Source organism: Agrobacterium vacciniicorymbosi (genome assembly GCF_040427045.1).
In the GTDB taxonomy this organism is placed as follows: domain Bacteria; phylum Pseudomonadota; class Alphaproteobacteria; order Rhizobiales; family Rhizobiaceae; genus Agrobacterium.
On record NZ_JBETMF010000014.1, the window covers coordinates 1 to 115343 of the forward strand.

Annotated in this window: 107 protein-coding genes and 1 riboswitch (1 of these 108 running past the window's edge); of the genes, 57 read left to right on the plus strand and 50 right to left on the minus strand. The window is 57.6% G+C overall.

The genetic code is table 11. The annotated features are described in order from the left end of the window. From ABUK73_RS19530 to ABUK73_RS19555, 6 genes are all read left to right on the plus strand, one after another. Positions 1 to 188 (plus strand): hypothetical protein (locus tag ABUK73_RS19530; protein WP_353578761.1); only part of this gene is annotated, 188 nt, incomplete at its 5' end. A 56-nt stretch (positions 189 to 244) separates the two neighbouring features. Next, entirely contained in the window at positions 245 to 1195 is a 951-nt protein-coding gene (locus tag ABUK73_RS19535) for a phosphoribosylaminoimidazolesuccinocarboxamide synthase (RefSeq protein WP_353578762.1), read from the plus strand. Between the two features lie 110 nt (positions 1196 to 1305). Further along, a complete protein-coding gene (locus ABUK73_RS19540; RefSeq protein ID WP_353578862.1) occupies positions 1306 to 1857 on the plus strand; it encodes a TetR/AcrR family transcriptional regulator in 552 nt (183 codons plus the stop codon). A gap of 153 nt (positions 1858 to 2010) precedes the next feature. Continuing rightward, entirely contained in the window at positions 2011 to 3213 is a 1203-nt protein-coding gene (locus tag ABUK73_RS19545) for an efflux RND transporter periplasmic adaptor subunit (protein ID WP_353578763.1), read from the plus strand. Positions 3214 to 3262: 49 nt separating this feature from the next. Next, positions 3263 to 6352: an efflux RND transporter permease subunit gene (locus ABUK73_RS19550; RefSeq protein ID WP_353578764.1), complete on the plus strand. Its 3090-nt coding sequence runs from the start codon at positions 3263 to 3265 to the stop codon at positions 6350 to 6352. A gap of 137 nt (positions 6353 to 6489) precedes the next feature. After that, positions 6490 to 7941, plus strand: coding sequence for an efflux transporter outer membrane subunit (locus tag ABUK73_RS19555; RefSeq protein ID WP_113086170.1), 1452 nt, complete (start codon positions 6490 to 6492; stop codon positions 7939 to 7941). A 143-nt stretch (positions 7942 to 8084) separates the two neighbouring features. On the opposite strand, the gene efp is transcribed toward ABUK73_RS19555, so the two are convergent. Continuing rightward, positions 8085 to 8654 (minus strand): elongation factor P, encoded by a 570-nt coding sequence (gene efp / locus ABUK73_RS19560; protein WP_113086169.1) that lies wholly within the window; start codon positions 8652 to 8654, stop codon positions 8085 to 8087. 249 nt (positions 8655 to 8903) lie between these two features. Here efp and epmA point away from each other — a divergent pair, with 249 nt between their 5' ends. The 3 genes from epmA (at position 8904) to ABUK73_RS19575 (ending at position 11591) form a co-directional block, all read left to right on the plus strand. Next, a complete protein-coding gene (epmA, locus tag ABUK73_RS19565) occupies positions 8904 to 9968 on the plus strand; it encodes an EF-P lysine aminoacylase EpmA (protein WP_353578765.1) in 1065 nt (354 codons plus the stop codon). Further along, entirely contained in the window at positions 9965 to 11017 is a 1053-nt protein-coding gene (locus ABUK73_RS19570; protein WP_353578766.1) for a lysine-2,3-aminomutase-like protein, read from the plus strand. Before epmA ends, ABUK73_RS19570 begins: the two co-directional genes overlap by 4 nt. A gap of 382 nt (positions 11018 to 11399) precedes the next feature. After that, entirely contained in the window at positions 11400 to 11591 is a 192-nt protein-coding gene (locus tag ABUK73_RS19575) for a hypothetical protein (RefSeq protein ID WP_113086193.1), read from the plus strand. A 125-nt stretch (positions 11592 to 11716) separates the two neighbouring features. Here ABUK73_RS19575 and ABUK73_RS19580 read toward each other — a convergent pair whose 3' ends face one another. After that, positions 11717 to 11953: an Lrp/AsnC ligand binding domain-containing protein gene (locus ABUK73_RS19580; protein ID WP_113086166.1), complete on the minus strand. Its 237-nt coding sequence runs from the start codon at positions 11951 to 11953 to the stop codon at positions 11717 to 11719. Positions 11954 to 12223: 270 nt separating this feature from the next. Here ABUK73_RS19580 and ABUK73_RS19585 point away from each other — a divergent pair, with 270 nt between their 5' ends. Beyond that, entirely contained in the window at positions 12224 to 13507 is a 1284-nt protein-coding gene (locus ABUK73_RS19585; protein WP_353578767.1) for an NAD(P)/FAD-dependent oxidoreductase, read from the plus strand. A 78-nt stretch (positions 13508 to 13585) separates the two neighbouring features. On the opposite strand, the gene ABUK73_RS19590 is transcribed toward ABUK73_RS19585, so the two are convergent. Further along, complete coding sequence (locus ABUK73_RS19590) at positions 13586 to 15268, minus strand: tetratricopeptide repeat protein (RefSeq protein WP_353578768.1); 1683 nt, start codon at positions 15266 to 15268, stop codon at positions 13586 to 13588. A gap of 261 nt (positions 15269 to 15529) precedes the next feature. On the opposite strand from ABUK73_RS19590, the gene modA reads away from it, so the two are divergent. The 3 genes from modA to modC all read left to right on the plus strand — a co-directional run bounded on the left by modA (position 15530) and on the right by modC (position 18168). Then, complete coding sequence (gene modA, locus ABUK73_RS19595; RefSeq protein WP_454892397.1) at positions 15530 to 16324, plus strand: molybdate ABC transporter substrate-binding protein; 795 nt, start codon at positions 15530 to 15532, stop codon at positions 16322 to 16324. A gap of 69 nt (positions 16325 to 16393) precedes the next feature. Further along, positions 16394 to 17095, plus strand: a complete 702-nt coding sequence (gene modB / locus ABUK73_RS19600) for a molybdate ABC transporter permease subunit (RefSeq protein ID WP_353578769.1) — start codon at positions 16394 to 16396, stop codon at positions 17093 to 17095. Continuing rightward, positions 17092 to 18168 carry a molybdenum ABC transporter ATP-binding protein gene (modC, locus tag ABUK73_RS19605; protein WP_353578770.1) on the plus strand — a complete coding sequence of 359 codons (1077 nt, stop codon included), beginning with the start codon at positions 17092 to 17094 and terminating at the stop codon, positions 18166 to 18168. Before modB ends, modC begins: the two co-directional genes overlap by 4 nt. Here modC and ABUK73_RS19610 read toward each other — a convergent pair. The 6 genes from ABUK73_RS19610 to thiC all read right to left on the minus strand — a co-directional run bounded on the left by ABUK73_RS19610 (position 18162) and on the right by thiC (position 23353). Continuing rightward, the gene (locus tag ABUK73_RS19610; RefSeq protein WP_353578771.1) at positions 18162 to 18530 is read right to left on the minus strand and encodes a winged helix-turn-helix domain-containing protein; all 369 of its coding nucleotides are present in this window, start codon (positions 18528 to 18530) and stop codon (positions 18162 to 18164) included. The genes modC and ABUK73_RS19610 overlap by 7 nt on opposite strands. Continuing rightward, a complete protein-coding gene (locus tag ABUK73_RS19615; protein WP_353578772.1) occupies positions 18527 to 19525 on the minus strand; it encodes a P1 family peptidase in 999 nt (332 codons plus the stop codon). Before ABUK73_RS19615 ends, ABUK73_RS19610 begins: the two co-directional genes overlap by 4 nt. A 64-nt stretch (positions 19526 to 19589) precedes the next feature. Next, positions 19590 to 20363, minus strand: coding sequence for a thiazole synthase (locus tag ABUK73_RS19620; RefSeq protein ID WP_353578773.1), 774 nt, complete (start codon positions 20361 to 20363; stop codon positions 19590 to 19592). A gap of 3 nt (positions 20364 to 20366) precedes the next feature. Beyond that, positions 20367 to 20564 carry a sulfur carrier protein ThiS gene (gene thiS, locus ABUK73_RS19625; RefSeq protein ID WP_353578774.1) on the minus strand — a complete coding sequence of 66 codons (198 nt, stop codon included), beginning with the start codon at positions 20562 to 20564 and terminating at the stop codon, positions 20367 to 20369. After that, a complete protein-coding gene (thiO, locus tag ABUK73_RS19630; protein ID WP_353578775.1) occupies positions 20533 to 21528 on the minus strand; it encodes a glycine oxidase ThiO in 996 nt (331 codons plus the stop codon). The genes thiS and thiO overlap by 32 nt, the downstream gene beginning before the upstream one ends. 1 nt (position 21529) lies before the next feature. Continuing rightward, positions 21530 to 23353, minus strand: coding sequence for a phosphomethylpyrimidine synthase ThiC (gene thiC, locus ABUK73_RS19635; protein ID WP_353578776.1), 1824 nt, complete (start codon positions 23351 to 23353; stop codon positions 21530 to 21532). A gap of 98 nt (positions 23354 to 23451) precedes the next feature. After that, a riboswitch (TPP riboswitch) is annotated at positions 23452 to 23563 on the minus strand. 169 nt (positions 23564 to 23732) lie between these two features. On the opposite strand from thiC, the gene ABUK73_RS19640 reads away from it, so the two are divergent. The 9 genes from ABUK73_RS19640 (at position 23733) to ABUK73_RS19680 (ending at position 35863) form a co-directional block, all read left to right on the plus strand. Further along, positions 23733 to 23984: an acyl carrier protein gene (locus tag ABUK73_RS19640; protein WP_353578777.1), complete on the plus strand. Its 252-nt coding sequence runs from the start codon at positions 23733 to 23735 to the stop codon at positions 23982 to 23984. Beyond that, complete coding sequence (locus ABUK73_RS19645; protein WP_353578778.1) at positions 23984 to 25165, plus strand: acyl-CoA dehydrogenase family protein; 1182 nt, start codon at positions 23984 to 23986, stop codon at positions 25163 to 25165. Before ABUK73_RS19640 ends, ABUK73_RS19645 begins: the two co-directional genes overlap by 1 nt. 23 nt (positions 25166 to 25188) lie before the next feature. Further along, a complete protein-coding gene (locus tag ABUK73_RS19650) occupies positions 25189 to 26097 on the plus strand; it encodes an amino acid--[acyl-carrier-protein] ligase (RefSeq protein ID WP_353578779.1) in 909 nt (302 codons plus the stop codon). A 7-nt stretch (positions 26098 to 26104) separates the two neighbouring features. After that, positions 26105 to 27091, plus strand: a complete 987-nt coding sequence (locus ABUK73_RS19655; protein ID WP_353578780.1) for a DUF1839 family protein — start codon at positions 26105 to 26107, stop codon at positions 27089 to 27091. Continuing rightward, positions 27088 to 29559, plus strand: a complete 2472-nt coding sequence (locus tag ABUK73_RS19660) for a glycoside hydrolase family 2 protein (protein WP_353578781.1) — start codon at positions 27088 to 27090, stop codon at positions 29557 to 29559. The genes ABUK73_RS19655 and ABUK73_RS19660 overlap by 4 nt, the downstream gene beginning before the upstream one ends. A 203-nt stretch (positions 29560 to 29762) precedes the next feature. Continuing rightward, the gene (locus tag ABUK73_RS19665) at positions 29763 to 32480 is read left to right on the plus strand and encodes an ABC transporter ATP-binding protein (RefSeq protein ID WP_353578782.1); all 2718 of its coding nucleotides are present in this window, start codon (positions 29763 to 29765) and stop codon (positions 32478 to 32480) included. A gap of 39 nt (positions 32481 to 32519) precedes the next feature. Next, positions 32520 to 32975 (plus strand): cyclic nucleotide-binding domain-containing protein, encoded by a 456-nt coding sequence (locus tag ABUK73_RS19670; protein ID WP_113086191.1) that lies wholly within the window; start codon positions 32520 to 32522, stop codon positions 32973 to 32975. A 351-nt stretch (positions 32976 to 33326) separates the two neighbouring features. Next, the gene (locus tag ABUK73_RS19675; protein ID WP_353578864.1) at positions 33327 to 34028 is read left to right on the plus strand and encodes an MBL fold metallo-hydrolase; all 702 of its coding nucleotides are present in this window, start codon (positions 33327 to 33329) and stop codon (positions 34026 to 34028) included. Between the two features lie 170 nt (positions 34029 to 34198). Then, complete coding sequence (locus tag ABUK73_RS19680; RefSeq protein ID WP_353578783.1) at positions 34199 to 35863, plus strand: adenylate/guanylate cyclase domain-containing protein; 1665 nt, start codon at positions 34199 to 34201, stop codon at positions 35861 to 35863. 267 nt (positions 35864 to 36130) lie between these two features. Here ABUK73_RS19680 and ABUK73_RS19685 read toward each other — a convergent pair whose 3' ends face one another. Then, positions 36131 to 36613 (minus strand): class I SAM-dependent methyltransferase, encoded by a 483-nt coding sequence (locus ABUK73_RS19685; protein ID WP_353578784.1) that lies wholly within the window; start codon positions 36611 to 36613, stop codon positions 36131 to 36133. Between the two features lie 13 nt (positions 36614 to 36626). Next, positions 36627 to 37967 carry a nucleotide sugar dehydrogenase gene (locus ABUK73_RS19690; protein WP_353578785.1) on the minus strand — a complete coding sequence of 447 codons (1341 nt, stop codon included), beginning with the start codon at positions 37965 to 37967 and terminating at the stop codon, positions 36627 to 36629. Positions 37968 to 38092: 125 nt separating this feature from the next. Here ABUK73_RS19690 and ABUK73_RS19695 point away from each other — a divergent pair, with 125 nt between their 5' ends. Further along, complete coding sequence (locus tag ABUK73_RS19695; RefSeq protein ID WP_353578786.1) at positions 38093 to 39190, plus strand: glycosyltransferase family 4 protein; 1098 nt, start codon at positions 38093 to 38095, stop codon at positions 39188 to 39190. Next, positions 39187 to 39921, plus strand: a complete 735-nt coding sequence (locus ABUK73_RS19700) for a polysaccharide deacetylase family protein (protein ID WP_353578787.1) — start codon at positions 39187 to 39189, stop codon at positions 39919 to 39921. Before ABUK73_RS19695 ends, ABUK73_RS19700 begins: the two co-directional genes overlap by 4 nt. Here ABUK73_RS19700 and ABUK73_RS19705 read toward each other — a convergent pair. Further along, positions 39913 to 40872 carry a glycosyltransferase family 32 protein gene (locus ABUK73_RS19705; protein ID WP_353578788.1) on the minus strand — a complete coding sequence of 320 codons (960 nt, stop codon included), beginning with the start codon at positions 40870 to 40872 and terminating at the stop codon, positions 39913 to 39915. The genes ABUK73_RS19700 and ABUK73_RS19705 overlap by 9 nt on opposite strands. A 199-nt stretch (positions 40873 to 41071) precedes the next feature. On the opposite strand from ABUK73_RS19705, the gene ABUK73_RS19710 reads away from it, so the two are divergent. From ABUK73_RS19710 to ABUK73_RS19740, 7 genes are all read left to right on the plus strand, one after another. Beyond that, positions 41072 to 42964: an ABC transporter ATP-binding protein gene (locus tag ABUK73_RS19710; protein ID WP_353578789.1), complete on the plus strand. Its 1893-nt coding sequence runs from the start codon at positions 41072 to 41074 to the stop codon at positions 42962 to 42964. Beyond that, complete coding sequence (locus ABUK73_RS19715; protein WP_353578790.1) at positions 42961 to 44862, plus strand: ABC transporter substrate-binding protein; 1902 nt, start codon at positions 42961 to 42963, stop codon at positions 44860 to 44862. Before ABUK73_RS19710 ends, ABUK73_RS19715 begins: the two co-directional genes overlap by 4 nt. Before the next feature lies 1 nt (position 44863). Then, on the plus strand, positions 44864 to 45862 hold the full coding sequence (locus ABUK73_RS19720; RefSeq protein WP_113086143.1) for an ABC transporter permease: 999 nt from the start codon (positions 44864 to 44866) through the stop codon (positions 45860 to 45862). Further along, complete coding sequence (locus tag ABUK73_RS19725; protein ID WP_353578791.1) at positions 45859 to 47034, plus strand: ABC transporter permease; 1176 nt, start codon at positions 45859 to 45861, stop codon at positions 47032 to 47034. Before ABUK73_RS19720 ends, ABUK73_RS19725 begins: the two co-directional genes overlap by 4 nt. 70 nt (positions 47035 to 47104) lie before the next feature. Continuing rightward, positions 47105 to 48313: a glycosyltransferase family protein gene (locus ABUK73_RS19730; protein WP_353578792.1), complete on the plus strand. Its 1209-nt coding sequence runs from the start codon at positions 47105 to 47107 to the stop codon at positions 48311 to 48313. 44 nt (positions 48314 to 48357) lie between these two features. Beyond that, positions 48358 to 49584: a glycosyltransferase gene (locus ABUK73_RS19735; RefSeq protein ID WP_454892398.1), complete on the plus strand. Its 1227-nt coding sequence runs from the start codon at positions 48358 to 48360 to the stop codon at positions 49582 to 49584. Next, positions 49566 to 50732 carry a glycosyltransferase family protein gene (locus ABUK73_RS19740; RefSeq protein ID WP_353578794.1) on the plus strand — a complete coding sequence of 389 codons (1167 nt, stop codon included), beginning with the start codon at positions 49566 to 49568 and terminating at the stop codon, positions 50730 to 50732. Before ABUK73_RS19735 ends, ABUK73_RS19740 begins: the two co-directional genes overlap by 19 nt. Positions 50733 to 50742: 10 nt before the next feature. On the opposite strand, the gene ABUK73_RS19745 is transcribed toward ABUK73_RS19740, so the two are convergent. Continuing rightward, positions 50743 to 51975 carry an FAD-dependent oxidoreductase gene (locus ABUK73_RS19745; RefSeq protein WP_353578795.1) on the minus strand — a complete coding sequence of 411 codons (1233 nt, stop codon included), beginning with the start codon at positions 51973 to 51975 and terminating at the stop codon, positions 50743 to 50745. Positions 51976 to 51996: 21 nt separating this feature from the next. Continuing rightward, positions 51997 to 52689 (minus strand): phosphatase PAP2 family protein, encoded by a 693-nt coding sequence (locus tag ABUK73_RS19750; RefSeq protein WP_353578796.1) that lies wholly within the window; start codon positions 52687 to 52689, stop codon positions 51997 to 51999. A gap of 132 nt (positions 52690 to 52821) precedes the next feature. Between ABUK73_RS19750 and dxr the strand changes: the two genes are divergently transcribed. Then, a complete protein-coding gene (gene dxr / locus ABUK73_RS19755; protein WP_353578797.1) occupies positions 52822 to 54021 on the plus strand; it encodes a 1-deoxy-D-xylulose-5-phosphate reductoisomerase in 1200 nt (399 codons plus the stop codon). A gap of 65 nt (positions 54022 to 54086) precedes the next feature. Here dxr and ABUK73_RS19760 read toward each other — a convergent pair whose 3' ends face one another. The 11 genes from ABUK73_RS19760 to ABUK73_RS19810 form a co-directional block, all read right to left on the minus strand. Next, on the minus strand, positions 54087 to 55742 hold the full coding sequence (locus ABUK73_RS19760) for an OFA family MFS transporter (RefSeq protein WP_353578798.1): 1656 nt from the start codon (positions 55740 to 55742) through the stop codon (positions 54087 to 54089). A gap of 356 nt (positions 55743 to 56098) precedes the next feature. Beyond that, entirely contained in the window at positions 56099 to 58120 is a 2022-nt protein-coding gene (locus tag ABUK73_RS19765) for a sensor histidine kinase (protein ID WP_353578799.1), read from the minus strand. After that, positions 58113 to 59498, minus strand: coding sequence for a sigma-54-dependent transcriptional regulator (locus ABUK73_RS19770; protein WP_353578800.1), 1386 nt, complete (start codon positions 59496 to 59498; stop codon positions 58113 to 58115). The genes ABUK73_RS19765 and ABUK73_RS19770 overlap by 8 nt, the downstream gene beginning before the upstream one ends. 144 nt (positions 59499 to 59642) lie before the next feature. Then, positions 59643 to 60476: a formate dehydrogenase accessory sulfurtransferase FdhD gene (gene fdhD, locus ABUK73_RS19775; RefSeq protein ID WP_353578801.1), complete on the minus strand. Its 834-nt coding sequence runs from the start codon at positions 60474 to 60476 to the stop codon at positions 59643 to 59645. Positions 60477 to 60724: 248 nt separating this feature from the next. Next, complete coding sequence (locus ABUK73_RS19780) at positions 60725 to 61135, minus strand: F0F1 ATP synthase subunit epsilon (protein WP_353578802.1); 411 nt, start codon at positions 61133 to 61135, stop codon at positions 60725 to 60727. 72 nt (positions 61136 to 61207) lie between these two features. Continuing rightward, positions 61208 to 62665, minus strand: a complete 1458-nt coding sequence (atpD, locus tag ABUK73_RS19785) for a F0F1 ATP synthase subunit beta (protein WP_062452903.1) — start codon at positions 62663 to 62665, stop codon at positions 61208 to 61210. Between the two features lie 24 nt (positions 62666 to 62689). Beyond that, positions 62690 to 63568, minus strand: coding sequence for a F0F1 ATP synthase subunit gamma (locus ABUK73_RS19790; protein ID WP_353578803.1), 879 nt, complete (start codon positions 63566 to 63568; stop codon positions 62690 to 62692). 28 nt (positions 63569 to 63596) lie between these two features. Next, positions 63597 to 65126, minus strand: coding sequence for a F0F1 ATP synthase subunit alpha (gene atpA / locus ABUK73_RS19795; RefSeq protein WP_045230844.1), 1530 nt, complete (start codon positions 65124 to 65126; stop codon positions 63597 to 63599). Continuing rightward, positions 65126 to 65692, minus strand: coding sequence for a F0F1 ATP synthase subunit delta (locus ABUK73_RS19800; protein WP_353578804.1), 567 nt, complete (start codon positions 65690 to 65692; stop codon positions 65126 to 65128). The genes atpA and ABUK73_RS19800 overlap by 1 nt, the downstream gene beginning before the upstream one ends. 260 nt (positions 65693 to 65952) lie before the next feature. Then, positions 65953 to 66339: an AGROH133_08824 family phage infection protein gene (locus ABUK73_RS19805; protein ID WP_353578805.1), complete on the minus strand. Its 387-nt coding sequence runs from the start codon at positions 66337 to 66339 to the stop codon at positions 65953 to 65955. A gap of 65 nt (positions 66340 to 66404) precedes the next feature. Beyond that, complete coding sequence (locus ABUK73_RS19810; RefSeq protein WP_353578806.1) at positions 66405 to 68636, minus strand: primosomal protein N'; 2232 nt, start codon at positions 68634 to 68636, stop codon at positions 66405 to 66407. A gap of 130 nt (positions 68637 to 68766) precedes the next feature. Here ABUK73_RS19810 and ABUK73_RS19815 point away from each other — a divergent pair, with 130 nt between their 5' ends. The 3 genes from ABUK73_RS19815 (at position 68767) to ABUK73_RS19825 (ending at position 73105) form a co-directional block, all read left to right on the plus strand. Then, a complete protein-coding gene (locus ABUK73_RS19815) occupies positions 68767 to 69741 on the plus strand; it encodes a tyrosine recombinase XerC (RefSeq protein ID WP_353578807.1) in 975 nt (324 codons plus the stop codon). A gap of 171 nt (positions 69742 to 69912) precedes the next feature. Then, a complete protein-coding gene (locus tag ABUK73_RS19820) occupies positions 69913 to 70965 on the plus strand; it encodes a TraB/GumN family protein (protein ID WP_454892400.1) in 1053 nt (350 codons plus the stop codon). A 145-nt stretch (positions 70966 to 71110) separates the two neighbouring features. Then, on the plus strand, positions 71111 to 73105 hold the full coding sequence (locus tag ABUK73_RS19825; protein WP_353578809.1) for a BCCT family transporter: 1995 nt from the start codon (positions 71111 to 71113) through the stop codon (positions 73103 to 73105). A gap of 71 nt (positions 73106 to 73176) precedes the next feature. Here ABUK73_RS19825 and lpdA read toward each other — a convergent pair whose 3' ends face one another. The 15 genes from lpdA to sdhC form a co-directional block, all read right to left on the minus strand. Beyond that, entirely contained in the window at positions 73177 to 74583 is a 1407-nt protein-coding gene (gene lpdA / locus ABUK73_RS19830; RefSeq protein WP_353578810.1) for a dihydrolipoyl dehydrogenase, read from the minus strand. A 9-nt stretch (positions 74584 to 74592) separates the two neighbouring features. Continuing rightward, the gene (locus ABUK73_RS19835; protein ID WP_353578811.1) at positions 74593 to 75726 is read right to left on the minus strand and encodes a DUF4241 domain-containing protein; all 1134 of its coding nucleotides are present in this window, start codon (positions 75724 to 75726) and stop codon (positions 74593 to 74595) included. 103 nt (positions 75727 to 75829) lie between these two features. Further along, positions 75830 to 76471, minus strand: a complete 642-nt coding sequence (locus ABUK73_RS19840) for a LysE family translocator (RefSeq protein WP_353578812.1) — start codon at positions 76469 to 76471, stop codon at positions 75830 to 75832. 9 nt (positions 76472 to 76480) lie between these two features. Next, the gene (locus tag ABUK73_RS19845; RefSeq protein ID WP_353578813.1) at positions 76481 to 76894 is read right to left on the minus strand and encodes an MAPEG family protein; all 414 of its coding nucleotides are present in this window, start codon (positions 76892 to 76894) and stop codon (positions 76481 to 76483) included. Positions 76895 to 76963: 69 nt separating this feature from the next. Continuing rightward, complete coding sequence (gene odhB, locus ABUK73_RS19850; RefSeq protein WP_353578814.1) at positions 76964 to 78202, minus strand: 2-oxoglutarate dehydrogenase complex dihydrolipoyllysine-residue succinyltransferase; 1239 nt, start codon at positions 78200 to 78202, stop codon at positions 76964 to 76966. Between the two features lie 56 nt (positions 78203 to 78258). Beyond that, positions 78259 to 81255, minus strand: coding sequence for a 2-oxoglutarate dehydrogenase E1 component (locus ABUK73_RS19855; protein ID WP_113086122.1), 2997 nt, complete (start codon positions 81253 to 81255; stop codon positions 78259 to 78261). A 174-nt stretch (positions 81256 to 81429) separates the two neighbouring features. Further along, the gene (sucD, locus tag ABUK73_RS19860; protein WP_353578815.1) at positions 81430 to 82332 is read right to left on the minus strand and encodes a succinate--CoA ligase subunit alpha; all 903 of its coding nucleotides are present in this window, start codon (positions 82330 to 82332) and stop codon (positions 81430 to 81432) included. A 202-nt stretch (positions 82333 to 82534) separates the two neighbouring features. Then, the gene (gene sucC / locus ABUK73_RS19865; protein ID WP_353578816.1) at positions 82535 to 83731 is read right to left on the minus strand and encodes an ADP-forming succinate--CoA ligase subunit beta; all 1197 of its coding nucleotides are present in this window, start codon (positions 83729 to 83731) and stop codon (positions 82535 to 82537) included. Between the two features lie 130 nt (positions 83732 to 83861). Then, the gene (mdh, locus tag ABUK73_RS19870) at positions 83862 to 84824 is read right to left on the minus strand and encodes a malate dehydrogenase (protein WP_045230854.1); all 963 of its coding nucleotides are present in this window, start codon (positions 84822 to 84824) and stop codon (positions 83862 to 83864) included. A 180-nt stretch (positions 84825 to 85004) separates the two neighbouring features. Further along, positions 85005 to 86168: a cell division protein ZapE gene (zapE, locus tag ABUK73_RS19875; protein WP_353578817.1), complete on the minus strand. Its 1164-nt coding sequence runs from the start codon at positions 86166 to 86168 to the stop codon at positions 85005 to 85007. 49 nt (positions 86169 to 86217) lie between these two features. Next, positions 86218 to 86754 carry a protease inhibitor Inh/omp19 family protein gene (locus ABUK73_RS19880; protein WP_353578818.1) on the minus strand — a complete coding sequence of 179 codons (537 nt, stop codon included), beginning with the start codon at positions 86752 to 86754 and terminating at the stop codon, positions 86218 to 86220. Positions 86755 to 86956: 202 nt separating this feature from the next. Beyond that, complete coding sequence (locus ABUK73_RS19885) at positions 86957 to 87736, minus strand: succinate dehydrogenase iron-sulfur subunit (protein WP_113086118.1); 780 nt, start codon at positions 87734 to 87736, stop codon at positions 86957 to 86959. A 17-nt stretch (positions 87737 to 87753) separates the two neighbouring features. Continuing rightward, on the minus strand, positions 87754 to 89598 hold the full coding sequence (gene sdhA, locus ABUK73_RS19890) for a succinate dehydrogenase flavoprotein subunit (protein WP_353578819.1): 1845 nt from the start codon (positions 89596 to 89598) through the stop codon (positions 87754 to 87756). A 6-nt stretch (positions 89599 to 89604) separates the two neighbouring features. Next, positions 89605 to 89985, minus strand: a complete 381-nt coding sequence (gene sdhD / locus ABUK73_RS19895; protein ID WP_113086116.1) for a succinate dehydrogenase, hydrophobic membrane anchor protein — start codon at positions 89983 to 89985, stop codon at positions 89605 to 89607. 12 nt (positions 89986 to 89997) lie between these two features. Next, positions 89998 to 90390 carry a succinate dehydrogenase, cytochrome b556 subunit gene (sdhC, locus tag ABUK73_RS19900; protein WP_353578820.1) on the minus strand — a complete coding sequence of 131 codons (393 nt, stop codon included), beginning with the start codon at positions 90388 to 90390 and terminating at the stop codon, positions 89998 to 90000. Between the two features lie 301 nt (positions 90391 to 90691). Between sdhC and ABUK73_RS19905 the strand changes: the two genes are divergently transcribed. Beyond that, entirely contained in the window at positions 90692 to 91057 is a 366-nt protein-coding gene (locus ABUK73_RS19905; RefSeq protein ID WP_353578821.1) for a hypothetical protein, read from the plus strand. A gap of 7 nt (positions 91058 to 91064) precedes the next feature. Here the strand turns inward: ABUK73_RS19905 and ABUK73_RS19910 are convergent, their stop codons facing one another. Genes ABUK73_RS19910 through tsaD form a run of 5 tightly spaced genes read right to left on the minus strand, consistent with a single transcriptional unit; the run spans position 91065 to position 94563 of the window. After that, a complete protein-coding gene (locus tag ABUK73_RS19910; protein WP_353578822.1) occupies positions 91065 to 91709 on the minus strand; it encodes a class I SAM-dependent methyltransferase in 645 nt (214 codons plus the stop codon). A 5-nt stretch (positions 91710 to 91714) separates the two neighbouring features. Then, positions 91715 to 92158: an EVE domain-containing protein gene (locus ABUK73_RS19915; RefSeq protein ID WP_113086114.1), complete on the minus strand. Its 444-nt coding sequence runs from the start codon at positions 92156 to 92158 to the stop codon at positions 91715 to 91717. 5 nt (positions 92159 to 92163) lie between these two features. Then, entirely contained in the window at positions 92164 to 92457 is a 294-nt protein-coding gene (locus tag ABUK73_RS19920; protein WP_062452925.1) for a YciI-like protein, read from the minus strand. A gap of 22 nt (positions 92458 to 92479) precedes the next feature. Next, entirely contained in the window at positions 92480 to 93469 is a 990-nt protein-coding gene (locus ABUK73_RS19925; protein WP_353578823.1) for an NAD(P)H-dependent glycerol-3-phosphate dehydrogenase, read from the minus strand. Further along, positions 93466 to 94563, minus strand: a complete 1098-nt coding sequence (gene tsaD / locus ABUK73_RS19930) for a tRNA (adenosine(37)-N6)-threonylcarbamoyltransferase complex transferase subunit TsaD (protein ID WP_353578824.1) — start codon at positions 94561 to 94563, stop codon at positions 93466 to 93468. Before tsaD ends, ABUK73_RS19925 begins: the two co-directional genes overlap by 4 nt. Positions 94564 to 94635: 72 nt before the next feature. Between tsaD and hemC the strand changes: the two genes are divergently transcribed. The 6 genes from hemC (at position 94636) to ABUK73_RS19960 (ending at position 100563) form a co-directional block, all read left to right on the plus strand. Further along, on the plus strand, positions 94636 to 95565 hold the full coding sequence (gene hemC / locus ABUK73_RS19935) for a hydroxymethylbilane synthase (protein ID WP_353578825.1): 930 nt from the start codon (positions 94636 to 94638) through the stop codon (positions 95563 to 95565). A gap of 2 nt (positions 95566 to 95567) precedes the next feature. Then, a complete protein-coding gene (locus ABUK73_RS19940; RefSeq protein WP_353578826.1) occupies positions 95568 to 96299 on the plus strand; it encodes a uroporphyrinogen-III synthase in 732 nt (243 codons plus the stop codon). A gap of 72 nt (positions 96300 to 96371) precedes the next feature. Then, positions 96372 to 97736 carry a COG4223 family protein gene (locus ABUK73_RS19945; protein WP_353578827.1) on the plus strand — a complete coding sequence of 455 codons (1365 nt, stop codon included), beginning with the start codon at positions 96372 to 96374 and terminating at the stop codon, positions 97734 to 97736. Between the two features lie 3 nt (positions 97737 to 97739). Beyond that, positions 97740 to 99332: a heme biosynthesis protein HemY gene (locus ABUK73_RS19950; RefSeq protein WP_353578828.1), complete on the plus strand. Its 1593-nt coding sequence runs from the start codon at positions 97740 to 97742 to the stop codon at positions 99330 to 99332. Between the two features lie 18 nt (positions 99333 to 99350). Next, positions 99351 to 99842 (plus strand): tellurite resistance TerB family protein, encoded by a 492-nt coding sequence (locus ABUK73_RS19955; RefSeq protein ID WP_353578829.1) that lies wholly within the window; start codon positions 99351 to 99353, stop codon positions 99840 to 99842. After that, positions 99832 to 100563 (plus strand): glutamine amidotransferase, encoded by a 732-nt coding sequence (locus tag ABUK73_RS19960; RefSeq protein ID WP_353578830.1) that lies wholly within the window; start codon positions 99832 to 99834, stop codon positions 100561 to 100563. Before ABUK73_RS19955 ends, ABUK73_RS19960 begins: the two co-directional genes overlap by 11 nt. A 5-nt stretch (positions 100564 to 100568) precedes the next feature. Here ABUK73_RS19960 and ABUK73_RS19965 read toward each other — a convergent pair whose 3' ends face one another. Further along, the gene (locus ABUK73_RS19965) at positions 100569 to 101000 is read right to left on the minus strand and encodes a FliM/FliN family flagellar motor switch protein (RefSeq protein WP_113086106.1); all 432 of its coding nucleotides are present in this window, start codon (positions 100998 to 101000) and stop codon (positions 100569 to 100571) included. A gap of 413 nt (positions 101001 to 101413) precedes the next feature. Here ABUK73_RS19965 and ABUK73_RS19970 point away from each other — a divergent pair, with 413 nt between their 5' ends. Beyond that, entirely contained in the window at positions 101414 to 101704 is a 291-nt protein-coding gene (locus ABUK73_RS19970) for a YggT family protein (protein ID WP_113086105.1), read from the plus strand. Positions 101705 to 101787: 83 nt separating this feature from the next. Here the strand turns inward: ABUK73_RS19970 and ppa are convergent, their stop codons facing one another. Both ppa and ABUK73_RS19980 read right to left on the minus strand, forming a co-directional pair. Beyond that, positions 101788 to 102321 carry an inorganic diphosphatase gene (ppa, locus tag ABUK73_RS19975; protein ID WP_113086104.1) on the minus strand — a complete coding sequence of 178 codons (534 nt, stop codon included), beginning with the start codon at positions 102319 to 102321 and terminating at the stop codon, positions 101788 to 101790. Between the two features lie 296 nt (positions 102322 to 102617). After that, complete coding sequence (locus tag ABUK73_RS19980; protein WP_113086103.1) at positions 102618 to 102854, minus strand: hypothetical protein; 237 nt, start codon at positions 102852 to 102854, stop codon at positions 102618 to 102620. Positions 102855 to 102965: 111 nt separating this feature from the next. On the opposite strand from ABUK73_RS19980, the gene ABUK73_RS19985 reads away from it, so the two are divergent. Further along, positions 102966 to 103877: an HpcH/HpaI aldolase/citrate lyase family protein gene (locus ABUK73_RS19985; protein WP_353578831.1), complete on the plus strand. Its 912-nt coding sequence runs from the start codon at positions 102966 to 102968 to the stop codon at positions 103875 to 103877. Next, on the plus strand, positions 103874 to 104080 hold the full coding sequence (locus ABUK73_RS19990; RefSeq protein WP_062452936.1) for a DUF1737 domain-containing protein: 207 nt from the start codon (positions 103874 to 103876) through the stop codon (positions 104078 to 104080). The genes ABUK73_RS19985 and ABUK73_RS19990 overlap by 4 nt, the downstream gene beginning before the upstream one ends. A 27-nt stretch (positions 104081 to 104107) precedes the next feature. Here the strand turns inward: ABUK73_RS19990 and ABUK73_RS19995 are convergent, their stop codons facing one another. Then, positions 104108 to 104548: a metallopeptidase family protein gene (locus ABUK73_RS19995; protein ID WP_113086101.1), complete on the minus strand. Its 441-nt coding sequence runs from the start codon at positions 104546 to 104548 to the stop codon at positions 104108 to 104110. Positions 104549 to 104876: 328 nt separating this feature from the next. Here ABUK73_RS19995 and rplU point away from each other — a divergent pair, with 328 nt between their 5' ends. The 10 genes from rplU (at position 104877) to rlmH (ending at position 112290) form a co-directional block, all read left to right on the plus strand. Continuing rightward, complete coding sequence (gene rplU, locus ABUK73_RS20000; RefSeq protein ID WP_353578832.1) at positions 104877 to 105191, plus strand: 50S ribosomal protein L21; 315 nt, start codon at positions 104877 to 104879, stop codon at positions 105189 to 105191. 40 nt (positions 105192 to 105231) lie between these two features. Then, entirely contained in the window at positions 105232 to 105501 is a 270-nt protein-coding gene (rpmA, locus tag ABUK73_RS20005) for a 50S ribosomal protein L27 (protein ID WP_062452938.1), read from the plus strand. Positions 105502 to 105630: 129 nt separating this feature from the next. Further along, positions 105631 to 106263 (plus strand): GNAT family N-acetyltransferase, encoded by a 633-nt coding sequence (locus tag ABUK73_RS20010; protein ID WP_062452939.1) that lies wholly within the window; start codon positions 105631 to 105633, stop codon positions 106261 to 106263. After that, a complete protein-coding gene (locus tag ABUK73_RS20015; RefSeq protein WP_353578833.1) occupies positions 106260 to 106850 on the plus strand; it encodes a GNAT family N-acetyltransferase in 591 nt (196 codons plus the stop codon). Before ABUK73_RS20010 ends, ABUK73_RS20015 begins: the two co-directional genes overlap by 4 nt. 180 nt (positions 106851 to 107030) lie before the next feature. Then, on the plus strand, positions 107031 to 108098 hold the full coding sequence (obgE, locus tag ABUK73_RS20020) for a GTPase ObgE (protein ID WP_062452941.1): 1068 nt from the start codon (positions 107031 to 107033) through the stop codon (positions 108096 to 108098). Further along, positions 108095 to 109264 carry a glutamate 5-kinase gene (gene proB / locus ABUK73_RS20025; RefSeq protein WP_353578834.1) on the plus strand — a complete coding sequence of 390 codons (1170 nt, stop codon included), beginning with the start codon at positions 108095 to 108097 and terminating at the stop codon, positions 109262 to 109264. The genes obgE and proB overlap by 4 nt, the downstream gene beginning before the upstream one ends. Further along, on the plus strand, positions 109257 to 110543 hold the full coding sequence (locus tag ABUK73_RS20030) for a glutamate-5-semialdehyde dehydrogenase (RefSeq protein WP_353578835.1): 1287 nt from the start codon (positions 109257 to 109259) through the stop codon (positions 110541 to 110543). The genes proB and ABUK73_RS20030 overlap by 8 nt, the downstream gene beginning before the upstream one ends. A gap of 42 nt (positions 110544 to 110585) precedes the next feature. Continuing rightward, positions 110586 to 111170, plus strand: a complete 585-nt coding sequence (locus tag ABUK73_RS20035; protein WP_113086181.1) for a nicotinate-nucleotide adenylyltransferase — start codon at positions 110586 to 110588, stop codon at positions 111168 to 111170. A 49-nt stretch (positions 111171 to 111219) separates the two neighbouring features. Next, positions 111220 to 111705 (plus strand): ribosome silencing factor, encoded by a 486-nt coding sequence (rsfS, locus tag ABUK73_RS20040; RefSeq protein ID WP_353578836.1) that lies wholly within the window; start codon positions 111220 to 111222, stop codon positions 111703 to 111705. A gap of 102 nt (positions 111706 to 111807) precedes the next feature. Beyond that, on the plus strand, positions 111808 to 112290 hold the full coding sequence (gene rlmH, locus ABUK73_RS20045) for a 23S rRNA (pseudouridine(1915)-N(3))-methyltransferase RlmH (protein ID WP_353578837.1): 483 nt from the start codon (positions 111808 to 111810) through the stop codon (positions 112288 to 112290). Here the strand turns inward: rlmH and ABUK73_RS20050 are convergent. Beyond that, positions 112287 to 112700 (minus strand): hypothetical protein, encoded by a 414-nt coding sequence (locus ABUK73_RS20050; protein WP_353578838.1) that lies wholly within the window; start codon positions 112698 to 112700, stop codon positions 112287 to 112289. The genes rlmH and ABUK73_RS20050 overlap by 4 nt on opposite strands. A gap of 202 nt (positions 112701 to 112902) precedes the next feature. Here ABUK73_RS20050 and ABUK73_RS20055 point away from each other — a divergent pair, with 202 nt between their 5' ends. Next, complete coding sequence (locus ABUK73_RS20055; protein WP_353578839.1) at positions 112903 to 114309, plus strand: murein hydrolase activator EnvC family protein; 1407 nt, start codon at positions 112903 to 112905, stop codon at positions 114307 to 114309. Next, positions 114299 to 115343: the 5' portion of a S41 family peptidase gene (locus ABUK73_RS20060; RefSeq protein ID WP_113086094.1), read on the plus strand. The gene runs 284 nt beyond the window's last position; 1045 of the gene's 1329 nt are visible here — the first part of the coding sequence; it begins with the start codon at positions 114299 to 114301; its stop codon lies beyond the right edge, outside the window. Before ABUK73_RS20055 ends, ABUK73_RS20060 begins: the two co-directional genes overlap by 11 nt.

Sequence of the window (115343 nt, forward strand, 5' to 3'; positions counted from 1 at the left end):
CCTCGTCAGTGAGCGGACTTATAGAGGACACACCCGAAACAAGTCAACAGCACACCTGTAAAAAAATAGACATATTTCATAGCGCATTGGTTTCGTTGGGTAATTTTGATATTCAGCCTGTGGGCGGGTCTTTAAGCGCCCAAAAACGCCCATACTGGTCCTGCATTCTGAAACATGCGATAGGGTAAGCAGTCCCCCCGGCCATCCATGCCGGTCATTGCTATACTATAGGATTGGATATCCCGTGCGCATTCTTACAGAAGCCGTCATTCCCGAACTTCCAAAATATTATCGCGGCAAGGTGCGGGAGAATTATGATCTGCCCGATGGCAACCGTGTGATCATCTCCACGGACCGCCTCAGCGCCTTTGACCGCATATTGACCTGCATTCCCTATAAGGGCCAGGTTCTGACCCAGACGGCACATTACTGGTTCGAAAAGACCAGAGACATTTGCCCGAACCATGTCGTCTCTTATCCCGACCCGAATGTCGTCATTGGAAAACGTCTGGATATTCTGCCGGTCGAGATCGTGGTGCGTGGATATCTGGCCGGAACGACGGGTACGTCCATTCTCACTCTCTATAAGAAGGGTGAGCGCAACATGTATGGCGTGACCTTCCCGGATGGCCTGAAGGACAACCAGGTCCTGCCCGAGCCGATCATTACCCCCACCAGCAAGGAATTCGATGGCGGTCATGACGAACCATTGACCCCTGCAGAGATCGTGGAAAAGGGACTGCTGAGCGAAGAACAGTGGCAGACGCTGTCTGCCTATGCTCTTGCCCTCTTCAAGCGCGGACAGGAAATCTCTGCCGAGAGAGGCCTTATTCTGGTCGATACCAAATATGAGTTCGGCACCGACGAAAACGGCACCATCATCCTGGCCGACGAAATCCACACGCCTGACAGCAGCCGCTACTGGATAGCCGATAGCTATGAACAGGCCTTCCAGAACGGCACGCGCCCGCAGAGCTTCGACAAGGATTTCGTCCGGGCCTGGGTGGCGGAGCGCTGCGACCCTTATAAGGACGATATTCCCGAGATTCCTGATGACCTCGTGCTTCAGACGTCCAAAGTCTATATAGAAGCATTCGAGCGCATTACCGGGCAGACCTTCCAGCCGGATGATAGCGAAGCCTCGCCGCTTGAACGGGTGCGGAAGAATCTGGAGCCCTTTTTTCAGGGAGCGTAATATTGGCGAAAGCAAGCGGTCAGACATCACCGTCACGAACAGACGAAGCGACTGGGCGTAAAACCCGCCCTCGCCGTTCTGCCGAAGAGACGCGTCGCGATATTCTCGCCATGACCGAGCAGCTTTTTCGTGCGCGCGGCTTTGGTGCCGTTTCGATTGCGGATATTGCCGCAGCGCTCAGCATGTCACCCGCCAATGTCTTCAAGCATTTTCACTCCAAGAATGCCTTGGTGGATGCGATTTTTCTCCAGCAGATCCGGCTGCTGGAGCAGAAGCTCGATCCGCTGGATGCAAGCCACCCGCCGTTTGAACGACTGCGCCACCTTGCACGTAGCCTGATGGAAAACCATCGCCGCGACCTGAACGATAATCCTTATATTTTCGAAATGATTTTGATGACCGCCAAAAGAGAGCTTGCGTGCGGTCGCCATTATGAGAATGTCATCACCGGCCTCTTGGCCAATATTATCAGTGATGGAATTAAAGCGGGCATTTATGCCGAGACGGATGTGGAAAAGTCGGCTCTTACGGCGCTCTATGCTTTGACAGGCATATTGCACCCTGCGCTGATTGCCCATGAAGACATCGACATTTTAGCAACACGCTGCGATGAACTCACCCGACTGGTCGATGCTGCACTGCGAAACGGGATTGATAAGTGACGATAGCGACTATACGTCACTTGTCCTATTCTTCTTGAGCCTTGCGGCTATCCAGCCAGTCAGTTGAGCGAAAAACACGATACCATTCATGCCCTGATTTTTGCCTTGCACTGCGACGCTACTAAAATTTGCCCGTTGAACATGAGAAAAACAATGAAAAGACGTCTTACACCTCTAGTCACCACATTGCTCATGGCGGGCGTCATTGCAGGCTGCAGTGACAGCGGCGAAAACAAGCAGGCAGGCGCGCAGGGCGGTCAGCGACCGCCATCCCCTGTCAGCGTCATCACCATGAAGACGAGCGAGCATCCGCTGACCACCGTTCTGCCCGGACGCGCCAGCGCGTTCCAGACTGCGGATATCCGCCCGCGCGTCACCGGCATCATCCGCGAAATTCCGTTCAAGGAAGGCAGCGAAGTCAAGCAGGGCGACGTTCTCTATCAGGTCGATGACGACACCTATTTGGCGGAAGTCGCCCAGGCGCAGGCAAGCCTTGCCAAGGCAGAGGCAAGTATTCCCGGCGCGCAGGCCAATCTTTCCCGTTACGAGCGGCTGGTGAACAGCGGCGCGACGCAGATCGAATATGAAAACGCCAAGACGACGCTCGCACAGGCGCAGGCCGATGTCGCACAGGCAAAGGCGACACTGGAAACGGCAACGATCAATCTCGATCTCACCAAAATCCGTGCGCCTTTCGACGGCATTACCTCCTCGACCAATTTCAGCATCGGTAACGTCGTCACGGCCAACCAGACCTCGGCGCTGACCACGCTGCGCCGCATCGATCCGATTTACATCGACCTGATGGAATCCAGCACCAATCTTCAGCGTCTCAGAAGCGCGATTGCTTCGGGGCAGCTCGGCAAGCGTGACGCCACCGCCGGCATTCACCTGACGCTGGAAGACGGCACGGAATATGCGCAGAACGGTGTCGTCGATATGGCCGACATGGCCGTCAGCGAAACGACGGGTACCTATTCCATCCGCGCGCTGTTCCAGAATCCCAACGACGTCATCCTGCCTGGCATGTATGTCCGCGCGACTTTGACCATCGGCAGTGAAAAAGGCTTCCTGCTGCCGCAGCGTGCGGCATCGCGAAATGCCAGCGGTGAGTTGACCGCGAAATTCGTGACCGCCGAAAACAAGGTCGAGACGCGCATCTTCCCAAGCAGCAAGGAATCCCGCAATTCCTGGCTGGTAACGGAGAATGTCAAGGATGGCGACAAACTGATCATCGACGGTTTCCAGTGGATTACCGAAGGCGCGACCGTCGCACCTGTTGAAGCAACGATTGATGAACGCGGTCTGGTAAAGGCTCAAAAGCCCGCCGAACCGGCACAGCCGGCAGCGAAGTAAGCTCGTGTTTTTCCGCTCAAAATTTTGCAATATGTAAGGCGCAGTTCATATGGCCCACTTCTTCATAAGGCGCCCCGTTTTTGCGTGGGTCATTGCAATCGTCATCATGCTTGGCGGCGCGTTGGCCATCTCGACCCTGTCGATTTCGCAATATCCCGATATCGCACCGACCACCGTGCGCATCAGCGCCACATATAATGGTGCCAGCGCCGAGACGGTCGAGAAGTCGGTGACAACGGTTATCGAGGACGGGATGACCGGTCTCGATGACCTGACCTACATGACCTCGACATCCTCCACGGGCAGTGCGTCCGTGACGCTGACCTTCGGCAACAGCATCATGCCGGATATTGCCCAGGTTCAGGTGCAGAACAAATTGCAGCTGGTTCAATCGCAGCTGCCGGATGTGGTTCAGCAGCAGGGCGTCGATGTCAGCCGTTCGACATCCAGTATTCTGATGGTCGGCGCGCTGATTTCCACCGATGGAAAACGCAGTTCCGCCGATCTCGGCAACGTCTTTTCCAGCACGCTGGAAGATCAGGTCAAGCGCCTGGAAGGTGTCGGCTCCATCAACGTATTCGGTTCCGAATATGCCATGCGCATCTGGCTAGACCCGTTCAAGCTCAACAAATACCAGTTGACGACATCGGACGTGACAGGCGCCATCGAAAGCCAGAACACACAGGTTTCGGTCGGTTCGCTCGGTGCCCTGCCCGCCGTGGTCGGTCAGCAGCTTAGTGTTACCATCACTGCACAAAGCCAGTTGACGACGGTTGCGGATTTCGAATCCGTAATTCTGAAGGTGGAGAAGGACGGCGCAGCGGTTCGCCTGAGCGACGTTGCCCGCATCGAGATCGGCCAGGAAAGCTATGGCGGCGACTCGCGCTCCAACAGCCGACCATCGGCTGGTTTCGCCGTGAATCTCGCGACCGGCGCAAACGCGCTGGATACAGCCGCCCGCGTCAAGGGCGTGCTGACAGCGGCTGAAGGCTCTTTGCCGGAAGGCGTGAGCATTGAATATCCCTATGACACGACGCCATTCGTGACGCTGTCCATCGAGAAGGTGGTTCATACGCTGATCGAAGCGATCATTCTCGTTTTCGTCGTGCTTCTGGTCTTCCTCCAGAACCTTAGAGCCACATTCATTCCGATGATTGCGGTGCCTGTGGTTCTGTTGGGTACATTCGGAATTCTGGCTTTGACCGGATATTCCATCAATACGCTGACCATGTTCGCCATGGTTCTGGCCATCGGTCTTCTGGTGGATGACGCCATCGTCGTCGTTGAAAACGTCGAACGCATCATGTCCGAAGAAGGATTGTCGCCGCTGGAAGCGACCGAAAAGTCGATGGGTGAAATCACTGGCGCGATCGTGGGCATAGCCCTCGTTTTGACCGCCGTCTTCATTCCCATGGCGTTTTTCGGCGGTTCGACCGGCATTATCTATCGTCAGTTCTCGGTCACCATCGTTTCAGCCATGTTGCTTTCCGCTGTCGTCGCCATCGTTCTGACACCAGCGCTCTGCGCCACCATGCTGAAGCCGATCAATCACGAGAAAAAGCAGAGCGGTCCGGCGGCGTGGTTCAACCGCAATTTCAACCGCACGACAAACGGCTATGTTTCCAGCGTCGGATATCTACTGAACCGCCCGCTCCGCGTGACCATTCTGTTTCTGGTCGTCATCGGTGGCTGCGCATGGTTCTTCACGCGCCTTCCGACATCCTTCCTGCCGCAGGAAGACCAGGGCGTGTTGCTGACCATTGTCCAGACACCGACGGGTTCGACCATCGAGCGGACCAATGCCGTAGTGAAGCAGGTCGAGGCTTATTACCGGGAAAAAGAAGGCAACAATGTCGAATCGGTCTTCGGTGTTCTCGGCTTCAGCTTCACCGGCTCCGGCCAGAACAACGCCATGGTATTTACCAAGCTGAAGGACTTCTCCGTACGCACCGACGCTGCCAGCCATGCGGCAGCCATCGTCCAGCGCGCGCAAGGTGCCTTCTTCGGCCTCCGCGACGCGCAGGTCTTTGCCCTTCTGCCACCGGCCATTCAGGGTCTTGGCACCTCCAGCGGTTTTTCGATGTATCTCGTCGATAGCGGCAAGAACGGTACCGATGCGCTGACCGCGGCCTCCAAGGAACTGATCCGGCTGGCTGGCACTAACCCCAATCTCAGCTCGCTTCGCAGCAACAGCCGCGATGACGAATCGCAGATGAAGATCAATCTCGATCAGGAGAAGATGGGTGCCATGGGCGTCGATCTCGCATCGGTCAATCTGATGCTGTCGACCATCTTCGCAGGCCGTGACGTCAACGACTTCACGCTGAATGGTGAATTGCGCCCGGTCTATGTTCAGGGTGACGCACCGTATCGCATGCAGCCTGAAGACCTGAAATACTGGTACGCCAGAAACACCAACGGTGAAATGGTACCATTCTCGTCCTTCAGCGAAGTGTCGTGGATCAACGGTCCGCCGACGCTTGCACGCTATAACGGGACAAGCGCCATTTCCATGGAAGGTGCCGCCGGCCCCGGTGTCGCATCTGGTGATGCGATGAATGAAATGGAACGGCTGACGGCAAGTCTGCCCGGCGGCTATACGGTCGCGTGGCAGGGCATTTCCTATCAGGAAAGATTGTCCGGCTCGCAGGCACCGATGCTCTATGCGTTGTCGGTTCTGATCGTCTTCCTGTGCCTTGCAGCGCTGTATGAAAGCTGGTCCATCCCGTTTTCCGTCATCATGGCCGTGCCGGTGGGCGTGCTTGGCGCTTTGCTGGCTGCGCATTTCCTCGGCCAGTCCAACGACGTCTATTTCAAGGTGGGTCTGCTGACGACCATCGGTCTTGCGGCGAAGAACGCGATCCTGATCGTGGAATTCGCCAAGGAGCGACAGGAGCACGGATTGTCACTTCTGGATGCGACGCTCGAAGCTGCGAAGCTGAGATTGCGGCCGATTATCATGACATCTCTCGCCTTCATTCTAGGCGTCGTGCCTCTGGCGATCGCCAGCGGAGCGGGTTCTGCGGCGCAAAATGCGATCGGTATAGGCGTTCTGGGTGGTATGCTTTCTGCAACACTCCTCGGAATTTTCTTCATTCCATCGTTTTTCGTCATTATTCGACGCCTATCTAAACGTTAACAAACCAAAAATATGCTAGCAAAGCAGAAAGACGCTGATAGAAATGTTGCGATTATGAACCGCATTTTCTTCAGCACGCAGCTAGGCTCGTTTTGACTGAGGGTGCCGAGTGCGCCAAAATAAATTGGGATAACTTCATGCTGTCTATTCGCGCTACCATTCCTCTCACCATGCTTCTGCTTTCGGGTTGCGTTGTTGGCCCGGACCACAAGGCACCGGAAATTCAGCTTCCGAACAAATTTGCCGAAGGCGGAAAGGCCAGCAACGGCGACGTTGCGACCGTTGCGTGGTGGAACGCGTTTAATGACAGCCGCCTGAACGGATATGTATCGACCGGCCTTGCGCAGAACCTGACGGTTCTCCAGGCACTCGAGCGTATCAACCAGGCCGAGTCGCAGATCACCGTCGCAGGTGCTGGCGCTCTTCCGAGCCTCACCGGCTCTGCCAGCCACACGACGTCCCAGACCAAGGGCAGCTTCCCAAGCACCAACCGCAGCGTTCAGAACACCTCTAGCGGTGGCCTCGATGCGTCCTGGCTGCTCGACCTGTTCGGTCAGTATCGCCGCTCCAAGGAAAGCGCCGCCGCTTCGCTCGACGCCGCCTATTCCACGGCAGACGTTCAGCGCCTGACGCTGATCTCGTCGGTCGTTTCGGCGTATATCGACGTCCGTTATTATCAGGAACGTCTGGCCATTGCCCGTGAGAACCTCAAGTCTCGCCGCGAAACGCTGGATCTGACCAAGCTTCAGCTGGAAGCCGGTGCGGCATCCCGCCTTGACGTGGTTCAGTCCGAAGGTCTGGTCAACTCGACGCTTGCCGACATGCCGGGTCTGGAAACCAGCTTCCGCAAGGCAGCGCATCGCGTTGCCACACTGCTTGGCATGCCAGCATCGTCGCTGGTGGTCGAGTTGCAGCGCGGCTCACATCAGCCTGTCGCCCGCAAGACGCCGCTCACAGGTATTCCAGCCGATCTCATTCGCAACCGTCCTGACATTCGTGTGGCAGAGCGCAATCTCGCAGCCGCTGTTGCCGAAATCGGCGTTGCGGAATCGCGCCTCTATCCAAGCATCACGATCAGCGGCTCGATTTCGCCAAGCTATGTGAACCTGTCCAACAACGGTTCACGCGGAACGTCGAACTCCTGGTCTTTCGGCCCAAGCCTTGTTCTGCCGATCTTCGATGGTGGCAGCCTTCGCGCCAATGTCGATATCGCCAAGTCCTCTGCACGTGAACAGTATCTGGCTTGGAAATCGACCGTCCTCAACGGTATCGAGGAAGTTGAAAACGCGCTTGCTGCTGTAACCCGCGATAAGCAGACGGAAGATGCGCTGCGCAGAACCGTGAAGTCCTATCAGGAAGCTCTCTCGCTCGCGACTGCAAGCTACCGCGATGGTGCGTCTTCCCTGCTCGACGTTCTCGATGCGCAGCGTCAGGTCTCGACAGCCCAAGCCAACCTCGCAACGGCCGTTCAGCAAACCGCGCAGGATTACGTCTCTCTGAGCATCGCACTGGGTGGCGGTTACGCCGTGGGCGGCCCGACGACATCGTCGAACGCCGTCATGGCAGCCAACACGCCAAAGGGCATGTAAGAGCCGCCATCAGCGTCTCGATCCAATCAATCCCGCAACGACGTTGCGGGATTTTTTATGTCGTGCGTTTTTTCCATGTCGCTCAGACAGCAAAAAGCCCCGGATCGCTCCGAGGCTTTTTCAATAGAACGATGGTCGCGAAATCAGTTCTTCGCGCGCTCGACGTAAGAATTGTCTTCGGTAGCGATAACAACGCGGATGCCAGCGTCGACATGCGGCGGGACCATGGTGCGGATGCCGTTGGACAGGATCGCAGGCTTGTAGGAAGAAGACGCCGTCTGGCCCTTAACGACCGGTTCGGTTTCAACGATTTCCAGCGTGACATGGCGCGGCAGAACGACAGCAAGCGGCAGGCCTTCGTGGATGGACAGAACGCAGGTCATGCCTTCCTGAAGATAGGCCTTCTGGTCGCCCATGGTTTCGGAATCCACGACAACCTGGTCATAGTTTTCAGGGTTCATGAAGTGGAAGCCTTCGCCGTCCTCGTAGAGGAACTGGAAGTTCAGGTCTTCAACGAAGGCACGCTCGACCTGCTCGGTCGTGCGCCAGCGCTCCGATACCTTCACGCCATCCGAGATACGGCGCATATCAACCTGCGTAACAGGCGTGCCCTTGCCGGGGTGGAAGTTGTTGGCGCTGAGAACGACGTAAAGCTTGCTATCCACGTCGATAACATTGCCCTTGCGGACGGATGAGGCGATAACCTTGACCATAGGATTTCCTTGTAACTCAATGAAATGCGTCGTAAAGGACCGCGCGGCTGCACCGACCCGATGGACGTTATGTAAGTTTTCTGGGGCGCAACTATCCTAAATTTGCGGGAAATGCCAGCCTTCAACAGCATGGAACCGAAAACTGTGCGGCGGTTTTCGGATAATTCGATAAAAGACAGAAGCGGCAGCGACCCGAACCACATGTTTTCGTTCGTCGCGCCAACCAGTTGACCGTAGGAAACGCAGCAAATGGGCTCGACCCTCGACACAACGTCCGCATGGTGGACGCCCGATGTCCATCTGGATCGTCGCCCGTTTCTGCTGGGCCGAAACGCCATACAGGCGGCGATGCGCGGCTTTTTTGCAGCGCGCGATTTTTTAGAGGTCGATACAGCAACCCTGCAGATTTCTCCCGGCAACGAAGCCCATCTCCACGCCTTTGTGACAACGGGCATCACCACCAGCGGCGAACAGGCCCCGCTTTACCTGCACACCTCGCCGGAATTCGCCTGCAAGAAACTGCTAGCGGCGGGTGAAAAGCGCATCAACTGCTTTGCGCATGTCTATCGCAACCGCGAGCGCGGCCCCTTGCACCACCCGGAATTCACGATGCTGGAATGGTACCGCGTCGGCGAGCCCTACGAGACGCTGATGCAGGACAGCGCCGAATTGCTGGCTCTGGCAGCCGAAACGACGAAGACAAAAAACTTCACTTATCGCGGCCACAGCGTTGATCCCTTTCTCGAGCCGGAGAGGCTGAGCGTTGCCGAGGCATTCCAGCGCTACGGCAATATCGATCTTCTGGCGACCATCGACCAGAGCGGCGAAACCGATCGCGAGCATCTGGCCTCAAAACTGAAAGCAGCCGGTATCCGCGTGGCGGATGACGATAGCTGGGCGGATATGTTCAGCCGCGTCATCGTGGAACGCATCGAGCCGAAGCTTGGCTTCGGTCGGGCAACGATCCTCGATGAATATCCCACCAGCGAAGCGGCACTTGCCCGCCGCTCCCCCAGAGACAGCCGTGTTGCCGAACGCTTCGAGCTTTATGCCTGCGGCGTGGAACTGGCCAATGCCTTCGGTGAACTGACGGATGCCGCCGAACAACGCCGCCGTTTCGAAGCGGAAATGCGCGAGAAGCAACGCGTCTATGGCGAAACCTATCCGATAGACGAGGACTTTCTGGCGGCACTCGATATCATGCCCGCCGCCAGCGGTATTGCCCTTGGTTTTGATCGACTGGTGATGCTGGCAACCGGCGCACCGCGCATCGATCTCGTCATGTGGGCACCTGTCACGGGTTACGGCTCATGAGCGCCCGCAGCCTGAAATCGGCAGAAGACCTGCTTGAGGCAGGGCTGATCGACGCAGACGCTCTCGAGCGCCTGCGCCCGGTGGCCGAGCGTTACGCCGTTGCGGTCACGCCAACCGTCGCAAAGCTGATCGACACAGACGATGCGCAAGACCCCATCGCATTGCAGTTTATTCCGAGCGACGCTGAACTGATCCAAACGCCGGAAGAGCGTGAAGATCCGATCAGCGACGAGGCACACAGCCCCGTGCATGGCATCGTCCATCGCTACCCGGATCGGGTTCTGCTGAAAGCCGTGCATATCTGCCCGGTCTATTGCCGCTTCTGTTTCCGCCGAGAAATGGTCGGGCCGCAGGGCAATGGCACGATGAGCAATGAGGAACTGTTGGCAGCGCTCGCTTATATCCAGGCGCATGAGGAAATCTGGGAGGTCATTCTCACCGGTGGCGATCCGCTTGTGCTGTCCCCTCGTCGCCTGTCGGCAATCATGGAAGGCCTCAAGGCCATACCGCATGTCAAAATCGTGCGGTTCCACACCCGCGTACCGGTCGTTGATCCCGAACGGATCGACACGGAACTGGTGGACGCTTTGAAAGCCAGCGGCAAGGCCACCTATGTCGCACTCCACGCTAACCATCCGCGCGAATTGACGGATGAGGCGCGGGCGGCCTGCGCGCGGATGATCGATGCCGGGATCGCTATGGTCAGCCAGTCAGTGCTTCTCAAAGGCATCAACGACGATCCGCACATTCTGGGCGACCTCATGCGGGCATTCGTGGAAACGCGCATCAAGCCCTATTATCTGCACCACCCTGACCTTGCCCCCGGCACCAGCCACTTCCGGCTGGACATAGAAGAGGGGCAGCGAATCGTTGCCGCTTTGCGCGGGCATGTCTCGGGGCTTTGCCAGCCGACCTATGTGCTGGATATACCGGGCGGACATGGAAAAGCCGTCATCGGTCAGAATGCGGCGACGAAACAGCCCGAGGGTTGCTACTCGGTTTCCGATTTCAACGGCAGGGATCACCTCTACCCGCCATCTGCGGATTAAGCCGACGCGGGAAATTGCGGTTTTTCAGGGCATTTGACGCAACCGACCCAGGGAAACAAAAATTTCACAATTCCGCCCCCATCCTGTCATCATAAAGAAAAATATTCTACCTATATTGATAATCATTGATTACGCCGCAAATCCGGAGTATCAGTGATTCAACTGGAGAGCGATTCTCCGGTATTCCGGGTCAACACCAACGCAGGGAGAGTGTCATGTCTAAATCGAAACGCATTGCCGCGATCCTAGGTCTGCGGTTTGTGAGTGCCGGATACACAGCCATGTGTTCCCGCTGCTGTCGAATGTGACCTAACGGTCCACCCTTCTTTTAAATTCGATTCGACGAAATGCTGTGTCAGAAGCCACAGCGGGAGTATGTATGATGCAAAAGCAAGTTATTGAATTCGCAGGCGAACCTGTTGGAATCGTCGTACCGGACGAAAACCGTCTGAAGTTCATCGCCGTCAAGTTCCACGTTCACGATCTCGATGAACAGCGCTTCGACAGCGCCGACGATGTGCGTCTGGCGATCCGTAACCTCGTGCGTGACCGCAACGTCGCGGCTCTGGTTTGATCCGACGCTGGATGAATAACGGCGTTATGGCAATCAGACCAAGGGGTCTGGCGAAGATTGAAAAGCAAGAAAAAAGGCGTTGCTTCCATCAGGAACAACGCCTTTCGTATATCTAAAAACCGCTGTCAGAACGCGGTGAATGTCAGCGTCGTCAAGGACCGCACGATGCCGGGAATGCTGATGATGTTCTCGTTGATGAACTTGCCGATATCCTGCTCCGGCGAAACATAGATCTTCAGCAGAAGATCAAACTCCCCACTGGTCGAATAAAGCTCGGAAACCAGTTCCGTCTTGTAGATTGCATCGGCAACGTCATAGGTCTTGCCGGGCGTGCATTGAAGCTGAACGAAAATGGGCTTCATGATCTGTTTCCCGTCACGAATTGAAAGATGCACACATGGCAGACCGCCCTGCGCGCGTGCTGCACTATTGTCGCAGCCGGGCGTGTGTTTCAAGCCTGTTTGCGCATCTTGTGACAAGCAGCCACATTCCCGCCCGGCATGACATGATGACGAGATGTCGGTATTCACTTGCAAGGACCAAGGCTAATCTGTCTTGATAACAGATGAAAACGGCCGCCATCTCTTCACACATGGCGCAGCACATGCCGTCCACGTCCTTGGGTGACTTCGATGTATAATGATCCGCGCTCTCACGGCCTTTGGGAAAAAACCGCGCCGAAACCACCTGTCACCACATCGCTCGAAAGCCACGAGAAGGCCGATGTGGTCGTGGTGGGCGGCGGCTTTACCGGCCTGTCCGCAGCCCTGCATCTGGCACAGCGCGGCATCCGCGTCATCGTTGTGGAAGGCAAGGAGATCGGCTTCGGTGGTGCTGGCCGTAATGTCGGCCTGATCAATGGCGGCATGTGGGTCATGCCGAAGGAACTGCCCAACGTTCTCGGCCCCGTCTATGGCGAACGCCTTCTCGATCTTCTCGGCAACGCGCCGTTCCTCGTGCGCGAAATCATCGAAAAACACCAGATCGACTGCCAGCTTGAAAAGAACGGTACGCTGCATTGCGCCGTGGGTGATAAGGGGCTGGCCGAAATCCGTGAACGCTGCGCGCAATGGGCTGCACGCGGAGCCCCGGTTCGGGTTCTAGACGCACAGGAAACGGCCAACCGTATCGGCTCGTCCGCCTATAGCGGCGCCTTGCTGGATGAACGCGCAGGCACGCTGCAGCCGCTGGCCTATGTGCGTGGCCTCGCAAACGCGGCACAGACGGCGGGCGCTACGATTTACACCTCCAGCCCGGTCATCGACAGCCAGCCGGATGGTGATGGCTGGATGGTCAAGACCGCAAAAGGTTCGGTCCGCGCAGACTGGATCATCGTCGCGACGGAGGCCTACAGCACAGGGCCATGGAAGATCATGCGCGAAGAGCAGGTCTACCTGCCCTATTTCAATGTCGCGACCAAACCTCTTGGCGATAATGTACGCAAAACCATTTTGCCGAACCGCGAAGGTTGCTGGGACACGAACGAAATCCTCTCCTCCTTCCGCATGGACCAAGCGGGGCGCCTCGTCTTCGGCAGTGTCGGCGCATTGCGCAACACGGGTGCACGTGTTCACACCGCATGGGCAAAGCGCGCGATGAAGCGACTGTTTCCGCAGCTGGGTGATATCGAATTCGAATGTGAATGGTACGGCCAGATCGGCATGACCGACGATTCCGTGCCGCGCTTCCACAAATTCGCAAAAAACGTCGTCGGCTTCTGCGGCTACAACGGCCGCGGCATCGCGCCGGGAACGGTATTCGGCAAAACGCTTGCGGCCCATGTTGCAGGCGAGATCGCCGAAGACGCCCTGCCCCTGCCAGTCACGGATCCACAGGCCCGTAGCTTCCGCGCTGTGAAGGAAGCCTATTACGAGGCGGGCGCGCAAATCGCACATTTTGCGGGTGAGCGGTTTTGACAACAGAGTTTAGCGTTCGCTCTCTCGCCAGACGCAAGCAAAGCTCGATAAAGCGCATTTAACCGGACACCCCCAGCACTATTGCAATGTGTGCTTTTTGCTGATGCGGACAAGCATTTCATCGAGATCAGCCTGAGCGGACATCAAGTCTTTTTGCGAGCCGCTGCGTTCCGCCATATCGATCCGCCGCCTGAAAAAACCTTCCGCCTCATCAGCCCTCTCTATTCTGAAACTTGCAAGTGCCAGATCCCGAAGCGTTAGGAAAATCAGTTCTTTGTCTTCTAGTTTTTCTGCTAACTTGAGGTTTCGTTCATAAAGAGACACAACTTCTTCATGATTGTCCAAGGCGAATTCGTTCTGCGCGAGATTTGCCAAGGTTCTCACAAGTATTTTTTCGTCGGAGCCCTCCGTTTTTTCAACACGTTTCAAAAGTTCGCGATTCACCTGACGAGCTTCATCAAAATCGCCAGCTTCATGCAGGCAGTAACCGAGGTCGCCAGCAATAGCAAAATGTGCGATCCTCGAATCATCGAGATGAGCTCTGGAAACATTTTCCGCCTGGACCAATGAAGCAATAGCTGGTCGCCATGCTGCGATGCTAATAAAAAGACGGGCTTTCGCATGTAAGAGCGCTGCGTGTTCAAATGGCATGAGGAAAGGATTATGCTTTTCAATGCCCAGAGCCGCATCAATCCACTCGGCACAGCCGCGATCGCCAATCATCCATTGCGCGTAAGCGCCAATGAGTTTCATCTGACCTTCTATAACGGGTGTCAGTTGGCCAGTCTCCTTTAACATTCCTTCAAGCCGTTTGAGTTCATGCAAAAGCGCACGCACACGAAACCGTTTCTTGGGGTTAAATACCATCTGGCGGAACTCATCGATCCGCTCCAGAGGATTTTCCATGTCAGATAGCTGCTGTCCCATCTTTCCAAGAACGCGATCTATCTCCTCTTCACGGTTTAACCCGTCTTCGCCATGTGCACGCTCATAAAGTACGAGCGCCTTTTCCAAGTCGGGTTCCACCGAGCTGCCGTGCTCATAAGCCAGCGCCAGCAAAGCATTGGATGCAGGATGATGATGATTGGAACCTCGTTTAAGGAGTGAGACGGCCCGACCGTAATTTTGCGGCAGATCACCGCCGAAGTAATAAAAACAAGCGAGATTGTAACAACCATGCGGTTCATCCGCTTTTTCCGCTACCCGATACCAGTATAGTGCTCTCAGCAAACTTTGTTTGCAGCCTTCACCTTCACGGTATCGATAGCCTAGCGCGACGGCGGAGTTGGCATGACCATGCCGCACAGCTTTCTTGAACAGCAGAATTGCCTTGCGTTTGTCGGCGCTGAGGTTGCCTTGTCCCCGCCAATAAAAATGTCCAAGATTGTTCATGGCAGCGGCGCACCCGGCTCCAACTGATCTTTCGTAATATTCTCTAGCCCTTTCCATATCCACTTCAAGCACGCCGTCGCCGTGCTCATACATGCTGCCAATATTGTTAAGAGCATCGCCTTGACCGCCTTCGGCGGCCTGATAATACCATTTCAGCGCAAGTTCCCGATCTTGCTGCATACAATTATAGCCTTGGTCGTAGATGTCACCCAGAACGAAGGCCGCGTCGGCATCTCCAGCCTCCGCCAAAGATTCAAGTGTCTCAACCGACTGATCGTAGAGTTCGGCATAGCTACGCGTTTTCGTCTTCCATTTGACTGTCCGTTCGAACACTGCATCCGCAATCCGAGCAAGAGTTTTTGAAATCATTCGCGATATTCTCCCTGAATCTGCTTCATGCACAAGCGGATCACAACTTCCGAGCGATTATTTTATATTTGGTCATGCAGCACTCAACGGCAAGGGGCAGCGCTGTAATCTCGTTGTCCTATTACCGGTGACCAGTTTCAGGCAGAAAGCTGAAATCACATATTGTCTTCGCAGAAATCGATATATTCTTGAAAATATAATGCTTGACCTCTATGACCGATATATCGATTGGGATATTTCGAGTGAGAAGGGTTGAGGAGTATGGGAATGTTTCGCCGCACGATTATGACAACAATATTGGCGGTCTTTGCGGGCGCAGGGCTTGTCGCATCCGGGATGTCATTTCCCGCATTCGCCCAAGACAAGGTCACCATCTTTGCCGCCGCCAGCATGAAGAATGCGCTTGATGCGGCCAATGCGGAATGGGCCAAGGAAACCAGCAATGAGGCCACGGTGTCCTATGCCGCTAGCTCGGCGCTGGCCAAACAGATCGAGGCGGGAGCACCTGCCGATCTCTTCATCTCGGCAGACCTTGCATGGATGGACTATGTCGCGGGCAAAAAGCTGATCAAGGAAGACACGCGCACCAACCTGCTGGGCAACCGTCTGGTGCTGGTGGCCCCTGCCGATAAGGCGACGCCGGTCGACATCAAACAGGGCTTCGACCTTGCAAAGCTGGTGGGTGATGGAAAGCTGGCCATGGGTGCGGTCGATAGCGTTCCGGCCGGAAAATACGGCAAGGCCGCACTTGAAAAGCTTGGCGTCTGGTCTTCCGTGGAAGGCAAGGTTGCGGGTGCGGAAAGCGTTCGTGCAGCGCTGGTTCTCGTGTCTCGCGGCGAGGCCCCTTATGGCATCGTCTACCAGACCGATGCTGCCGCAGACCCGGGCGTGAAGATCGTCGGCACCTTCCCGCAGGATAGCCACGATCCGATCATCTATCCGGTTGCCATCCTGTCGGAATCCAAAAGCCCGGCAGCGGCGGCCTATCTCGAATTCCTGAAATCGGCCAAGGCCGCCCCCTTCTTTGAAAAGCAGGGCTTTACCATTCTGAAGTAAGATCGGCTTTTACGATCCTCATGGCTCCGGCAATCGTCGGGGCCATCACCTTTTGACGGGAATGGCGTATTGGACTGGCTCACCCTCAGCGCGGAAGAATGGACGGCGATACGCCTGAGCATCTGGGTGTCCAGCATCGCCATGTTCGCGAGCCTTCCCTTCGGCATATTGATCGCGATGGCGCTGGCGCGCGGCCAGTTCTGGGGCAAATCGCTGCTCAACGGCATCGTGCACCTGCCGCTCATCCTGCCTCCCGTTGTCACCGGCTTCATTCTTCTCGTCACTTTCGGACGCCGTGGCGTCATCGGCCAGTTTCTCGACCAGTATTTCGGCATCGTCTTTTCCTTTCGCTGGACGGGTGCGGCACTGGCCTGCGCCATCATGGCTTTTCCGCTCATGGTGCGCTCCATTCGCCTTTCGATCGAGACCGTGGATCGCAAGCTGGAGGAAGCGGCGGGCACGCTGGGCGCTAGCCCGCTCTGGGTGTTCCTCACCGTCACCCTGCCGCTCACCCTGCCCGGCATTATCGCAGGCATGATCCTCGCATTTGCCAAGGCCATGGGAGAGTTTGGCGCGACCATTACCTTCGTCTCCAACATTCCCGGCGAGACACAGACCCTGTCAGCGGCCATCTACACCTTCACCCAGGTTCCCGGTGGTGATGCGGGCGCGATGCGGCTGACACTGGTTGCCATCGCTATCTCCATGGTCGCTCTGCTGGCCTCGGAATATCTGGCGCGCATCGTCGGCAAAAGGGTGAATGCGGAATGACGCTGACGCTCACTGTCAAACACAGGCTGGGTGCCTTCACGCTGGACGCGGACCTTACCGCTGGTAAAGGCGTAACCGCGCTGTTCGGACGTTCCGGTTCTGGCAAAACATCCGTCATCCGCATCATCGCAGGGTTGACGAAGCCCAATCATGGGACTTTGACGCTTGATGGATCGGCGCTGGCCGACAGCAACAGACGCCTCTTCACACCCTGCCACAAACGCCGCTTCGGCACTGTGTTTCAGGAAGCGCGCCTGTTTCCGCATCTCACCGTCGAGCAGAACCTGCATTATGGTCGCTGGTTCTCTGGTAAAACGGGCGCACAGACGGAAAGCACAAAAATCATCGAGATGCTCGGCATCGGAGACCTGCTGAAGCGCCGCCCGGAAAAACTGTCCGGGGGCGAAAAGCAACGCGTGGCGATTGGCCGCGCGCTTCTGTCATCGCCGCGCCTGCTGTTGATGGATGAGCCGCTGGCCGCACTTGATGAGGCGCGCAAAGCAGAAATCATTCCCTATCTGGAGCGGCTACGCGACGAGACAAAAATTCCGATCATCTATGTCAGCCATTCCGTCAGCGAAGTGTCGCGTCTTGCAGACCAGATCGTGGTCATGAAGGATGGCAGAGTCGAGGTTTCAGGCCCGGCAGCGGAAATCCTCTCACGCCCTGCTTTTACTGCACAGCTGGAGCGCCGGGAGATCGGCAGCATCCTATCCGGTCGGGTGGAAGGTTTTGATTCCGCACATGGTCTTGCCACGATCAGGCTTAGCAAGGTGGCCTTGCAAGTTCCCGCACCATCGGCGGTGACCGGACACCGCGTTCGCGTCCACATTCCGGCCCGTGACGTGATGCTGGCGACGGTGAAACCCGAGGGTCTGAGCGCGCTCAACATTCTGGAAGGCCGTATCGCGGAGATCGCGCTGTCAGAGGATGGGATGGCGATGGTGCAGGTTGATTGCGGTGGCGATATCATCGCCTCGCGCATCACCAAGCTGTCGGTCGAACGGCTGGCGCTAGAGCCGGGAAAGCCGATCTTTGCCATCATCAAATCCGCAGCACTCGATCCTTACTGATCGGACTGCCGGTTCGCTTCCAGCCAGTCGATGTCGGCTCTCAGTGTATCGTTCAGACGCTGCTGCATACCGCGATAGCGTTCCAGCAGTTCCTGCCCGAATGCGGTCAAGCTTGCCCCGCCGCCTTGACTGCCGCCGCGCTGGGATTCGATCACCGGTTCCTTGAACATGTGGTTTAGCGCATCTACCAGCAGCCATGCGCGGCGATAGGACATATCCATGGCCCGCCCGGCAGCGGAAATGGAGCCGGTAGAGGCAATCAATTCCATCAGTTGGATTTTTCCCCGCCCAAGCCTATCGCTCGGGGGAAAGTCGATCCGCAGAACCGTTTTCAGCGGCAATTTCTCGGTTCGATCACTCATTTGGCACCTGCTCCGAAATGATCCCGCCAGGATTTTTGTGCGCCCTCATGGGGCAAAGCCGTGGCTTCATAAACGCCGCGTGCAATGGCGCGGCTGACGACCAAGCCCGCAAGATGGCAAAGTTCGGCAAAGTCACTCGCGGCATTCATCGGTTTCTGAGAGGTCGCAGCGGCAAACATGGTATCGCCATCGCTGGCGAGATGTGACGGCAGAATGGCCCGGGCAAGCCCACCATGCGCCATGATCGAAAGCCGATGCGCCTGCGCTTTCGTCATTACGGCATCGGTCACCACTGCGCCGATCGTCGTTGCCGTCAGCGTCACACCCTTGATGCGCATGGCCGTGTCGGCAGGAGAAAACTGCGGCGGTAAGCCAAGCCCGCCGAATTCATCGTCACGCTCGAAGGGGGCAGCCCAGAAATGCTGGCTTGTTCCTACAGTTGCGGAGCCCATGGCGTTAACCGCGACAATCGCCGCAACCTTATGACCGCCCGACGTCAAGGCACTGGCAGAACCAAGCCCACCCTTGAGCGTCGCCGTGGTAGCGCCTGTGCCAGCACCAACGCTGCCAAGCGCGAAGGGCTGGCGAGTTGCGGCCTTGAAAGCGTCATATCCCATCTCGCGATAGGGTGAATGCAGGCCCCAATCCTTGTTGCCGCCATTCAGCAGATCCATGAGGATCGCCTGCGGCACGATGGGAACGCGGGTCGAACCGACAGCAAGACCGCGCCCGATCTCGCGAAGCCCAGATTGCACACCGCCTGCCGCATCCAAACCGAAGGCCGAACCGCCCGACAGCACCAGGGCATCGACCGCCTCCACCGTCATCGACGGATCGAGCAGCGCCGTATCCCGCCCGCCCGGCGCACCGCCAAGAACGAAGCCGGAGGCGATGGCCGGTTGGTCAAAAACGATGGCAGTGACGCCCGATCCGAGTTGGAGATCGGTGGCATGGCCGACGGCCACACCATCGATATCGGTCAGCAGATTGTGCATGTCTGGGTACCTCTTGAGGCTCTTGCCTGCCGGTATCCCGCCCTCACCTCATCTTGTCAACGGCTCAGGAAAACACCGCCGTGCCAATCACAGGCGTGGATGGCACCGCCATGTCGCGCGGCTCCAGCATGCCCGAGAGATAGGCCTCGCGCCCAGCCGCCACCGCTTTTGCGAACGCGCCAGCCATGATGACCGGATTGCCCGCACCGGCCACCGCCGTATTGAGCAGCACGGCATCGTAACCCAGTTCCATAACGGTCGCGGCATGCGAAGGCCGTCCAAGCCCGGCATCGACAATCATCGGCACATCCTGGAAATGGGCGCGCATGGAGCGCAGAGCAGTAATGTTCAGCGGCCCAATGGCGCTGCCGATGGGCGCGCACCAGGGCATCAGAACCTTGCAACCCGCATCCACCAGTTTTTCCGCCACCACCAGATCATCGGTCGTATAGGGAAACACCTCGAAACCGTCATCGCTCAGAATGCGGGCCGCCTCCACCAGAGCAAAGACATCCGGCTGCAGCGTATCGTGGTTACCGATCACCTCTAGCTTGATCCAGTTGGTTCTGAAAACCTCCCGCGCCATCTTGGCCGTCAGCACCGCTTCCTTGGCCGTGTGGCAACCGGCGGTGTTGGGCAAAATATGCCGGTCAAGCTCACGGATCAGCTCGAAAAACTGCCCGCCCTGCCTGCCACCCGCCGTTTCGCGTCGCAGAGAGATGGTGAGAATATCGGTCTTGCTGGCCCGCACCGCATCCGCCAGCACGGCGGGCGAAGGGTAACGAGCAGTGCCGAGCAGCAGCCGCGATCCGACTTCGCGTCCATAGAGTTTCAACATCGCCTATCCTCCCTGCATGGGTGAAAGAACTTCGATCCTGTCGAATTCCTTCAGCTTAAAATCATCGCGATCCTGCGCATGGACGAGATCGCCGTTGACCGCTGTCGCCAGCCAGTCGCCTTCGTAGTCCAGCGCGGTCAGCAGGTGCGAAAGCCGGTCGGTGGCAAGGTCATGCTCTTGCCCGTTGACGCGAATCTTCATGGGAAACCTCCTTTGACATTACGATTTCGGCGGACTGCTGCGCCATGGCTGGCGACAGCAGGAAGCCGTGCCGATGGGCGCCATTGATGAACAGCGTGCCGCCATCTTCCCGAATGCTGGGCAGATTATCGGTAAATGCGGGACGGATACCGGTGCCCGTCTCGATGATCTGCGCCTCCCCGAAAGCGGGGTGTAGCGCATAGGCCGCATTCAGCAGTTCCATCATCGAACGGGCGGTGATCGGTCCCGCATCATCTGTTTCGATCATCGTCGCCCCTACCATGAAGCGCCCCGCTTCCCGCGGCACGATGTACAGCGGAATGCGCGGATGAAGCAGTCGCACGGGACGGGAAAGCGTCACCTCACCGGTCGAGAGGTAAAGCATTTCCCCACGCACGCCGCGAAGGCCGGTAAGCTTGCCGGTCTGCGCCGCGCCGGTGCAATCAATGATGTGATCGAATTCACGTTTATCCACTGCCTCGCCGCCGAAGTGAAAGCGGACACCCATCGAAACCAGACGCTCATAGAGTGCCGAGAGCGCCCGTCGCGGATCGAGATGCCCCTCGCCTTCGAAGAACAAGCCGGTACGGAAACGTCCGGCGAGATCGGGCTCTAGTGCCGAAATCTCATCCTCATCCAACCAGCGATAGCCTGATGTGCGAGAAGCAAAGCGTGAAAGTTCTGCCTTGTCCCGCGCCGGAGCCACGACCAATGTGCCTTTGCGTTTCACCAGCCCCGGCGTCGCCTCGTCCCACCAGTCGAGCGCCGATTGGCCTAATGTCAGCACGGTTTCCTCGGCGCTTTCGCGTTCACACCAAGGTGCCAGCATGCCGCCCGCATACCAGGACGCACCGCGCCCCGGCTGGTTGGCGAGATCGCAAACCACGACCTCCATTCCGTGGCGGGCAAGTTCAAGAGCAGCCGTAAGACCGGCAACGCCTGCTCCCTTGATGAGAATGCGCATCTCATTCCCCCGCAACCGGCTTTTCCAGCGGCATATAGAGATCACCGCCCTGCTGGAATTTCTGCGCCATGGCTTCCAGACCTTCCTTCTGCGCCTCGGCGCGGATATCGTGCGAAATGCGCATGGAGCAGAATTTCGGCCCGCACATGGAGCAGAAATGCGCGACCTTATGCGCCTCCTTCGGCAAGGTCTCATCATGGAAAGACCGTGCCGTTTCCGGGTCTAGCGACAGGTTGAACTGGTCTTCCCAGCGGAACTCGAAGCGGGCGCGCGACAGCGCATTGTCGCGGATTTGCGCCGCCGGATGCCCCTTGGCGAGATCGGCGGCGTGGGCAGCGATCTTGTAGGTGATGACGCCGACCTTCACGTCATTGCGATCCGGCAGGCCCAGATGTTCCTTCGGCGTGACATAACAAAGCATGGCCGTGCCGAACCAGCCGATCATCGCCGCACCAATGCCTGACGTGATGTGGTCGTAGCCCGGCGCGATATCCGTTGTCAGCGGCCCAAGCGTATAGAAGGGCGCTTCGCCGCAAACCTTCAGCTGCTTGTCCATGTTTTCCTTGATCTTGTGCATCGGCACATGGCCAGGGCCTTCGATCATGACCTGACAATCTTTGGCCCAGGCAATCTGCGTTAGCTCACCCAGCGTTTCCAACTCGGCAAATTGCGCCGCATCATTGGCATCGGCAATCGAGCCAGGGCGAAGACCATCGCCCAGCGAGAAGGACACATCGTAAGCGCGGCAGATGTCGCAAATCTCCTCGAAATGCTCGTAGAGAAAGGATTCCTTGTGGTGATGCAGGCACCACTTGGCCATGATCGAGCCGCCACGCGAGACGATGCCGGTGACGCGATTGACGGTGAGGGGAATGTAATGCAGCCGGACGCCGGCATGGATGGTGAAGTAATCGACGCCCTGTTCGGCCTGCTCGATCAATGTATCGCGAAACACCTCCCAGGTCAGGTCTTCGGCAATGCCATTGACCTTTTCCAGCGCCTGATAAAGCGGCACGGTTCCGATCGGCACCGGCGAATTGCGGATGATCCATTCGCGGATATTGTGAATGTTGCGACCGGTGGACAGGTCCATGACCGTATCGCCACCCCAACGGATAGCCCAGACCATCTTGTCGACCTCATCCGCCATGGAGGAGGTCACCGCCGAGTTGCCAATATTGGCGTTGATCTTGACGAGGAAATTGCGACCGATGATCATCGGCTCTGCCTCGGGGTGGTTGATGTTGGCTGGGATGATCGCCCTGCCCGCAGCAACCTCCTGGCGCACAAATTCAGCCGTGACGAAATCTGGAATATTCGCGCCAAAACTTTCGCCATCCAGCACCAGCTTTTCCTTGGCAGCTTCACGGCCAAGGTTTTCGCGGATGGCGATGAACTCCATTTCCGGCGTGATGATACCGGCGCGGGCATAGGCAAGCTGCGTTACCGCCTTGCCATCCTTCGCTTTCAGCGGCTGGTGGCGCAGCGGAAATTCCGGCGTCAGGCGCTCGCCCGTCGCAAAACCATTATCCTCCGGTTTGACATGGCGGCCATCGTAAGCCTCCACATCGCCCCGCGCGACAACCCAGTCGTGACGCAAACGCGGAAGTCCGCCTTCGATGCTGACCGCATGGGAAGGGTCGGTATAGGGACCGGAGGAATCATATACCGTAACCGGCGGTTCGCCCGCCGTGGGATGCACGGCGATTTCGCGCATGGGGACGCGGATGTGAGGGTGGATGATGCCCGGCTTGTAGACCTTGGTCGAAGCGGGCAGCGGACCTGTGGTAACGACAGGGGAGAGATTTTTAGCGGCAATGTTCATCGTGAGGCTCCAAAGCAAAAACAGTGGAGACCCAGTTCGAGCATGAAGACGAAAAACCACGGGACCAATAGCGATTGATTCGGCAAGGCCGAACTGCTGTTCCCGCGTTTGCACCGTCCCTACGCCAGTATGAACTGGATCAGGTTCAACGGGTCACTGCGCGCTCTAGCAGTATCTCAGCCCCTTGCCGGGACCCCCCTGGTGAATGCCTCAATCAAAAACCTGACATGGAGTTTTGTCAAGTTGGCATCTGCGGTATGTTTCCTAAGGGCGGAAAGTCACCACAAATTAACCTCGCCATTTATTGGAATTTTATTTTTTCGCGATTAACTCCAAGAATGCGTTATGATGACGCTCTATCTGAGGGAGACTATTGAGAATGAATTCAACAATTCGTGAAATACTGTCGAAATTCGGCCAGCTCCCTGTGCCTGTCGATACAATTGCTGACGAAGATGATCTTTATGCAGCCGGACTTTCTTCTTTCGCATCAGTACAATTGATGCTGGGCATTGAAGATGCTTTCGATATCGAATTTCCCGACAGCATGCTCAACCGCAAGTCTTTCGCCAGCATCAAGGCCATCGAAGACACGGTAAAAGCCATTCTCGACGGCAAAGAGGCGGCATAATGAACGTGTCCGTCGCCCCACCGGATTCGACGCTGGCTGCACGCGCAACGCGTGTCGCCTCCATCGCCGCGCAGCATGCGGACGATGTGGACGCAGCAGCACGTTTTCCGAAAGAGGCGGTGGACGCCCTTCGGGCTGAGCGCCTGCTCGGCATTCAGATTCCCGTTCATCTGGGCGGCGAAAGCGCCGATCTCAGGCAGATCGCCGATATATGCTGCATTCTCGGCCAGTCCTGCTCCGCAACCGCGATGATCTTTGCCATGCACCAGATCAAGGCCTCAAGCCTTGTGGAACATGGCGAGGAAAGCGCGTGGCACACAAGTTTCATGCGGCGTCTGGCTGCCGAACAATTGCTGATCGGCTCGGCCACGACTGAAGGCGGCATTGGCGGAAACCTGCGCAACTCGATTTGCGCCATCCATGTGGATGGCGAAAGCTGCACGCTGGAAAAGGACGCGACCGTCATTTCTTACGGCAGCGAAGCGGATGCCATTCTCATCACCTCTCGCGCGCATGCCGATGCAGCGCCTGCCGATCAGGTGATGACGGTGTTTCTGAAAGACCAGTACAGCCTTGAGAAGACCCATGTCTGGAACACGCTGGGCATGCGTGGCACCTGCTCCGACGGTTTCCTGTTCAAGGGCAAAGCGCCGTCTGAACAAATCTTTCCCAAGCCTTTTGCGGAAATCGCGGCGCAATCCATGCTGGCGACCTCGCATCTTTTGTGGAGCGGCGTCTGGTACGGCATTGCAGCCGACGCCGTTTTACGGGCGCAGGCTTTCGTGCGCGCAGCGGCGCGCAAATCCCCCGGCGTGCCCCCTCCCGGTGCCATCCGTCTGGCGGAAGTGTCCAACAAGCTCCAGATCGTCAAATCCAACGTCATTGCCGGTCTGAAGGCCTATGAGGACACCAAGTCCGATCCCGACAAGCTGATGTCCATGGGCTTTGCCATCGCCATGAACAACGTCAAGATTTGTTCGTCGGAAACCATTCTGGAAATCATCAATCACGCCATGCTGATCTGCGGCATCATGGGCTACAAAAACGGTACGCCCTACAGCCTCGGACGGCATCTGCGCGATGCGCATTCGGCGCAGCTGATGATCTCCAACGACAGAATTCTCAGCAACTCCGCCAATCTCCTGCTCGTGCAGAAGCAGGACACAAGTCTTTCGATATAACTCTGGCCTTTCAGGATAAAACCATGGACATGCAAACTACGTTTTTGGATCGCCTGTTCGACAAGGGCCTTCTGATCGATACCGGCGTCGATGGCCTTTATGGCCGCAGCGGCCAGTTCGAAGACGTGATCGTCGCCTTCGAGCGCCTGATCGACAAGGTTGGCGGCGGTGACAAAGCGGAAGCTATCCGCTTCCCGCCCGGCATCAACCGCGCCTATTTCGAAAAAAGCGGCTATATGAAAAGCTTCCCGCAACTGGCTGGCACAGTTCATTCCTTCTGCGGCTGCGAGCTGGATCACGTCAGCCTGCTGAAAAGCATGGATGAGGGTGCCGACTGGACGAAAGACCAGAAGATCACCGATATCGTGCTGACGCCGGCGGCCTGCTACCCGCTTTATCCGACCATCGCAAAGCGCGGCAACCTGTCTGACAATGGCGGTCTCTACGACATCCAATCCTATTGCTTCCGCCATGAACCATCCAAAGACCCGGCACGGCAGCAGCTGTTCCGCATGCGCGAATATGTGCGCATGGGCACGGAAAGCGACGTCACGGAATTCCGCCAGCTGTGGATGGATCGCGGCGTGGAAATGATGGAAAAGATTGGTCTCGATGTGAAGATCGATATCGCCAACGACCCGTTCTTCGGGCGCGCGGGAAAGATGCTGGCCAACAACCAGCGCGACCAGAACCTGAAATTCGAGCTGCTGATTCCGGTAACATCCACGACCAACCAGACGGCCTGCATGAGCTTCAACTATCATCAGGATGCATTCGGAGCCAAATGGGGCCTCAACCTTGCGGATGGCGCGGTCGCGCATACTGCCTGCGTCGGCTTCGGGCTGGAGCGCATCGCGCTGGCGCTGTTCGCAAAACACGGACTGGATGTGGAAGCATGGCCGCAGTCTGTGCGGGATACGCTTTGGGGCTGAGGACGGCATGACGAGTATTTTTCCGGCCTTGAGCGCTGACACCTATGTTCAACATTCGCTTCATTCATTGGAGCGCATGTGGCCGGAAACCAATTGCTATGTCGATCTGTGGATCGAGCTTCTGGCTGCGAGCAATCTGCCGCCGGAAGCCATGCTCGGCTTTACGTTGACCCAGGATTTCGAGGGCGACCAGTTCACCTTCTTCAAGGTACCGCTGGAAGATCTTGAGGCGCTTTATGGCATCCGTGTCACCGAACTGGCGATTTTCGACATGCTCGAAAGCCATATCGAAACGCAGCTGCAGCGCGGCCGCATCTGCCTGATCGAGATGGACAGTTTCTACATGCCGGATACGCACGGCACCGCCTATCGCAAAGAACACGGCAAGACCACCGTCGCCATCAACCGCATGGATATGGAAACCCGCAGGCTGGAATATTTCCACAATGCCGGTTACTTCGCGCTGGAAGGCGACGATTTCTCCGGCATTTTCCAGCACCATCTGACGGAAGACGATCTTCCTTTTCTGCCCTACACGGAATTTGCCAAATTTCCCGAAAAGCCTATTGGCGACAAGGAAAGGCTGAGAGCGGCGAGCCGGCTTCTGCTTCAGCATTTCGAGAGACGACCGAAGAGCAACCCGATCAGGGCTTTCGCTCAAGTCTTTCCAAAGCAGGTGGAAGCAGTGGCCGACCGGCCCTTCGGCTTTTTCCATAAATACGCCTTCAACACGCTTCGCCAGCTCGGTGCCAATTTCGAACTCGCCGCCAGCCATCTGGAATGGCTGGGTGGCGAGCAGCGCTTTGGGCAGGCACCGGCCCACGCGCTTCGCATTTCGGAAGTGGCAAAAACCGTACAATTCCAGCTTGCCCGTGCCATTGCGCGCCGCAAGTTCGATACGCTGGCGACTGTGCTCGACCCGGCCATCGCAGCCTGGGACGAGATGATGGCGGAACTGGAGAGCAGGCTCAGCAACACAAGCGAGGCGGCGTGACGGCAGCATCCGTTTTCCACGCTGCGAATGGCCAGTCGCTCAGCGAGGGATGGACTTTAACGCTGACGGAACCCGATGCCTATCTGACGCCGGTCGATATTCCCATCGATGCCGAAGAGATGACGGCACCCGTTCCCGGCACTGTCGCACAAGCGCTGGAAACGCTCGGAAAATTTGATCGACTCAACCCCAAACCCTTGAACACACAGGACGCATGGTACCGGCTGACGCTGGTGTCTGATGTCGTCGGTCCCGCCAGATTGCGCTTTGAGGGGCTGGCGACGATTGCGGAGGTTTTTCTCAATGGAGAACTTCTGGCCCATTCCACCAGCATGTTCGAAGCGCTGGATATCCCTTTCGATCAGACCGGCGCGGATGAACTCGCCATCTGTTTTCGCGCCCTTGCGCCCCGTCTAGAACGACCCGGCCCACGGGCACGCTGGCGTCCGCAGATGATGAATTCGCAGGGCCTGCGGCTGGTCAGAACGACGGCGCTTGGCCACATGCCTGGCTGGTGCCCGGAGGTTCATGCTGTTGGCCCATGGCGTCCTATCCGCCTGATCCGCGAGAGCGAGCGCGTTTTCGACGTGCTGTCATCTCGATCGGAGCTTGAGGCCGATGGAACCGGAACTCTGCATTTGGCTGTCCGCTTGCAACGAGATGTGTCGGCGGTCGAGATACATTGCGCAGGCCACTCCGGAAGGATGGAAGCGAAAGGCGATTGCACCTTTGAAGGTCAGTTGCGATTGGCGGACATCGCGCCTTGGTGGCCCGCTACGCATGGCACACCTGTTCTTCACGACGTCTCACTTCGCATCGAAGGGCAGACATATCCTCTCGGCAAGACCGGGTTTCGCCGCATCGAGATCGACAACGGCGCGGATGGCAAAGGCTTTGGCCTGAACATCAACGGTGAGCCGATTTTCTGCCGGGGTGCGGTCTGGACCAATGCCGATATCGTGCGGCTGCCCGGCACCACCGGAGATTACGAGCCCTGGCTTCGATTGGCAGCCGAGGCCGGCATGAACATGATCCGCATTGGCGGCACGATGGCTTACGAGACACCGGACTTCTTCCAGCTTTGCGACCAGTTGGGCCTTATGGTCTGGCAGGACATGATGCTGGCGAATTTCGATTATCCGGCTAAGGATGAGGCATTCCTTGCCCATATCGAGGCGGAAATCTCGCAGCTTCTCAAGAATACCGCGCTCTCCCCATCGCTGACCGTGCTGTGCGGCGGTAGCGAAATGTACCAGCAGGGCGCGATGCTGGGGCTTTCCGAACAGTTCTGGAAAGGTCCGCTGACAGAAGAAATCCTGCCCGCACATGTCTGGCGGATCCGGCCTGATATCGCCTATGTCCCCAACTCCCCTTTCGGTGGGGCCCTGCCCTTTGTTCCGAACGAGAAAGTCGGCCACTACTACGGTGTCGGCGCCTATTGCAGACCGCTGGAGGATGCGCGCCGCGCCGATCTGCGCTTTGCCGGAGAATGCCTCGCCTTCGCCAATGTCCCGCAGCAACGCACGCTGGACAAGTACTTGCCTGCAAAGCCAGTGCACGACCCGCAGTGGAAAGCCCGCGTGCCCCGGGACCGTGGCGCGTCATGGGATTTCGAAGATGTGCGAGATCACTATCTCAAGCTGCTCTACGAGGTGGAGCCATCCACCCTGCGCCGCGAGGATGGTGAGCGATATCTCGACCTTTCGCGCGCTGTCAGCGCTGAAGTCATGGAAGCGACATTCGCGGAATGGCGCCGCAGCGGATCGTCCTGTCAGGGCGCTCTGGTCTGGACATTGCAGGATTTGCTGCCCGGCCCTGGCTGGGGCGTGGTCGATGCGACGGGAGAACCGAAGGCCGCCTATTATGGGCTGAAGCGCGCCTTCCGCCCGCTACAGATCACGCTTCTCGATGAAGGAACGAACGGCCTCGATATCCATCTCATCAACGAAGGCCCTAACGATGTGGACGCCGTGGTCGAGATCACCTGCTTGCGGGATGGTCTCCAGCCTGTCGTGACCGGCAAACGTGCGATCAACCTCGCAGCACGTGAGAAGCAAAAAATCGCGGCTACGGATTTGTTCGGCGCATTTTTCGATACGACCTATGCCTATCGTTTCGGCCCACCCTCTCACGATGTGACGGTTGCGCGGCTGATCGATCAGCAAACCGGCGCGCTATTGGTAGGTGCGTTTCATTTTCCGAATGGACGCAAGGCAGCCATGCATCCCGCCACAGTTCACGCCGAAGTGTCGCGCGAGGGCGCTCGCTGGATCGCGCATCTCACCACCGATCGTTTTGCACAGTCCGTGCACGTTGCGGCGGAAGGCTTTCGGCCAGCCGAGGACTGGTTTCACTTAGCCCCCGGTGAGGGCCGCCGAATAGAGCTTATACCCCTGGACCAGCAGTCGGCAGATGCGCCAAAGGGCGAAATTCGCGCGCTTGGCAGCAGCCGTGTATTTCGTTTCTGAAGAAATGCGCTATAAGGCTCGTATTCAGCCGAATTCGTGACTAAATGGACCACGCCGATCCTGGGCGTCATGTTCCGTTTCGTTCACCGCAGCACGCATACTCTCTCCATTTTCGAAACGACATCTGCCTGCATTCAAGAGCGGCTTTGACGCAATCGAAAACATCAATTACCTTCCAGTCTGGCAAGGCACAGAAGTCCTACATGGAAAAAAGTTTAACCCGCTATATCTGGAATCACACACGGCGGCAGCAGCTTTTCATTCTGCTGATCGTCGCGTTTTCGATGATCCCATACTTCCTCGCCTTTGACCTGCCCAAACAGATCGTCAACGGCCCGATCCAGGGGGATGGTTTCGAGGGCGTGAACTCCACGCAGCTCTTCATGCATCTGACGCTCGATCTGCCCTATATGGGGAAGATCACGCTGTTTCCGGGCATCGAACTGACCCGCCTTGGCATGTTGATGGGGCTGAGCCTGACCTTTCTGGCACTCGTCATCATCAACGGTCTCTTCAAATACTACATCAACACCTATAAGGGCCGCCTCGGCGAGCGTCTCCTGCGCCGCATTCGCTTCCAGCTGATCGACCGTATTCTGCTGTTTCCCCCGTCCCACTTCAAACGTGTGAAAGGCGCGGAAATCTCCAGCATGATCAAGGATGAGGTCGAGCCGCTGGGTGGCTTTACCGGTGACGCCTTCGTCCAGCCCGCCCTTCTGGGCGGACAGGCGCTGTCGGCGCTTTTCTTCATTCTCGTGCAGAATTTCTGGCTTGGCCTGATTGCCGCCTTCATGGCCGCCATTCAGGTCGGCATCATCCCCAAAATGCGCCGTCGCCTGATCGAACTCGGCAGACAGCGCCAGCTGAGCGCCCGGCAACTGGCAGGCCGTATCGGTGAAATGGTCGATGGCATCGGCACGATCCACGCCTATGACACCTCCAATTACGAGAGAGCGGACGCCGCCCACCGGCTCGGCGAAATCTTCAAGATTCGCTACGATCTCTACCAATGGAAGTTCATCGTCAAATTCATCAATAACTTTCTGGCGCAGCTGACACCCTTTTTCTTCTACGCGCTGGGCGGTTATCTGACGCTGCGCGGCAGCCTCGATGTCGGTCAGCTCGTGGCCGTCATCAACGCTTACAAGGAACTTCCCGGCCCGCTGAAGGAACTGATCGACTGGGATCAGGCCCGTCAGGACGTTCAGGTCAAATACGAGCAGGTTTTCGAGCAGTTCGATTCACCCACCATGATCGACTCGAAAATTCAGGCCCTTTCGCCGGAAGCGGCAGAGGCCATCACTGGCCCTATCGTTGTCGCCGGGCTGTCGCTGGACGACGATAGCGGCACGCGTCTTCTCGATCAGGCATCCTTGACCATTAATCCGGGTGAAAGCATCGCAATCGTCGGCGGCTCGGGGGCAGAAGCGCTGGCAGATGCGCTGGGGCGTACCCTGTGGCCAACCTCAGGCAAGATTACGTTCGGGGATACCGACCTTCACGAATTGCCGGAATCCGTCACCGGACGGCGCATCTCCTATGTATCTGCCGACACCTATTTCTTCCATGACAGCCTCAAGGAAAACCTCGTTTACGGCCTGAAACACGCCCCTTTGAAGCCGCGTGAGTATGAAGGTGCCGAACTCGAACATCGCAAATGGGAAATCCGCGAGGCCAAGCTCGCGCAAAATCCCGATATCGATATCAACAGCGACTGGATCGATTACGGATCCAGCCCCGCCGGAAGCGATGAAGAGGGAAAATTCCTGAAAGCCATGCTGTCGGTCCTCGATACGGTTCAACTATCGCAGGATGTTCTGGATTTTGCGCTGCGCTCATCCATCGATCCCCTGACCGATCTGCATCTCGCAGCGCGGATCGTGGAATTGCGTCAGGCGCTGCGCGTGGAGCTAGACAAGGAAAATCTCAGTGGCCTGATCGTGCCGTTTGAGCCCAACAGCTACAATGCCGAGGCGACGGTCGGCGAAAACATCATGTTCGGCACGATGCGCGATTCCGCGACCGGCAGTAGCATGATCATCAACAGTGACTATTTCCGCTCTTTGATGCGCGGCACCGGCCTGTCCGAAACCCTGTTCGCCATGGGTTATACGATTGCCGAAAACGTCGTTGAAATCTTCAGCGACCTGCCGCCCGACCACCCGTTCTTCCAGCAGCTCACCTTCATGACGGCGGACGATATTCCCGGCTATCAGCAGATGCTGCAACGCCTTCAGGGCAAGGGATACACGGATGCGACCGAGGCGGAGCGGCGCGCCATGTTGCGGCTCAGCTTCTTCTACATCGAACCGCGCCAGCGCTTCGGCCTTCTGACGCAGGAGGTGATGGATAAGATCGTGGAAGTGCGCCACATGTTCCACGAAAAACTACCGGATGACCTGCGCAGCTGGATCGAGCCCTATGATCCGGAAAAATATGCGACATCGACCAGCCTTCTCGACAACATCCTGTTCGGCAAGATCAGCCATCGCTATGCAGACGCGTCCCGCCGCATCACGAAGATCGTTGCCGATGCGATGAAAAAGCAGGGCCTTTATGACAAGGTGCTGGCCGTCGGCCTTGAATTCAACCTTGGCGCAGGCGGCAAGCGTCTGGGGCCGTTGCAGCGCCAGAAGCTCAATCTGGCCCGCGCGCTGATCAGAAAATCGGACTATTACGTCCTCAACCGTCCGCTTCCCGGTCTCGACCATCGCCTGCAACAGGAGATCGTCGATAATGTCATGGCCTTCCTGAAGAGCGATGGCGCCAATCCCGGCGTGCTATGGGTGCTCTCAAACCCGTCACTGTCAAAAATGTTCGATCGTGTTATCGTCATCAACCATGGGTCGGTGGTCGCAGATGGAACATACGAGACTCTTTCGGAAGAAAACGGTACATTCAAAGAAATGATCGCAGCGTAGTGTATGGCGATCGAACAGGAACACGGACAGGAAAAGGCAATGCTTTTCAAAGACGAAATTCAGATGCTGAAACGCGTTCCCTTCTTCAGCGAAATGGAACCCTCCAAGCTGAAGTTGCTGGCATTTGCATCTGATCGGGTTTCCTACCATGCCGGAGACGAGTTGTTCCGCCAAGGTGATCTTGGCGATGCTGCTTATGTACTGCTGACAGGCAAGGTTGATGTGCTGATAGACTCGCCGTCCGGCCAGATAAAGCTGACCGAAATGAGCGGCAACGCCATCGTCGGTGAAATCGCCATTCTCTGCGACAGCGTCAGAACCGCAACCGTGCGCGCCTCGACGTCAGTGGAAGCGCTGCGGATCGGCAAAGAACAGTTCTTCAAGCTGATGTCCGATTTTCCCGATGTGACGATCAAGGTGATGCGGGTACTGGCCGAGCGTCTGACACAGACGACGTCGGAACTCAGCAAAGCGCGGTCGGGATCCAACGCTTAAAAGAAACACCATTCTCCAGCGCCATTATTCGAAAGAAAAATAAAAGTGGTGCTATTGTAATAAAACTGAAATGCTGAGCGTACTAATGGCGGAGACGTAAGCTGTCTCCCGGAAGGCTGGGGCAAAGACAGGAAAGATAGCACGGTGCCCATAGGAGGAGCTTGGGGCACTCGTGGTAAATTGGGGTGTATCATGGCGTTGCATTCCGACGATCATCGTCGGGACAATAAACAGGAATTTCGGGTCAAGATCTGGGGAGCAAGAGGAACGCTTCCCGTCTCAGGAGAAAAATTCCAAAAATATGGTGGTAACACGATCTGCATCGAAGTGAGGTGCGGAGACCACGTCTTGCTGTTCGATGCGGGCTCGGGCCTCTTGCCCGCCGGTCAGGCGCTGAAGGCTGAGGGCATCGGTGATGTCAACATGTTCTTCTCCCATTGCCATTACGATCACATCGTCGGCTTCCCCTATTTCAAACCCTTCTTCAATCGTGAGAACGATGTGCGCATATGGTCCGGCCATCTTGCCGGACAGAAAACCACGCGGGAAATGCTGGCCGAATTCATGAGCCCGCCCTGGTTCCCCGCCCCTCTCGATATCTGCTGCGCCCAGATCATCACCAAGGATTTCAAGGCCGGTGATGTGCTGCCGGTTCATCCCGAACTCAACATCACCACAGGCATGCTGAACCATCCCGGCAATGCCATCGGCTACCGCATCGACTGGCAGGGCCGCAGCTTCGCCATCATCACCGATACGGAGCACGAAACCGGAAAGCTGGACAAGTCGGTTTTGAAGCTGATCGACAATGTCGACCTGTTTCTCTACGACGCATGTTTCACCGATGCCGAGATGGAAACCTATCGCGGTTACGGTCACTCCTCATGGCAGCAAGCCGTTCTTCTGGCCAAGCACGCAAATGCGAAGAGCGTCGGCCTCATCCATCACGCGCCTTTCCGCACGGATGCCGAGCTTGAGATCATCGAAGCGGATGCGAAAAAGGAATTCGCCGGCGCCTTCGCCGCATGGGATGGCCAGACAATAGAGCTTTGAAGAGGCGCGTCTGGACCAGCGGTCTCACGCGTTTCAAAATGCCGATGACGTGATCATTGATCTATTCTGCTTCTCAAAGCATTAGAGTATAGCAGCGAGCGGCTTTCTGCAGGGACGTCTCCCCTGGCACATTGCCCCATGGTGAATACAGCCAACCGGAGACAGGAAGCATGGCCCATATCGTGTCGGAAACGTCGCTCAGGCGTGCACGATTGCTGTCCGGCCTTATCATGCTATCCTTCGTCTTCACGCATCTGTCGAACCACGCTCTGGCGCTGGTCTCGATAGAAACCGCCGAATATGGGCGCATGTGGTTTAGCCTTCTCTGGCTCAATCCTCTCAGCAGCCTTATCCTTTATGGCGCGGTTCTGACCCATATCCTACTGGTCCTGCGCTCCATCTATGTCCGCCGCACGCTGAAAATGCCGGTGCGCGAAGCGCTGCAAATCTTCATCGGGCTCATCATACCCTATCTCATCATCGACCATGCCAGCGGCATAAGACTGTCGCGTATGCTCTATGGCATCGATGTCGGTTATGAGACCGTCATCTATAATTTCTGGATCCGTAACCCTCTCCTCGGTCTGCGCCAAAGCGTAGCGTTGGTGCTGATATGGCTGCACGGATGTTTGGGAATATTCTTCTGGCTGCGCTACCGCGACTGGTACAAGCGCATTTCGCCCTATCTGCTGACGGTGGCCGTGCTGATGCCAATCCTTGCTCTTCTAGGCTTCAGCGATGCAGGTCGGGAGATGGAATATAACCCGCCGCCGCCGCGCGTTGTGCATGCCAATCAGGCCGAGCTTGAAGCTGCAATAGACACCTTTACAAGAGCTGCAAAGGCCACCTTCGGCGGGGCGGTTCTACTGGTCTTCGTTCTGCGTGGTGTACGCAGTCTGCGGCAGAGATCAAACTCCATCGAAATCCGCTATGATCACGGCGCGATGGTGCGGGCGCCTGCGGGCCTCAGCGTGCTGGAAGCCAGCCGCTCCGGCAATGTTGCCCATTTTTCGGCTTGCGGCGGCAAGGGACGCTGTTCCACCTGCCGGGTGCGGATCATCGAGACGCAAGGGCCTCTGCCGGAACCATCCTCGATGGAACGCGCGACGCTCCAGCGTATCCATGCCGATTCCGACGTGCGGCTCGCCTGCCAGCTTCGCCCGAAGCATAATCTCAACGTGGCCCTGCTGCTGGCTTCCAAACAGCAAAGCGACATCCCCGCCAGCGGCGAACCGATCCGCCCCGGCCGCGAAGAAGAGATCGCCGTCCTGTTCTGCGATCTTCGCAACTTTACGGCTCTGTCAGAAGCGCGCCTGCCCTATGACATGGTATTTCTGCTCAACCGCTATTTCACCGTGGTAGGGCAAGCCGTGGAGCAGGCGGGCGGACGGCTGGATAAGTTCATTGGCGATGGCGCCATGGCGCTGTTCGGCCTTGAGGGCAACAAGGAAACGGCAAGCCGCGATGCGCTGAAAGCCGCGGCACTCATTCTGCGCAACATAGAAACGCTCAACGAAGAGCTGGAAAATCAGTTTGCGGTGAAGCTGCGAATCGTCATCGGCATTCACGCAGGCCCCTCCATCGTCGGTGTGATGGGTTATGGCGGCGCTAAGAACCTCACGGCGATTGGCGACACCGTCAACGTTGCCAGCAGGCTGGAAAGTGCGGCCAAGGAATTCGACACGGCCATCGTCGTTTCAGAACCCGTGCTGCGGCAATCCGGCCATGACGTCAAAACCCTGCAGAGCCGAACGATCCCCATTCGCGGCAAAAGCTCGCAGATGAAAATCTTTCTGATCTCAGAGACCGAAAGCCAGCTTTTTCTACCAGCCTAGAGCGCTTCCTTGTTAAATGGAAACGTTCTGCCGGAGCAGATTTTCGTCAGGGCTAAGGCGATCGGCGAAGGGCATACCCAAAGGTACGGTCGAGCCGATCGCCTTAGCCCTGGCGGAAATATGCCCGGCCCTTCGGGTTGGTTGAAACGGGCCGTCTGCTTGCCCGGACGGCTTGGCCGTATGCTAAGGCTACGGCACGCGCCGTCCGGACAAGCAGTCGATCCCGTTTGAACCAACAGAACTGTCTCCATTTAACAAGGAAGCGCTCTAGATTTTCCGGTAAAGGAAATACCGATCTTCGGGAACGGACGTCGGGATAGGCAGCGGGTTGAGGCTTTTCTCTTCCAGCGGAAGACCGCTGACGGCGACACCGCCCTTGGCCAACATTCCCGCCACAAGCTGCGGCAGCCATGTGAGCGTGATGGCATCCTTCTCAGGATAGCCGGTGCCAATATCGGCATGCACGAGACCCGCCTCGACGCCGACATAGGCCTGCGCCGTCTCGGCGATTTCACCGATCACAAGATTGTCGTCCTCCGGCACCGAAGAGGCATGCGCACCCATGGCCCTGTCGAAAGCGACGATACGACGATCCGGGAAAAGCTCGCGCAGATGATTGAAAGTGCGCCCGTTGCCAAGCCCGATTTCCATGACGGGATTGCCCGCTGGGAGGTCCAGATCGGTATGGACATGGTTGAGAATGTCCCGCTGCGCCGTCAGGCGGCGAATGAAGCTGTCCAGTCTGCTCATCTGTTCTCTTCCATCAGGCTTTGATGATGTGGCTCGCGACGATGCCGCGCTTGGCAAAGGCATTGCGCGTATCGATGATCAGCGGCGACCATTCGCTCAGGCTTTGGTAGTCGATATTGTCGTGATCGGTCGCTACCAGCACCGCGTCGAAAGCGCTGATCGTCTGCTTGTCCCATGCGACAGACTTCATCCCCAAGAGATCGCCATATTCGCGGGTCTTCGGAATTTCCGCGACATAGGGGTCGAAATAGGACGGCTCACCGCTGCGCTCGATGATGAGTTCGATGAGTTTCAGCGAAGGGCTTTCGCGAATATCCGGCACGTTTTTCTTATAGGCCAGGCCCACAATCAAAACCTTGGAGCGGCTGAGCGCCTTGCCGCGATGAATATCCAGCGCTTCTGCCAAACGGCTGACGATGTGGCGCGGCATGCCGGTATTGATCTGGCCCGCAAGCTCGATGAAGCGCGTTGGCAAATCATACTCGCGCGACTTCCACGTCAAATAGAAGGGGTCGATCGGGATGCAATGACCGCCGAGACCGGGGCCTGGATAAAAGGGCATGTAGCCAAACGGCTTGGTCTTGGCCGCATCGATGACTTCCCAGATGTCGATGCCCATGGCCTCGTAAACGACCTTCAATTCATTGACGAGGGCGATGTTGACGGCGCGAAAGACGTTTTCGGTAATCTTCACCGCTTCAGCCGTCGCATTGGTAGAGACGGGAACGACGGTTTTGACGACCGCACCATAAAAAGCCACCATCATCTCTGCCGCATCCGCGCCATCGCCGGATACGACTTTGGGAATGGTCGAGGTCTGGAAATCGCGATTACCGGGATCTTCACGCTCAGGCGAGAAGCCGAGGAAGAAATCAGAGCCGGATTTGAGGCCGGTCTTTTCCAGAATGGTTTTCACCACACCATCCGTGGTGCCGGGATAGGTGGTGGATTCCAGCACCACGAGTTGGCCGGGGCGCAGCGTCTTGGCGATTTCCCGGCAGGTGTTTTCAACATAGGAAAGATCAGGATCGCGGTACTTCGTCAGCGGTGTGGGAACGCAGATGGCGATGACATCGCAATCGGCAAGCTGCGCGAAATCGCAGGTCGCAACGAAGCCGTCGTCCTGTCGCGCGCCGTTCAAAACATCGTGCGAGACCGCTTCGATGTAGCTTTCACCGGCGTCGATGGCGGTAATCTTGCCGGGGTCGATGTCAAAGCCGACGACTTTGAAGCCGGAATGGGCAATGGTCATAGCCAGCGGCAGACCGACATAACCGAGGCCGATGACGCCTGCTTTGGCCTTTTTCGACCGGATAAGCTCTAAAAGTTGCTGTGCGTTTGAAGAGGAAGTCAAAGCTGATTGCGCCCCGCGCATGGAGAGAGATGCCCATCAGTTGGGCGAGAACAGCCACAGTGTCAAGGTTTGGCCGCCGCAAATTCCCATTGACGAAGCCTTGAGCGACAAAGCAAAACGGACAGATGAAAATCGCCTTCTATTCCCCGCTGAAATCTCCCAACCATCCCGTCCCCTCCGGTGACCGGCTGATGGCACGCCAGTTGATGAAAGCGATGCAGATGGGCGGGCATGAGGTGGCGGTTGTGTCGGAGCTCCGCAGTTTTATGCGCGACCCGGACGGGGAAGAACACCGCGAACTGGTACAGGCAGCGGAGACGGAGCGCGAGCGCATCGCCACCGCATGGAAGGGCGCAGGCAAGCCGGATATCTGGTTCTGCTATCACCCCTATTACAAGGCAAGAGACCTTCTGGGACCGGAGCTTTGCCAACGCTTCGGCATCGCCTATGTCACCGCCGAGGCTTCCTATTCGCCGAAGCGAAATGCCATGGGCTGGGGTGAGATACAGGAGGCGCTCCTCGCCGATCTGCGTTTCGCTGCCGTCAATATCTGCTTCACGAAGCGAGACCGGGACGGGCTGTCAAAGGCGGAGGCGAATATCCGTTGCGCCATGCTGCCACCCTTCATCGATGCCTCTGCCTTTACGAAAACCGCTCCCTCCCCCACCCGCTATTGCCTCGCAACCGTTGCGATGATGCGTGCGGGCGACAAGCTCAGCAGCTACCGGGCATTGGCCGAGGCATTGAAACAACTGCCGCATGATTTACCATGGACCTTGGAGATCATCGGAGATGGGCCGGAGGGTGATACGGTGAGAGGTCTGTTCGCCACATTCGATGAGAGCCGCACCATCTGGCATGGCGAGCAGACACCCAAAGCAATTGCCGACATTCTCTCCCGCTCTTCCATCTATGTCTGGCCGGGGCATGGCGAAGCCTATGGGCTTGCTTATCTTGAAGCACAGGCGGCGGGCCTGCCTGTCATTGCCGAACGGATCGCAGGTGTGCCGGAGGTCGTGATGGATGGTGAAACCGGCATTCTGACCGAGCCCGGCAATATCGAGGCCTATGCCGAGGCATTGGTAAGGCTGATGAGAAATGACGATCTGCGTCGGGCGACGGCAGCAAATGCCCGCCATTTCGCGACTGTCGAACGCTCGCTTGAAAATGCAGCGGTCACGCTGAACACCATTCTCCTAAACCTGCCGGAGCGGACATCATGAGTGAAAAACTGCTTCTGGAAATGCTGGATGATTTTGCCAGCAGAAACATCGTCGCGGATTTCTGGTTGCGGGATGACGACGCGACGGAGCCGAGCCCGGCGCTGGACCGTCTGCTGGAGCTTTCCGAGCACTTCGCCATTCCCATGACGCTGGCCGTCATTCCAGAGCCAACCGGCGACGCGCTGGCAAAGCGGCTTGAGCAGACGACCGCAATTGATGTTGCCGTGCACGGCTGGGCGCACCAGAACCATGCCGGGCCTGACGACAAAAAGCGCGAGCTTGGATTACACAGGCCGCTCGAGACAGTGCTTGGAGAATTGCAGCAAGGACTGACCAAACTGCAATCCCTTCACGGCAGATGTTTCGTTCCCATGCTGGTGCCACCATGGAACCGCATCGATCAGGCGGTGATCGAGCATTTGCCACAACTGGGCTACAAGGCTCTCTCCGTCTACGGCCCAGAAACCGCAGGCAGCCTTCCGATCCTCAACACCCATGTCGATGTCATAGACTGGCGCGGTACGCGCGCTGGCAAAGACCATGATCTGCTGTTTACGGAAATGGCAGAACGTGTGCGACAGGCACATGAGACCGGCGGCATGACGGGGATACTCACCCACCATCTCGATCACGATGAAAGTGTCTGGACCTTTCTGCGCTCGCTCTTCACACTCACGGCCAGTCATCCCGGTTGCCGATGGCGCTCTTCGCGCCAATGGCTGTCACCATGATTTCCAGGCAATCAGCAGACCGTCGTCAGCATCCGCGCGAGCGCGCGCCGCTTCAACGTCACTGAAAGGTGCCCGGTCCGGCAAGAGAGCCGCAACAAAATGCGCCGCCGCCAGAGACACCGAACCCGCCCTCGCCACCACGGTGAAAATCAGCGGGCCGGTTGCCCACCATGCCGGCGCCTTCGGCAGCGTTGTCAGGATGTCCGGAAACGCCTCAAGCATCCGGCTAAAGACAGGGTGACCGGGCGGGGTGGCAATGAAAGAATTGGCCAGAAGCAGGGTGCCCTGCCCCGTCTTGCGCGGCACATCTTCGCCAAAGGCCGTGAGCCCGATCATCGGCAAGACGTCGAAAAAGCTGAGATCGTCGCGCGCGGGGTAAAAATCACAATCCAGATAAATGCCGCCGAATTTCGCCAGAATGATGTAACGCGCCACATCCACCGCACCGGGATAATCCCCCTCCGCCAGCATTCTGGCAAAGATCGGGTTTGAGCTTATCCCCTCCCGCTCAAGATCAGCTTCCCGCCACAGGATATAGTCCAGCCCGTTCGTCTTCGCATGGTCCGCCCATGCACCGGTCGATACCGGCACCGGCTTGTCGCCGATCCATATCTGATGAATGCATTTCGGCACGGTTTGGCGGTTCTTCGCTGCGATCAACCGGCGTTCTTCCGTCGAAAAACGGCCATAGAGCGCAAAGACATCGGGTGGGGGCACCAGCAGATATTGATAGCCGGTGCGGCCCACCGCATTGCCTTCAGCTTTGGCAAGCCGAAGAAAAGCGGAATGAAGCCTGCGCGGCAGTCCAAGCGCAGTCGTCTCGCCCATCAGATGCCGGTCGCTCTCCCGCGAAAGCTGATCGAGAATATTGCGCGCGTCGCTGAAATTTTTATTCGCCAGCAATTGCCGCGCCTCAGCCAGTTTTCCATCGAAATAAGCCTTGTCTGGCATGGTGGCTTCCTCTGGGTTTAATAACTCGGACACATCTTCCAAATACATGTTTTCACGCAAGCCTGCGACATTCGGAACATCCTGAAGTTTTCGATGTTTCAGGAGCATAGACAGAACTACAGGCCTGCGATAACGTAATGTACATGGCCCTTAAATAACTGCCCTAGGCAAAATAAGAAACGGTGAGGACACCCTTGGCATGAGTTCAGGCGCCGACTTGCTTCGTATCGAAAACCTTCAAGTTTCTTTTTCCTTGATGGGCGGTAAAATCGATGCCGTTAGAAACACCAGCCTTCGTATTTTGCCGGGCAAAGTCACCGCCTTGGTGGGCGAATCCGGCTCTGGCAAATCCGTCATCGGCCAGACCATCATGGGCATTCAGCCGCGCACAGCAAAGGTCAGCGGTCGCATCCTGTTTTCAGATCCGGCACGTCCGGAGCGCGGAGCGGTCGATCTGCTGCAGCTGGAACCAGATGGCAAGCCCATGCGGGCCATTCGCGGAAACCGCATCGGCCTGATTTTTCAGGAGCCTATGACGTCCTTTTCGCCGCTGCACACCATTGGCAACCAGATCGATGAAGCCCTGCGAATTCATTCGGTGCTGACGCCCAAGGAGCGGCAGGAGAAGCTCGAAGAAACGCTCGATCTCGTCGGCTTTTCCAATCCGGCCAAGATTTGCAACATGTATCCGTTCGAACTGTCCGGCGGCATGCGGCAGCGCGCGATGATTGCGATGGCGCTGATCTGCCGCCCTGCCCTTCTAATTGCCGATGAGCCGACGACCGCACTCGATGTAACGATACAGGCACAAATCCTCAAACTGCTGCGCGATCTGCAAAGCAGGCTCAACATGAGCATGCTGCTGATCACCCATGATCTCGGCGTCGTCGCCAATATTGCCGATGAAGTCGCCGTCATCTACCAAGGCGAAATCATGGAGGCAGGAACGGTCGATGAAATCTTCCGTGCCCCGGCCCATCCCTATCTCAAGGGCCTGATGGCCGCCGTGCCGCATTTCGACATGAAGCCCGGCGAAAGGCTGAAAGCGCTTCGCGAAGTGGTGGTCGACAAGGAAAGCCTGATCGGCAAGAAATCTACACATGTGGACAAGGCAGATGGCGTTCTCCTGAGCGTCAACAATGTCAGCAAAACCTTCACCACCCGCAAATCCAGCTGGTTCACTTCAGGCAAGTCAAGCACGACAAAAGCCGTCGATGGCGTGAGCTTCGAGATTCGTCGCGGCGAATGTCTCGGCCTTGTCGGCGAAAGCGGCAGCGGCAAAACCACCGTCAGCAAAATCCTGATGCGCGCCGTGCGCCCGGATGAGGGCTCCATCACCTTCCACAGCCGCAATGGCGATATCGACGTGATGAATGCCAGAGATGGTGATCTGCGTGAATTGCGCACGAAGATACAGATGGTGTTTCAGGACCCCATCTCCTCGCTTTCACCGCGCATGACGGTCAGCAATATTCTGAGCGAACCCCTGCAAATCCATGGTCGCGGCGACGCGAAATACCGCTCCGAAAAAGTGCGTGGGCTGCTGCGGGCCATCGGTCTGGGAGACAGCGCGCTCAACCGTTACCCGCATAGTTTCTCCGGTGGCCAGCGCCAGCGTATCGGCATCGCCAGAGCCTTGGCGCTCGGGCCTGAACTGCTGATTTGCGACGAACCCGTCTCGGCGCTCGACGTTTCAGTACAGGCGCAGATTCTCAATCTGCTGAAAGATTTGCAGAAAGACCTCGGCCTCACCTATCTCTTCATTTCGCACAATCTGGCCGTGGTGGATTATATGGCGGACCGTGTGGCGGTGATGTGCGAAGGCAAGATCGTTGAACTGGCACCGCGCGAGACACTGATGCGCAACCCCGTCCACCCCTATACCAAATCCCTGCTGGCCGCCGTTCCCTTCCCGGATCTGGACAGGCCACTCGATTTCAGCACCATCGCCAAGATCAGCGCCACCGGCAAATTCGACTGGGGCAAGCAGTTCCGCGACAGCGATGAAGGCGGGCTCATCACCGCCGATCTCGGTGGCGGTCATCTCGTACTGGCCAATGGAAATGTGGATGTTGCGGAGTTACGCTCGTGATCACGCGCAGAACGACACTTGCCCTTCTTGCCTCCGTCTTCGCTCCCTGGAAAGCGCTGGCGGCCTATACGGATTCTGATTTCCTCAAGGAAAAACGCGAGAAAGGCGATCTTCCACCCGTCGATCAGCGCCTGCCGAAAAATCCCCGCGTGATGAACCTGGAAAACCTTGGACGCGAGCCCGGGAAACACGGTGGCTCCGTGCGTATGCTGATCGGTGGCCAGCGCGACATCCGCCTGATGCCGATCAACAGCTATGCACGTCTTGTCGGTTACGACGAGAAGTTCGAATTCCAGCCGGATATTCTGGAAAGCTATACGGTCGATGAGGAGCGGATTTTCACGCTGAAACTGCGCGATGGCCACAAATGGTCAGATGGCAGCGACTTCACGACCGAAGACTTCCGCTATTTCTGGGAGGACGTGGCGCTCAACCTCGAAATCCACAAAGGCGGCCCGCCAATCGAGCTGTTGGTCTATGAAAAACCTCCAAAAGTGGAGGTCGTTGACCGCCTGAGCGTTCGCTACACATGGGAAGGTCCGAACCCGGATTTTCTGGCCAAGCTTGCCGGTGCCTCGCCCGCGCGCCTGTTCCTGCCTGCTGCCTATATGAAGCAGTTCCACATCAAATATCAGACGCCGGAAAAGCTCGCCAAGCTGATCAAGAAGAACAAGGTGGATGACTGGAGCAGCCTGCACATCAAGATGTCGCGACAGCTTCGCCCGGAAAACCCCGATCTTCCAACGCTCGACGCATGGCGCAACATCACCGCGCCGCCTGCCGAACAGTTCATTTTCGAGCGCAATCCCTATTACCATCGCGTCGATGAAAACGGCCTTCAACTGCCTTACCTTGACCGCTTCCTGCTGAATGTCACCTCATCGGAAATCATCGCTGCCAAGACGGCGTCCGGGGATAGCGACCTTCAATTCATGGGGCTCGATTTCAACGATTATACCTTCCTGAAGGATGCGGAAGATCGCTACCCGCTCAAGGTCAATCTGTGGACACGCAGCCAAGGCTCGCGCGTCTGTTTGCTGCCGAACCTGAATTGCGGCGACGATGTCTGGCGCAATCTGTTCCGCGACGTGCGCATGCGCCGTGCCCTGTCTATTGGCATCGACCGGCATGAGATCAACATGGTCTGCTTCTACGGTCTTGCCAAAGAAAGCGCCGATACGGTTCTGCCTGAAAGCTCGCTCTATCGCCCGGAATTTGCCAAGGCATGGTCCGACTTCAATCCCACCATGGCAAATGCGCTCTTGGACGAACTGGGGCTGACGACCCGCAACGACCGCGGCATTCGCCTGCTGCCGGATGGACGCGCGGCCCATATCATCGTCGAAACCGCAGGCGAAAGCACGCTGGAGACGGACGTGTTGGAACTGGTAACCGACCACTGGCGCAAGATCGGCATATCTCTATCTAGCAGACCAACCCAGCGCGATGTCTTCCGCAAGCGCGCCATGGGCGGCGAAGTCATGATGTCGGTCTGGTTCGGCATGGACAATGCCGTGCCGACACCAGATATGCTGCCCGCTGGCCTTGCCCCCACGGGTGACGACCAGCTTCAATGGCCGGTCTGGGGTGTGCATTACCTCTCAGGCGGGCGTGAAGGCAAGGAACCGGATTTGCCGGAAGCCGCTCATCTGCTTGCGCTTTTGAAACAATGGCGTCGCAGCGTGACGGAAGAAGAGCGCCGCGACATCTGGCTGGAAATGCTGAGCATCTATTCCCAGCAGGTCTTTTCCATCGGCATCGTCAACAGCGCGCTGCAGCCCATCGTGCATGTGACGAAGATGCGCAACGTGCCGGAAAAGGCGCTCTACGGTTTCGAACCCACCTCCTATCTCGGTGTCTATATGCCAGACGCGTTCTGGTACGACGGAGACGCATGACATGCTCAGATATATTCTAGGGCGCCTGCTCGTGATGATCCCCACTCTCATCCTGATTTCGATGCTGGTCTTCACCATCATCGAATTGCCACCGGGGGATTATTTCGAGAGCTATGTCGCAGAGATGCGGGCCATGGGCGAAACCGCCAATCTGGCCGAAATCGAGGAACTGCGCGCCCGTTACGGCTTCGATCAACCGGCGCCGATCCGCTATTTCCGCTGGGCGACCGGCATGCTGGTGGGTGATTTCGGCTTCTCGTTCGAATACCAGCTGCCCGTCAACGAGGTCGTGGGCGACCGTCTGTGGCTGACCATGCTGGTCTCCTTCGTGACCATCATCGTGACATGGGTGCTGGCTTTCCCTATCGGCATCTATTCCGCCACGCATAAATACAGCTGGGGCGATTATGGCCTGACATTCCTCGGGCTTTTGGGCATTGCCATTCCCAACTTCATGCTGGCCCTGATCCTGATGTATTTTGCCAATATCTGGTTCGGCACCTCCATCGGTCACCTCATGGACCGTGAGTATCTGAACCAGGCAATGAGCTGGGCCAAGTTCAAGTCCATTCTGGAACATCTCTGGATACCGGTTCTCATCATCGGCACAGCGGGAACCGCGGGCATGATCCGCCGTTTGCGGGCTAACCTGCTGGATGAGTTGCAGAAACAATATGTGGTGACGGCACGCGCCAAAGGCCTGCATCCGTTCAAGGTTCTGACGAAATATCCGCTGCGCATGGCGCTCAACTTCTTCATCTCGGATATCGGCTCCATTCTGCCTGCCATCATCTCCGGCGCAGAAATCACTGCCGTCGTTCTATCGCTGGAAACGACCGGCCCGATGCTGATCCGCGCGCTGCAAAGTCAGGACATGTATCTGGCCGGTTCCTTCCTGATGTTCCTCGCATTTTTGACGGTGATCGGCGTGCTTATCTCCGATATTGCGCTTGCCATTCTCGATCCGCGCATCCGCTTTGGGGGTGGTAACATAAAATGACCTCCTCCATTCCAAAGCCCGGCGAACCCTTGCCGCACTATGTCTCGACTGCGCCTTTCGATCCCAATCTGGTGGAGCCGACCACCTCTGGTGCTGCGGCCTTCAGCAAGGCATCACAGTTCAAGCTGATGTGGTGGCAGTTTCGGCAGCACAAGCTGGCGGTCTATTCCGGCGCGTTTCTGCTGTTCGTCTATCTGTCGATCCTGATCTGCGAATTTCTGGCACCCTACAATCTGCACACGCGCAACGTCGAAAACATCTATGCGCCGCCGCAGGCCATCCATCTCTTCCACGATGGCCAGTTCGTCGGTCCCTTCGTTTACGGACGAAGCATGAGCCTCGACATGGAAAACCTGCGGCGCGTCTATACCGACGTGCCGACGGATGTGCAGAAAATCCGCTTCTTCTGCCGCGGCGATAATTATACCTTCTGGGGCCTGTTCGACAGCAATGTGCATCTGGTCTGCCCCGCCGAAAATGGCCAGATGTATCTGCTGGGTACAGACCGTCTGGGTCGCGACGTTCTCTCGCGCATCATCTATGGCGCCCGCATTTCGCTGACCATCGGCCTCTTCGGTGTCGCCATGAGCTTCGTTCTCGGCATCGTGATCGGTGGTCTCGCCGGTTATCGCGGCGGCGTCTTCGACCTCATCGTCCAGCGCATCATCGAGGTGCTGCAATCGATCCCCAGCATCCCGCTGTGGCTGGCGCTGGCCGCCATCATGCCGGTAACCTGGAGCCCGATTCTCGTCTATCTCGGCATCACCCTCATCCTTGGCCTTCTGGACTGGACCGGCCTTGCGCGCGCGGTGCGCTCCAAACTGCTGGCGCTGCGCGAGGAAGACTATGTTCTGGCCGCGCAATTGATGGGAGCCAGTACACCGCGTATCATCGGCCGGCATCTCATACCCGGCTTCATGTCGCATCTCATTGCCTCCGCGACGCTGACCATTCCGGGCATGATCCTCGGCGAGACGGCACTCAGCTTCCTTGGCCTTGGCCTTCGCCCGCCGATCACAAGTTGGGGTATTCTGCTCACAGAAGCGAGAAGCGTGAGCGTGATTGCCCTGTATCCATGGCTTCTTCTGCCCACCGTGCCGGTGGTGCTCGTCATCTTGGCCTTTAATTTCTTTGGCGATGGACTACGTGATGCGGCAGATCCCTTTAAATAACCACGGACCGTCCAGTGACATATCGACCCTATACGACGCGCTATCAGAGCCTGGACAAGAGGTGCCACCCGTGAGTACCCGTCTGAACGATGTCCGTATTCTCATGTACAGCCATGATAGTTTCGGGCTTGGGCACCTGCGCCGCTGCCGCACCATTGCCCATGCGCTGGTGGAGGATTATCGAGGTCTCAACGTCCTTATCATCTCTGGCGCCACCATCGCCGGCGCGTTCGACTATCGCGCCCGGGTCGATTTCGTCAAAATCCCCAGCGTCATCAAGCTCAGAAACGGTGAATATACATCGCTCGACCGGCATATCGATCTTCAGGAAACGCTGAAAATGCGCCGCTCGATCATCTACCACACCGCAGAAAGCTTCCAGCCGGATATCTTCATCGTCGACAAGGAGCCCATGGGCCTGCGCGGCGAGGTGGAGGAAACGCTGACCTATCTCAAGGAGAAAGGCACCAAGCTCGTGATCGGTCTTCGCGACGTGATGGATGCGCCGCAGCTTCTGGAAGCCGAGTGGAAACGCAATGATGTCTTGAGCAAGATCGAGCGCTATTACGATCACGTCTGGGTCTATGGCCCGCCTGATTTTCACGATCCGCTAATGGGGCTGGATGTGCCGTCCAGGGTGCGCGACAAGATGGATTTCGTCGGCTTCCTTCAACGCTCGAAGACACAGTCCGAAAATCCGTCTCAGCGCACGGACGGCGACTATATTCTGGTGACCACCGGCGGCGGTGGCGATGGCAGCGAATTGATCGATGACGTCATCAATGCCTATAAGGCCGACCCGGAACTGACGCAAAAGGCGCTCATCGTGCTCGGCCCCTATATGCCGGGCGAACAGCGCCAGCGCTTCATGCAGAACACCTCCGATATTCCCTATATCGAGATCATCGAATTCGATAATCGCATGGAAGATATCGTTGCGGGCGCCAAGGCGGTCGTGTCCATGGGCGGCTACAATACGGTCTGCGAAATTCTCTCCTTCGACAAGCCAGCCCTCATCGTGCCGCGCATCGTACCGCGTGAAGAGCAGTTGATCCGGGCAAGCCGTGCGTCGGAACTCGGTCTGTTCGACATGCTTCTACCCGAGGAAGCGGAAGACCCGAAGAAGATGGCGCAGGCGCTCAAGGATTTGCTCCACCGCGCACCACCGTCGGCCAATGGCAAAGACCTCAAGCTCGACGGGCTGGAAAACATCTCCAGACGCATTGCCGAGTGGCTTCAGCCGGAAGATGCTGTCAAAGTTCTTCCCGCCACCGCCTGATTTCAGAAAGAGACGCGGATATCGTGACCGTCAAAAAGAAAATCATGGTTCTTCTGAAAGGATATCCGCGCCTTTCGGAAACCTTCATCGCGCAGGAACTTCTGGGCCTAGAAAAGGCAGGGCTGGAGCTGGAACTCGTTTCCATGCGCCGCCCGACGGATAAGAAGCGTCACCCGGTGCATGATGAAATCCGTGCCAACGTGACCTACCTGCCGGAATATCTGCATGAGGAGCCGTTGCGGGTGCTGAAAGCGCTCTGGGCCTGCCGCCGCAAGCCCGGATTCGGCTTGGCGCTTCGTCGTTTTCTCCACGATCTGCGCCATGACTTTACCCGCAACCGCTTTCGCCGCTTCGGACAGGCCGCCGTGCTGGCGCATGAGTGGCCAGTCGATGCAGGCTGGCTGCATGTTCACTTCATACACACACCCGCTTCCGTCGCCGCTTATACACATCTGATCACCGGCATTCCCTGGACGATCTCGGCGCATGCCAAGGATATCTGGACCTCCAGCGACCGTGACCTCGCCAACAAGCTCGACAGCGCCCGCTGGGCCGTAACCTGCACCGCGAGCGGTTTCAGGCATTTGCAAAATCTCGCAAGCGACAAGGAAAAGGTGCACCTCAGCTATCACGGCCTAGACCTCACGCGCTTTCCCCATTTCGAAGGCCCGCGTGCTCCGCGCGATGGCTCCGCTCCCAATGATCCGGTGCGCATTCTCAGCGTCGGCCGCGCCGTGAAGAAAAAGGGCATCGACATTCTGTTGCGTGCCCTCGCCGCTCTGCCAGCGTCGCTGCATTGGCGCTTCACCCATATCGGTGGCGGTGACGAGTTGAGCAGCTTGAAATCGCTGGCAGACGAACTCGGCCTTTCCGACCGTATTGTCTGGACGGGTGCCATGGATCAGAGACAGGTGCTGGACCACTATCGGCAAGCCGATCTCTTCGCGCTTGCCTGCCGCATCACCAGCGATGGCGATCGCGATGGATTGCCGAATGTCTTGGTAGAAGCTGCCAGCCAGAACCTTGCCTGCATTTCCACCAACATTTCGGGCATTCCCGAATTTTTCATCGATGGCGAAAACGGATTGCTGACTGAGCCGGAAGATGCGACTGCTTTTTCGCAGGCTCTGCAAGCGGCGATCACCGACCCCAATCTTCGGGCACGTCTTGGAGCGGCTGCGGAAAACCGCGTGCGCACCTCGTTCGATCACCGCAACAGCATTACCGAACTGAAGGCTCTGTTCGAGCAGGAATGGGAGAAAGCCGTTTGACCGTCGCACAATCCGCGCCTCGCGTTTTTTTCTACGTTCAGCACCTTCTCGGCATCGGCCACATCGCCCGTGCAAGCAGGGTGGCGCGCGCGCTCGTAGCGGATGGTTTCGACGTGACACTGGTCACCGGCGGCACACCCGTTCCCGGCTTTCCGGGCGAAGGCATCCGCCACATCGAACTGCCGCCGATTGCCGTCAGCGATGGCAGCTTTTCCGGGCTGGTGGATGCGACAGGCAAGCCGGTGGATGATGCCTTCAAGGATGATCGTACGAGCATGCTGCTGGGTGCCTATCGCGGAGCACGGCCCGATATCGTCATCATCGAAGCCTTTCCCTTTGGCCGCAGGCAGGTGCGTTTCGAACTCATGCCGCTTTTGAGTGCCATCGAACACAGCCTGGAGCGTCCGCTGGTGATGACATCCCTGCGCGATATCCTGCAGGAACGTGCCAAGCCCGGCCGCGACGAAGAGACGATAGCGCTCGTCAAAACGCATTTCGACACCGTTCTAGTGCATGGCGACCCGAACTTCGTGCGGCTGGAAGACACCTTTCCGCTGGCCGACCAGATCAGCCAGCGCATCGTCTATACCGGCCTTGTCGCCCCTTCCAAGCCGGAACCGCCGAAAGAACGTTTCGATGTCGTGGTTTCAGCAGGTGGCGGAGCGGTTGGAGCGACGCTGATCCGCGCCGCACTCGACGCCGCCCCGATGATCGATCAGGTCAAAAGCTGGTGCCTCATCACCGGACCCAACATGCCGCAGGCGGATTTCGAGGCGATTTCGGCGCAGGCTGGCAATGGCATATCGGTCTTCCGGTTCCGCAAGGATTTTGCCAGCCTTCTGTCGGGCGCGAAACTGTCCATCTCGCAGGCGGGTTACAACACGGTCTGCGATATCCTGCAGGCGAAATGCCGCTCGCTGCTTATTCCGTTTGCGGCAGGCGGAGAGACGGAGCAGGGCGCACGCGCGTCCCGCCTGGCGAGACTGGGCCTCGCCCATGTGCTGGAAGAAAGCGCCATATCACCGCAATCCATGGCAAAGGCCATTGACGATGCACTGAAACTGCCGGAGCCGGGCAAGATCGATCTTAATCTGGATGGCGCGGCAGGAACTGCCAGAATATTGCGCCGCCTCTACGACGAGCGATAATTCCGCACCATCAATATTTGAGCTTTTCCCGTCGGAAACCGAGCCCGATCAGCCTTCCTGCCAGATGGGCGAGCAGCGGAAAACGCATGATGGCAAGGACGAAGGCGGGCGGGCCTTTTGCCCGTTTTGCATCCGCCTGATCCTTCTTGTTCTTGCTGCGCATCATCAATTGCAGGCGCTGCGTGGCTTTGGTGGGGAAGGAGCGGCGTTTCTCGATGGCGGCCAGATCGACATCGGTGATGGACCGCCCGGACGATAGAACCGGGACCAGAACATTGGCTGTTGCCACCGCATCCTGAATGGCCAAATTGACGCCCACACCGCCAATCGGCGACATGGCGTGAGCGGCATCGCCAATGCAGATCACCCCCGGCTTCCACCATTGTTTCAGGCGGTCGATGCGCACCGTCAAAAGCTGGGCGTCGTCCCAACTCTTTATCTCCGACAGGCGTTCACGCGGCAGCGGGCAGACTTCGGCAACCCGCTCCCGAAAAGCCTCCAGCCCCTTGGTTTTGATGTCCGCGAAAAAGCCTTTGCGCACCACATAACCGCACTGCCAGTAATCGCCACGGTCTATCAGCACGAAACCCTGTTGCGGACCGGCATGGCCCATGGTTTCGGTCGGATCACCCGGCTGTTTCGACAGGCGCATCCACAGCACTTCGGTCGGCACGCCAAAACGCTCAATCTCCAGCCCTGCCTTGTCCCTGATGACGGAATTGCGCCCATCCGCGCCAACCACCAGATCCGCTTCGATGGTGAGCGGACCATCCGGCGTCTCGACCCGAAGGCCATGAACCCTGCCGCCTGTTTGAAGCAGGTCCGTGACCGGCGCGCTCATCAGCAACCGGAAATTCTCATATTGCCCGGCCTTCCCGGCGATGAAATTGAGGAAATCCCATTGCGGCATAAAGGCGATGAAGCGGTTCTTGACCGGCAGCCAAGAGAAATCGGCAATCGTCACCTTCTGATCCCCGATCTCCGCATGCAGCTGCCTTGCTTCGGTATGGGGTAGCGCCAGAAACTCCTTAATGAAGCCCAGCTGCTCGATGATCTCGAGTGTCGAGGGATGGATGGTATCGCCACGGAAATCCCGAAGAAAATCGCCATGTTTTTCGATGACGGTCACATCCACATTGGCCCGCGCCAGAAGAAGCCCAAGCATCATCCCGGCAGGCCCACCGCCCGCGATCGCGACGGTCGTTTTGATCGACCGCACCGCTTCCATGTCCCTATTGTCCATCGGCGATCCTCCTGCAACCGCTCAAAGGGCGGGGCGTGGTGCGTTTTTCGGATGCGGCCAGCCATGTTCATCGAAGCGGAACAGCCATTCGGAGCGCGCGAAGATAAAAGCGAAGGCCATTGCCGTCCATGTCCCCAGAAGCAGACCCGCTGCCACGTCGCTTGGATAATGCGCACCGACGATCACCCGCGATACGCCGATGACCAGGGCAAGAGCGATGAAAACGAAGCGGAAGCGCGGCACCAGCATCAGGAATGCGCCAAAGAACGCGCCCGCCGCCGCAGAATGGCCAGACGGAAAGCTTTCATAAAGATTGTCGCCGGTGAAGGGTGTCAGGCTGTAGGCACCCATTTGCATCAGCAATTCAGGCCGCGCCCGACCGATGACGAATTTGAGCAGATGCACGAGAATGCTGGCGGTGCCGATGGTCAAAAAGAAATACAGCAACAGCCGCCACGCCGTTCTTATACGGCTGCCATAGGAACTGCTCACAAACACCCGCGCCGCGATATAGGCAATGATTGCCAGAAGACCGGTGCTGTAGAGCATCCAGCGAAACGTGCCAAAGTCGGTGATCGCATTGTTGAAGCCGACAATCGGGCCTGGAAGTGCCTGGGCGCGCTGTGAAATCAGCGGATCAAACGGAATGAAGACCAGCACCAGAACGAAGGTTGCTGCCAAAATCCAACCGCTGGAAACAAAAAAGCGCCGCATACCGTTCCTGTGCCTCAACTGCTTGAAATATGTGGGCGCAGGAAGGCAAAGACAAGTGCGGCTTTCTCCTTGTTATGCTCATCTTTGACTTGTAAACGCTTCGATGACCTCATTGAGAAGAACCGGATTGATATGACGCACCCGCAGGGCCCGAATTCACCCGAAAAACTGACTGTGCTGGGCTCCACCGGCTCCATCGGCACCAGCACGCTGGATGTCATAAGCCAGCTTGGCGGGCGGGAACGGTTCGATGTCATGGCACTGACCGGTGCGGGCAATATCGCGCTTTTGGCCGAACAGGCGCGCGCCGTCGGTGCCCGCCTTGCCGTGACTTCGGAAGACAGCAATTACCAGGCCCTGAAAGACGCATTGGCTGGCAGCGATATTTCCGTTGCAGCAGGCCAAAGCGGCTTGCAGGAAGCCGCCAGCATGGAAGCCGACTGGGTGATGGCAGCCATTGCCGGAACACCGGGTCTGGAGCCGACGCTGACGGCGGCCAGCCGTGGAGCAAACATTGCACTCGCCAACAAGGAATGCCTCGTTTCCGCCGGTGACGTTTTCATTCGCACCGTGGCCCAAGGCGGCGGTCAGCTGATCCCGGTGGATAGCGAACACAGCGCCATTTTCCAGTGCCTGGAACCCGCCAACAAGGCGAATGTCGAACGCATCGTTCTGACGGCATCCGGCGGTCCCTTCCGCACATTCACGCGCGAGCAGATGGCGGGCGTGACGGCAGATATCGCCCGCGCCCACCCCAACTGGTCGATGGGCCTGAAGGTCTCCATCGGCAGCGCCTCGATGTTCAACAAGGCGCTGGAAATGATCGAGGCGAAATATCTCTTCGATCTGACACCTGACCAGATCGAGGTCATCATTCATCCGCAGTCCATCATTCATTCCATGGTGGCTTATACGGATGGATCGGTCATCGCCCAGCTGGGCTGCCCGGATATGCGCACGGCCATCGCCTATGCGCTGACCTATCCCGCCCGCGGCGAGATCGATGTCGAGCGGCTGGACTTTGCCAAGCTCGCACGGCTGGATTTCGAAGCACCTGATGAGACGCGCTTCCCGGCACTGAGGCTGGCCAGAACAGCGCTGGAACGCGGTGGTGCGCAGGGTGCAGTGCTGAATGCCGCCGATGAGAGCGCGTTTCACGCTTTCGTGGACGGGCAGATCGGTTTTCTCGATATGGCTGATATCGTTGAGATCGTCATGGACCGCATGAATGACGGGCGCTCGGCGCAGACGATTGAAGACGTTCTTGCCGCCGATCAGCAGGCGCGCACTTATGCGCAGGAAACCATTCTGCAAAAGCAAAAGGCCGCATGAAGCGGCCTTTCGTCTTTCGATAAGCCCACCGAGTTCGGCGGACCTATCTTTATGGAAACATCCTATCAGGTGAACAGGACGAATGTCTTCTGCAGGGTGATCCAGATACCCCAGACGATCGGGATACCGACCACAGCCCAGGCAATCGCAGCCTTGGCGTCGAAGCCGCCCTTGCCGATGCCGAAGGAGCCTGTTGGACCGCTGCTGGCTGCAGATGTCTTGGCCTGAAGTGCTGCCACTTCCTCATCCGACATGTACCACTTTTCTGCAAGCGGCTTGACCATGAGGTTGGCGATGAGGCCGAGAACCAGCATGCCGGCCAGAATATACATGGTGAAGTCATAGACCTGCGCGCGCGGAATGCCCGCAGCGATCTGTGCTTCGCGGATGTAGTTGACCACGACCGGACCGATGATGCCAGCCGTTGCCCAAGCCGTCAGCAGACGACCATGGATCGCGCCGACGAACTGAGTGCCGAAAATATCTGCAAGGTAAGCCGGGATGGTTGCGAAACCACCGCCATACATCGAAACGATGATGCAGAGCATGCCGACGAACAGCGCCTTGTTACCAAGACCTGCCGCCCACGGAGCCGATGCGTAAAGCACGATGCCGAGTGCGAAGAAGGTGAAGTAAGTGGCCTTGCGGCCGATACGGTCGGAGAGCGATGCCCAGAAGAAGCGACCGGCAATGTTGAAGACCGAAAGCAGACCGGTGAAACCAGCGGCAATGGCTGCGATCTGAGCCAGCTGTTCAGGCGTCAGGTCCGCGAACTTCACATCGGGAAGACCGATCAGAGAACCGGCGAAGATTTCCTGAAGCATGGGGGATGCCATGCCGAGAACGCCGATACCAGCCGAAACGTTGAGGCACAGAACGAGCCAGATCATCCAGAACTGCTTGGTCTTGTGCGCATTGTTGAGGTGAACGTGGCGGGTGGTGATCATCGAGTTCTTCGCCGCAGGTGCGGTCCAGCCCTCTGGCTTCCAGCCTGCTGGCGGAATGCGATAGCCGAAAGCACCAGCCATCATGAACACGAAGTAGATTGCCGCCATGACGAGGAAGGTTTCCCAGACGCCGATGGAAACATCGGTGCGGAAGTGACGCATCAGCGCATCCGCAAGCGGTGCACCAATCATCGCGCCGCCGCCAAAGCCCATGATGGCCATGCCGGTTGCCATGCCGCGACGGTCCGGGAACCACTTGATCAGAGTGGAGACCGGAGAAATGTAACCGAGGCCAAGGCCGATACCGCCGATGACACCGGCGCCGAACCACATCAGCCACAGCTGGTGGGTCATGATGCCGATGGCAGCAATGGTCATGCCGCCGCACCAGCAGATGGCAGAGACGAAGCCTGCCTTGCGCGGACCAGCGCGTTCCAGCCAGCCGCCCCAGATGGCCGCGGAGCAGCCGAGCAGCACGAAGAACAGCGTGTAGATCCAGCCAAGGTCACTGACGCGCCAGTCGCAGGTCGTCGTGAACAGGGCAGATGCCAGGTTGAGATCGGCGCAGGCGACGGTCGAGGTGATGCCGATTGCCTTGGTGAGCGGCAGCCAGAACACCGAAAAGCCGTAAGCCATGCCGATGCAAAGATGGATGGCCAGTGCTGCCGGCGGAACCAGCCAGCGGTTGAAGCCAGGTTTTGCGATAATTCTTTCGCGGTCCAGAAGACCGGCACCCGCAGCCACTGGCGCGAGCGTTTCGTTGGTCGCAGTCATTGTGTGTCCCTCCATTCACCGCAACAGCCGTGAATTTCGATGTTATTGTTAGCCTCGGGTCTCAGGGCGCGGCCTGCAGCTGAACTGTGCAGACCGCCCCCTGATTCGTCCGAAACAATGTCCCAAGCCCACGGGCCCAGATGCGCGGCGGCTCCTTCTATGGGACGCTCTCACGCAAGGGCCTGATGTGTTGCCTCTTACGCTCCAGCAATTCATGTGCCAGACGGGAAATTGTTATTTATCAAAAGGATAAGAGAAACCGTATCTGCGCATGAGACAAAATGTCCCGCCCATCGCGACAAAATGTCCACAATTCCGCTTTCTTTTCGCCATGTTCTAACGAACTGAAATGCCGCTTAGAGCGCTTGCGGGAGCCAGATGGTGAAGGCCGTTCCAGCGCCGAGCGAACTTTCCACGGTGATCTCCCCACCCTGGCGCGCGATCAGCATCTGGCTAACGGAAAGGCCAAGCCCCGTGCCTTCCTGACGTTTCGTCGTGAAGAAGGGGTCGAAGATACGCGCCACGACATCCTCGCTCATGCCCACGCCCGTATCCGCCACGGTCATGGCCACGCCCTGAGAACCGTGTCGTTCCTCATTGATGCTGCTCAGAGTCAATGTGCCACCTTCCGGCATGGCATGGGCGGCATTGACGATGAGGTTGACGAGAACCTGTTGCAGCTCCGTGCGGTTCATCGCCAGAAGACCGGTCGCATCGTCTTGCCTGATGACCTCGATACCGGCGCGGTTCAGGACGTGCTTGACCAGCGGCATGCAATCCGAAATCACGGTTTCGGGGCTTTGGCGCTCTACATAACCGGCAAACTCCTCCGGCCGAGCAAATTGCAGCAGCTTGCCGACGATCCTGCTGATGCGGTCCACCTGCTCATCGATGAGATTGAATTCGGTCTTTGCGACATTTGCCTGATTGCCCAGCATCGAGCGCGCCACTTCCAGATTGCCCTGAATAACGGCAATGGGATTGTTGATCTCATGCGCCACGCCTGCGGTAATCTCACCGATGGTCGCCAGTTTTTCCGACATGACGAGCTGCTTGGTCGTTGCTTCCAAACGAAGATTGGCGAGCTGCAATTCCTGCGTCCGCTGCTCGACGCGCACATTCAGCTCTTCGTTCCAGGCCCGAAGCTCACCTTCACGCTGCTGAAGCCTCTCCAGCAGTTCATCCAGATGCACGGCCACCTGGCCGATTTCGTCACCCGTCGGCGGCAGGCCCGTGCGTGCGCCGAGATCACCGTCATCGACCTGCGAGATGGTCTGCGTCATGCGCTCCAGCGGTTTGAAGATGCCCCTCGCCCAGCGCAAAAACACGGGAATACTGATGATCGTTATACCCAGAAAGGCCGCGATGACGGAGCCCAGCGTTTCATATTTCGCCTGCGCGAAAGGCGCCTCCAGAAAGCCGACATAGAGCATGCCGACGCGCTTGCCATAGCTATCGACCAGCGGCTCATAAGCGGAAATATACCAGTCATTGACGACGAAGGCGCTGTCCAGCCAGACCTGACCCGCCCCGAGAACTGCGGAATGCACCGCCTCCGAAACCCTCGTTCCCAGCGCCCTGCGGTTTTCAAACAGGCGGACATTGGTGCTGATGCGCACATCATCCAGAAACAATGTTGCCGTGCCCTGGCTGCCTTCCGGCAGGCTGGCCTGCCTGTAGACCAGATCATTGATCGTATCGATGAAATCGAGGTTCTGATTGAGCAGCCTGCCACCCACCAATGCCAGCGCCGGGCTGCCGGGCAAGCGCAGCGGGCTAGCAGCATGGATCATCATGCCGCGCGTTTCGACGGTTCGGTCTTCCTGATGGGCATTGGGTGTCGGCACGAGATCAAGGCGCGCTCTTTGCGCCAGTGACAGAGATAGCGCGACAAGATCCTGCTCCGAAAAAATATCCATCGCATAGGATGCTTTGCCGCCAAGGGCCGCGGCACGCACCGGCCAGTCCACCCGGGTCTTGCCCGCATCCGTGCCGGCACTGGCCGACACATTGCCATTGGCATCCAAGAGGAAAAGAAAATCGAGGCCGAGCTTTTCCCGGTTTTCTTCCAGAAATCTCTTTAATGGGGTTTGGTCTTGCTCGCTGACGATCTCGCGAATCCGCGCGGAGTTGCTGATCGCCTCCAGCCGCTCACCGGTATTTTCGAGGATAGTGGCGAGATACTGATGGGCCACGGTCAGGTCGCTGTTGACCTTGGTGATCAGCAGCGCATCGAACTTACCACTCCAGCGCACCATGGTCACGCCCAGCAGCAGCGGCAGGATGACGAGTGTCGGCAAAAGGGCTATGGCCAGCAGCCGGAAACGCACCGACCGCAAAGGCCCAAAGAAGGTCGCGATGCCCGGTTTGTCAGCCATGCCAGAACGACATCTTGCGGTCTATGGTCTTTCGGGAAATGCCAAGCCGTCGCGCGGCTTCGTCCCTGTTACCCGCGACCTCGTTCAAGACAGCGAGAATATGCCGCCGCTCCACTTCCTCCAGAGTTCCGGAAGCCGCAGACGTAGAAGCGCCACCGCGCAAATCCAGCGGGAAGCGACCGAGAATCAGGCTGCGCTCGATGAAATTGCGCAACTCGCGCACATTGCCGGGCCAATGATAGGCAAGCAGCATGGCCCGCACCGTGTCATCGATGGCAACCTGTGGCATACCGAGTTGTTGCGACAGCTTGTGCATGAAGAGTTCCGTCAGTTCCACCACATCATGCTCCCGATCTCGCAGCGGCGCGAGATAGATTTGCATGACATTGATCCGGTAAAACAGATCAGCCCGGAAGCGCCCCTTCTCCACATCCGCTGCCAGATCTGCATTGGTCGCGAAGATGAAGCGGATGTCTATCGGCACTTCCCGCTCCGCCCCGACAGGGCGGACCTTGCGGTCTTCGATGACCCGCAGCAGTTTGCTCTGCAAGGCAATCGGCATCTCGCCGATTTCATCCAGAAACAATGTTCCGCCCTGCGCATGCAGGAACAGGCCCTCGCGTCGGCTTTCGGCTCCCGTAAACGCACCTTTCACATGGCCGAACAATTCCGTTTCCAGCATATCTGCGGGAATAGCCGCGCAATTGATCGGCACGAAGGGTTTGCCGGATCGGTCAGAAAGATCATGGATGGAATGCGCCAGCACCTCTTTGCCTGTGCCGGACTCACCGGTCAGCAGCACTGATGTCGGCAAGGGAGCGACGCGGCTGATCATATCGCGCGTCTGCTGGATGGTAGCGGAGCTGCCCACCAGACGGTCCCGCAGGAATATGTGGTCAGACGCGGTCTGCAGCTGGTATTTCAGCGCCGAATTTTCCCGCTGCAAATTGGACCGATCCAGCGCCCGCGAGATGGCATTCAATATCTGATTGGAGCGGAACGGCTTCAGCACGAAATCGGCAGCACCGGCGCGAATGGCCTGAATGGCGGTATCGAGATCTGCATAGGCCGTCATCAGGATGGTATCGGCATAAAAACCGATTGCCCTCTGTTCGGCCAGCCATTCGAGGCCGGTTTTCTTCGGCATGATATTATCGAGAATGACGATGTCGAAATGCCGCTCATCCAGCTTGCGCGTCGCCTCAGCCGTATCGGCGGCTTCATCGACAAAGGCACAGCGCGTTTCCAGCGTCCGCATCAAAAAATTGCGCATGCCCGGCTCGTCATCGATGACGAGAACGGAAGCCTTGGCGAGCCAGGGACCGAAATCGGTTTCCGGGGCGGTGGACCGCGTTTTCGAGATCAGATCATGCTGCATGTGGCTCTCCCGAAACCGCAACAGGAAAGCGGTTCGTCAGATATTTGCATGGAGATGCGCGGCTTCCAAATTGGAAACTCCAGCGCCCATTATTGAACTGACGAATATCAAAGCCTTTGAGGAAAGCAAAACGAATGCTGATCTTTACCCCGGCAATTCGCCCTCAAAGCCGTCGATTGTGATCCGGTCCGGGCGGGTGAATATCTCCAGATCGTCTCCACGCACGAGTGCGACGAGCGTCATGCCCGCCTTCTCTGCGGTTTCGATGGCAAGAGCCGTGGGCGCAGAGACGGCGGCCAAGATCGGGCTTCCAAGAATGGCCGCCTTCTGCACCATCTCGACCGAGATGCGGCTAGTGACGACGACGGCACCCGAGGCCCCATGCTGACCGCTGCGCAGAACAGCGCCCGCCAGCTTATCCAGCGCATTGTGGCGTCCAACATCTTCCCGCGCCGCAAGCAATCCCTTCTCGGGTACGTAAAAGCCAGCGCCATGCACGGCCCGGGTCCGGCGGAAAATGGGCTGTGCCTGATGGAGCGCATCCATCGCAGCGACAAGATCATCGGCGCTCAGCGAAAGCTGCGATTGCGAGACGTCTGGAATGGGTCGCACCGCCTGCTCTATGGATTCGATCCCGCACAAGCCGCAACCCACAGGCCCGGCCATGTGACGCCTGCGAATGCGCAGAGCATCCGCCTGCTCATCGAAAAGCGTGACCTGAACATCGAAGCCCTGTTCGGTCTGGAGGATTTCGATCTCGTCAACCTGTGAGGGATTGTCGATGATGCCTTCAGTCAGGCTGAAACCCACGGCGAAATCTTCGAGATCGACAGGCGATGCCATCATCACGGCATGGGTCGAGCCGCCATAGGAAAAGGCGACCGGCACTTCCTCCGGGGCCTCCCGTTGCCCAAGGGAAACGACACCATCGCGCCGCGATATGCGCTTCACCGCTCGATAGGCTGATGGGTTCGACATATCAAAACCTCACTTGGTAGAGAACGAATAAGCTGTTGAGCGGCGCGGCAAAAACATAAAAGGTATTCGAGAACTAGAGAGGATCGCAAGCCAAACACGACCATGCTGCATGAGCGTTGCGTCTCAAACGTTCTTCGGCGCAAAGCCAGCCTCCGGCATCATCCACCCCTAAAAACAAAAAGCGGCCAGAAGGCCGCTTGAAGTTTCCGCTTTGTGGGCAGTCGTTCTTACGAACCCGCCCGGTGCTTTCAAGCGGCGACGAGAACCTCATGCAGGTTCGTCAATTCGTAGAGATGCTTTTCGAGCTTGGTCAGATGCTCGTGGTGATGATTGCCTTCTTCGATTTCCGAACGGGCGGCATCGATACGCTTCTGCAAGTCATCGGCGCTGATGTCGTCGGCAGGCGTCGCAGACTCGGCAAGCAAGGTGCAGCCGCTCTGAACGATATCCGCAAAACCACCGAAGACAACGTATTTGTGTGTCTCGCCGGATGCGAACTTCACCGTCACCAGACCTGGCTTGATCGTGGTCATGACAGGCGCATGATTCGGCAGAACCGTCATTTCGCCGAGCGTAGCCGGAATGACAACTTCAGTGACCGTTTCGGAAACAAGCAGACGCTCCGGAGAAACAAGTTCGAATTTGAAACTGTCGGCCATGGCTATTCACTTCTTTTTTGTTGCGCGACGGACAAAGGCGCGTGCAAAAGCCACGCGCCTTTTTGACGATTATCAGGCGACTTCGCCAGCCATCTTCTTGGCCTTTTCGATGGCTTCTTCCATCGAGCCGACCATGTAGAAAGCAGCTTCCGGCAGGTGGTCGTACTCGCCGTTGACGAGACCCTTGAAGCCCTTGATCGTGTCTTCGAGAGCCACGAGCTTGCCCGGAGAACCGGTGAAGATTTCGGCCACGAAGAACGGCTGCGACAGGAAGCGTTCGATCTTACGAGCGCGCGCAACAGCCAAACGGTCTTCTTCAGACAGTTCGTCCATGCCAAGGATCGCGATGATGTCCTGGAGAGCCTTGTAGCGCTGCAGGGTCATCTGAACCTTACGGGCAACTTCATAGTGCTCTTCGCCAACGATCATCGGGTCGAGCATGCGCGACGTGGAGTCGAGCGGGTCAACAGCCGGGTAAATACCCTTTTCAGCGATCGAACGCGACAGAACCGTCGTTGCGTCCAAGTGGGCGAACGAAGTTGCAGGCGCCGGGTCGGTCAAGTCGTCGGCAGGCACGTAAATGGCCTGAACCGAGGTGATCGAACCCTTGGTCGTGGTGGTGATGCGTTCCTGCATCTGGCCCATGTCGGTTGCCAGCGTTGGCTGATAACCCACAGCGGAAGGAATACGGCCCAGGAGAGCCGACACTTCGGAACCAGCCTGCGTGAAGCGGAAGATGTTGTCCACGAAGAACAGAACGTCCTGACCCTTGTCACGGAAGTCTTCAGCGATGGTCAGACCTGTCAGAGCAACGCGAGCGCGCGCACCTGGCGGTTCGTTCATCTGGCCGTAGACGAGAGCAGCCTTGGAGCCTTCGCCGCCGCCATGCTTGTTCACGCCGGATTCGATCATTTCGTGGTAAAGGTCGTTGCCTTCGCGGGTACGTTCACCCACGCCGGCAAATACCGAGTAACCACCGTGCGCCTTGGCGACGTTGTTGATCAGTTCCATGATCAGAACGGTCTTGCCAACGCCGGCGCCGCCGAACAGGCCGATCTTACCGCCCTTTGCGTAAGGAGCGAGAAGGTCGACGACCTTGATACCGGTGACAAGAATCTGGCCATCCGTCGACTGCTCGACGTAGGATGGCGCTTCCTGGTGAATGGCGCGCTTGCCGGAGGTAACCAGCGGACCTGCTTCGTCAACCGGCTCGCCGATAACGTTCATGATACGGCCGAGTGTCTCAGGACCGACCGGAACGGTGATCGGAGCGCCCGTGTCGCGAACGGCCTGACCGCGAACCAGACCTTCGGTCGAGTCCATGGCGATCGTGCGAACAACGTTTTCGCCGAGGTGCTGCGCAACTTCGAGAACCAGACGGTTGCCGTTATTGTCAGTTTCGACCGCGTTGAGGATCGCAGGCAGGTCGCCTTCGAACGCCACGTCGACAACAGCGCCGATAACCTGCGTAACCTTGCCGGTCGCGCCAGTGATCGCTGCGGTTTTCTTGGGGGTAGCTGCCTTAGCCATTATCCTTACCCTCTTTCCTTAACCTCAGAGCGCTTCCGCGCCCGAAATGATTTCAATCAGTTCCTTGGTGATCTGAGCCTGACGCTGACGGTTATAGGAAAGCGTCAGCTTGTTGATCATTTCACCGGCGTTGCGCGTGGCATTGTCCATCGCGCTCATCTTGGCACCCATTTCGCCAGCAACGTTTTCGAGCAGAGCCCGGAACACCTGAACCGAAATGTTGCGCGGAATAAGGTCTTCCAGAATGGAAGCCGCATCCGGCTCGTATTCGTAAATCGCCGTCTTTGCAGACTGCTCGACATCAACCGCTGGAGCCGCAGCAGGAATAAGCTGCAAACCTGTCGGGATCTGGCTGATGACCGATTTGAACTCGGAATAGATCAGCGTGCAGACATCGAACTCACCGGCGTTGAAACGCGCAATGATCTTCTTGGCGATACCATCGGCGTTCTCGAAACCCACCCGCTTCACGTCACGCAGTTCAATGCGCTCGATGATGTTGGACGAGAATTCGCGACGCAGGCTATCGTAGCCCTTCTTGCCGACAGTCATGATCTTGACCGTCTTGCCCTGCGCGATCAGCTTGCGAGCGCGATCACGGGCAAAGCGGGAAATCTGAGCATTGAAACCACCGCAAAGACCACGGTCAGCCGTGCAGACGACGAGCAGATGCACGTCGTCCTTGCCCGTACCGGTCATCAGAACCGGAGCAACGTCTGCCTCTACCGCCTGAGCGATATTGGCAAGCACGGCACCCATGCGCTGCGAGTAAGGCCGGGCGGCCTCCGCAGCTTCCTGGGCGCGCCGAAGCTTCGCCGCGGCGACCATTTTCATCGCCTTGGTAATCTTCTGCGTCGCCTTTACGGAGGCAATGCGGTTTTTCAGATCCTTTAGTGAAGGCATCCGTTATCCGTCCCAGTCACGAGGCTAATCAGGAGAAAGACTTGGCGAAGTTTTCAAGAGCAGTCTTCAACTTGCCCTTGGTGTCGTCGCTAACAGCCTTTTCCGTGCGGATGGTGTCGAGAATGTCCTTGCCTTCCGAGCGGAGGTAGGACAGCAGACCCTGCTCGAACTTGCTGATGTCTGCAACAGCAACCTTGTCCAGGTAACCGTTCACACCAGCGAAGATCACGGCAACCTGTTCTTCCGTCTTGAGCGGGGAGAACTGTGGCTGCTTGAGCAATTCGGTCAGACGTGCACCACGGTTCAGCAGGCGCTGTGTGGAGGCATCGAGGTCGGAACCGAACTGGGCAAACGCTGCCATTTCACGATACTGGGCAAGCTCGCCCTTGATCGAACCGGCAACCTGCTTCATGGCCTTGATCTGAGCGGCAGAACCAACGCGCGAAACCGACAGACCGACGTTAACAGCCGGACGGATACCCTGATAGAACAGGTCGGTTTCGAGGAAGATCTGGCCGTCGGTGATCGAGATCACGTTGGTCGGAATGAACGCGGAAACGTCGTTACCCTGCGTTTCGATGACAGGCAGCGCCGTCAGCGAACCATTGCCAGCATCGTCACCCATCTTGGCGGCGCGCTCGAGCAAACGGGAATGCAGGTAGAAAACGTCGCCAGGATAGGCTTCGCGGCCCGGAGGACGACGCAGAAGAAGCGACATCTGACGGTAGGCAACAGCCTGCTTGGAAAGGTCGTCGTACCCGATCAGCGCATGCATGCCGTTGTCACGGAAGTATTCGCCCATGGCGCAACCGGCAAACGGTGCCAGATACTGCATCGGAGCAGGATCGGACGCGGTTGCAGCAACGATGATGGAGTACTGCAGAGCGCCACGTTCTTCCAGAACCTTCACGAACTGGGCAACGGTCGAACGCTTCTGGCCGATGGCGACGTAAACGCAGTACAGCTTTTCGCTGTCCGGACCGTTGTCGTGAATGGCCTTCTGGTTGAGGATCGTGTCCAGAATGATGGCGGTCTTGCCGGTCTGACGGTCGCCGATGACGAGCTCACGCTGGCCACGGCCAACCGGGATCAGAGCGTCGATGGCCTTGAGGCCGGTCGACATGGGCTCATGAACCGACTTGCGCGGAATGATGCCGGGAGCCTTGACGTCAACGCGCGAACGGCGCGTTGCGTTGATCGGGCCCTTGCCATCGATCGGGTTACCGAGAGCATCGACCACGCGGCCGAGAAGCTCTGGACCGACGGGAACGTCAACGATAGCGCCAGTCCGCTTGACGGTGTCGCCTTCCTTGATGTCACGGTCGGAACCGAAAATAACAACACCGACGTTGTCGTTTTCGAGGTTGAGTGCCATGCCGCGAATGCCGCCTGGGAACTCGACCATTTCACCGGCCTGAACGTTGTCGAGGCCGTAAACGCGGGCGATACCGTCACCGACGGAAAGCACCTGGCCGACTTCCGAGACTTCTGCCTCGTTGCCGAAATTTTTGATCTGGTCTTTTAGAATTGCGGAAATTTCCGCGGCGCGGATATCCATCAGCCAACCTCTTTCAGTGCAAGCTTAAGGGTGGAAAGTTTGGTGCGAAGAGACGTATCGGTCTGGCGCGAGCCAACCTTGACGATAAGACCGCCAAGAATGGAAGGATCGACGGTCAGCACGACCTTCACATCCTTGCCAGTAACGCCCTTCAGCGCCGCCTTCAGTTCAGTTTCCTGCGCTTCATCCAGCGCATGTGCCGAAGTAACTTCGGCAGTGATCTCACCGCGATGAGCGGCAACGATTTCACGATAAGCAACGACCATGCCGGGAACGGCAAACAGGCGACGGTTGCCCGCAACGACCTTCAGAAAATTCGCAGCCAGACCGGAAATGCCAGCCTTCTCGGCGACTGCGGAAATAGCCTTAGACTGCTCTTCCGCCGAAAAGACCGGGCTCGCAACCAGACGCTTCAGATCCGCGCTTTCATCAAGCATAGCCTGAAACTTGTCGAGGTCGGCACCGACCGCTTCAATCACACCCGCTTCCAGAGCAAGCTCGAAAAGCGACGACGCATACCTTTCCGCTACACCGGATGTTCCATGGGAGGTATCTGCCACGGGCACTTTTTCCCTGCTAATCGTCCAAGAAAGCCAAGCTGAGGACCAGCTCCACCAAATTCTTGAAATCGTTTCAATTTCCCCGAAAAAGGCCGGAATTCCCCCCTGCCTTATCTCGATTTCGCGGTCCGTCTAGCATAGGAAGCCGGGACTCGCAACACGCGTAGTAACGGAAAGTGTCGTTTGGGCAAGAGGGATGACGTTAAATTTTGCGACATTATGCCTCTGACGCTCATATGAGCGGCAAAATTCACGCAAACACCCTCTCAGACCAATCCGAAAACATACATGAGCGGCAAAGCAGCCAGCGCGGCGTGCACAACCAGAAGTAAGCAATTTCGTATTGTTGCGCCTCCGTCGGAGAGAATCGACAGAACCGCACCGAAGACCGCAAGCGCAAAAGACGCCCCGAAAGCCAGATAGACCATGGGCTGCGCGAGAAGCAGCGCGGTGGCTCCGAAACCGAGATAGAAACCCGCCAGAGAGGACCGCAAAAGAACAAGGCCGTCGCGACGTTCACCCAGATATTGAAGACCGAACAGGCGGAACGTCACGCCCGGCGCAAACATGATGACGAGCCCGATGAAGGCGGAAACGGCTGCCGCACCGAAGGCCAGTTGCTCGCCAAATTCCGTTGGAAAATAAAATTCCATGATAGTCCCCAAATCAGTGTCCCCTGCCCGCCTTATGGCATGAAGGACAGGCCATCGAAAGAAGGTCAGAGAAAACTTTGTGGATCGATATCGACCTGCACATGGATCGATCCGCGCTCCTTCGGCCCATTGCCCAGCATGGCGCGCATGAAGGACTGCATGTCCGAGTTTCGCTTGCCGTGGACCAGCAGTCGGAAGCGGTAACGCCCCCGGATCAACGCCAGCGGCGCTTCGGCAGGGCCCAGCAGCATGATGCCGGAAGCTGGGGGCGCAGAGGCACGCAGGCCACGCGCATGTGTTTCGGCTTCCGCGCGCGTATCGGCGGAAATGATGACGGAGGCCAACCGTCCAAACGGCGGCAGCAGGGCCTTTTCCCGCTCGATCACTTCGCGCTCATAAAAGGCTGCGGCATCGCCAGAGACGATGGCCTGCATGACCGGATGCTGCGGCTGATAGGTTTGCAACAGGCCATGGCTCTTCAGGCCCGTGCGGCCAGCGCGCCCTGTGACCTGTGACAAAAGCTGGAAGGTGCGCTCGGCGGCACGCGGATCACCATTCGCCAGACCGATATCGGCATCGACAATGCCAACCAGCGTCATCAGCGGGAAGTTATGACCCTTCGCTACCAGTTGCGTGCCAATGACGATATCCGCCTCGCCCTTGACGATAGCTTCCAGTTCCAGCCGCAGCCGCTTGACGCCCATAAGGTCCGAAGACAGCACGATGGTTCGCGCTTCGGGAAAGTGCTTCTCCACCTCTTCCGCAATGCGCTCCACACCGGGGCCGCAGGCCGCCAGATGATCGAAGGTGCCGCATTCCGGGCAATGGTCGGGCGTCGGCTGATTGTGGCCGCACTGATGGCACTGGAGCTGACTGCGGAAACGATGCTCCACCAGCCAGCTGGAACATTGCGGGCATTGAAAGCGATGGCCGCACACGCGGCACAACGTCAGCGGCGCATAACCACGCCGGTTCAGGAACAGCAGCGACTGCTCGCCCTTCTCCATGGTTTTGGCTACGCCGCGCAAAAGCACCGGCGACAGAAAACCGCCGCGTTCCGGCGGGTGGCGGCGCATATCGACCAGATGCAAGTCCGGCATGGCCGCATCGCCAAAGCGCGTGTGCAGGTGGATGGTGTTGTAGCGGCCTGACGTGCCGTTGACCTGACTTTCCACCGATGGCGTTGCCGATACCAGAACGACCGGGAAATCCGCGATGCGGGCGCGCACCACGGCCATATCGCGGGCATTATAATAGACACGGTCTTCCTGCTTATAAGCCGGGTCATGCTCTTCATCGACAATGATGAGACCAAGATTATCGAATGGCAGGAACAGCGCCGAGCGCGCGCCGGCGACGACGCGCACCTCGCCCGTCACGGCCTGCCGCCAGACTTTTTCCCGCATGCGCGGCGAAAGATCGGAATGCCATTCCGCCGGTTTTGAGCCGAACCGATCCTGAAAACGGTCCAAAAACGAGGCCGTCAGCGCGATTTCCGGCAGCAGGATCAGCACCTGTTTGCCCTGCCGCAAGGTCTCGGCCACGGCTTCGAAATAGACCTCGGTCTTGCCTGAACCCGTCACGCCATCGATCAGCGAAACCGCAAAGCCACCCTTCTTCACGTCCTCCAGAATTTCGGACGCCGCCTGTTTCTGCGGGCCCTCCAGACGTGGCTCGACATAATCAGGGTCAGGCTCCGCCACCACCGCAGGGGCAGGTAGAAATACGGTTTCAAAAACACCCTGCTTGGCAAGACCATCGATGACGCTTGAAGACACGCCAGCGGCATTGGCAAGGCCACTTTTGGTCCAGTCGTGCCCTTCTGCGGCAAGCTCCAGCACCCGTTCGCGCGCAGGCGTCAGCCGTTCAGGGCGCGCTTCCGTCAGCCTCAGGCCTTCGATCATTGGTTCGGGATCGAAAGCGGCGGGGGCACGCAGCGCCATGCGCGCCACCAGCCCCGGCGGCGAGAGCGTATAGGCGGCAACCCAATCGATGAAGCGGCGCATTTCCTCGCGCATGGGCGGGCAATCGAAGGTCTTGGTGATGGGCCGCAACTTCTTCGGATCGACGGCATTGCCATCGCTTTTGTCCCAGACCACACCGATGACCTGTCGCGGGCCCAATGGCACCTGCACGATGGAGCCCGGTTCGACCACCATATCTTCTGGCACCGCATAGCTATATGGCCCCGGCGCGGGCAGAGGCACCAATACGGGTACGGCCGCGACAGGGTCAGACGAAGCGGGCTTGCGCTGATCGAACAGCGCCCCAAACAAATCGGTCGAATCGTTTGCCATGATGCTGGCGACAATGCCCTCTGGAGACGGGAAAGGGAACCTTTAGCGCATCGGCCCAGAAATCGAAATCGATTTTCGGAGGGCATAATTCGCCCATGCGTTACACGCATTTTAACCAAATGCAGAGGGCATGCGTCTATGTTCGTCCATCAATGACGGGATATATGCCTTGGATGACATCCTCACCTTTGCCGATCAGGAACTTCTGAAAGAGCGGCAGCTATGGCTCTCTTCGCTGGAAGGTGAGAGGCGGCTGGCGGATAATACGCTCGAGGCCTATGAGCGCGACACGCGGCAGTTTCTGATGTTCATGACCGGCTATCTCGGCAATTCCACCCGCCTCACCGATATCAACAAGCTGAAACCCGTCGATTTGCGTGCCTTTCTGGCGTCTCGCCGAAAAGAGGGCGCCGGTGCCCGGTCGCTCGGTCGGCATCTTGCCGGGCTGCGATCTTTCCTGCGGCATCTGGAGAAGAAGGGCCTCGTCAACGCGGCGGGTGCGACCGCCATGCGATCACCCAAACAGCCGAAATCACTACCCAAACCGCTGACGGACCGGCAGGCGTTGAAGATAACGACAGCTGACGCACAGCTTTCCGAAGAACCATGGATTGCCGCGCGCAATGCCGCCGTGCTTGCACTGCTTTACGGATGCGGATTGCGTATTTCAGAAGCGCTTGGCCTGACAGCATCCGATCTGACCAGCGGAACGCGCAGCCTGCGGGTGACCGGCAAGGGCAACAAGATGCGGCTGGTGCCGCTGCTTCCCATCGTTCTGGAAGCGGTCGACGCCTATCGCTCGCTCTGCCCCTACCATCTGGCGGCGGACGAGCCACTGTTTCTTGGCGCGCGCGGTGGCAAACTTCAGCCAGCGATCATTCAGCGGGAAATGCAGAAACTGCGCGGTGCTTTTGGCCTGCCGGAAAATGCCACGCCGCATGCGCTGCGCCATTCCTTCGCCACTCATCTTCTGGCGGGCGGTGGTGATCTTCGCACCATTCAGGAATTGCTGGGACACGCCAGCCTGTCCACGACACAGATTTATACCGGGGTCGATACGGCGCGATTGCTCGAGATTTACGACAATGCGCATCCGCGCGCCTGATACATCGCCAACGATGTTTCGACCCATGCTTAAAAAGGAACAACCAGTAACGCCTTGTTAACCAAAGACGTTAACCGTCCGTGCAAATCCGCACCCTTATAAGCGTTGGCAGAAAACCGGGGTGATTCGATGATCGTTCTTTCCAGGCCTCAAAACCTGACATCGCTGCTGATGGGCCGTCTTGGCGATGCGCTGTTGTTGCTGCTGGCCTCGCTGCATGTCGCAGCCATTGCTGTTTTACTGTTAACTCTGCTGTCGCTGAGCGAAGCCAATGCGGCTGAGCAGCCCATTGTTTGCGCAGGCTCAAATCTGCTTATCGATATGCAGAAAACCGATCCGGCGCGCTATGCCGCCATTCTGGCTGATGCAAAGCAGATACCGAATGGCGAAGCCACATTCTGGAAGATCGAGAAGGCCGGCGTCGAACCATCATGGCTTCTCGGCACCATGCATATTTCCGACCCGCGCGTGGTGGGCATGCCCAAGGGTGCCAGCGAAGCCTTTGCAAAAGCGGCGACGGTCATTGTCGAATCGGACGAGATCACCAGCGAAAAGCAGGCAGCCGCCTCTCTTCTGGCAAAGCCGGAACTGACCATGTTCCTCGATGGCAAATCCATCACCGACATGTTGCCGAAAGACGATATCGCAAAGCTGGAAAGCGGGCTGAAAGAGCGCGGTATTCCGCTTAACGCCGTGGTGAAGATGAAGCCCTGGATTCTGTCCAGCTTCGTTGCGCTTCCCGCCTGTGAATTCGCCCGCAAGGCTCAGGGTGCCAGCTTTCTGGATATGAAACTCGCCAAGGACGCCCTAAGCCAAGGCAAGCAGCTGGTTGGTCTTGAAACGCTTCTGGAGCAGGTCACCGCCATTTCCGAACTGCCCATGTCCTTCCACATCCAGTCTTTGATCGACATGCTGCAGCTTGGCGACAAGATGAATGATGTCATGACGACGATGATCGACCTTTATCTCGAGGGCAATGTCGGCATGATCATGCCGATGATGAAGCACATCGATCCCAATCAGGATGCACAGACGCAGGATGGTTATGCAGCCTTCGAACAGCGTATCATCGATGACCGCAATCATGTGATGGCCAATGGTGCTGCGCCGCATCTGGAAAAGGGCAATGTGTTCATGGCTGTGGGTGCCTTGCACCTGCCCGGCAAGGTTGGCGTTATCGAACTGCTGCGCGAAAAGGGCTTCACGCTCACAGCTGTGCGATAGGCAGCATCGCCTAACCCACTGTAAAATTAGACTATTCTAAATAAAAATTAGGCCACGCCATGCAACCAACAGGCGTGCGATTCATTCATTCCTCGCACAGCGCCGCGCAAGCGGTGCTGGAACATCTATTGCGAGGGGACAAGGCATGGCTGAACCGCAACCACCAGAGCAAAAGCGCGTGGGTTTGACAGAGGGTGTCAACAAACCCGTCTTCTTCTGGTCCGTTGGACTGACACTGCTCTTCGTCATTGCCGGTGTCGTGACACCGCAAGGGTCTGCCGCGGTTTTCAGCGCCGCGCAATCGTGGATCGTGACCGAACTGGGCTGGATCTACCTGCTTTCGGTCGCCGTCTTCCTCATCTTCATGCTCTATCTCGGCTTTTCCAGCCATGGCCGTATCAAACTCGGCCCGAACCATTCAGAGCCGGATTACAGTTACGGCGCATGGTTCTCGATGCTATTTGCCGCAGGCATGGGCATCGGCTTGGTCTTCTTTGGCGTGGCGGAGCCAGTCAAACATTTCACCGCACCACCAACAGGCGATCCAGCAACCATTGATGCAGCACGCACCGCCATGGAAATCAGTTACTTCCACTGGGGCCTGCACGCTTGGGCCGTCTATGCCGTCATCGGCCTGTCGCTTGCCTATTTCTCGTTCCGCCATGGCCTGCCACTCACCATGCGCTCGGCGCTTTATCCGCTGATCGGTGACCGTATCTACGGGCCCATTGGCAATGCCGTCGATATTTTCGCGGTCATCGGCACACTGTTCGGTGTGGCGACATCGCTTGGTCTGGGCGTGCTTCAGGTCAATGCCGGTTTCAACCACGTTCTTGGCTGGCCGATCAGCTTCTGGATCCAGCTACCGCTGATCATTGTCATCACCGGCATGGCCACCGTCTCTGTCGCAACCGGTCTCGACAAGGGTATCAAGTTTCTGTCGAACCTGAACATGCTGATGGCGGTGGCCTTGATGCTGTTCGTCTTCGTCATGGGCCCGACGACCTTCCTCTTGCGCGCCTTCGTGCAGAACCTCGGCGCCTATCTCGACCACTTCGTCCTGCGCACCTTCTATATGTATGCCTATGCGCCGGATAAGGGACCAAGCGAATGGCTGGGTGACTGGACGCTGTTTTATTGGGGCTGGTGGATTGCATGGTCGCCCTTCGTCGGCATGTTCATCGCCCGCATTTCCCGTGGCCGCACCATCCGTGAATTCATTGCCGGTGTGCTGCTGGTGCCAGCCGGTTTCAGCTTTGCATGGATGACGGTGTTCGGTGACACGGCACTTTCCATGCATCTGACGGGCGCGACCACCGCAGTCTCCGAGGCTGTGGCCAACGATGTGACGCTTGCGCTTTTCGTGTTCCTCGAACAGTTTCCGCTTGGCGTCTACGTGTCGTGGTTTGCCATGGCGCTGATCGTGTTCTTCTTCGTCACCGGCGCGGATTCGTCCGCCCTTGTCATAGATACGCTGACTTCAGGCGGTCGTGAAGACGGACCGACAGCGCGTCGTGTCTTCTGGGCGATCGTCTCCGGCGTCATCGGCGCGATCCTGCTTTCGACAGGTGGTCTCGATGCGCTTCAGACAGCCTCCATCGCCGGAGCCCTGCCCTTTACCTTCGTTATGCTTTTGATGTGCTGGGGTCTGTGGAAAGGTCTGCAACGCGAGGGCTTGCGCCAGAACGCACTCGTCCAGAGCCTGAGGCCACGCCAGTCTGCCAGCTGGCAACGACAGTTGCAGGGCATCCTGAACCATCCCGGCAAGGCAGAGACAGACCGTTTCATGCAGGAAACTGCAACACCCGCGCTGGAAGCCGTTGCCCTTGAACTCGAGAAACGATCCCTCACCTCGCAGCTGGACAATAAGGACGACAGGCTAAAACTGACTGTCACGCCGGGCGAAGCGGAAGAGTTCATCTATGGCATCCGCATGCGCCGCTATGAGACGCCGGGCTACAGCTTCTTCGAAAGCCAATCCAGCCGCAAACGGGCCGAATATTACTACCGGGCCGAGGTTTTCCTCTCAGATGGCGGACAGGACTACGACGTGATGGGCTTTACCAAGGAAGAACTCATTCAGGACGTGCTGGCGCAATATGACAGGCACTTCCAGTATCTCCACGCCATCCGCGTTTAGACCTTGCGATCAGGCACAAAAAAGGCCGCAGCCCGGAAACGGGTCTGCGGCCTGTTGCTGAACATCAGATCTTACATGTGGATCGGCTTGAAGAAGGTCGCAAGCGCTGCTTCCTTCACGGCTTCAGACATGGTCGGATGCGCGTGGCATGTACGACCGAGATCTTCCGACGAACCCCCGAATTCCATCAGCACGGAAATTTCCTGAATCAACTCGCCAGCGCCAAAGCCGAGGATGTGGCCGCCGAGAACGCGATCCGTTTCCTTGTCGGCCAGGATTTTCACGAAACCATCGGTAACCTGCATAGCACGGGCGCGACCATTGGCGGTGAAGGGGAACTTGCCGACCTTGTATTCGATACCGGCAGCCTTCAGTTCCTCTTCGGTCTTACCGACAGAAGCGACTTCCGGCTGGGTGTAGACGACGCCAGGGATAACATCGTAATTCACATGGCCGTGCTGACCGGCAAGAATTTCCGCCAGCGCCACGCCTTCATCTTCGGCCTTATGCGCAAGCATCGGGCCCTTGACCACGTCGCCGATGGCATAGATGCCTTCGACATTGGTCTTGTAATGACCGTCGATCTCAACGCGGCCACGGCTATCCAGAACGACACCTGCTTCTGCCAGACCGAGACCTTCGGTGTACGGCTTGCGGCCTGTGGAAATCAGCACGACATTGGCGTCTAGCGTTTCAGCAGCACCGCCCTTGACCGGCTCGAACACAACCTTGGCGCCATCGCCAGACTTTTCGACAGCCGTGACCTTCGCGCCCAGCTTGAAATCGATACCCTGCTTGGCAAACAGACGCTGCGCCTGCTTGGACAGCTCGCCATCCATGCCAGCGAGAATATTGTCGAGATATTCGACGACCGTAACCTTGGCGCCCAGACGCGACCAGACCGAGCCGAGCTCGAGGCCGATAACGCCACCTCCGACAACGATCATCTTTTCCGGAACCTTGGAGAGCGCAATACCGCCCGTGGAGGAGACGATGACCTGCTCATCGATGTCGACCTGCACGCCGGGAATGCCTGCGACGTCGGAACCGGTAGCGATGACGATGTTCTTGGCTTCGATCTCCTGAACCTCGCCCGCATCGTTGGTCACGGAAACCTTGCCAGCGGACACGACCTTGCCGAGACCCTGGAACGTGTCGATCTTGTTCTTCTTGAACAGGAAGGAAACGCCATCGACATTGGCCTTCACCACGCCGTCCTTGTGGGCCATCATCTTGTCGAGGTTCAGCGTTGGCGCAGCAACCTCGATGCCAAGGCTATCGACGCCATGGGCGACATGCGCAAAGACTTCCGATGCGTGCAGCAGGGCCTTGGATGGAATGCAGCCAACGTTCAAGCAGGTGCCGCCATAGGTCGCGCGCTTTTCGATAACGGCAACCTTCAAACCAAGCTGCGCTGCCTTGACCGCGCAAACATATCCGCCGGGGCCTGTGCCGATTACAACTACATCATATGCCATAGCTATTTCCTATTCCTGAGTGCTTGATTTCGATTGATCGGACGTGCCGGGGCGCTTTTCAAGCTCCGCAATCACGTCCATGAGTTCTTTTGACCGGGGAGGGGGCATGCTCTTACCCTCGGCCTTTGCCTTGGCGGCGTATTCATCCATGCTCCGCGCAAAGGCTGAGTATGATTTGCTTAGAAACTGGTCGCTTGGTGCTAGCGCGTCGTCTGCACCAGCTTCCAGCATCGCACGCAGTGCGGCAGGGCGATCCTGGCGAATAGCTTCTAGAAGGAAAGAGCCGCCCCGACCCAAAATATAGTCCTTGGGCATAATGCGTTTCTCGACAAGGAATTTCTCGAAAGCGACATCATCACCTGCCTCAAGTGCCTTGAAGGCCGCTTTGTTGTCCGCTTGCTGCTCCACTGTCATTTTGGAAAGCGCTGCCGCCTCTTCTTTCTCTGCATCCGAGCGGCCATCGCCATCAGTGATGACGAAAAACTCGATGAAAGCCAGAACAGGCTTGTTATCTTCATCCAAGCCCCAAAACGTAGGATAATACCCATCACCCCAGCCAGCCTGCGTCATTGCAGCAGCGCCATCCTCACCCTTCAGGGGGTGGTCTACTGCAAATTCGTCAGCCTCTTTACCTGGCATCGCGTTAGCAATCACATCATCGTAATAATTGCTGTACTGACTGCCCGGCTTTTCCTGTTCGGCGGCTTCAAACTTGGCTCGCGCAGCGCCATAGCCCGCATTAGCGAAACCAGCGATCCCCGCATCGACCCCGATCCCAAAGAATTCGTCATCCTTCAGTGTGGCGACATCCTGACCTTCAATGGTAGCGATTTCAAATTTTTTGACCTGCGCTTGCGAAAATCGGATCACAAGAAACGCTGGCCGAGAGTGTTCGCTCGCACTTCGTATGAAAGATACGGGATAGGATCCGGGCTCTACAACCCGCGTGAATGGCTTCTTTTCTGGCTGAACCAACGGATCCAACGACACCAACTTCCCGTCAGGCAGCGTTAGTTCGCCAATCGGGACTTCGATCAACCTACGTTCAGAGAGTGAACTGGATGCCTGTGTAAAAACTCCGAGGTTCGAAGAAATTTTTGCAGGATCAAATCGCTCTCCATCCTTGCAGCCTGCTGCTAACAAAAGTGTCGCCCCGGCGGCAGCAAAAAATTTGACTCCGTTGCAAATCACAGGAAACGTCCAATCTTTACAGCCAGCAAACCGGCCCTCTCTCCAGTATGCTGGGTCACGCCGATTTTTCGGTTGCAAGTTTGATACCGAGCGCGATGAACACCACGCCGCTGGTACGGTCGATCCACTGACTGGCGCGAGCAAAGGCTGCGCGCATGCGCGGCGTTGTCATGAACATGCTGACACCGACGAACCAGAGGATGAGGCAGCCTGCCATGACGGAGCCATAGCCGAATTTGATCGGGACCGGCGTATGGGCATGTACGACTGTCGAGAAGATCGACAGAAAGAAGAAAACCGGCTTTGGGTTGAGCGCATTTGCGGCGAAACCCAGCGTGAAGGCCTTCAAGCCGGACTGGCGTTTCCGCTGAACCAACTCAGCGCCATCGACTTCGGGCATTTCCATCTTGCCCGCCCGCAAAGCCTTGATCCCGATGTAAATGAGATAGGCAACGCCGAGCCATTTGACGATGTTAAAGAGATAAACGGATTGCGAAATGATCAGTCCGAGACCAAGAATCGTGTACGTGACGTGGAACATCAGCGACGTTCCAATCCCGAAACTTGTGATGATCGCCTGGCGTCGTCCGTGCAACATAGCCTGACGCATCACCATCGCCAAATCAGCACCCGGTGAAATGATCCCGAAAAAGAAGATTGCCATCAAGGATGCAAGTTCAATCAGATATTGGTGCATCGACTGTCCTCAGAACAACAAGACAAACAGCATGAGCAAGAGCCCGATCATGGAGCCGATCCAGACCAGCGACCGGACATAGGGAATGCCGGCCAGATACAACGGGATATAGACGATGCGGCAGACAACCCAGATCCATGCACCAATCAAAGCAATCCCGGCAGGATCACCAGCCATGATGACGCCGAAGGCCAGAGCGATAAAGGCGACATAGGTTTCGAGAAAATTCGAGGCTGCGCGCTCTGCACGGCCAGCAAGCTTGCCCTGCGTTTTTTTGCCGTCGTCACGCGGACCGGCATTCCAGCTGCTTCCGAGTTCTTTCGTCGCGATCATGGCCTGCAGTGCGATATGCACCATCAGAATGAGCACACTGATCCCTACGAGGGGCAGAAACGGTGATGCGGCGAGGAAGGTGGGTTGCACGAGCAAGCTCCTGAGACAATTTCAGCGGGATTTCACTTGAAACCCCGCTGACCGAAAAAGCAAGTTCGATCAGAGATCGAGAACCAGACGCTCAGGATCCTCAAGGCTCTCCTTGACGCGAACGAGGAAGGTCACGGCTTCCTTGCCGTCCACGATGCGGTGATCGTAGGACAGCGCGAGATACATCATCGGACGGATGACAACCTGTCCGCCGATGGCGACCGGACGCTCCTGGATCTTGTGCATGCCGAGAATACCGGACTGCGGTGCGTTCAGGATCGGCGAAGACATCAGCGAACCGTAGACACCACCATTGGTGATGGTGAAGGTGCCACCCTGCATGTCGGCCATGCCGAGCGAACCGTCGCGGGCTGCCTTGGCAAGACGACCGAGTTCCTTTTCAACGCCTGCGATGGAGCGCTGGTCGGCATCGCGGATGACCGGAACGACGAGACCCTTATCAGTGCCGACAGCCATGCCGACGTGACAATAGTTCTTGTAGATGATGTCGGTGCCGTCGATTTCAGCGTTAACAGCTGGCAGTTCCTTCAGGGCGTGGGTCACGGCCTTGGTGAAGAAGCCCATGAAGCCGAGCTTGACGCCGTGCTTCTTCTCGAACACGTCCTTGTAGCGATTGCGCAGTTCCATAACCGCCGTCATGTCCACTTCGTTGTAAGTGGTCAGCATGGCGGCTGTGTTCTGCGCATCCTTGAGGCGACGGGCGATGGTCTGACGCAGGCGCGTCATCTTCACGCGCTCTTCGCGAACGGCATCGCCTTCAGCAGAAACTGGACGAGGTGCAGCAACGGCAGCAGGGGCTGCGGCTGGAGCCGACGTGCCCTTGGCAACAGCGGCCAGAACGTCACCCTTCAAAACCTGGCCACGCTTGCCGGAACCATCGACCTGATCGGCAGAGAGGTTGTTTTCAGCCAGCAGCTTTCCGGCAGCCGGTGCTGGCGGCATGGAGCTTGCAGCAGGAGCAGCGGAGACAGCAGGTGCCGGGGCAGCAGCAGCAGGCTCGGCAGCCTTTGCCGGTGCGGCGGCTGGCGCAGCCGCAGCAGTGCCGGCAGCACCTTCAGCGATCTGGCCGAGAAGAGCGTCGAGACCAACCGTTTCACCGTTCTGTGCGACGATTTCTGTCAACACGCCCGAGGCAGGAGCTGGAACTTCAACGGTTACCTTGTCGGTTTCCAGTTCTACCAGCGGCTCATCAGCCTTGACGGTATCGCCAACCTTTTTGAACCATGTTCCGACAGTTGCTTCGCTGACGGACTCGCCGAGGGTTGGTACGCGGATTTCAGTGGCCATGATCTAGTTCCGTTTCATCAGATATCTGTTTTGCGAGGGTGCGTGTGGGAGAGATTTTACTCTCCCAGCGCGTCTTCCAGGAATGCCGCGAGCTGCGCGAGGTGCTTGGACATCAGGCCCGTTGCAGGCGATGCAGCAGCCGGACGACCCGTGTAACGGACCTTCTGGTACTTGGCATCGATATGCGCCAGAACCCATTCCAGATAAGGGTCGATGAACGACCACGCACCCATGTTCTTCGGCTCTTCCTGGCACCAGACCATCTCGGCGTTGCGGAAGCGGGACAGCTCGTTGATGAGCGCCTTGGCCGGGAACGGATAGAGTTGCTCGATGCGCAGCAGGTAAACGTCGTCGATGCCACGCTTTTCGCGCTCTTCGAGAAGATCGTAATAGACCTTGCCGGTGCACAGCACGACGCGGCGGATCTTCGAATCCTTCTGGAGCTTGATCGGACCGTCCTTGATGACCTCGGCATCGTCCCACAGAAGACGGTGGAAGGAGGACTCGCCACCCAGTTCCGTCAGCGAAGACGTCGCACGCTTGTGGCGCAGCAAAGACTTCGGCGTCATCAGGATCAGTGGCTTGCGGAAGTCGCGCTTCACCTGACGGCGCAGGATGTGGAAGTAGTTAGCCGGCGTCGTGACGTTGGCGACCTGCATGTTATCTTCGGCGCACATCTGCAACCAGCGTTCCAGACGAGCGGACGAGTGTTCCGGACCCTGACCCTCATAACCATGCGGCAGAAGGCAGACGAGACCGGACATGCGCAGCCACTTGCGTTCACCCGACGAGATGAACTGGTCGAACACAACCTGCGCACCGTTGGCGAAGTCACCAAACTGGGCTTCCCACAGCGTCAGCGCATTCGGGCGGGCCAGCGAGTAGCCATATTCGAAACCGAGAACGGCTTCTTCCGACAGCATCGAGTTGATGACTTCGTAGCGGGCCTGCGTTGGCGCAAGGTTTGCCAGCGGAATGTAGCGCTCTTCCGTCTCCTGATCGTAGAGAACCGAGTGACGCTGCGAGAAGGTACCGCGTTCGCAATCCTGACCGGACAGGCGGATTTTGTGACCGTCGACGACCAGCGAACCGAATGCCATGGCTTCGGCCATCGCCCAGTCAAGACCTTCGCCGGTCTCGATCATCTGTGCGCGGTTTTCCATGAAGCGCTGAATGGTCTTGTGCGCCTTGAAGCCCTCGGGAATGGTCGACAGCTTGCGGCCGATTTCCTTGAGCTGCTTCATCGGAGCACCGGTCTTGCCACGACGTTGCTCATCGGCATTGTCGGCGGCACGCAGACCGGACCACTGACCGTCCAGCCAGTCGGCCTTGTTCGGCTTGTAGCTCTGGCCGGCTTCGAATTCCTGCTCCAGATTGGCGCGCCAGTCGGCCTTCATCTTTTCGAATTCGCCTTCGGTCAACAAACCTTCGGCAATCAGGCGTTCCGCATAGATATTCGCAACGGTCTTATGCGCGCGAATGACCTTGTACATCTTCGGCTGTGTGAAGGACGGCTCATCGCCTTCATTGTGGCCAAAGCGGCGGTAGCAGAACATGTCGATGACGACAGGCTTGTGGAACTTCATACGGTATTCGGTCGCAACCTTGGCCGCATAAACAACCGCTTCCGGGTCGTCACCATTGACGTGGAAGATCGGTGCTTCGATCATCTTGGCAACGTCGGATGGGTACGGCGACGAGCGCGAGAAGCCCGGATTGGTCGTAAAGCCGATCTGGTTGTTGATGATGAAATGCATGGTACCGGCAACACGGTGACCGCGAAGACCGGACAGTCCCAAAATCTCAGCAACCACGCCCTGACCGGCAAAAGCGGCATCGCCGTGCAGCAGCAGAGGCAGAACCTTGGCACGCTCGGACAATGGAATGGTATCGCCATCCCATGACTTGGCAAGCTGGTCCTGCTTGGCGCGGGCCTTGCCCATGACGACAGGGTTGACGATTTCAAGGTGCGACGGGTTGGCCGTCAGCGACAGGTGAACCTTGTTACCATCGAATTCGCGGTCGGAAGACGCACCGAGGTGGTACTTGACGTCACCCGAACCTTCGACGTCGTCAGGCTTGAACGAACCGCCCTTGAACTCATGGAACACGGCGCGGTGCGGCTTGCCCATGACGTTGGTCAGAACGTTCAGACGGCCACGGTGGGCCATGCCGAGAACGACTTCTTCCAGACCGTCCTGACCACCACGCTTGATGATTTGTTCCAGCGCCGGGATGAGCGATTCACCACCATCGAGACCGAAACGCTTGGTGCCCTTGAAGCGAACGTCGAGGAACTGTTCGTAACCTTCAGCTTCGACCAGCTTCGATAGGATCGCCTTTTTGCCTTCAGCGGTGAAGGCAACGCCCTTGTCCGGGCCTTCGATACGTTCCTGAATCCAGCCCTTTTCTTCCGGGCTGGACATATGCATGAACTCGACGCCGAGCGTCGAACAATAGGTGCGCTCGAGAATCTCGATCATCTCGCGAACGCTGGCATATTCGAGGCCAAGGACGTTATCGATGAAAATCTTGCGGTCGTAGTCGCTTTCCTCGAAGCCGTAGGACTTCGGCGACAACTCGTTGTAATCCTCAACCGCGCTGGCAATGCCGAGCGGATCGAGCTTGGCATGCAGGTGGCCACGCATGCGGTAGGCACGGATCATCATGATGGCGCGGACGCTATCGCGTGTCGCCTGAAGAACCTCTGCCTCGCTCACGGCCTTGCCGGTTTCAGCGCCCTTGGCTTCCGCCTTGGCCTGAACCTTCTTTTCGATAGCCTTTTCGACGGTGGCCCAGTTGCCATCCAGCGCCGAAATCAGATCGCCATTGGCGGCAATCGGCCAGTTGGAACGCTTCCAGGAAGCGCCCTTCGCCGCAGCCTTCACATCTTCAGGATTGTCGGAAAGCCCCTTGAAGAAGCTCTGCCATTCTGGAGACACGGAGGACGGATCCTCCTCGTACCGGGCGTAGAGCTGCTCGATATAGGCTGCATTCGCGCCGTCTAGAAACGACGTGATCTGAAACTGCTCGTTGGCTTCTTGCCTTGCCATTGTGTTTTCGCGGACGTATTCGCCCGCCTCCTCAATCCCGTTGATGACCGTTTCCGGTCTGCCGCTTTAGTTCACGCCATCAAGTGTTCTCACCTTAAGGCGTCAGTCTTTCTTCTTGCGGCTTCGGGCAGGCCGCCGTTTCCGACCCCTGCCCGCTGCCAAATTGATGCGATCTCAGCCCTTGAGGACTTCGACCAGCGTCTTGCCAAGGCGTGCCGGGGAAGGCGAAACCTTGATGCCCGCTGCTTCCATGGCAGCGATCTTGGATTCCGCATCGCCCTTGCCGCCGGAAACAACAGCGCCGGCGTGGCCCATGGTGCGGCCCTTTGGAGCGGTACGACCTGCGATGAAGCCAGCCATTGGCTTCTTACGGCCCTTCTTGGCTTCGTCGATCAGGAACTGTGCTGCTTCTTCTTCTGCTGCACCGCCGATTTCGCCGATCATGATGATCGACTGCGTGGCTTCGTCAGCGAGGAACATTTCCAGCACGTCGATGAACTCGGTGCCCTTGACCGGGTCGCCGCCGATACCGACAGCCGTCGTCTGACCGAGGCCTTCGTTGGATGTCTGGAACACAGCTTCGTATGTAAGTGTGCCGGAGCGCGACACAATACCAACCGAACCCTTGCGGAAGATCGAGCCCGGCATGATGCCGATCTTGCACTCTTCCGGCGTCATGATGCCTGGGCAGTTAGGCCCGAGCAGACGCGAGTTGGAACGGTCGAGGCGGGCCTTGACGCGAACCATGTCCATGACAGGGATGCCTTCGGTGATGCAGGTGATGAACGGAATTTCCGCTTCAATGGCTTCGATGATCGCATCTGCGGCGCCTGCTGGCGGCACGTAGATGACCGATGCATCAGCGCCGGTCTTTTCCTTGGCTTCCGCAACCGTTGCATAGATCGGCAGGCTTTCGCCCTTCGAACCGGTCCATGTTTCGCCACCCTTCTTGGGGTGAATACCGCCGACCATCTGCGTGCCGTAGTAAGCAAGCGCCTGTTCGGTGTGGAATGTGCCGGTCTTGCCGGTCAGACCCTGCACGAGGATCTTGGTGTTTTTATTGACGATAATCGACATCAATCTTGCCTATCTTTTTGGAGCAAAGCTTCAATATTCTGAAGCCGTTTGACCATCTCTAAATTTGCTGTGAGCAAAGCCTCATTGATCCGCATCATCTCACCCATGTTACGCTTCGATCGTCTGATGGACATCACGTAGATGACCATAATAAGCAGCAACGGGATGAAGGCCAAAGCAGACCCGAAAGACTCTGAATTCATCAAGCACCCTTAATGGCCGCAACGATCTTCTTGGCCGCATCGTCCAGGTCGTCAGCAGCCGTAATAGCAAGGCCCGATTCGTTCAGGAGCTTCTTGCCCAGCTCAACGTTCGTGCCTTCGAGGCGCACAACGAGCGGAACCTTCAAGCCGACTTCCTTCACCGCGGCGATAACGCCTTCAGCGATGACGTCGCACTTCATGATGCCGCCGAAGATGTTGACGAGGATACCCTCGACCTTCGGGTCAGCCGTGATGATCTTGAACGCAGCCGCAACCTTCTCTTTGCCAGCGCCACCGCCAACGTCGCAGAAGTTTGCAGGCTCTTTGCCGTAAAGCTTGATGATGTCCATCGTTGCCATGGCAAGACCGGCACCGTTGACCATGCAGCCGATGTTGCCATCGAGAGCCACATAAGCGAGGTCCCACTTGGAGGCTTCGATTTCCTTGGCGTCTTCTTCGGTCTCGTCGCGCAGCGCCTTGACATCGTCATGGCGGAAGATCGCGTTGCCGTCGAAGGACATCTTGGCGTCGAGAACGCGCAGGTGGCCGTCGGTCATGACGATCAGCGGGTTCACTTCGAGAAGAGCCATGTCCTTCTCGTTGAACGCCTTGTAAAGCGCAGGGAACAGTGCCTTGGCATCATCAGCAGCAGCGCCGGAGAGTTCCAGAGCCTTGGAGATCGCAGCAATGTTTTCGTCCGTCACACCCGTTTCAGGGTTGATGGCGATGGTGTGGATTTTCTCAGGCGTGTCGTGGGCAACAGCTTCGATGTCCATGCCGCCTTCGGTTGAAACCACGAAAGCAACCTGACCGACCGAGCGATCGACCAGCAGCGAGCAATAAAGCTCGCGGTCGATGTCTGCGCCGTCTTCGATGTAAAGGCGGTTAACCTGCTTGCCAGCATCGCCCGTCTGCGCTGTGACCAGCGTGTTGCCGAGCATGTCCTTGGCATGGGAAACGACTTCTTCGATGGACTTGGCCAGACGAACGCCGCCCTTTGCATCGGGGCCGAGTTCCTTGAACTTGCCCTTGCCGCGACCACCAGCATGAATCTGGCTCTTGACCACGTAAAGCGGGCCAGGAAGCTGCTTTGCAGCGGCTTCGGCTTCTTCGACCTTGAGGATAGCAACCCCTTCGGCCACCGGCGCACCATAGCCCTTCAGAAGAGCCTTGGCCTGATACTCATGAATATTCATGGATTAATCCCTGTTTGTAGCCACTTAGAGCGCCCCGCGTCTTCAAACGCAGAAGGACGCTCTAAACTATTGAATCTACGCATCGTGCCTTGCAAAACCGACTTCGGTTCAGTGCCGATGCGTCAGGCAATTACTTCAGCGACGGAGCAATGTTGACGCAGGCTTCGCAAAGACCTGCAACCGCGCCGACGGACTTCTGGAAGGCAGCTTCCTCGTCCTTGTTCAGTTCGATTTCGATGATGCGCTCGATGCCGCCAGCGCCGATGATCGTGGGAACGCCGACATACATGTCGTTGACGCCGTACTGGCCAGAAAGATAGGCGGCAGCTGGCAGAACGCGCTTCTTGTCCTTGAGGTAAGATTCCGCCATCTCGATGGCCGAAGCGGCAGGAGCGTAATAAGCAGAACCGGTCTTCAGCAGACCAACGATTTCGGCACCGCCATCACGCGTGCGCTGAACGATTTCTTCAAGACGCTCGGCGGTGAGCCAGCCCATCTTGACGAGGTCCGTCAAGGGAATACCGCCAACCGTGGAGTAACGCGCCAAAGGCACCATGGTGTCGCCGTGACCGCCGAGAACGAATGCCGTGACGTCCTGAACGGAAACGTTGAATTCTTCAGACAGGAACAAACGGAAGCGGGCGCTGTCCAGAACGCCAGCCATGCCGACAACCTTGTTCTTCGGCAGGCCGGAGAACTTCTGGAGAGCCCAGACCATGGCGTCGAGCGGATTGGTGATGCAGATCACGAACGCATTGGGGGCATATTTCTTGATGCCAGCGCCGACCTGCTCCATGACCTTGAGGTTGATGCCGAGAAGATCGTCGCGGCTCATGCCAGGCTTGCGGGCAACGCCAGCCGTCACGATGCAGACGTCTGCGCCTTCGATGGCAGCATAGTCGGAAGCGCCTGTCAGCTTGGCATTGAAACCTTCAACCGGACCGGACTGGGCAATATCCAGACCCTTGCCCTGCGGAATGCCGTCAGCAATGTCGAAGAGGACGATATCGCCCAGTTCTTTCAGACTGGCCAGATGCGCCAGCGTGCCGCCGATCATGCCAGAACCAATAAGTGCAATCTTTTTGCGAGACATCGAATGCTTCCTCTCGAGCTTCAATTCAATTTCGCCGCTGATGTATGGCGGCTTTAAATTGTCGCACTCGACTTAGCTTTATTGGCCCGAAATGGCAACAGATTCTTTTGAGCTCAGTTTTTTCAATCGTTTAGATCATAAAATTCTTACGTAAACGTAAGATATTAAGTTATAAAACTGTCACGCAGCCTGGCGTTTCTCATTGTGTAGAGCAAGATAATCTGCGCTTCGCATCTCAAACAGGCGCGACGCCGTCCGATCGAACTCGAAGCCCTCCGTGCCTTTGCGCTTGCCCAGCAAATCTTCAGGCATGGCAGCAGCAGAAGCAAACAGCCTTGTCGTGTGATCGTAGAGCGCATCGATAAGGATGATGAAACGCTTCGTCTCGTTGCGCTTATCGGCACTGAGGAACGGGATGTGGTCGATAAAGATCGTATCGAACCGGTCGGCAATGGCCAGGAAATCCGATGCACCGAGCGGCTTCTCGCAAAGGTCGGAAAAGGAAAAGCGAGCCACCCGGCCCGCAGCGCGGGGCACATGGATCGAGCGGCCCTTCATGGCGATTTCCATCGGCGCGACGGCATGGCCTTCCGTCAGCTGACGCCATGCCATGTCCATGGCCTTGTCAGCGACATTATCCAGCGGCGTGACATAGACGGGCAGGCTTTTGATCTTTTCCATCCGGTAGTCGGTAGGGCTGTTCAGTGTAACGACCTGCACATGTTGCTGCAGCAAGTCGACAAAGGGCAGAAACAGGCTGCGATTGAGCCCGTCCTTATACAGATTGTCCGGCAACACGTTGGACGTCGTCACCAGCACGCAGCCATTGGCGAAGAGCTCGGTGAACAGGCGAGCGAGGATCATCGCATCGGCAATATCGGTAACCGAAAACTCGTCGAAACACAGCAGCTCCGCCTCGGCCAGCAACTGTGCGGCAACCGGTGGAATAGGGTCTGCCTGCTTGGTTTCGCCATTCTTCAATTTCTGACGATGGGCATGCACGCGATTGTGAACATCGGCCATGAATTCATGGAAATGGCAGCGCCGTTTCTTTTCGATAGGCGCCAGCTGAAAGAACATGTCCATCAGCATCGTCTTGCCACGCCCAACACTGCCCTCGACGTAGAGACCTTTGATGGCTGCAGCGGGTCCGGCTTTTTTGGCAAACATCCAGCCCAGCGCGCTCTTCTTCTTGGCGGGCTTGCGGATTTTGAGATCAATCAGAATGCGGTCGAGGTTTGCCGCCACATCCATTTGTGCGGCGTCGGCCTTCAGCTCGCCAGAGGCGGTCAATGCGTTGAGTTGTTCAACGACGCTGTGATTGTAGTCCGGTAATGGCTTCATGAACGCGCCTCAGACGCGAGCAACGTCGACCGCTGCCCGCGTAACAAAATTATCGGCTGAGGCTGAGTGGTTGACCGCTGTTGGTCGTGCCGTCGTAACGCGTGTCGCCCGTCTTGTAGACACGACCGATCGTATCGCCAGCACGGTTCTTGAACTGAACCATCTTGTTCGATACTTCCCATGAACCCATGGAGGACAGCTCGCCCGCGCAACCGCGCGTGCCGCCGCGTGAACCGCTGCCCAGATTGGTGAGCGTCAGGAACATGTCGCAGCTTGCACCACCATTGGACACGCGCCAGTTACCAACCATGGCTTCCTTGGTGACATCCATGGCAGCAGCTGGAGCAGCAGACGCAACGTTCGTGCCACCGGGTGCGGCGTTGGCAGGCGCTGTCGGGAACTGTGCAGAACCACCGGGCGGCGGCAGGGCACCGGACTGAACGGAGGGCACCGGCTGGGCCTGAAGCGGCGGCGTATAACCGGGATTACCACTGGGGCCACTATTGTTGTAATCGTAAGAGGTACGCTGGCAACCGGCAAGGCTCATTACGACCACAAGACCCGTCACCACATATCTGAATTGCATCTCAAGCTCCCGATTCTCTGCTTCGGCAAGACCATGTCTACACAAAACGGCTGAATTATTACCAAACTATTAGCTAACACAAGCCGATGACGCGATAATTGCAATTTCAGTCGAATTTTACCGAAAATTTCAGATCGTTTATATCGAACAGGCCACGACTGGAAGTCGCGGCCTGTCGGTTTTCATCAATCGAGACCAGCACTTACACGCGGCGCTCGACCATCATCTTTTTGATTTCAGCAATCGCCTTGGCTGGGTTCAGACCCTTGGGGCACGCCTGCGCACAATTCATGATGGTATGGCAGCGATAAAGGCGGAAGGGGTCTTCGAGATTATCGAGACGCTCGCCGGTGGCTTCGTCACGGCTGTCGATCAGCCAGCGATAGGCCTGCAGCAGAACGGCTGGACCGAGATAACGGTCGCCATTCCACCAGTAGCTGGGACAGGAGGTGGAGCAGCAGGCGCACAGAATGCACTCGTAGAGACCATCAAGCTTCTGACGGTCGTCATGGCTCTGCTTCCATTCCTTGGCAGGCGTCGGAGACACCGTCTTCAGCCAGGGCTCGATAGAGCGATGCTGCGCATAGAAATTCGACAGATCGGGAACGAGGTCCTTCACGACAGGCATGTGCGGCAACGGATAAACCTTAACGGTGCCGTTGATTTCTTCCATGCCCTTGGTGCAGGCCAGCGTGTTCGTGCCATCGATGTTCATGGCGCAGGAACCGCAAATGCCTTCGCGGCAGGAGCGGCGCAGCGTCAGCGTCGGGTCTATGTTGTTCTTGATGTACAGAAGCGCATCGAGAACCATCGGGCCGCAATCATCGACGTCGATGTAATAGGTATCGATGCGCGGGTTCTGGCCGTCGTCAGGGTTCCAGCGGTAAATCCGGTATTCGCGAACATTCTTCGCGGCTGCCGGCTTCGGCCAAACCTTACCTTCGGTCATTTGAGAGTTCTTGGGAAGAGCAAGTTCAACCATGTCCAGTTCCTCTCAAATCAATAGACGCGAGCTTTGGGCGCGATCTTCTGGAGATCGATGCCCTCAGCAATAAGGTCGGTGTGAACCGGGCGGTAATCGAGCTTCACGTCGCCCTGCTCGTTGACCCAGGCCAGCGTATGCTTGCGCCAGTTGACGTCGTCGCGACCGCCGAACGGGCCATCCACGAAGTCTTCACGCGCATGGCTGCCACGGCTTTCCTTGCGAGCTTCCGCGCCATAGACCGTGGTGATGGCGTTGGCCATAAGGTTTTCGAGCTCAAGCGTTTCCACCAGATCGGAGTTCCAGACCATGGAGCGGTCGGTGACCTTGATATCAGGCAGCTCTTTCCAGATGGCGGAAATACGCTTGCAACCGCTTTCCAGCGATTCCTGCGTGCGGAACACAGCAGCGTCGTCCTGCATGGCGCGCTGCATCTTGTCGCGCAGAACGGATGTCGGCGTGCTGCCATTGGCGTTACGCAGACGGTCGAAGCGATCCATGATCTTGTCGCAAGCAGCGACGTTGAGCGCTGGAATGGCGCTGGCACGGTCGATCACTTCAGCAGCGCGAATAGCCGCAGCACGGCCGAAGACCACAAGGTCGATCAGCGAGTTGGAGCCGAGACGGTTCGCACCATGAACAGAGGCGCAACCGGCTTCACCCACGGCCATCAGGCCGGGAATGACACGCTCCGGGTTTGCGCTATCGGCATTCAGCACTTCACCCCAATAGTTGGTGGGAATGCCGCCCATATTGTAGTGAACCGTCGGCAGAACCGGGATCGGCTCGCGGGTTACGTCCACGCCTGCGAAAATCTTGGCGCTTTCGGAAATGCCCGGTAGACGCTCGTGCAGGATGGCAGGATCGAGGTGATCCAGATGCAGGAAGATGTGGTCCTTGTTCTTGCCAACGCCACGGCCTTCACGGATTTCCATGGTCATGCAGCGCGAGACGACGTCACGCGAAGCAAGATCCTTGGCCGATGGTGCATAACGCTCCATGAAGCGCTCGCCTTCGGAGTTGACGAGGTAACCGCCCTCACCGCGCGCACCCTCGGTAATCAGACAGCCTGCGCCGTAGATGCCGGTTGGGTGGAACTGAACGAATTCCATGTCCTGAAGCGGCAGACCGGCGCGTGCAACCATGCCGCCGCCATCACCCGTGCAGGTGTGTGCCGATGTGGCAGAGAAGTAGGCACGGCCGTAACCGCCGGTCGCCAGAACGACCATCTTGGCGGTGAAGCGATGGATGGTACCGTCATCCAAGTTCCAGGCAACGACGCCCGTGCAACGGCTGCCATCATCGGACATGATGAGATCGAGCGCGAAATATTCGATGAAGAATTCGGCATTGTTGCGCAGCGACTGGCCGTAAAGCGTGTGCAGAATGGCGTGGCCGGTACGGTCGGCGGCAGCGCAGGTGCGCTGTACTGGCGGGCCTTCACCGTAATTCTGCATGTGTCCGCCGAATGGGCGCTGGTAAATCTTGCCTTCGGCGTTACGCGAAAACGGCACGCCATAATGTTCCAACTCATAGACCGCCTTTGGCGCTTCCATGGCCAGATACTGCATGGCATCCACGTCGCCCAGCCAGTCGGAACCCTTGACGGTATCGTAAAGGTGCCACTGCCAGCTATCCGGCGTCATGTTGTTGAGCGAAGCAGCAATACCGCCCTGCGCTGCAACAGTGTGCGAACGTGTCGGGAAAACCTTGGTGATGCAGGCTGTCTTGAAGCCCTGTTCGGCCATGCCGAGCGTCGCGCGAAGACCCGCGCCACCGGCACCAACGACGATCACATCATAGGAGTGGTCGACGTAAGTATAGGCCTTGCCGTTCTGAGAAGGTGAACTGTTGGGTGCCATGACGGATTATCCTGCAAATGCGATTTTCAGAACGGCGAAGAGACAGAGACCAGCCATGATCACCGAGAAGAACGTGTTGAGCATGAGAAGGACCAGCTTCGGCACTTCCGCATGGATATAGTCTTCGATGATGACCTGCATGCCGAGCTTCATGTGAATGATGCCGGAAACGACGACAAGCACCATGATCACCGCAACCAGCGGGTTCGACAGCGCAGCCGTCACCTGTTCATAGGGTGCGCCGCCATACATGACGAGGAAAACAACGAAGAAAATCAGCAGCGGTACGTTTGCGACCGCCGTGACGCGCTGGCGCCAGAAGTGCTCCGTGCCTTCCTTGGCAGAGCCAAGACCGCGAACCTTATTGAGAGGTGTACGCATATCCATGGTAATATCTCCTCAGCGCACGATCAGGGCTATGACCCAGATCAGCGCGGTCAGACAGATCGAAGCCACGAAGGACGCCTTGGCCATCTTCGTGGTGAAATGCTTGTCGAAGCCGTGACCCAGATCCCACATGAAATGGCGAAGGCCACCCAGCATGTGATGGACCAGCGCCCATGTATAGCCGATCAGAACAAGCTTTCCGATGATCGAGCTCATGGCCCACTGGACCCAGCTGTAAGCATCGACGCCGGACGCCGTCGCAATGAGCCACCAGGCAACCAGCAATGTGCCGAAATACAGCGCACCACCGGTAACACGATGCACGATGGACGCGATCATCGTTGGAATAGGCTTGTAGATTTGAAGATGCGGCGACAAAGGCCGATTGTTTGTCGTATTCGCCATATGGACCTCACGGCGTTTCCTGCGTCCCGAATTGCGGGCGCCCCCAAACAACGCACATGACGAAGGAATGTGCATTGCACCAAGCGCGACCTTTAATCGCACGCGGCCATCACCACAAGCACAATTGACCGTCGAATCGAATTTAATCGATTGTGTATTGAAGAATCTTTCGAATTTTCTGGATCAAAAATAAAATATTCAGCGTTTCCAATTGCTGGAGCAGAATTTTTCTTACGTTTACGTAAATATTTATGACACTTTACGCGTTGCGCTAGCCTATAAAATCCGGAGAATAAACGTCATGTTATCGACCCGAATCGCAGTCATCTTAGCAGCAATTACTGTCTCCGTGGCGGGCGTTTCCAATGCGGCGGCAGGCGATGCCTATGGCTATTCGAACCATAAACATGGTCATAGGCATCAGGATCGTTCCTTTTATGGCGGAGACGGACTGCCATCCTACATCGGTGGTATCGGCACATATGCCGGTGGCATAGCCGGAATTCGCGACAGAGGTAACGGTATCTATTTTTCCATGGACCGCTGGAGCAACGGGGGCCGGACAGCCTCCCATGAACCGGTGAGACCTCGCATCATTCACGTCAACAGGAAGACAGCGGGTGCCGAGTGCTCTTATGAAGCAGGCGTTTGTGTCATCCGCCCTTAAGAAAGGCTCAGACGAACTGCCAGACAGTGGTCTTCTTGACGTCGCTGTCCTCAAGCACCCGCGTAACAGGCACTTCATAGGTAGCGCAGAACCGTAGTCGCTCTTTGGGCAGATAGGCGCGGCCGGGATCGCCCACCAGAACGCACACGCCCTGATCCGTCAGAGCAGAGAACCATGGTGTCAGGTGCTCTGCAAATGCGCGGTCGTAAAACACATCACCCGCCAGCAGCACATCTGCCTCTATCTTGTTCCCCACAATATTCTCGCCTGAGAACTGAAGCTGCACGTCATTGACCGCGGCATTCAGCAAAACCGCAGTCTTTGCCCATGGATCGATGTCAACCGCGATCACGCTTGCAGCGCCCGCCTTGGCAGCGGCAATCGCTACCAGCCCGGAACCGCTGGCAAAATCCACGATACGCTTTCCCGCAATCACTTCCGGGTGATCGAGAACATAGCGGGCAAGCCCCTGCCCGCCAGCCCAGGCAAAAGCCCAGAATGGCGGTGGCAGGCCGATTTCCTGCAATTCATCTTCGGTTTTCAGCCAGAGATCATGCGCTTCGCTTGCCAGATGCAGCCGGATATCAGGCACATGCGGCAGGGCCATGATGGTCGTATTGGCCTGAATGAAGACGCCCGGATCGGTTTTCAATCGGATCAGTCCGGCGAGCGCGGCGGCTTGTCGAGCTTGCCCATGCGGCAAACCTCGAGATATTCCTCGAGCAACACCGGCTGTACGGAAAGCCGCATGGAGGTGACGAGAGACATCTCGGCAAGCTTGGGGTTGGCCTTCACGTCCTTCAGCGTCACCGGCGAGGGCATGTCGCAAACGGCCTTGATGTGCACGCAGTCCCAGCGCGCGTCACCTTCAGCCGTCGAATCCGGCTGCGACAACTCACAGACCTCGACGATGCCGACGACTTCCAGCCCTTCATTGGAATGGTAGAAGAAGCCTTTGTCGCCAATCTTCATGGCGCGCATATTGTTGCGCGCCTGATAATTGCGAACGCCGCCCCATTCTTCGCCAGCCTCGCCCTTGGCCTTCTGCTGCTCCCACGACCATGTGGCAGGCTCGGACTTGAAAAGCCAGTAATTCGCCATTGCTCTTACGCTCCCGGATTATTGAAAACCCAATTATAGGGCTTCACATCGACGCTTTCGAACAGGCCAGCCTTGGCATAAGGGTCCGCATCGGCCAATGCCTTGGCCGCATCGATATCAGCCGCTTCCACAATCACGAGACTGCCATTCGGCTTTCCTTCGGCATCCAGAAACGGACCCGCCATTTTCAGCGTTCCCTCGGCATTGAGCTTGTTCAGATGCTCCAGATGAACGGGGCGGGTTTCCATGCGCACATGCAGATGGTCGGGCTTGTCTTTGCAGATGAAGGCAAACAGCATTTTGATCTCCTCTCAAGAGGCCCTATTCGGTGGTGATGGGCCGTGTCATCAATTGTTGAATGGCGGTTTTTATGTCGAGCTTGCCATCGATGATCGCCGCAACGGCATCCGTCACCGGCATTTCGATCCCAAGACCATCGGCAAGGCGTGAGGCGACCGAGGCAGCGTAAGCGCCTTCCACCAGCCCGCCATGGAAAGAGCCGGGCTCTCCGCCCTGCCCCAGCAGAATACCGAAGCGCAGATTGCGTGATTGATGGCTGGTCGCCGTCAAAACCAGATCGCCAAGGCCCGAAAGGCCGCGAACCGTATCTGCCTGACCGCCCATGGCAACCACAAGCCGCGACATTTCCGCCAGCCCGCGCGAAATCAGCGCTGCTCGCGCCGAATCGCCAAGCCCTGCGCCTTCGACAATGCCGCCAGCAATCGCCAGCACATTCTTCAGGGCACCGCCCAGCTGCACGCCGATGCGGTCCGTCGATGCGTAGAGCCGGAAGGTGCGCCCGGAAATCGTCTGCGCCAGCCGCTCGGCCACACCGGCATCGGAAGCGGCAACCGCCATTGCCGTTGGCAATCCCTTCGCGATATCCGCTGCAAAACCGGGGCCGGACAAGACGCCGACGGGGTGATGCGGCAACTCATGCTCCAGCACATCCGTCAGCAATTGGCCGGAGGAGCGGTCGATACCCTTGGCACAGGTCACGACCACGGCATCCTTAGCCAGGTAAGGACCGTAATGGCGTGCAGCATCCGCTTGCGCCTGCGATGGCATGGCGAAGAGAACGATGCCAGCGTCTTTGAGAACATCCGGCTCTGCGGAATAGTGCAGTGAATCCGGCAGGGAGATGCCCGGCAGCGCCGCATCATGCACACCATCTTCCCGCAAATCCGCCATCAGGGCGGCATCACGTCCCAGTAAGGTCACGTCATGGCGGTTTTCCAGAGCGACGACCACGGCAATGGCCGTGCCGAAAGCACCTGCGCCGATGACAACGATCTTTTCGCGTTCCGTCATGCCTTTGCTCCCCGCTTGCCAAAGCCGATCAGCGTTTGCGCCTGCGCATCCAGCGGCCAGCGCGAACGCGGCTGTACATCGAAACTGTCAGGCTCCATGCCCTGCGCCATCCGCTCGAGCCCGGCCCATGCAATCATGGCCGCATTGTCGGTGCAAAGCTGCAAGGGCGGTGCGATAAAACGAAAACGGTGCTTGTCGCACAAATCCTGCAGCGTGCGGCGGATTTCCTGATTGGCGGCAACGCCACCGGCCACAACAAGGGATGGTCCGCCGTCCACCTCTGGAAACTCGTCCAGAAACCGTTGCAGACCGCGACCGATGCGATCCTTCAACGTACGTGACACGGCTTTTTGGAACGATGCGCAGATATCGGCAATATCCTGATCGGATAGCGGTGCAATGGCTGTCGCAGCTTGGCGAACCGCCGTCTTCAGGCCGGAAAAGGAAAAATCAAGCCGCGCCTCGCCCACCATCGGACGCGGCAGCGGGAAGCGATCCGCATTGCCGGTTGCTGCTGCTTTTTCTACTGCGGGTCCACCGGGATAAGGCAGCCCCAAAAGCTTCGCCGTCTTGTCGAATGCTTCGCCCAGCGCGTCATCGATGGTGGTGCCCCACCGCTCATATTGGCCGACACCGCGCACGAGGATGAGCTGAGTGTGTCCTCCAGAAACCAGCAGCATCAGGTAGGGAAAGGACAGACCATCCGTCAACCGCGCCGTCAGTGCATGGCCTTCCAAATGGTTGACCGCATAAAGCGGCTTGCCCGCCGCCTTGGCAATCGCCTTGCCGGTCATCAGCCCCACGATCAGCCCGCCGATCAACCCAGGACCAGAGGTGGCGGCAACGGCATCGATATCGGCAAGTGTTACGCCGGCACCCGCCAACGCTTCCTCGACCAGTGTATCGAGCGCTTCCACATGGGCGCGCGCGGCGATTTCCGGCACCACGCCGCCATAGGCGCTGTGTTCTTCCAGCTGCGACAAAACGACGTCGGAGATGATCTCTCCACGGCCGTCAGCGTGCCGAACCACCACGGATGCAGCGGTTTCGTCACAACTTGTCTCTATGCCGAGGATACGAAGAAAGGGGGTCATCAGCGGGTTCGTTGATTGCGGTGCTTCAGAAACTTGGGTACGAACACCTCCGGTAACAATGGATAGAAGCGGATGCAAACAAAACCTTTCCGAATTGGCACACGCGGCAGCCCTCTTGCACTCGCGCAGGCCACCGAAACCCGTGATCGCCTGATGGCGGCCCATGGTCTTCCGGCTGACATGTTCGAGATCGTGCCGATTTCCACAAAGGGAGACCGCATCGCGGATCGCGCTCTCTCCGAGGTCGGTGGCAAAGGCCTGTTTACCGAGGAACTGGAAACCAAGCTTCTCTCCGGCGATCTGGATTTCGCCGTGCATTCCTCCAAGGACATGGCGACGAAACTGCCTGATGGTCTCTATCTCTCGGCATTTCTTCCGCGTGAAGATGTGCGTGATGCCTTTATTGGTCGCGCCGCACCCAAACTCATCGAATTACCGCATGGCGCAACCGTCGGCTCTGCCTCGCTGCGTCGCCAGGCACTGATCCGCCGCGTGCGACCGGACCTCAACGTCATTCTCTTTCGCGGGGCCGTAGCGACACGTCTGCGCAAGCTGGAAGACGGCCTAGCCGATGCGACACTGCTCGCCTTTGCCGGTCTCAAACGGCTGGATATGGCCGACGTGCCGACCGAGCTTCTGGAAACGAAAGACTTCCTCCCCGCCCCTGCTCAAGGTGCCATCGGCATCGAAAGCCGCATTGGCGACACCCGCGTCGGTGATCTGCTCGCCGCCATCAACCACTGTCCCACCTATCATGCCGTTTCCTGTGAGCGTGCATTCCTCTCGGTGCTGGACGGTTCCTGCCGCACGCCGATTGCCGGTTACGCCACCTGCGATGGCGACGAACTGCATTTCTCCGGCCTCATCCTCACCCCGGATGGGCGGACGGAACATAGTGTCGAAATGTCAGGCAAATGCACGCAGGCTCTGGAGCTTGGCAAACAGGCGGGCGAACAGGTGCGCGCCGCTGCCGGAACCGGCTTCTTCGAAGGCTGGACCTGACCATGCGCGTCGTCGTCACACGCCCGCAGGCATCGGGGCAAAAGACGGCGGAACTGTTGCGTGTGCTCGGGCATGAGCCCCTCCTGCTACCGCTGACGCAGCCTGTCCATTTTACTCAGATGGCCAAAAAGGCTTTATCGAAACAACCCGCCGCACTCGCCGTGACGAGCGCGCAAGCCATTCGCGTGCTGACGGAAGGCGATACTCTCACCGCTCACTCGCTGGACACGCCTTTGTTTGCTGTCGGCGAAGCATCGGCGCAGGCAGCGCGAGACGCGGGTTTTCGGAACGTCATTGCCGGAAAAAGCGATGGGGTTGCGCTGGCGCAATTGATTGCCGATACGTTGCCTCGAGACAATTCACTTCTCTATCTCGCCGGAAAACCGCGCGAAGCGGGTTTCGAAGACCGACTGTCATCTCTGAATATGCCGTTCGAAACCGCCGAGATTTATGAAATGCAGCCGGTGGACTGGCAGCACACGCAGCTTCAAAACCTGCTGGCGGATGCTGCAATCGATGCCGTCCTTCTTTACTCCGCCGAGGCCGCACGCCGTTTTTTTGCGCTGATGGAAACCGAAACCGTTTCCGTGTCGTTGGATCACTGTAAATTCATCTGCATCAGCGCCAAGGTCGTTTCCCATATTCCAGAAGCGTTTCGACACGCAGCACTGGCCAGCGCCACACCCGGGGAGGCTGAAATCTTCGCGCTTCTGGACACGCAGGCGGGAACCTAATTCCCTCTTGCCCCTTTCCTTTGCCGCTATCACTGACTAGGTTTAAGGAAATGCAGGCAGAATGAGGTTGTCATGGTATCGGGAAAGCCGCCACGCCACTCCAAGTCCAACGCCGAGCCGGTCACGATTGACCTGGACGCTAAGGACGTGAAGGAAATCGGCAAGGAAAAGGACGCCGCTGCTGCGGACAATGCTGCCAAGCCTGAACCCGATAAGGACGCGGTACCTGCACAAAGCGCAGCCGTGGATACCCCGAAGGAAAACCCCAAGCCGATCTGGGACCAGGAGGTCAAAAAGCCAATCGAGCCTGAACCGAATATTCACACGACGGATGACGTGAAAGCTCGGCCCGCTGGCGCGCAAGAGCCTACCAAGACGTCGTCTGTGCCTCCCTTCAAGGCCGAGACGCCGAAGCCAAGCCAGACGGCGTCCTCTTCGCCCAAGGTAGAGCCCTCCAAACCTGCTGCGGAAACAAAGACCTTCACAAACACACCGACCAAACCAAAAACCGAGGCTGATAAAAGCTCCGGAAATTCCGGCCTGCTTGCCGCAGGCATCGTCGGTGGCCTTATCGCATTGCTCGCCGCAGGCAGCATGCAATATGCCGGATATCTCCCGCCCTTTACCGGAAATGCGGGTTCGTCGGATGAACTGGCGGCACTCAAGACACAGGTCGCAAGTCTGCGTGAGCAGATCGCCAGTGCGCCACAGGCGACGGCGGATACGTCGGCACTGGAAACCCGTCTCGCTGCATTGGAAAATTCCGCGTCCGGCGGTGGCGATCTCGCAAACAAGGTAAGCGCGCTGGAAAGCACGGTCTCGACCCTCCAGTCTGAGAAGTCGGCACAGGATACAGCCAATGCCGAACTGACGCGCCGCCTGAGTGCTGCGGAAACAAAGATCAACGAGCCGCGCGACGATATCGAAGTCGCGCGCGCCATTGCCTCGGCGGGCCTTAAGGCTGCGATTGACCGTGGTGGGCCGTTCCTGACCGAACTCGACACGCTGTCGAAGGTCACACCGAATGATCCGGCCATCCAATCGCTCCGGCCCTTTGCCAATACGGGTGTCCCATCCCGCGCGGAACTGACCCGCAATTTCCCCGATGTTGCCAATGCCATGCTGGGTTCTCTCAATCAGGCTGATCCCAATCAGGGCATCTTCGACCGTCTGACGGAAAGCGCTCTTTCTCTCGTCAAGGTTCGCCCCGTCGGCAATGTCGAAGGCGAAGGACCAGAGGCAAAAATTGCCCGTATGGAAGACAAGCTGCGCAATGGCGATCTCAAAGGTGCCGCACTGGAATGGGACGGATTGCCTGAGCCCGCCAAGGCCGCATCCGCCGACTTCAAAAAGTCTCTCGATGCCCGCGTTCAGGTTGAAGACCTCGTAAACGGCACGCTGACACGCGCCATCAGCAGCACCGGCCAGCAGGGGTAAGACATGGCAAAGATCATCAGTTTCGTCGTCATCGTCCTTCTCATCGGCTTTGGTTTTTCATGGCTCGCAGATCGCCCGGGCGTTCTGTCCATCGTCTGGCAAGGCCAGTTGATCGAGATGAGCCTCATGGTGGCCGCCTCCATCGTCGCGGCATTGATTGCAGCCGTCATGATCGTCTGGTGGCTGTTCAACACGGTCTGGAACTCACCTCACGCCGCACGGCGCTATTTCCGCGCCCGCAAGCGGGATCGCGGCTATCAGGCACTTTCGACCGGGCTGATTGCTGCCGGTGCGGGCAACGCCCTTCTCGCCCGCAAAATGACGGCGCGCACGCAAGGCCTGCTGAGCGCCGATCAGGAACCGCTGATCCACCTGCTGGAAGCGCAGGCCGATCTGATCGAAGGCAAATACGATGCTGCCCGCCGCAAATTCGAGGCAATGGCGCAAGACCCTGAGACCCGAGAACTCGGCCTGCGCGGTCTCTACATGGAAGCGCGCCGTCAGGGCGCCAATGAAGCGGCACTGGAATATGCCGAGGATGCGGCAAAGAACGCGCCTTACCTGCCTTGGGCAGCACAGGCGACGCTGGAAAGCAAATCGCGCAGCGGCCAGTGGGATGACGCTATCCGTCTGCTCGATCAGCAGAAGGCGGCACATGTCATAGACCGCGGCGAAGCCGAACGGTTGAAAGCTGTGCTGCTGACGGCGAAGGCGGAAGAGAAATTCGAAAGCGATCCGAAGGCTGCGCGTGAAGATGCCAAGCAGGCATTGAAACTCTCCAAGTCTCTGGTGCCCGCCGCCCTCGTCGCTGCAAAATCCTATCTGCGCGAAGACAATCTGCGCAAGGCCGCTGCGGTACTGGAGCCGGTCTGGAAAATCGAGCCGCACCCACAGATCGCACAACTTTATGTTCGCGCCCGTAGCGGCGATACCGCCGTGGATCGCCTCAAGCGCGCCGAGCGGCTGGAAAGCCTGAAACCCAACAATGTCGAGGCTCTGTTCGCTGTTGCGCAGGCAGCCCTCGATGCGCAGGACTTTGCCCGCGCCCGCGCCAAGGCGGAAGCTGCAGCACGGATTGAGCCCCGCGAAAGCGTGTTCCTGCTGATGGCCGATATCGAGGAAGCTGAAACCGGCGATCAGGGCCGCATTCGCCACTGGATGGCGCAGGCTCTGCGCGCGCCACGTGATCACGCCTGGGTCGCGGATGGCATCGTTTCGGACAAATGGCTACCCGCGTCACCTGTCACCGGACGGCTGGATGCCTTCGAATGGAAAATGCCCTTTGGACAGGTCGAAGGCCCTGTCGAGGATGTGAGCGTCGATCAGGCGATTTCCTCCTTGCCCGATATTGCCAAGCCGGAGATCCGTGAGAAAATCATCGAGATTCCCGTGCCTGCGAAGGCCGAGCCGGTGATCGTGGCTGAAAGCAAACCGGCTGTGGTCGAAAAGGCGGTCACGCCGAAGAGCGATATCGCCAAGCCCGCTGACAAAAAACAGCCGGAAGCCGTAGCCTTTTTCGGCGGCCTGCCGGACGATCCGGGTGTGAAGAAGCCCAACCCGGAGCCGGACGAAAAAACGCGCCTGAAGCTATTTTGACCGGATTGAAGGAAAGCCATGTTCGAACATATCCAGTCGTTTTTCCAGAACCTCACCCAAAGCGGATCGTCCAAGGATTTTCCACCGGATGATCTGCGGGTCGCCATCGCAGCGCTTTGCTTTCAGGTGATGGAAGCAGACGGCACCGTGTCTAAGGTTGAACGCCAGCGCCTGCGGGAACTGCTTCAGGAACATTATCAGCTCAGTTCCGGCAAGCTGGATGCTCTCATGGAAGCGGGCCGCGAGGCTGGCCGGGAAGCCGTTGATTATTATCGCTTCACCGCTGATATCCGCCGCCATCTGGACGAGGAAAAACGCATCGAGCTGATCGGCATCCTCTGGGATATCGTCTACGCCGATGGAGAGCGCAACGAGATGGAAGACCACGTCATCTGGCGTGTGGCCGATCTTCTGGGCGTGTCCGTCCGTGATCGCGTTCTGCAGCGTCAGCAAGCGGCGACCCATAAGAACATCCCTGAAGAAAGCGAAAAACAAGAAGATGCTGTTTGACCCATCCTGTCAAAAGGGCAGACAAGACAGCATATTGATCGTCCTCCATCAGGAAAGATCCACACCCGGCAGGGTCGGCCAGATGCTGGTCGAAAAAGGCTACCGGCTGGATATCCGCCGTCCGGCCTTGGGCGACGCCCTGCCAGCCTCACTCGCTGCTCATAAAGGCGCGGTGATTTTCGGCGGCCCAATGAGCGCCAACGACCCAGAGCCCTTCATCAAGACGGAAATCGACTGGCTGCAGGTGCCACTGAAGGAAAACAAACCTTTCCTCGGCATCTGCCTTGGTGCGCAAATGCTCTCCAAACATCTGGGCGGCAAGGTTCAGCCGCATAAGGAGGGCAAGGTCGAAATCGGCTGGTACCCGCTGCAAACCACGGAGAAAGGCCGGCTTCTGATGAAGCACTGGCCGCAAATGGTCTATCACTTCCACAAGGAAGGCTTTGAGCTGCCCCATGGCGCCGATCTGCTGGCATCGGGCGAGACCTATCCCAACCAGGCATTTCGATATGGCAAAAACGCCTGGGGCCTGCAATTCCACGCAGAACTCACCCGCGCGATGATGCAGAGCTGGGTGGTCCGTGGCGCAGAACGCTTCGGCATGCCGAACGCTCAGGTCGGCAGCCAGCATCTGGAAGGCCGCATGATGTTCGATACCGCCCTGCGGGTCTGGCTATCGCATTTTCTCGATATGGTCTTTGACGGCGTGCCGCAGAGATAAGCGGATTAGCTGCGCAGCACTTCCGTCAGCTTGACGCCGATGATGTTGTCGTGGTGATCGGAAACGATCTCACCCCGGCCAATCATCTGCCCGTTGACCCTGATCTCCACCGGATCGCCAAACCGCTTGTTCAGCAGAATGACCTGATCCCGCGTCAGCGACATGAGCGCGGAGACGGGAAGCTGAGCCTGACCAATCACCACTTCCATGGTCAGCGGAATTTCCTCATAGCTTCTGCCCGCCGCCTGTGGCGAAGCCGCGATGACGCGCGCGCCCTCATGGACAGGCTGGCCCCAGTCGGTCAGTTGCGTGCGCACCGCCTGCACAGCAGACACAGCGGGCAAATGTCTGGAAACACCAACGCTATAGGGCTGGCTAAAGCCCGCACCGATAGCAGGCCAGGAGAAAGGCGTAGCACTGTCATCTGAATCCATCATGGAACACCTTCAGCAAATCGAATCAGCCCGTTTCATGGGTTGCTCGCATTTTAATGGTTCGATGCAGCAAAATGGCCCGAAATCTGAAATGCCCTCACGCGATCGTTAATGAAGATTTAACATCCACAGACCGCCTGACATTTAGGACGAACGTGGATGACAATCGCTTCAAAATGGCACGGATATCCAAATCGATACATGTTGAGACCAGGGATCGACGAGCCCTGCCCCATCATTGAACACGTCACGGGGGTCGCGGCAGTGCTGCCTGATCCAACGCCCGAGCGATCTTCTTCTGGGTTGTTATGAGGGCGCGTGATTTGCCTTGTTTTACAGGGCTTGTCGATACACGCCCCACTTGCCGGTTGATGCGCTAATGTCTAAATGTCATCCAACAACGAATGGAGACATTGATGCTTGCCCTGTTTCAGACAATAGATCTGGCTTTGAACCTTTACACCTGGGTGTTGATTGCCAGCGCGATCTTCTCCTGGCTCTACGCCTTCAATGTCATCAATTCTTCGAACCAGTTCGTCGGCGCGATTGGCAGCTTCCTGTATAACGTCACGGAACCAGCTCTGCGGCCCATCCGTCGCATTCTGCCGAACCTCGGCGGCATCGATATCTCGCCGATCATTCTGCTGCTCATCATCTTCTTCATCCGCTCGCTGATGTGGAACACCATCTACCCGCTGGTTGCCTGAGCTTCAGCGATACCGACAAACAAAAAATCCTCCGGATCGATTACCGAGCCGGAGGATTTTCTATTTGGCCTCAAGGGCTGAAATCAGGCCTGAGCCTTGTAGCGCTCGATGGCTTCGACGATCAGCTTGCGGGCAACGTCGACATCCTGCCAGCCGCCCATCTTCACCCACTTGCCTGGCTCCAGATCCTTGTAGTGCTCGAAGAAGTGCTCGATCTGCTTCAGCGTGATTTCCGGCAGGTCGGTGTAGTTGCGGACCTTGTCGTAACGCTGGGTCAGCTTTGGCGCTGGTACGGCGAGAATCTTCTCGTCCTTGCCGCCATCGTCTTCCATGATCATCACGCCGATGGGGCGCACATTGATCACGCAGCCGGGAACCAGCGGACGTGTGTTGCAGATCAGAACATCAATCGGATCGCCATCTTCGGAAAGCGTGTGCGGCACGAAGCCGTAGTTACCCGGATAGGTCATCGGGGTGTAGAGGAATCGGTCAACGATCAGAGCGCCCGCTTCCTTGTCCATCTCGTACTTGATCGGGTGGCCGCCAACCGGCACCTCGACGATCACATTGACGTCATCCGGCGGGTTCTTGCCGATAGAAATTGCATCGATACGCATTCGCTTCCCTCGATTAGGTGGGTTGAACTGGCATGTCGATACTTTGAAAGCCACGGCATTGCAACACGACATGACCGGATACGACGAAAGTCGTCATCCGCTGCACCGGTTTGCATAAATTCGCTTCACTGATTTCTAGGGGTTTGTCCCGATGTAGCAACCGGCAGCCGAGCAGCAAACACTTTGCACTCAAGGCAGCCGTCCCAATATCGATGTCGTGTAGGAAGTCACGAAGGTGACGGGCTCGCCTTGGAGCCCGCGACCAATCTCAGACGGCTATAGAAAGACGTCTTGGATCAGAGGTCGATGATGGTGCCGCGACCATCGTTCCACACGCGCATATTCTGCTGTTCGCGATGGCGCGGATTGACGGGAATGGGAGCTGGTTTGAGGCGGGCCGAAAAGAGCCGGACCGCGCTGAGCACGGCCAAGGTGCCCACCAATGCAACCGTCAAGGATGCGGTGAAAAGAGCGGCAAGAGCCAGAACTGCGATGCTGGAAGCCACGATGAAGAATGTACGAATGCCCTGCATGGTTCAAACCTTTCTGTCCAAACGAATGTGGGCCTTCTTTGCGCTGCTTGCAAGAGGATGCACATCGCCTATCTGCTTGCGAATGTCACAAAAGGTTGACACAAGTGCGGCATGGCCGATTTTTATTTTAGCAATACTGTTCGCCCACGCCGCTCGCTTCTGTCGGTGCCTGCCATAAACCTGCGCGCACTTGCAAAACTCAAGGCGCTCGATTGCGATGGTGTCATTTTCGATCTGGAAGATTCGGTCGCACCCGATCTGAAGGACGAGGCGCGTGACAATCTCCTGACCTTCTTCAAAGAGACACCGCTGGCTGGTCTCGAAACCATTATCCGCATCAATCCCGCTTCGACCAATGTCGGACAACGGGACTTGAAGGCGGCCTTGGAATGCGCGCCGAGTGCGATCCTTTTGCCGAAAGTGGAACAGCCTTCCCATATTCAGGATGTGGCGGAGCTTCTGGCAGAAGCCGACGCACCGGAGAATATCAAAATCTGGGCGATGATCGAGACGCCGAAGGGTGTCCTGAACGCCGCAGCCATTGCCGAATCCTCGCACACGCAAGCGGCCCGGCTCGGCGCCTTCGTGGTCGGTCTCAACGATCTGCGCAAGGAAACCCGCGTTCCCGCTGAAGTACGCCGCACCTATCTCGTGCCGTGGCTGATGCAGGTCGTGTTGGCGGCGCGTGCCTATGGGCTCGATGTCATCGACAGCGTCTCCAATGATTTCCGCGATCTCGATGCCTTTGCCGCAGAATGCGAGCAGGGCCGCTCCATGGGTTTCGATGGCAAGATGCTGATCCACCCAGCCCAGATCGATGCCGCAAACCGCGCGTTTGCGCCCGAGCAAGAGGCGTTGCAAGAAGCCCGCGAGATTATTGCGGCTTTCGCAAAACCGGAATCTGTGGGATTGAACGTCATCAATTCCAACGGACGCATGATCGAAAGGCTGCATGTCGGCCAGGCCGAAAGGCTTGTGGCGATGGCCGAGATCATCGATCAGAGAAAGGCAGAAAAACCATGAAAGTCTATCGTTTCATCACCGGTCCCGACGACGCGAAATTTTGTCACCGCGTCACCGAAGCCCTCAACAAGGGCTGGGAACTGGCTGGCTCCCCCACCTATGCTTTCAACGCGGCAACAGGCGTCATGCATTGCGGCCAGCCGGTCATCAAGACTGTCGAAGGTAAGGAATACCACCCGGATATGAAGCTGGGCGAACAGTAAGGCCCAAAACGGTGACGCAACGGCGGATCAACGATCCGTCGCTGCCTCGTCGGCGCTCTCTTCGATGCGCTCCATGTCGTCATCCGACAGGCCGAAATGGTGGCCGATTTCGTGGATGAGGACGTGGGTGATGATGTCGCCCAGCGTTTCCTCGTTCTCGGCCCAGTAATCCAGGATCGGACGGCGATACAGGGTGATGCGGTTCACCATCTCGCCGGTTTCCATGGTGAAACGCTCGGAGATGCCGCGACCTTCGAACAGGCCGAGCAGATCGAACGGCGTTTCGAGTGCCATATCCTCGAACACTTCATCGGTCGGGAAATCCGCGATCTCGATGACGAGGTCCTTGGTCAGTGCGCGAAACTCTTCCGGCAGATGGCCATATGCCTCGATGGCAAGCGATTCGAACGCTGAAATTGTCGGCGCGTGGCGATCCCGCCAATCGTCGGTTTTGTCTATGCGGGCCATTTCTGCTCCTTGTTGTGAGGCCCATATAAACCCTTGCCGCAAAAATTTCGAGGCCTCTTTGCCACAAGCAGCAAAATCGCCCTAGAATCTTGCTCATAAGGGTTATTTTTCAGGCTCTCATGATCTTGACAGAAACGGCCTCCTCGCATATCCCACACGCAAATTGATGGCGTATTGCGCCTTCTGTTTGCATCGCTTTGTCAAAAGCGGTTTCACCGGCAGGGTTTCAAGAGGTCTCGAACCTCCCAAATCTCCGCTATTCGACTGATAAAAAGACGGCCAGCACGCATTTGCGCGCAGAGCCGGAACGAACATGAAAGGATAAAAAATGTTCGCAGTCATCAAGACCGGCGGTAAGCAGTACCGCGTAGCGGCCAACGACGTGCTCACAATTGAAAAGTTGGAAGCAGCCGCTGGCGCAACTGTAGAATTCACCGAAGTTCTCGTGATCGGCGTTGGCGCTGACGCACAGTTCGGCGCACCTTTCGTTGCAGGCGCAACGGTCAAGGCCGAAGTTGTCGAACACAATCGCGGCAAGAAGGTCATCGCCTTCAAGAAGCGTCGTCGTCAGAACTCCAAGCGTACGCGCGGTCATCGTCAGCATCACACCGTCGTCCGCATCACGGACATCGTTGCTGCCTAATCGGCGCGACACGGGAAACTAGGTTTAAAGGAGCAATCCAATGGCACATAAAAAAGCTGGTGGTTCTTCGCGTAACGGTCGCGATTCCAACTCCAAGCGCCTTGGCGTAAAGAAGTTCGGCGGCGAAGCTGTCATTCCAGGCAACATTATTCTGCGCCAGCGCGGCACGCAGTGGCATCCGGGCGCCAATGTCGGCCTCGGCAAGGACCACACGATTTTCGCGCTTACCGCCGGTAATGTATCCTTCCGCACGAAGGGCAATGGCCGCGTATACGTGTCTGTGGCACCGAAAGCGGAAGCAGCAGAATAAGCCGGTAGCGTCATATGCAGCCGGTGTCCCAATGACCCGGCTGAGACGTAACAGGTTCAGTCACAAAAAAGGGGAGTTGGGGCACCACCCAACTCCCCTTTTTTCTTAACCTCATGGAGGGACTGAACCATGCAAGCTGAATTGTTAAGGGTAGACCAATCACGGTCACCCGAAGAACGGCCGAGACCCGATCGGTCAAGGAGCGATTGCCCCGTCTTATTATCGTCAAGGCTTGTTATGCGCGCGCCCCACGAAGAAGACATTGACGCCCTTGCCCATCTTGCCAACAACGCCAATATTGCGACCATGGTGTCGCGTATGCCGCACCCTTACACGGCCAAAGACGCCGCGGATTTCGTGCGACGTGCAAAAGTGGGCGAGATTGGCAAGTGCGTCTATGCGATTACCCGCATGGAGAACGGCGAGTTTATGGGCTGCTGCGGGCTGGAACCGCAGGAAGACGGCAAGACGCTCGAAATGGGCTACTGGCTGGGCGAACCTTACTGGAACAACGGCTACACCACCGAAGCCGCCCATGCCCTGATCGACATGGCCTTCCGCACGCGGGACATCGAGCAGATCGATGCCCGTTGCCGGGTCACCAACATCGCGTCGCGCCGCGTCATACAAAAGTGCGGTTTTCAGCTTCAGGGTTCCGGCATGGTCGGTTCGCTCGCGCTTGGCGGCATGGTTCCGGTCGAATGGTACAGGCTGGATCGCAAGACATGGGTATCGCTCAGAAGCTGGGGAGATATGCGATGAGGACGGCTCAATCGATGCGGTCTCCAGCCGCCGCGACAGCGGCTTCGCAAAGCCCCTGCCCGACATTGAAGACCACCCGTCTGGTGCTGCGCCCGCAGCGCCTTTCGGATGCGGGCAGCATTGCGGAATCGTTGAGCGATTTTGAGGTCACGCGCATGTTGGCGCGGGTTCCAGCACCCTATTACAAGCAGGATGCGCTGGAATGGCTGATCCTTCGCACGTCCGGCACCCTGCCTGACTGGGATTTTGCCATAACCTGCGGCGGCGACACGCTGATCGGCGTCGTCTCGATCGAACGGCTTCATGACGAGTGGCGTCTTGGCTATTGGCTCGGTCGCGGCCATTGGGGCAAGGGCTACATGACTGAAGCCGTGGCTGCGGTCGTTGAGCATTTCTTCGAGCGAAAGCCCGGCGAAGTGCTCTATTCCGGCGTGTTTGCAGACAATCCTGCCTCGTTGCGGGTACAGGACAAGCTCGGTTTCCACATCAACGGATGCAAGGAGGTCTATGCGGTTGCCCGGGCAAGCATGGTCACGCATCTGGATACCGCACTGACCGCAGAGGCATTTCGCGCGGCCCGACCGTGAAGAAATCGAAACGAGGCCGGTTTCATCACAAACCGGCCTTGCCCTATCGGCTCTCACGCCACGATAATCTTTGACCTTGAGAGCCTGCGCCTATATTTGGATCGGCAGATCCTTTTTTAAAAAAGCAAGACCGCAAACCTTTGCTGGAATTGCCACTAAGCTGACAGAACGGCCAAGACGATGAAATTTCTCGATGAAGCAAAAGTTTATATTCGCTCCGGCGATGGCGGCGCGGGTGCCGTATCCTTCCGGCGCGAAAAGTTCATCGAGTTCGGTGGCCCTGACGGCGGTGATGGCGGACGTGGCGGTGACGTCTGGGTCGAGGTCGTCAATGGCCTCAACACGCTGATCGACTTCCGCTTCCAGCAGCACTTCAAGGCCACCATCGGCCAGCACGGTATGGGCAAGACCCGCACCGGCGCCAAGGGCGCTGATGTCGTTCTGCGCGTGCCCGTCGGTACGCAAATCTTCGAAGAAGACAACGAAACGCTGATCATCGACCTGACCAAGGAAGGCCAGCGTTTCCGTCTGGCCGCCGGTGGTAACGGTGGTTTCGGCAATGCCTATTTCAAGTCCTCCACCAATCAGGCGCCGACCCATGCCAACCCGGGCCTTGCGGGCGAGGAAAAGACGGTCTGGCTTCGCCTGAAGCTGATTGCCGATGCCGGTCTGGTCGGTCTGCCCAATGCGGGCAAGTCCACCTTCCTGGCCACGGTCACGCGCGCGCGCCCCAAGATCGCCAACTACCCCTTCACCACGCTGCACCCGAATCTCGGCGTTGCCACCATCGATGGACGTGAATTCATTCTGGCCGACATTCCCGGCCTGATCGAGGGCGCGCATGAAGGTGTTGGCATTGGCGACCGTTTCCTCGGCCATGTCGAGCGCACCCGCGTTCTGCTGCACCTCGTTTCGGCGCAGGAAGAGAATGTCGGCAAGGCCTATAAGACGGTCAAGAAAGAGCTTGATGCCTATGGCGGCGGCCTGACGGAAAAGCCTGAAATTGTGGCGCTTTCGCAGATCGATGTTCTCGACGAAAAAGAGCTGAAGAAGAAGGCAAAGGAACTGGAGAAGGCCTGTGGCCGTCCACCGCTTCTTCTGTCTGCCGCGGCCCATATCGGCATGCTGGAAGCCCTGCGCGAACTACGCGACATCATCGTCTCCGATAGCCGTGGCGGCAGCACCGCCATGCCTGACCGTTCCATGCCTGTCGAAGACGAGATCGAGGATGGAGACGACCGCCTATGACATCGGCGCGAAAACCTCTCGGCAAACATCACCGCATCGTCATCAAGATCGGTTCTGCCCTGCTGGTTGACCGCAAGAGCGGCCTCAAGATCGATTGGCTGGATGCAATCTGCGAGGATATCGCGGCGCTGAAAAAGAACGGCGCGGATGTGCAGGTCGTATCGTCAGGAGCGATTGCGCTGGGTCGCACCGTTCTTGGCCTGCCCTCCGGCGCCTTGAAGCTGGAAGAAAGCCAGGCGGCGGCGGCTGTTGGCCAGATCGCGCTGGCACGGGCATGGTCGGAAAGCCTGTCCAAGCACGAGATCGTCGCCGGACAAATTCTGCTGACGCTGTCTGACACGGAAGAGCGTCGTCGTTATCTCAACGCGCGCGCGACCATCAACCAGCTGCTCAAGATCGGTGCGATCCCGATCATCAACGAAAACGACACGGTGGCGACGACGGAAATTCGCTATGGCGACAATGACCGTCTGGCAGCACGCGTGGCGACCATGACGGGCGCGGACCTTCTGGTCCTGCTATCCGACATTGACGGGCTTTACACCGCACCGCCGCATCTTGATCCCGACGCCCGGTTTCTGGAAACCATTGCCGAAATCACACCTGAGATCGAAGCCATGGCAGGCGGTGCTGCATCCGAACTATCGCGCGGCGGCATGCGCACCAAAATCGATGCAGGCAAGATTTCGACAGCAGCCGGTTGCGGCATGATCATCGCGTCGGGCAAGACGCTCAATCCGCTGAAAGCCATCGAAAACGGCGCGCGCTCCTCATGGTTTGCACCATCGGGCACGCCCGTCACAGCCCGCAAGACTTGGATTGCCGGGCAGCTTCAACCTGCTGGCGAACTGCATGTGGATGCAGGTGCGGAAAAGGCGCTTTACGCCGGAAAAAGTCTCTTGCCCGCCGGTGTGACGCTGGTGAAAGGCAATTTCGGTCGCGGTGACGCCGTCGCCATCGTGGGCGCGCAGGGTCGCGAGATTGCCCGTGGTCTTGCCGGTTACGATGCCGAAGAGGCACGGCAGATCAACGGCCACAAGTCCAACGAGATCGAGGCGATCCTCGGTTATGTCGGTCGCGCCGCGATGATCCATCGCGACGATCTGGTGATGACGGGTATCTCCGTCAAAATAAACGATACGAAGAAGGATGAAGTCGATGCCTGAACAGGCCGTGAAGCAGAGCCATGATGTTGAAACGTTGATGATGTCCATCGGCGCTCAGGCAAAAGCTGCTTCGCGACCGTTGTCCATCGCCAGCGCGGATCAGAAAAACCGCGCTTTGCTGGCCATGGCCTCTGCCATCGAGGCTTCGAAGGACAGAATTCTCGACGCCAATGTCAGAGACCTTGCTGCTGCCGAAAGTTCAGGCGTTGCTGCCTCCTTTATCGACCGGCTGAAACTGGACGATGCACGGATCGCAAGCATTGCCGATGGCATTCGTTCCATCGCAGCCCTTGCCGATCCCGTCGGTGAGGTCATCGCTGCCTGGGATCGCCCCAATGGCCTGAAGATCGAGCGCGTCAGAACCCCGCTGGGCGTCATCGGCGTTATCTATGAAAGCCGCCCCAATGTGACGGCGGATGCGGGCGCGCTGTGCCTCAAGGCTGGCAACGCCGTGATCCTGCGTGGTGGTTCGGATTCGCAATATTCATCGCGCGCTATCCATGCCTGCCTCGTTGAAGGTTTGAAGATCGCAGGACTTCCAGAGCATGCGATCCAACTCGTGCCCGTCACGGACCGCGCCGCCGTCGGCAGTCTGCTCGGCGGACTGGGCGGCACGGTGGATGTGATCGTTCCGCGCGGCGGCAAAAGCCTCGTTGCGCGCGTGCAGTCTGAAGCGCGCGTTCCCGTCTTCGCGCATTTGGAAGGCATCTGCCACGTCTATGTAGATCAATCCGCTGATCTGGACATGGCGAAAAACATCGTACTGAACGCCAAGATGCGTCGTACCGGCATTTGCGGCTCTGCAGAAACGCTGCTGGTCGATGCCGCTGCCGTATCGACGCATCTCGAACCACTGGTCCGAGTTTTGCTCGATGCCGGATGCGAGGTGCGTGGCTCCGAGATCGTGCAGAAAGCCGTCGAAGGCGTGAAAGCCGCGACGGAAGAAGACTGGCGCACGGAATATCTCGACGCCATTATTTCGGTCAACGTCGTGGATGGTATCTCAGGTGCCATCGAACATATCGGCACATACTCGTCCAATCACACCGAAGCAGTGATTGCGGAAGATTCCAGCGTGGTCGAACGTTTCTTCAACGAAATCGATTCCGCCATCCTGCTGCACAATGCCTCGACGCAATTTGCCGATGGCGGCGAGTTCGGCATGGGCGGAGAAATCGGTATTGCCACCGGCAAGATGCATGCGCGAGGCCCTGTCGGTGTCGAACAGCTGACGTCCTTCAAATACCGTGTGCATGGCACCGGCCAGACGCGGACATGATATGTGACTGACGATACCGGTCTGGACAAGCACCACCTTACCATGCCGCACACGGAGCGCGGCATGGTCATCGGCCTGTTCGGCGGGTCCTTCAATCCACCCCATGCGGGCCATGCGCTGGTTGCCGAAATCGCACTGAGGCGTCTCGGCCTTGATCAGCTGTGGTGGATGGTCACACCCGGCAATCCCTTGAAAAACAAGGCAGAGCTTGCACCGCTGAAAACCCGCATCGAGGCCTGCGAAAAGCTGATCAGCGATCCGCGCGTCAAGGTCACGGCGTTCGAGCAATCGCTCGGCATCAGTTACACGGCCAATACGCTGGCGAAGATCAAGGCCAGAAATCCTCATGTGCATTTCATCTGGATCATGGGCGCGGATAATCTGCGCACATTCCATCGCTGGCAGAAATGGCGCAAGATCGCTGAAACCTTCCCGATTGCCGTCATCGACCGGCCCGGCGCGACCTTGGCCTATCTGTCCTCCACCATGGCGCAGGCTTTCAGCCATGCGCGGGTGGATGAAGACGATGCCGGTGTTTTGTGGACCAAGACCGCGCCCGCCTGGGTTTTCATCCACGGACCGCGCTCGACGCTCAGTTCCACGGCGCTGCGCAACGGTCATAGATAAAGTATGACGTGCGGATTGCGTCCCCACATCTTGAAAACTTAACGCTTTGATGCCAACTTTACTGTGTGGCGTTAAGAATCGCTGCGCAGTATCTGGTTTGTCATTTCGGAAAGGGAAACCACTGACAACAGTACACACCAAGGGAAGAGCTTTCAGCGCTATCCCAAAGAGCATGGAGAGTGGCGTTGATGCTGCCCGTCGTGCCCTCGGAACCGTCCTCGCAAGCGTAGAGGACTCCAAAGCAGAAGATATCGTTTACCTGAACATTGCCGGAAAATCGGCGCTTGCGGACTACATGGTTGTGGTCTCCGGGCGATCCAACAGGCATGTCTCGGCCATTTGCGAGCATCTCATCTCCGATATGAAGGATGAGGGCTTCGGTCACTCCCGCGTCGAAGGCTTAGAAGCCGGTGACTGGGTCGTGATCGACGCAGGCGATGTCATCATCCATGTGTTCCGTCCCGAAGTCCGAGCGTTCTACAACATCGAAAAGATGTGGGCCGCCCCTGACATCGAGGAAGAAACGCTGCATTGATGCGGTTTCAAGGCCGATGCGCCGCATCGGCCGCATAGAAATCCGCAGCCTGTCCTGATAGATACGCAAACGATTGAGTTTGCGAAACGGATGGATGTGTGAATGCGGATTTCGATTTTTGCGGTGGGACGGCTCAAATCCGGCCCTGAAAAAGATCTTGCGTCGCGCTATATGGACCGTTTCGCCAAAACGGGACCGGCCATCGGTCTCGAATTTTCCCGTGTCATAGAGGTGGCGGAAAGCCGCGCCTCCAACGCCGAAACGCGCAAGCGTGAGGAAGCTGCGATGCTGGAAAAACATCTGGCTGACGGCGCAGCCCTCATTCTTCTCGACGAGCGCGGCAAGGCGCTCGACAGCCCGGCCTTTGCCGATCTGTTCGGCAATATGCGAGACAGCGGCAAGCGCGATCTGGTGATCGCTATCGGCGGCGCGGATGGACTTGACCCATCGCTTTACGACAAGGCCTCCGCCACCCTGTGTCTCGGCAAACTCACCTGGCCGCATCAACTCGTGCGAATTCTAATTGCAGAACAGCTTTATCGCGCGGTGACGATCCTATCCGGCCATCCCTATCACCGCGTTTAAACTTGCTCTTCGATTAGGGCGCTAAGCAATGTTTTTTGCGGTGAAAAATTTTCTTCGTCACGGAGTATCATGCACACGGTGCCAAATAGGATCTCGATAACAACATCGTTAAAAGATATTAGCCAAAATCTTGGATCAAATGCCTTCCATCGGGCGACTTGGTCGCCACCGAATACCTCGTTAAATTGCCAAGGGCTAATTAAATAGCGGAATGAATCTAGCCGCTCAGTGTTCAGCGGCGTTAAACGGAAATCGATAACATCGCTAAATTTGAGCAGGGCGTTACCGCGTCCTTCGCGATGTGAAACCTTATAGCAAACAAATGCCTCTTCACCGTTGCAGAGCACTGCTGGGTTAGAGACGCCCCCAATTTCAGGAAAAGCCTCCTTAGCAACCGATATCGAGATCATCTAAACCGTATCACTTCTAATTTAACATAAGAAATCTGTTCGCCTGGAATGACACGTTGTCAATTCTACAAGAAAATTATTATTCGACACGCTCTCGTCTCAAATCCGGCCATCATATTGCCTAGTCCGGTGATGACCCTCTTGGCGCGACGCGCCGAAGCAGCGTATGGTCGCCAATCTTTTCGACGGTTAGACATATTCCATGGCAGATGCACCCGGCAGACACAGGTGGACGACCCTTTCGGGCGCGATCCTTGCTGCCTGCATGGTCGCCGCCTATCCGGCTCTTCGCGCATGGGCTCAGGAAGACGTTGCGCCAGCCACGACAGAGGGTGCGGCCCAACAGCCAAACGATCTCGATGCGCTTGAAAAACGCCGTGACCAGAACCGGGAGGATTTGCAGGAACTGGTCGATAGTATCGGCCTGTCCGAAGACAAATCCCGTCAGCTGCAAGACAGTATTGCAGCGCTCAATCAGGATACGGCCCGTATCAAGGACGAGCTGATCGCTTCGGCTGCGCGTCGCAAGGATCTGGAAGCCAAGATCAGCGATGGTGAAGACCGCCTTGCCAAGCTTGGCATTCGCGAAGATGAGGTCAAGGCGTCCCTGCGCGAACGGCGCGGCGTTCTGGCAGAAGTGCTGGCTGCACTACAACGAATGGGCCGCAATCCGCCGCCTGCTCTTCTCGTTTCGCCGGAAGATGCACTGGCATCCGTGCGCAGCGCCATTCTGCTGGGCGCAGTCGTTCCGGGCATCCGCTCGGAGACCGACAAGCTGGTTTCTGCTCTCAAAGAGTTGACCGACCTGCGTCAGGCCATCGCGGGCGAAAAACAACAGCTGACCGATACGATGACCGCGAGCCTCGAAGAAGAAAAGCGGCTCGATCTTCTGCGGCTCGAAAACGAGAAACGCAACACGCAAACGGCAAGCGAGCTGGACGCAGAACGCAAGCGTTCTGAAGAACTTGCGAGCAAGGCAACCAGTCTCGAAGGGCTGGTTTCATCGCTTGAAAGCGAGATTTCCTCCGTGCGTGAGGCAAAAGAAAAAGAGCGTCTGGAGCAGGAAAGACTGGCCGCTTTATCGCAGTCCGAACGGGATAAAGTACAGGCCCAAACCGACGCCGGAATGCCCGATAAAAACCGCATTGCGCCCGCATATCCGTTTTCGAGTCTGAAGGGTAAACTGGCCATGCCGGTCTCTGGCGATGTGCTGCGAAAGTTCGGTGATGCCGACGGAACAGGGCATTTTTCCAAGGGAATCGTCATTGCAACCGGCCCCGAGGCACTGGTGACTGCGCCTGCTGATGGGTTCGTCGTTTTTGCCGGGGAATTTCGCAGTTATGGCCGCATGATTATTCTCAATGCCGGTGACGGTTATCATCTGGTGCTGACAGGCATGGATAATGTGAGGACGAGGCAGGGTATGTTTGTGTTCTCTGGTGAACCCATTGCCTCCATGGGCGCAAAAAGAGTGGCAAGTGCCGCTGCATTGGCGCTGGAAACTGACAGGCCGACGCTTTACATTGAATTCAGGAAAGACGGCGTACCGGTTGATTCTCAACCTTGGTGGACCGCAAAAAATACCGGAAGGGCGCGCAATGATTCGTAAGGCTTCACTTCTCCTCATCGGTGGACTTATGGGTGCCACGGCGATGAGCGTTATCTACTCGGCAAGCATGCCGGCACAGGCTGCCGGTCCTTCGACCTACAAGGAGCTGTCGATTTTTGGTGACGTGTTCGAACGCGTGCGCGCTCAATATGTGACGCCACCCGACGACAAGAAGCTGGTCGAGAACGCCATCAACGGCATGCTGAGCTCGCTCGATCCGCATTCGAGCTTCCTGAACGCGCAGGACGCCACCGACATGCGCACCCAGACCAAGGGTGAATTCGGCGGTCTCGGCATCGAAGTGACGATGGAAAACGAGTTGGTCAAGGTCATCTCGCCGATGGACGATACACCTGCTGCCAAGGCAGGCATTCTCGCCGGTGACTATATCTCGGAGATCGACGGTCAGCCAGTTCGCGGCCTGAAGCTCGAGGAAGCCGTGGAAAAGATGCGCGGTGCGGTCAAGACACCGATCAAGCTGACGATCATCCGTCAGGGCGCCGACAAGCCGCTCGACATCAGCGTAATGCGTGAAATCATCGCCGTGCGCGCCGTCAAGTCGCGTGTCGAAGGTGGCGATGTCGGTTATCTGCGCGTTATCTCCTTCACTGAAAAGACCTATGACGATCTCGAAAAGGCGATCAAGAAAATCAAAGAAGACGTTCCAGCTGATAAGCTGAAGGGCTACGTCCTTGACCTGCGCCTCAATCCGGGCGGTCTTCTCGATCAGGCGATCAACGTCTCCGACGCCTTCCTTGAGCGCGGCGAGGTCGTTTCGACCCGCGGTCGTAATCCGGAAGAGACACGCCGCTTCAACGCAACGGCTGGCGATCTGACCGACGGCAAGCCTGTTATCGTTCTCGTCAACGGCGGTTCGGCCTCCGCGTCTGAAATCGTGGCCGGTGCGCTTCAGGATCTTCGTCGTGCGACGGTTCTCGGGACCCGTTCCTTCGGCAAGGGCTCCGTTCAGACGATCATTCCACTGGGTGATACCGGTGCGCTTCGCCTGACGACGGCGCTCTATTACACGCCAT

Bases quoted from the DNA above. Each gene is read 5' to 3' on its own strand.
- ABUK73_RS19540 (WP_353578862.1), top strand. From the start codon at position 1,306: ATGACCGAGCAGCTTTTTCGTGCGCGCGGCTTTGGTGCCGTTTCGATT.
- ABUK73_RS19545 (WP_353578763.1), top strand. From the start codon at position 2,011: ATGAAAAGACGTCTTACACCTCTAGTCACCACATTGCTCATGGCGGGC.
- ABUK73_RS19550 (WP_353578764.1), top strand. From the start codon at position 3,263: ATGGCCCACTTCTTCATAAGGCGCCCCGTTTTTGCGTGGGTCATTGCA.
- ABUK73_RS19555 (WP_113086170.1), top strand. From the start codon at position 6,490: ATGCTGTCTATTCGCGCTACCATTCCTCTCACCATGCTTCTGCTTTCG.
- efp (WP_113086169.1), bottom strand. From the start codon at position 8,654: ATGGTCAAGGTTATCGCCTCATCCGTCCGCAAGGGCAATGTTATCGAC.
- epmA (WP_353578765.1), top strand. From the start codon at position 8,904: ATGGGCTCGACCCTCGACACAACGTCCGCATGGTGGACGCCCGATGTC.
- ABUK73_RS19570 (WP_353578766.1), top strand. From the start codon at position 9,965: ATGAGCGCCCGCAGCCTGAAATCGGCAGAAGACCTGCTTGAGGCAGGG.
- ABUK73_RS19575 (WP_113086193.1), top strand. From the start codon at position 11,400: ATGCAAAAGCAAGTTATTGAATTCGCAGGCGAACCTGTTGGAATCGTC.
- ABUK73_RS19580 (WP_113086166.1), bottom strand. From the start codon at position 11,953: ATGAAGCCCATTTTCGTTCAGCTTCAATGCACGCCCGGCAAGACCTAT.
- ABUK73_RS19585 (WP_353578767.1), top strand. From the start codon at position 12,224: ATGTATAATGATCCGCGCTCTCACGGCCTTTGGGAAAAAACCGCGCCG.
- ABUK73_RS19590 (WP_353578768.1), bottom strand. From the start codon at position 15,268: ATGATTTCAAAAACTCTTGCTCGGATTGCGGATGCAGTGTTCGAACGG.
- modA (WP_454892397.1), top strand. From the start codon at position 15,530: ATGGGAATGTTTCGCCGCACGATTATGACAACAATATTGGCGGTCTTT.
- modC (WP_353578770.1), top strand. From the start codon at position 17,092: ATGACGCTGACGCTCACTGTCAAACACAGGCTGGGTGCCTTCACGCTG.
- ABUK73_RS19610 (WP_353578771.1), bottom strand. From the start codon at position 18,530: ATGAGTGATCGAACCGAGAAATTGCCGCTGAAAACGGTTCTGCGGATC.
- ABUK73_RS19615 (WP_353578772.1), bottom strand. From the start codon at position 19,525: ATGCACAATCTGCTGACCGATATCGATGGTGTGGCCGTCGGCCATGCC.
- ABUK73_RS19620 (WP_353578773.1), bottom strand. From the start codon at position 20,363: ATGTTGAAACTCTATGGACGCGAAGTCGGATCGCGGCTGCTGCTCGGC.
- thiS (WP_353578774.1), bottom strand. From the start codon at position 20,564: ATGAAGATTCGCGTCAACGGGCAAGAGCATGACCTTGCCACCGACCGG.
- thiO (WP_353578775.1), bottom strand. From the start codon at position 21,528: ATGCGCATTCTCATCAAGGGAGCAGGCGTTGCCGGTCTTACGGCTGCT.
- thiC (WP_353578776.1), bottom strand. From the start codon at position 23,353: ATGAACATTGCCGCTAAAAATCTCTCCCCTGTCGTTACCACAGGTCCG.
- ABUK73_RS19640 (WP_353578777.1), top strand. From the start codon at position 23,733: ATGAATTCAACAATTCGTGAAATACTGTCGAAATTCGGCCAGCTCCCT.
- ABUK73_RS19645 (WP_353578778.1), top strand. From the start codon at position 23,984: ATGAACGTGTCCGTCGCCCCACCGGATTCGACGCTGGCTGCACGCGCA.
- ABUK73_RS19650 (WP_353578779.1), top strand. From the start codon at position 25,189: ATGGACATGCAAACTACGTTTTTGGATCGCCTGTTCGACAAGGGCCTT.
- ABUK73_RS19655 (WP_353578780.1), top strand. From the start codon at position 26,105: ATGACGAGTATTTTTCCGGCCTTGAGCGCTGACACCTATGTTCAACAT.
- ABUK73_RS19665 (WP_353578782.1), top strand. From the start codon at position 29,763: ATGGAAAAAAGTTTAACCCGCTATATCTGGAATCACACACGGCGGCAG.
- ABUK73_RS19670 (WP_113086191.1), top strand. From the start codon at position 32,520: ATGCTTTTCAAAGACGAAATTCAGATGCTGAAACGCGTTCCCTTCTTC.
- ABUK73_RS19680 (WP_353578783.1), top strand. From the start codon at position 34,199: ATGGCCCATATCGTGTCGGAAACGTCGCTCAGGCGTGCACGATTGCTG.
- ABUK73_RS19685 (WP_353578784.1), bottom strand. From the start codon at position 36,613: ATGAGCAGACTGGACAGCTTCATTCGCCGCCTGACGGCGCAGCGGGAC.
- ABUK73_RS19695 (WP_353578786.1), top strand. From the start codon at position 38,093: ATGAAAATCGCCTTCTATTCCCCGCTGAAATCTCCCAACCATCCCGTC.
- ABUK73_RS19700 (WP_353578787.1), top strand. From the start codon at position 39,187: ATGAGTGAAAAACTGCTTCTGGAAATGCTGGATGATTTTGCCAGCAGA.
- ABUK73_RS19705 (WP_353578788.1), bottom strand. From the start codon at position 40,872: ATGCCAGACAAGGCTTATTTCGATGGAAAACTGGCTGAGGCGCGGCAA.
- ABUK73_RS19710 (WP_353578789.1), top strand. From the start codon at position 41,072: ATGAGTTCAGGCGCCGACTTGCTTCGTATCGAAAACCTTCAAGTTTCT.
- ABUK73_RS19720 (WP_113086143.1), top strand. From the start codon at position 44,864: ATGCTCAGATATATTCTAGGGCGCCTGCTCGTGATGATCCCCACTCTC.
- ABUK73_RS19725 (WP_353578791.1), top strand. From the start codon at position 45,859: ATGACCTCCTCCATTCCAAAGCCCGGCGAACCCTTGCCGCACTATGTC.
- ABUK73_RS19735 (WP_454892398.1), top strand. From the start codon at position 48,358: ATGGTTCTTCTGAAAGGATATCCGCGCCTTTCGGAAACCTTCATCGCG.
- ABUK73_RS19740 (WP_353578794.1), top strand. From the start codon at position 49,566: ATGGGAGAAAGCCGTTTGACCGTCGCACAATCCGCGCCTCGCGTTTTT.
- ABUK73_RS19745 (WP_353578795.1), bottom strand. From the start codon at position 51,975: ATGGACAATAGGGACATGGAAGCGGTGCGGTCGATCAAAACGACCGTC.
- ABUK73_RS19750 (WP_353578796.1), bottom strand. From the start codon at position 52,689: ATGCGGCGCTTTTTTGTTTCCAGCGGTTGGATTTTGGCAGCAACCTTC.
- dxr (WP_353578797.1), top strand. From the start codon at position 52,822: ATGACGCACCCGCAGGGCCCGAATTCACCCGAAAAACTGACTGTGCTG.
- ABUK73_RS19760 (WP_353578798.1), bottom strand. From the start codon at position 55,742: ATGACTGCGACCAACGAAACGCTCGCGCCAGTGGCTGCGGGTGCCGGT.
- ABUK73_RS19765 (WP_353578799.1), bottom strand. From the start codon at position 58,120: ATGGCTGACAAACCGGGCATCGCGACCTTCTTTGGGCCTTTGCGGTCG.
- ABUK73_RS19770 (WP_353578800.1), bottom strand. From the start codon at position 59,498: ATGCAGCATGATCTGATCTCGAAAACGCGGTCCACCGCCCCGGAAACC.
- fdhD (WP_353578801.1), bottom strand. From the start codon at position 60,476: ATGTCGAACCCATCAGCCTATCGAGCGGTGAAGCGCATATCGCGGCGC.
- ABUK73_RS19780 (WP_353578802.1), bottom strand. From the start codon at position 61,135: ATGGCCGACAGTTTCAAATTCGAACTTGTTTCTCCGGAGCGTCTGCTT.
- atpD (WP_062452903.1), bottom strand. From the start codon at position 62,665: ATGGCTAAGGCAGCTACCCCCAAGAAAACCGCAGCGATCACTGGCGCG.
- ABUK73_RS19790 (WP_353578803.1), bottom strand. From the start codon at position 63,568: ATGCCTTCACTAAAGGATCTGAAAAACCGCATTGCCTCCGTAAAGGCG.
- atpA (WP_045230844.1), bottom strand. From the start codon at position 65,126: ATGGATATCCGCGCCGCGGAAATTTCCGCAATTCTAAAAGACCAGATC.
- ABUK73_RS19805 (WP_353578805.1), bottom strand. From the start codon at position 66,339: ATGGAATTTTATTTTCCAACGGAATTTGGCGAGCAACTGGCCTTCGGT.
- ABUK73_RS19810 (WP_353578806.1), bottom strand. From the start codon at position 68,636: ATGGCAAACGATTCGACCGATTTGTTTGGGGCGCTGTTCGATCAGCGC.
- ABUK73_RS19815 (WP_353578807.1), top strand. From the start codon at position 68,767: ATGCGTCTATGTTCGTCCATCAATGACGGGATATATGCCTTGGATGAC.
- ABUK73_RS19820 (WP_454892400.1), top strand. From the start codon at position 69,913: ATGGGCCGTCTTGGCGATGCGCTGTTGTTGCTGCTGGCCTCGCTGCAT.
- ABUK73_RS19825 (WP_353578809.1), top strand. From the start codon at position 71,111: ATGGCTGAACCGCAACCACCAGAGCAAAAGCGCGTGGGTTTGACAGAG.
- lpdA (WP_353578810.1), bottom strand. From the start codon at position 74,583: ATGGCATATGATGTAGTTGTAATCGGCACAGGCCCCGGCGGATATGTT.
- ABUK73_RS19840 (WP_353578812.1), bottom strand. From the start codon at position 76,471: ATGCACCAATATCTGATTGAACTTGCATCCTTGATGGCAATCTTCTTT.
- odhB (WP_353578814.1), bottom strand. From the start codon at position 78,202: ATGGCCACTGAAATCCGCGTACCAACCCTCGGCGAGTCCGTCAGCGAA.
- ABUK73_RS19855 (WP_113086122.1), bottom strand. From the start codon at position 81,255: ATGGCAAGGCAAGAAGCCAACGAGCAGTTTCAGATCACGTCGTTTCTA.
- sucD (WP_353578815.1), bottom strand. From the start codon at position 82,332: ATGTCGATTATCGTCAATAAAAACACCAAGATCCTCGTGCAGGGTCTG.
- sucC (WP_353578816.1), bottom strand. From the start codon at position 83,731: ATGAATATTCATGAGTATCAGGCCAAGGCTCTTCTGAAGGGCTATGGT.
- mdh (WP_045230854.1), bottom strand. From the start codon at position 84,824: ATGTCTCGCAAAAAGATTGCACTTATTGGTTCTGGCATGATCGGCGGC.
- zapE (WP_353578817.1), bottom strand. From the start codon at position 86,168: ATGAAGCCATTACCGGACTACAATCACAGCGTCGTTGAACAACTCAAC.
- ABUK73_RS19880 (WP_353578818.1), bottom strand. From the start codon at position 86,754: ATGCAATTCAGATATGTGGTGACGGGTCTTGTGGTCGTAATGAGCCTT.
- ABUK73_RS19885 (WP_113086118.1), bottom strand. From the start codon at position 87,736: ATGGTTGAACTTGCTCTTCCCAAGAACTCTCAAATGACCGAAGGTAAG.
- sdhA (WP_353578819.1), bottom strand. From the start codon at position 89,598: ATGGCACCCAACAGTTCACCTTCTCAGAACGGCAAGGCCTATACTTAC.
- sdhD (WP_113086116.1), bottom strand. From the start codon at position 89,985: ATGGATATGCGTACACCTCTCAATAAGGTTCGCGGTCTTGGCTCTGCC.
- sdhC (WP_353578820.1), bottom strand. From the start codon at position 90,390: ATGGCGAATACGACAAACAATCGGCCTTTGTCGCCGCATCTTCAAATC.
- ABUK73_RS19905 (WP_353578821.1), top strand. From the start codon at position 90,692: ATGTTATCGACCCGAATCGCAGTCATCTTAGCAGCAATTACTGTCTCC.
- ABUK73_RS19915 (WP_113086114.1), bottom strand. From the start codon at position 92,158: ATGGCGAATTACTGGCTTTTCAAGTCCGAGCCTGCCACATGGTCGTGG.
- ABUK73_RS19920 (WP_062452925.1), bottom strand. From the start codon at position 92,457: ATGCTGTTTGCCTTCATCTGCAAAGACAAGCCCGACCATCTGCATGTG.
- ABUK73_RS19925 (WP_353578823.1), bottom strand. From the start codon at position 93,469: ATGACGGAACGCGAAAAGATCGTTGTCATCGGCGCAGGTGCTTTCGGC.
- tsaD (WP_353578824.1), bottom strand. From the start codon at position 94,563: ATGACCCCCTTTCTTCGTATCCTCGGCATAGAGACAAGTTGTGACGAA.
- hemC (WP_353578825.1), top strand. From the start codon at position 94,636: ATGCAAACAAAACCTTTCCGAATTGGCACACGCGGCAGCCCTCTTGCA.
- ABUK73_RS19940 (WP_353578826.1), top strand. From the start codon at position 95,568: ATGCGCGTCGTCGTCACACGCCCGCAGGCATCGGGGCAAAAGACGGCG.
- ABUK73_RS19945 (WP_353578827.1), top strand. From the start codon at position 96,372: ATGGTATCGGGAAAGCCGCCACGCCACTCCAAGTCCAACGCCGAGCCG.
- ABUK73_RS19950 (WP_353578828.1), top strand. From the start codon at position 97,740: ATGGCAAAGATCATCAGTTTCGTCGTCATCGTCCTTCTCATCGGCTTT.
- ABUK73_RS19955 (WP_353578829.1), top strand. From the start codon at position 99,351: ATGTTCGAACATATCCAGTCGTTTTTCCAGAACCTCACCCAAAGCGGA.
- ABUK73_RS19960 (WP_353578830.1), top strand. From the start codon at position 99,832: ATGCTGTTTGACCCATCCTGTCAAAAGGGCAGACAAGACAGCATATTG.
- ABUK73_RS19965 (WP_113086106.1), bottom strand. From the start codon at position 101,000: ATGATGGATTCAGATGACAGTGCTACGCCTTTCTCCTGGCCTGCTATC.
- ABUK73_RS19970 (WP_113086105.1), top strand. From the start codon at position 101,414: ATGCTTGCCCTGTTTCAGACAATAGATCTGGCTTTGAACCTTTACACC.
- ppa (WP_113086104.1), bottom strand. From the start codon at position 102,321: ATGCGTATCGATGCAATTTCTATCGGCAAGAACCCGCCGGATGACGTC.
- ABUK73_RS19980 (WP_113086103.1), bottom strand. From the start codon at position 102,854: ATGCAGGGCATTCGTACATTCTTCATCGTGGCTTCCAGCATCGCAGTT.
- ABUK73_RS19985 (WP_353578831.1), top strand. From the start codon at position 102,966: ATGGCCGATTTTTATTTTAGCAATACTGTTCGCCCACGCCGCTCGCTT.
- ABUK73_RS19990 (WP_062452936.1), top strand. From the start codon at position 103,874: ATGAAAGTCTATCGTTTCATCACCGGTCCCGACGACGCGAAATTTTGT.
- ABUK73_RS19995 (WP_113086101.1), bottom strand. From the start codon at position 104,548: ATGGCCCGCATAGACAAAACCGACGATTGGCGGGATCGCCACGCGCCG.
- rplU (WP_353578832.1), top strand. From the start codon at position 104,877: ATGTTCGCAGTCATCAAGACCGGCGGTAAGCAGTACCGCGTAGCGGCC.
- rpmA (WP_062452938.1), top strand. From the start codon at position 105,232: ATGGCACATAAAAAAGCTGGTGGTTCTTCGCGTAACGGTCGCGATTCC.
- ABUK73_RS20010 (WP_062452939.1), top strand. From the start codon at position 105,631: ATGCAAGCTGAATTGTTAAGGGTAGACCAATCACGGTCACCCGAAGAA.
- ABUK73_RS20015 (WP_353578833.1), top strand. From the start codon at position 106,260: ATGAGGACGGCTCAATCGATGCGGTCTCCAGCCGCCGCGACAGCGGCT.
- obgE (WP_062452941.1), top strand. From the start codon at position 107,031: ATGAAATTTCTCGATGAAGCAAAAGTTTATATTCGCTCCGGCGATGGC.
- proB (WP_353578834.1), top strand. From the start codon at position 108,095: ATGACATCGGCGCGAAAACCTCTCGGCAAACATCACCGCATCGTCATC.
- ABUK73_RS20030 (WP_353578835.1), top strand. From the start codon at position 109,257: ATGCCTGAACAGGCCGTGAAGCAGAGCCATGATGTTGAAACGTTGATG.
- ABUK73_RS20035 (WP_113086181.1), top strand. From the start codon at position 110,586: ATGCCGCACACGGAGCGCGGCATGGTCATCGGCCTGTTCGGCGGGTCC.
- rsfS (WP_353578836.1), top strand. From the start codon at position 111,220: ATGCCAACTTTACTGTGTGGCGTTAAGAATCGCTGCGCAGTATCTGGT.
- rlmH (WP_353578837.1), top strand. From the start codon at position 111,808: ATGCGGATTTCGATTTTTGCGGTGGGACGGCTCAAATCCGGCCCTGAA.
- ABUK73_RS20050 (WP_353578838.1), bottom strand. From the start codon at position 112,700: ATGATCTCGATATCGGTTGCTAAGGAGGCTTTTCCTGAAATTGGGGGC.
- ABUK73_RS20055 (WP_353578839.1), top strand. From the start codon at position 112,903: ATGGCAGATGCACCCGGCAGACACAGGTGGACGACCCTTTCGGGCGCG.